The organism is Sphingopyxis sp. 2PD, assembly GCF_005503695.1.
Taxonomy (GTDB): domain Bacteria; phylum Pseudomonadota; class Alphaproteobacteria; order Sphingomonadales; family Sphingomonadaceae; genus Sphingopyxis.
This window is the reverse complement of record NZ_SCMU01000002.1, coordinates 277,660-374,203: the sequence shown is the minus strand read 5'-3', so window position 1 is coordinate 374,203 and position 96,544 is coordinate 277,660. Positions and strand designations below refer to the sequence as shown.

Here is a 96,544-nt window from a genome sequence, read left to right as displayed (position 1 = left end):
TTCCTGATCCTCCCCGTTCCGGGGAGGGGGACCAGCGAAGCTGGTGGAGGGGCACCATCGGTTTGCCTTGCCATCGAAGCGGCGCTCCGCTGCCACGTTCCCCGAAAGTTTGGCGCTTCCAGCCCGGCGCTGCGGTAACCGCCTGTGCCCCTCCACCACCCTTCGGGTGGTCCCCCTCCCCCGGCGGGGGAGGATCGGTTGCGTCCGCAAGCGATCAAACCTCGCCATTCACGCTTGCCGACCCCAAAAAGAAAAGGGCCGCGAATTGCTTCGCGGCCCCATCTGTTTTGCCGAACGGCGCTGATCAAAGATCAGAAGACGCGGGCATATTGTTCGTTGCCGACGAAGCCGAGCTTGCCAACGCCGCTGCGCTTGATCACCGCCATCACATTGTCGACGACGATATAGCGCGAGAAGGGGTCAGGCTGGACCTGCAGTTCGGGTTCGACCGGCAGCGCCTTGGTCTGTTCCAGATACTGCGCCAGCTGCGCCAGGTCGACCGGCGTCCCGTTCCAGGTGATCGTCCCGGCGGGGTCGATCATCACCTTGTTCTTTTCCGGATCGACGTTGCTTTCGGCATCGGTCGGCACCGGCAGATCGATCTTCACCGCGTGGGTCTGGACCGGGATGGTAATGATGAACATGATGAGAAGCACGAGCATGACGTCGATCAGCGGCGTCGTGTTCATGTCCATCATCGGTTCATTGTCGTCGCGCTCTCCAACTGCCATGGACATGCGATTATTCCTTCATTCCTAAACGTCGGGCGCCGTTACAGGCGGCCAACGGTACCCGAACCAGCAGCCGGTTCGGAAATGAACCCGATCTTCTGGAAGCCGGCATATTGCATCGTGTAGATCACCCCGCCGATGCACTGATACGGCGTGTTGACGTCGCCGCGGATGTGCACTTCGGGGAAGTTTTCTTCGGTGATGTTCTGCGGGCCGCCGATATCCTCGAGCAGCTGTTCGAGTTTCGCCTGGCCGCGTTCCAGCAATTGCTTCGAATCGACCGGAGCCTGGCCCCAATAGACTTCGCAAGCGGTGCTTTCCGGATTGGGCAGGCCGTCGCCGTCGGTGTCCGCCGAACGGATCGACAGCAGCACGTTTTCGGGTTTCGTCGTCGTCACTTCGAACGCCACGTCGGGTAGTTCGAGGTTCACCGTCTCCAGCACCACGGGAACCGTGATGAGGAAGATGATGAGCAACACCAGCATGATATCCACCAGCGGCGTCGTGTTGATTTCGGACATCGGGGCGTCTTCGCCGCCCTTGTCGCCTACACTCATCGACATAGGATCAGTATCCTGTCACAAAATTTCTGTCACGGACATCGGGTCGGTGCGCCACCGGCGTATCGCCCTGTCCAGCGGACCCCGCCTGCCACTATTGCGGCAGGCAGGGATCCCTTCGGCCCGATCAGGCCTTCTTCGGGGCCGCAGCCGGAGCAGCAGCCTTCGGTGCCGGACCGGTTACGACCGGCTTGACCTGGCCGTTCGACATGATCGAACCGAGCACGTCGTTCGAGAAGGTCGACAGACGGCGCGCGATCGCCTTGTTGCGGCTCTGCAGCCAGTTGAACGCGAGCACCGCGGGAACCGCCACGATCAGACCGATCGCGGTCATGATCAGCGCTTCACCGACCGGACCGGCCACGGTGTCGATCGACGCCTGACCCGACGCACCGATCTTCACCAGCGCGCGCAGAATGCCGATAACGGTACCGAACAGACCGACGAACGGTGCGGTCGAACCCACGGTCGCGAGGAAGGCGAGGCCGCTGTTCAGCTTCGAGTTGATGTGGTTCTGCGAACGCTCGAGCGTGCCGTGCATCCAGTCGTGTGCTTCGACGGGGTCGGTCAGCTTGTTATGCTCTTCGTTGGCGCGCAAGCCGTCTTCGACGACCTGACGATAGGCGCTGTTCTTTTCGAGCTTCGCCGCACCATCGGCCAGCGTCGGGGCGCGCCAGAAATTGGCATCGACCGCCTTGCCCTGGCTCATCACCTTATTCTGTTCGAACAGCTTGGTGAACAGGATGTAGAGCGTGCCGACGAACATGATCAGCAGCACCAGGAAGGTGACCTGCGACACGATGCCGCCCTCGCACAGCGCGGGGATCATACCATAGGGGCTGGCGCCCTCTTCCTTGACGCACATCGAAGCGGGCATCAGGCTGAGCCCTGCATCATGTGCCGGCGCCGCAGCAGCGGCATTTGCGATCAGATTAAACATGTTGGATATTCCCTCTCAAGAAATTCTGGTAAATTCGAAGTCAGACGACCGCGCGCTGGATCAGCGCGGGATCTGCCACCGGATACGATTGCTGTAAGTTCCGCCCGTGGGGTTGCCCGCCCGGTCCTTGCCCGGGTTGAAGCGGCCACGACGCTGGATGAGCTTGCACGTTTCCGCGTCAAGATCGGCATGGCCGCTCGACGACGTCACGTCGCACGACGTGATCTTGCCATCGACGCCATAGGTGACGCGGAACCCGGTCGTGCCTTCGCGTTCTTCACGCATGGCGCGCGCCGGATAGTCGTCGTTCGTCGCCCAGCGACCGGGGTTGCCGCGCGGCGTACCCGCCTGGCTGAGGTCGGGCGCGGGCGGCGGCGCGGGCGGCGCAGGCGGCGTATAGACCGGCGGCGGCGGCGTCGGCGGCGCCTTGGGCACCGACTGGACCGTGTTGGTCGTGACCGGCGGCGGGATCGGCGACGGAGGCGTCACGACCGGCGGCGGCGGCGGCAGCTGGTTATCCGGCGGCGGCGGCGGCGGCGGCTCTTCCGGCGGCGGCGGCTCTTCCACGTCCACCACGTCCAATTTTTCGGCGAGTTTCTTGACGATACTGATATTCAGGCCGTTGACCAGGCCATAGCCCAGAACCGCCGTAAGCAGACCAACCAAGACAATCGCCACTACCCTGTTTTTAGGGTCGACATTATCACCATAAGCCATTCAGGGACGACGCTCCTTGCTAGATCATCCTGACACCAATTCCCACCCGACGGGTCCCGTTGCCAAATGCTCGGATGATTCCGATGCGTTCCACAGACCCGGCGGAGCTACGTTCGGTTTATTATGTTCTGACCGGACGCTTCGTCGCCCGTCCTATCGCGGTGGCGCCGAGTTCGCAAACCCTTTATCAGCGGTTAATGTGGCTTGTCCCATGATGGGGACTGATACGGCGCCACCGGTGTCATATTTGACCGAAAGCAACGGAAAGTAATCGACCATGCGCGTGTACCGATCGGCTATGATCGCCGGACTTCTTGCCCTTACCCCCGGATTCGCTGGCGTTTCCGCGATGCAGCCGACGCCGCCGACCGCCGCGGCGAGCCCGTACAGCTATGCCGACATCGCCGATCTGGCGACCGCGGCGCCGATCGCGCTGCACGCGCGCATCCACAACGCGGTGGCGCTGAAAGCCGCGCAGGCGCCGGGCGTCGGCGCGGGGCAAAGCCGATTCTATGTCGAGGCCGACGTCGTCAGCCTGATTCGCGGCGCCGGTCCGCTGGCGTCGCGCATTTCCTATCTGGTCGACCTGCCGCTGGACGCCAAGGGCAAGCCGCAGAAGCTGAAAAAGAAGGCGCCGGTCCTGCTCTTTGCCCGCCCCGTCGCGGGCGCCGCGGCGGGCAGCAACAGCACCAGCAGCGTCCGGCTGGTCGCCCCCGATGCGCAATTGCCATGGGATGCGGCGACCGAGGCGCAATTGCGCGCGGTGCTGACCGAACTCGTCAAACCCGGCGCGCCGCCCGCGATCACCGGCATTGCCAATGGCTTTCACGTCCCCGGCACCTTGCCCGGCGAGGGCGAGACGCAATTGTTCCTGAATACCAGCACCGGCGAGCCGGTGTCGCTGACCATATTGACCGCCGCCGACGGGTCGCGGCGCTGGGCGGCGGCGTTCGGCGAGATCGTCGATGGATCGGCGGCGGTGCCTGCGCGCGGGACGCTGGCCTGGTACCGACTCGCCTGCGGCCTGCCGCGGCAATTGCCGCTGAACAAGCTGGCGGGCACCGCGCCCGAGGATCGCCGCAAGGCCGCGTCGGACTATGGCATCGTGCTCGGCGCGCTCGGCCAATGTACGCGGACGCGCAAAGCACCGGCAGGGTGATAAAGGCCAGCTTGGGCGCCGCCTAGCTGCGCCGGGGTTGTTTCGATGGCAAAAGCCGATAGGGCGCTCGCAACGGCGGGGCGCGGCTCCGCATTGAAATACGGAGTCCAGCATGTCGCCCCATCCCGCCCCGACCGCTCCCCGTCCGCCGCTGCGCGTCGCGCTCGCCGGAATCGGGGTGGTCGGCGGCGGGGTCGTGCGCCTGCTCGAAACGAACCGCGACCTGATCGCCCGCCGCGCCGGGCGCGCGATCGAGATCGTCGCGGTGTCGGCGCGCGACCGGCACAAGGACCGCGGCATCGACCTTTCGCGCTATCGCTGGGAAGATGATATGGAGGCGCTGGTCGCCGCCGACGATGTCGATGTCGTCGTCGAGATGATCGGCGGCGCCGACGGATCGGCGCTCACCCTCGCGCGCCACACGCTGGGCGCGGGCAAGGCGCTGGTCACCGCGAACAAGGCGATGATCGCGCATCACGGGCTGGGTCTCGCGCGAATCGCCGAGGAGCGCGACACGCCGCTGAAATATGAAGCCGCGGTGGCGGGCGGCATTCCGGTGATCAAGGCGATCCGCGAAGGCGCGTCGGCGAACGAAATCGCGCGCGTCTATGGCATCCTCAACGGCACCTGCAATTATATCCTGACGCAAATGGAGCGGAACGGGGCGAGCTTTGCCGATGCGCTCAGCGCCGCGCAGGCCGAAGGCTATGCCGAGGCCGACCCGACGTTTGACGTCGACGGCATCGACGCCGCACACAAGCTGTCGATCCTGGCGGCGCTGTGCTTCGGCACGCGGCTCGATATTGCCGCAGTGGCAGCCGACGGCATCCGCGGGCTGATCGCCGCCGATATTCGCGAGGCCGAAGCGCTCGGCCACCGCGTTCGCCTGATCGGCATGGCCGAACGCGGCGAAAGCGGACTGTACCAGCATGTCCAGCCATGCCTCGTCCCCGCCGATCACCCGCTGGCCTATGTCCCGGGCGCGCTGAACGCCGTCGTCGCCGAGGGCAATTTTGTCGGGCGGCTGTTCTTTGAGGGCGCGGGCGCCGGGGCGGGCCCGACCGCGTCGGCGATCGTCGCCGACATCATCGACATCGCGCGCGACGAATATGGCCCCGCCTTTGCGATGCCCGTCGATTCGCTCGACGCGGCACCGGTCGCCGATGCGGGCGCGCGGATCGGCAAACATTATGTCCGCCTGATCGTCGAGGATCGCATCGGCGTGCTCGCCGAGATCGCCACGGCCATGCGCGATGCCGGGGTCTCGATCGAAAGCTTTATCCAGCGCGGCACCGATGAAGAGGATGGCGTCGTCATCGTGCTGGTCACCCACGAAGGACCGGCAAGCGCGATCCACGCGGCGCTCGCGATCCTCGCGGGGTCGGACCATGTCGTCGGGACGCCGATGCTGATGCCGATCCTGGCGCTGTAACCCGGCTTGAAATCGCCGCGCGCGCTGTTACCCCGGTGGCGGGGAGCAGGGGGCAAATATGGACATCGAAATCCGGCGCGGGCTGGCCGAGGCGTGGGCGCTGGCGACCGCGCGCCGCAATATGCTGGCGGTCTATGTCGCGATCGGGGTGGTCGTCCCCTTCCTGCTGCTGTCGAGCGAACCGATCTTCAGCCTGCGCGCGGTGATGGCGATCCTGTCCGATCCCTGGACCTACCGCGTCGGCGGATCGATAACCGGCCCGCTCTATCTGCTCGGCATCGTCGCGGTGATCGTTGCAGGCGCGATGCTGGCGGCGTGGAACGGCCTTCAGGCAGAACTCCGCGAAGGCTATCTGTCCGAAGTGATGTACGGGATGGTCGCGGGCGTCGCCTATCTGCTCGCCAATCTGGTGCTCGCGATCCTGTTCGGGTTGGCCTCGGCGCTGCCGCTGTTCGCGCTGGGACCCGACGCGCTGTTCGGCACCGGCGGGGCGCTCGACATCGTCGTCGCGCTTTACCGCCTGCTCGTCGCGCTCGTCGGTAGCTGGATCGCGGCGCGCCTCTGCCTTGCCGGTGCGATCATGGGCGGGCGCGGCAAACTCGAGCCGCTCGCGGCCTTCGTCGAATCGTGGCGGCGCACCCGCACCGCACAGTGGCGGCTGTTCGGTTTCTACCTGCTCTACGGCCTGCCCTATGGCATCGCAGCGACCGGGCTGATCATCGTCCACGGCGCGGTGATCCTGAACAATACGCCGGGCAGCACGATTGAAAGACTGATGAGCTTTGGCTGGATCCTGCTGTTCGCGCTCTATTTCCTCGGCCAGATCCTGATCCCGGCGGGGCTTTACCGCGCCAGCGAGCCCGAGGTCGCGGCGAGCGAAATCTTCGCCTGACGTGCCCCATCACCGTATCCCTGCGCTTGTCGAAGCCTGTCCTGAGCGCCTGCAAGGCAGTCGAAGGGGGCGCCCATCCGAGAAGCGCCCTTCGACAAGCTCAGGGCTACGGTGATGGCAGCACAGGGCGGGGTTCAGCGTTCGCCTTCGGGCGGCGGCGGGGTGCCGGTCGCGGGATCGGTCGCACGCTTCGCCTGTTCGTAGAGCGCGTTATATTCGGGGCCGGGCTTCATTCGCCCGCCGATCGCCCCCCAATTATAGGGCAGCTTGTCGAGGCTCATCGCCTTGGCCTCGGCGCGCGGCAGCTTCGGCGGCGCTTCGCGGCCCTCGTTGCCGATCGCGCGCAATTCAGGGGTCAGCCGGTGGCGCTGGGTATCGGTGCCGCACACGTTGATCGACCCGTCGTCGGCGGGTTTGCAGCGGCGGATCGGATCGACCAGCTCTTTCGCATTGGCGGCGGCGGTTTCGGCATTGCGCGGCGGCGGCGGCGCGGGCGGCCCCTGCACCTGCGCCATGGCCGTCACGGGCATGACGCACAATAGCGCGACAGCGGCTCCGAATCGGGCGAAGCATCCTCGACAAGCGGAGCGACCGGCCATATGGCGCGCACCATGCCCAAGCCGGGCGACAAGGCAAGATCAAATGACGGAGATCAGCGGACATGACGAATAGCGGCAGCAACCTCGACCGGGTGCTCGTGCTCGAAATGGTGCGCGTCACCGAAGCCGCGGCGATCGCCGCCGCGAAGCTGATCGGACGCGGCGACGAGAAAGCCGCCGACGCTGCCGCGGTCGAAGCCATGCGCACCGCGTTCAACACGCTGTACATGGACGGCACGATCGTCATCGGCGAGGGCGAACGCGACGAAGCGCCGATGCTGTATATCGGCGAAAAGGTCGGCAATGCGCCGGGCAAGGGACCGAAGATCGACATCGCGGTCGACCCGCTGGAAGGCACGACGATCACCGCCAAGGCCGGGCCGAACGCGCTCGCCGTGCTGGCGATCGCCGAGGAAGGCTGCCTGCTCAACGCGCCCGACGTCTATATGGACAAGCTGGCGGTCGGCCCCGGCTATTCGCCGAACATCGTCAATTTCGACAATAGCGTGCGCGAAAATGTCGAAGCGGTCGCGCGCGAAAAGGGCTGCAAGCCTGAAGAGATCATCGTGTGCGTGCTCGACCGTCCGCGCCACGAAGCGACGATCGCCGAGCTGCGCAGCATCGGCTGCGGCGTCGCACTGATCCCCGACGGCGACGTCGCGGGGGTGATCGCGACGACCAATCCCGAAACCAATGTCGACATCTATATGGGCAGCGGCGGCGCGCCCGAAGGCGTGCTGGCATCGGCGGCGCTGCGCTGCGTCGGCGGCCAGTTCAAGGGCCGCCTGCTGTTCCGCAACGACGACGAGCGCAAGCGCGCGAAGAAATGGGGCATCGAGGATCTCGACCGCGTCTATGACCTTGAGGATCTGGCCAAGGGCGACGTCATTTTTGCCGCGACCGGCGTGACCGATGGATCGTTGCTGTCGGGCGTCAAGCGCCGCCGCGACGGCGTGATGACGACGGAAACGGTCGTGATGCGCGCATCGTCGGGTACGGTGCGCTGGGTGAAGGGCGAACATCGCGTCGGGTGATGGCTTCCGCGCTGCGGCCAACCTTCATTTCATCGTCATCCCGGGCTTGACCCGGGATCCATACGCCCTCGCAGTGGCGGGCGGTGCCTGACCTAATGGACCCCGGATCAAGTCCGGGGTGACGAATGTCAGAAAACGACCGATTGCGGACGTAGCCAATCCTCCCCCACCGGGGGAGGGGGACCACCCGAAGGGTGGTGGAGGGGCACCGGCGGTTTACGCGGCGCTGGGCGAGAAGAACCAAGCGTTCCGGGAACGTAGCAGGGGCGCACTACTTCGGCGGCAAGACAAACCGATGGTGCCCCTCCACCAGCTTCGCTGGTCCCCCTCCCCGTTCCGGGGAGGATCGGCTCCGTCCGCTCCCACCCCAAAGCCGCCATCGCGCGCCTCAAAAAATGCCCGCTGCCAGCCCCTCGGCCAGCGCGGCGCCCAGATCGCGTGCTTCGGCCAGACGGTCCGGCGCGATCGTTTTGGGCGCGAGGATTGCTTCGGGGGTTTGGGCTGCGGTGTTGACGATTACCCTCTCGGCGACGCGTTTCAGCCGCCAGCCGGTCGCGATGCGGTCGAGTTGGCGCTGGGCGTTTTCGCCGTCGGACCCGGCGCAGATGATCGTCGTATAGGGGCGGCCTTCGATCCGACCGAGGCAGGGGTAATAGCAGCGGTCGAACATCTCCTTCATCGCGCCCGATAGTGCGGCGAGGTTTTCGGGGCCGATGAAGAGATAGCCGCCCACGGCGATGAGACGATCGGGCGTGACGTCCTCGGCGCGGACGAGCTGCCCCGCGCCCCCGGCCCCTTCGGCGGCGGCGCGCGCCAGCGCTTCGCTGCCGCCGGTGCGGCTGTGCCAGACGATCAGGAGCGCGGGTGCGTCGGTCATGCAGCGATGCTTGCCAAGCGCTGACGTGCGGCGCAAGCTGGCGTCAAAATATGGGGGAGAAACGATATGCACCGATGGACCGCCCTGCTGCTCGCCAGCGCCCTGCCCTTTGCCGCGATCGCGCAGGACGCCGCAAGCGACGCGACGCGCGCGGCGCAAGCCGAGATTGCGGCGCGCCTGCCGCTGAGCGACCCGCGCGACGAGGCCAATGTGCTGCGCGGCAAGCTGGCCGAGATTCCGGGCGGGGTCATATTGGACAAGAATGGCAAGACTGTGTGGGACCGGCGGCCCTATGCCTTCCTCGACGCGAAAGAGGCACCCGACACGGTGAACCCGTCGCTGTGGCGGCAGGCGCGGCTGAACGCGGTGCACGGCTTGTTCGAAGTGGTGCCGGACAAGATCTGGCAGGTGCGCGGTTATGATATTTCGGTGATGACGATCATCCGCGGCAAGAGCGGGTGGATTATCGTCGACCCGCTGCTGACCGAGGAAGCCGCCGCGGTGAGCTGGAAATTGTTCGCCGATACGGTCGAGGCCAAATCGGGCCAGCGACCGATCAAGGCGGTGATTTTTTCGCACAGCCACAGCGACCATTTCGGCGGCGTCGGCGGCATCGTGACGCCCGAACAGGTCAAGCGCGACAAGATCCGCATCATCGCCCCGCACGGCTTTTCCGAAGAAGCGACCGCCGAAAATGTGCTGGCGGGAACCGCAATGGGGCGGCGCGCGCTGTATATGTTCGGCGCGATCCTGCCGCCGGGACCCGCGGGACAGGTCGATACCGGCCTGGGTCCGAAACTGTCGTCGGGAACGATCGGCTATATGGAGCCGACCGAGACGGTGGGCACGGCGGGCGGCACGCTCAATATCGACGGGCTGGCGTTCGATATCCTCGACGCCGGGGGGACCGAGGCGCCGTCGGAGTTCGTCTTTTACATCCCCGCCTACAAGGCGCTGCACACGACGGAGGTCGTCACCCGCACGCTGCACAATGTGCTGACCCTGCGCGGGGCGCAGGTGCGCGATGCGCTGCACTGGTCGAAGGTGATTGACGCAACCTTGCTGAAATGGGGCGGCAAGGCGGAGGTCGCGCTGGCGTCGCACCATTGGCCGACATGGGGGGCGGACGCGGTATCGGCGCTGCTGACCAGCCAGCGCGACATCTATCGTTATGTCCACGACCGCACCCTGTTCCTCGCCAACCGCGGCGCGACGCTGCACGAACTCGCCGATGCGACCCCCGAGGCGCCGGGGCAGGCGCGCGATTTCAGCGCGCGCGGCTATTATGGCACGGTCAATCACGACATGAAGGCGGTGTACCAGCGCTATTTCGGCTGGTGGGACGGCAATCCGGCGAATTTCAATCCGCTGCCTCCCGAAGCATCGGCGCCCAAATATGTCGCGCTGGCGGGCGGCGCCGACAAGCTGCTGGCCGCGGGCCGTGCGGCTATCGCGGCGGGCGAATATCGCTGGGCGGCGGAATTGCTGAACAAGCTGGTGTTTGCCGAGCCCGATAACCAGTCGGCGCGCGGCGCGCTGGCGTCGGCCTATGACCAGATGGGCTATCAGGCCGAATCAGGGGCGTGGCGGAACTATTATCTCGCCGCCGCGGCGACGCTGCGCGGTACAGCGATCGACAATGTCACCGGCAACGGGCAAAGCCGCAGCTTCGTCAGCGCGATCCCGACCGCGGTGTTTTTCGACGCGCTGGCGACGCGCTTCGATGCGGCCAGGGGCGCGGCGCTGAACGGCACGTTCCAGTTCGTGCTGCCCGACAGCAAGGAGACGGTGGCGATCGTCGTCGGCGGCGGGGTCGAGGTGCCGCGATACGGTGTCACCGATCCCGCGCCGACCGCGACGGTGACGCTCGACCGCAAGACGCTCGACGATGTGATGCTGGGGCAGGCGCAGTTTCCGGCGCTGATGCAATCGGGCGCGATTCGGATCGACGGCGACCGGATGGCTTTCCTGAGCTGGTTCGCGATGCATCCGCCCGCCGACCCACGCTTTAATGTTGTTGTGCCGTGAAGCGGGTCGGAAAAGTCCTGGTCGCACGCCTTTGAACTGTTCCCCCGCGAAGGCGGGGGCCCATCACCTGTAGGTTCGGTATGGCACGGGCCGGAGATGGACCCCCGCCTTCGCGGGGGAACACAAAGATTCACACGACCGACTTCATGCTCTAACACAGCCATATGACCGACACCCCCGCCGCCCACCCCACCGATCCGTTCGATCCCGAAGCGGTGAACGCCGCCGAGGGGCTCGATCCGGTCGATCCCGCCTATGCCAAGGTGCTGCGCGTCGCGACGGCGCTCAACCTGATCCCGCTTGCGATCGGCGCGAGCCTGTTCGACTGGCTGCTGATCCGCCATATCGAGGGACCCTATGGGCTGATCACCGCGCTGGCGTGGCTGGTCGCGATTACCGTCATCGCGACCTTTCCATCGCGGCGGGTGTCGCGCTGGGGCTACAGGATCGGCGATGGGCAGCTGCGCGTCGCGCGCGGCTGGCTGTTCCGCACCGACACGATCGTCCCGTTCGTGCGCGTCCAGCATATCGACGTCGGGCAGGGGCCCGTCGAGCGCGCCTTTGGCCTGTCGCACCTGATCGTCCACACATCGGGGACGCACAACAGCACGGTCACCCTGCCCGGCCTGCCCGCCGACCTGGCCGCGGCGATGCGCGAGACGATCCGCCGCCATATCCAGACCGATTTCGCATGACCGACGCCGCCGCGGTTCAGGCCGCCCCCCCTCCCGACGACGCAGCCGATTGGCAGCGACTGCACCCCGCGACGCTGGCGCTGGCGATCGTCAAGCTGGGGCCGCGCTCGTTCCAGTTCCTGCCCGCGGTCGCCGCGCTCGGCTTCACCGGCAATTGGGGCTATATCGTCCCGGCGATCCTCGCCTTTCTGCTCATCTCGCTGCTCGCCGCTTGGTTCCAGTGGCTGCGCTTCCGCTTTCGCGTCGGCGACGATGAGGTCGTGATCGAAAGCGGGGTTTTGTCGCGCCAGCACCGCACCATCCCGTTCGACCGCATCCAGGACGTCAGCATCGAGCAGGGGCTGGTGGCGCGCGCGCTGGGCATCGCAAGGGTCGGGTTCGAAACCGGCGCGGGCGGCAAGGAGAATGACGCGAGCCTCGACGCGGTCGGGCTCGACGCCGCGCAGGCGCTGCGCAGGACGATCCGCGCCCACCGTAGCGGCGAGGTGGCGGCGCCCGCGGCCGCGGATACGCCCGACGCCGCCGCGGCGAGCGACGACCGGCTGCTGTTCGCGATGTCGCCGCGCCAGCTGCTGGTCGCGGGGCTGTTCAACTTCTCGCTCGCCGCGCTGGCGGTGGTCGGCGCGGCGATGCAGTTTTTCGACGATCTGCTGCCCTTCGACTTCAACGTCTTCAACCCGCGCGACTGGATCGACCTGGCCGGGCAATATGGGCTCGACCAGTGGGTGATTGCGCACCGCTGGATCGCGGGGGTCGGCGCGGGCATCTCGCTGCTGTTCATTGGCTTTGCGAGCGGAATCGCGACGATGTTTTTCGCGAACTGGGGTTTCCGCCTGACCCGCGAGCCGCGGACGCTGCGCCGCACCCGCGGGCTGACGACGCGCACCGACGTCGCGGTGCCGGTGAAGCGCGTGCAGGCGGCGATCCTGATCACCGGCTGGTTTCGCCAGCGCTTCGGCTGGCACGAACTGCGGCTGCAAAGCCTGGCGAGCGACGGCGAGAAGGAACGCGACCATCAGGTCGTGCCGTTCGCGCGGCTCGATGCGATCGACCCGGTGCTCGCCGAAGTCGCGATCGCACGCCCGGGCGCGGATGCGGCGTGGCAGCAAAGCCACCATATCATCGCGCTCGGCGGGCTGGTCGGGGCGCTGGGGGCGACCACTGGCGGACTGGTCGTGGTGGCGTTCGGGCAGGCGCTCGGCTGGTTCGGGCCGGTCGTCGGCGGGCTGATCGCCGCCGCGTCGCTATTCGGCGTCCGCTTTCACCGCTGGACCGACCTCGGCGAGCAGGTCGCGATCCGCCGCGGTTTCTGGAAACCCAAGCTGACCCTGTTGCCGCATGCATCGGTGCAGAGCGTCGACCTGAAGAGCGATTTCATCCAGCGTCCGCTCGGCCTCGCGACCTTGGTGTTCGGGGTGCCCGGCGGCAGCGCGCTGGCCACGCACGAAATTCCGGCAATCCCACTGGCGACCGCGCGCGACCTGCGCGACCGCATTCTGACCGCGCGGGCGCGGGCATGAGCCAGACGGCGCTCGGCATCACGCGTTCGATCCTGGGCCAGCCGTGGCGTTGGCGGCGCGCCAGCGCCGACATGGGAACCGAAAATCTCGCCCCCGACGATCTGGTGACCCAGCTGCTGCTGGCACGCGGCGTCGCGCGCGACGATCTCGATCGCCAGCGCAGCCCGACCTTGCGCGGCTTCATGCCCGACCCGTCGCTGTTCCGCGACATGGACGCCGCCGCCGCGCGGCTCGCCGATGCAGTCGAAGCCGGCGAGGCGGTGACGATCTTTGGCGATTATGATGTCGACGGCGCGACCTCGGCGGCGCTGCTCGTGCGGCTGCTGCGCGGGCTCGGGCTGCCGGCGGGCGCTTATATCCCCGACCGGTTGATGGAGGGCTATGGCCCGTCGGGCGCGGCGCTGGTCAAGATCGGCGAAGCGGGGTCGAAGCTGGTCGTCACCGTCGATTGCGGCGCGCAGGCGTTCGACGCGATCAAGGAGGCCAATGCGGCGGGGGTCGAGGTGATCGTCGTCGACCATCACCAGTGCGCGACGACGCTGCCCGCGGCGCTGGCGCTGGTGAACCCCAACCGGCTCGACGAAGCGGCTGACGCGGCGATCCACGGCAATCTGGCCGCCGTCGGCGTCGCTTTCCTGCTCGGCGCCGCGCTGCTCCGCACGCTGCGCGCGCGCGGCTTCTTCGCTACCCGCGACGAACCGGCGCTGATCGACCTGCTCGACCTTGTCGCGCTCGGCACCGTCGCCGATGTCGCGCGGCTCACCGGCTTCAACCGCGCGCTGGTGACGCAGGGGCTGAAGGTGATGGCGCGGCGCGGCAACACCGGGCTGGCGGCGCTGATGGACGCCGCGCGGCTGACCAAGCCGCCCACCGCGAGCGACATGGGCTTTGCGCTGGGGCCGCGTATCAACGCGGGCGGGCGCGTCGGCAAGTCCGACCTTGGCGTGCGCCTGCTCACAACGTCGGACCCGCACGAAGCAGCCGAGATCGCGCAGGAGCTCAACCGGCTCAACGAGGAGCGCCGCGCGATCGAGGCGGGGGTGCTCGAAGAAGCGCTGACCGCCAGCGCCGCATGCGGCAACGCGCCGGTTGCGATCGTCGCCGGGCAGGGCTGGCACCCCGGGGTGATCGGCATCGTCGCCGGGCGGCTGAAGGAGCGGCTGCACCGCCCCGCGATCGTCATCGCACTCGACGAGGAGGGCATCGGCAAGGGATCGGGGCGCTCGATCGGCGGCGTCGATCTCGGCGCCGCGATTCTCGCCGCCAAGGAGACCGGGCTGCTCGTCGCGGGCGGCGGGCATGCGATGGCCGCCGGGCTGACGGTTGCCGCCGACAAGGTCGATGCGCTCGGTGCCTTCCTCAACGACCGCCTCGCCGCCGATGTCGAGCGCGCGAGCGGCGACAAGGCGCTGTTGATCGACGCGGTGCTCGCGCCGCGCGGCATCTCGCCGCTCTGGTGCGAGGCGATCGAGAGCGCCGGGCCTTATGGCGCCGGCTGGCCCGCGCCGCGCGTCGCGACCGGACCGGTGCGAATCGTCGAAGCGGGGATCGTCGGCACCGACCATGTCCGCCTGATCGTCGCGGGCGACGACGGCGCGCGGTTTAAGGCGGTCGCGTTCCGCAGCGCCGAAACCGAGCTTGGCCAGACCTTGCTCCACGCCCGCGGCGGCCGCAAACTATGGCTCGCGGGCCGCGCCAAACGCGACGATTGGGGCAGCCGCCCCGCCGCCGAGCTGCACCTGGAGGACGCCGCCTGGGCCGACTGACGCGGCAATGCACAAAAACCGCACCACCATGCTTGACCGCATGGAGATGCGCGTCTAATGCGCCGCTTCACCGAATGACGGCCCCTTCGTCTAGCGGTCTAGGACGTCGCCCTTTCACGGCGAAAACACGGGTTCGAGTCCCGTAGGGGTCACCAAATTGCCGGAAAGGCGCAGAAGTCTCGGTTTTCTGTTCGTTAGTGACTCGGTGGGTACACCAAATGAGTACACAAAGGACGAACAATCATGAATCCGAAGGGACTCTGGCGCGATCCTCGAAGCGGCATTTTTTACCTCCGCCGCCGCATTCCGCTGCCGTTGCAAAGCGCATTCGCTTGCGGCCAACTCTACAAGGTGAGCCTCGGCACCGCCGATCCCCGTGATGCAGAACGCAAGCTGGCGATAGCCAATGGTGAATTTGAGCAGAAGTGCGATCAGTTTCGCGCCACGCTCGCAAACGGTGTCGCAGGATCCTTCACCTCCGACGAGGCACGCGTCCTGGTCGACCGCCTCCTCACCGCCCGATCGGCTAACGGGTTTGCGAGCGGCGGTATGGATGTCGCTTTCTTTCTCAAGGATCTCGACGACGCCGTCGCGGATCAAGCGGGAGACCATCGATCCACCGCACAAGACATGAGCCCCGCCGAATGGATCGCCTATCGCAAAAAGTTGGCGGGAAGCGATCTCGACGATGAATTTTCTCCCGAAACACTCGCGCGAATCGAGGCTCACCATGCTTCGGTCCATCGAGACCCTGGCGAGCTGTGGTTCAGTTTTCAGAAACGGGTATACCCTTTAAGTTGAGCCCTACCGTTAGGAGCTTGCGCGATAACATAACCGCTCGATCACTGCTGCCGATTTGAAACTACCTTCGACTTAACTGGGGCCTTGACGAATCATCGGATGCTGAGCGAAAAACATCGCAGGCCGTCCCGCCCGACCTGCCATAGAGTTAAAGCGGACTGTTTCTGGGTACCGGATCGACCTTCACATTGAGGTCGATGCTTAAACTGTGGCCATCGACCAGTTGGAAGGATTGATCCATGGCGGCGATTCCGCTCACCGAAGAGGCAGTCTACAGCGTCAAGCAAACGCTCCGTCACCGTTTCCCAAAGGACAAGTCCTCGCATTTGTCCGAGGCGCTTGCGGCGGCCCTCAGTTTCAAGACGAGCATGTCGCTCGTAGAAACCATCCGGCAAACTGACCGGCAGGATCCCGATTATATTATGGCGGACGAGGGGCAGTAGGCCTTTCTGATATCGAAGTTTTCTAAGACACTTGTGTGAAATGTACCGCTGAACGAGGCGTGTCGATCGAGCTTGATAGGCAGGGCCGTTCCGTCGACGAACATCTGGGCTGATATCGGCGCTCGCCGGGGCAATGTCCCGCGACTGCGTCCGATCGTAAATCCGATCTCCGAAATGGTTATGGGAAAGGCACTCAGATTGACGACTTCGATCGCCATTCCGCTGAAGCCCGGCGCAATGCTCCACTTGGGCACAACACGGATCCGCACCCGCCTGTCGTTAATGCTGTTCCAGGTGTTCAAAATCCCGAGCGCAGCACCTAGAACGGCGATCGCCAACGTAATCGCTGCAGGCCAAGTCATTCTTAAATCCCTCACTTGTTTCCGCATCGACTCTTCAATGCCTGTCTATCCGGGCAATGTAGGGCGGCGCGAAAAAATGTGAATCGATCGGGCCCCGCGCGTCAAAGCGACATAGAGATGCTGCCGGGACATTGCCGACCCGGGCTGATCTGCGTCGAGTATGACGACATGTTGCGCCTCAAGACCCTTCAGAAGCAGAGTGGAACCGACCGCCTTGGACGGCACGATGCGTCCCGCCTGTCGATTCCGTTCTCGAAGAAGGGCGATTGCAGAGCGGAGATCGGTGCTTCCTCCTGAAGCAATCGTCAGTGCCTCAATCATTATGTTGAACGCGCTGTGCCTATAGATCCGGCGCTCGCGATCCGCAGCCATGCTCTTCAGAAATTCGATCGCCTGCGGATAGCCTCCTTGATTAAACAGCGCGATGGCGGCCAACTCCTGCGGAGTCGGCGGCGTCCGATTTCGATCAGCTTGTATCGACTGAATCCTTTGTTGCAGCCGATCACCATATACATTCGTCATGACCTGAATCAGGAACGCGATGCAGGCTTGCAACAGTGCGTTGCCGCCGAGGCCATCCATATTCTCGGCGGCGTTCACAATATCCCGAAAGTCCACGGGTTCGACGACGCTCACGCCGGCTGCGCGACTTGCATAATCGTGCCGCGATCCCGCTCGAATAGGATCGCCGACGATAAGGATGCTCTCGTTCGGGCTATTGCGCGAGATGTCGAACTGGACGCGGACCTGTTCGGTGATCGTCGCATTGGTGTCCGCTCCGATTGGGTGCCAGAATATCCGGTTCGGGCATGATCGAAGGTCGATCGACAAGCCTTTCGACAGCGCCTCTCGGGCACCGAGCAGCCATTGCCCCAGATCGTCCGCGCCAGCGTTCGACCAGCGCCAAGGGGTCGTCAGCCGGCCGATCTCGGGGAAGGCTGCAACGACCTCGGAATGCCAGTTAGCGAGAGGGTCAGCCATGCGAACAGGCGCGGCATTTCACGCACAAAAATGACCGTGGCATATACGGCAACGACCACAACCATCGATTCAACGCTAAACATTTCTTTTCTCCTCCGACCTTAAGATCACCCTCTCCTCTCCGCTCAACTCCTCTCCCCTTTGGCCTGCAGGCATCGCTGACCGACCCTTCCGAAGCGTCCGAAACGGTCAAGCGATATGCAGGGTTTTCGGCACCGAGCGATGTCGGCACTCGGTGCCGGCAGGTTCTCAGCGAGATTTTTGGGCCGTCGCCGCCATGACATATTCCGGCGGGACGATCCCGGTCCGATCCCACCAACGCTCGGCCAGGCGTTTGCGAGAGTTGTCCGTCCGCAGCCAGTTCTGGCGGACCTTGCCGTAATCACGGTGTTCGGGGTCATATCCTCGCAACGTAATGAGAAGGTGCACTGCTATCACCGCGTTGCCGAATGGGATGCGCGTAGGTGGCTCGCTCTTGCTCCACGACTGCACAGCGCTAACCTCGCTGCCTATGGGGCTGAGCGTTGATGAAACTCTCTGCTTCGCAGGGCTGCTTATCGAGAATGACAGCGTCATTGTTACGCAGACTACGCTCCCCGAAACAATTCGCACCAACGTTATCGGTCGCCGGCTCGGCGATGTGATCGGGCATTGGGCGCTCAGCTTTCGTGGCATAGCCGATCGCATCATCGAGAGCGTCGAAACCGACTTAGATGATGATTTGGTTTTTCACTTGGATGATGCTGAGTGATGCAAAGCACTAAACACCAGGGCTACCGGCCTGACAAATCGATTACTATCTTTCCAATATGCCCCCCCGACAACTGATACCGAAACGCGTCGCCTAGCCGGTCCAGCCCAAAACTGCTGTCGATCAGCGGCCGTATGCCATTTGCTTCGACAAAGGCGACAAGGATGCGCGGTTTGATTGAAGAAGCAGTCGCTGATGGTTCCATAGAACCTACGGATGTAAAGCTGTTGGCATTTACGCTTGCCGGCGCCCTCAACTGGCCAGCGCGCTGGCATCGTCCCGACGGCCCCCTTACCGCGGAGGCCATCTCGGCGACGATGGTTGATCTATTGACCGCCGGCATTGCGCCACGCCGTTAGGAAATGATGTGCGAGCATGCGCTGCAGTTTCGCGGATCATTAAATTCGCTGGGAGCGCAGGCTATCGCTGAACCTGCAAGTGGCGGACCGTCAGGTCCCATCCGCAAAATGGCGAAAGCTGACGTACCCCAACCTATGGACCGGAGACTGGGATTGACGGCGCTATTAAGTGTTACTGATCAGCTCTTAGGTTTTAGCAAAACTGCCGCGCGAAGGCCGCTGCGGCGCCGAACAGGCCCGGTTGCGGATGGGTGATCAGCTTCACGGGAAGCGCCGACATCAGATTTTCGAACCGGCCTTTGGCGACGAAGCGTTCGGGAAAGCCCGAGCGGACGAGGCTGTCGCGGATGCGTAGCCCTAGCCCGCCCGCGATGACCACCCCGCTCGCGCCTTGCGCCAGCGCCAGATCGCCCGCGACGCTGCCGAGCGACAGGCAGAAGCGGTCGGCCGCGGCGGCGGCGAGGCTGTCCTCACCACTCATTGCCATCGTCCAGATCGTCCGGTCGTCGAGCGACGCAACCGGGCGCCCTTCGAGTGCCGCCAGCGTTTCATAGATGTCGACGATGCCGGGACCGGAAACGATGCGTTCGATTGACACGCGGCGATGGCGCTCGCGCAGCCGCGCAAGTATTGCGTCCTCAATACTATCGAGCGGTGCAAAATCGATATGGCCACCTTCGGTCGCTTGCACCCGATAATCACTGCCGTCGCGCCAGATATGCGCCACTCCCAGCCCGGTACCGGGACCAATGATGCTGATCGTGCCCGTTGCCGGCAGCGGTTCGTCGGGACCGCTCAGCCGCTCGAAATAGCCCTCGTCGGCCTGCGCGACCGCATGGCCCACCGCCTCAAAATCATTGACCAGCACATGCCGGTCGACGTGCAGCTTTTCGCCGATCAACGCCGGGCGGATGAGCCAGGGGTTGTTGGTAAAGCGGATCACCTCGCCGCGCACCGGTCCCGCGACCGCGATCGCGACGCTGCGCGGCACGCCGCCATCGCGGCGCGCGAACGCTTCCCACGCCGACTGGAAGCTGGCGTGATGGGCGGTGTGCAGCGTCGTTGCCTCGCCCAGCGACACGACACGGCCGCCCGCGACTTCGGCGATCGCAAAGCGCGCATGGGTGCCGCCGATATCGACTGCGACTACGGTCTCGGTCATAGTGCTCCTCTTCGGTGTCGGGTCAGTCCCCGACGCCAAACTCAATTGCAAGACGCCGCGTTATACAGCCGGGCGCCGGGCATAATAGCCGAAGCATGCGATCACTGCATAGCAAAGGGCGGGCAGCAACAACGCCAGCGCCAGACTGCCGGTCAGGTCGGCGAGCGCGCCGGTCGCGAGCGGGACGACGGCGCCGCCGAAGATCGCGATGTTGATGATGCCCGACCCGTCCGCCGCGCGCGGTCCAAGCTTTTCGGACGCGAGGCTGAAGATCGTCGGGAACATGATCGCGTTGGTCAGGCCGATCGCGAGCAGCGAATAGGCCGCGACGGTCCCGCTGCTGCTGGCGGAGACGAGGATCAGCGTGATGGCGCCAACCGCCACCGCCGCGAGCAATTTGCCGGGGCTGACGCCGAGATACATGATCCACGAGCCGATGAAGCGCCCGAGCATCGCGCCGCCCCAATAGAGCGCGATCATCCAGCCGATAGCGGACTCGGGCTGGCCGAGCACGCGTTCGAGCGCGAGATAGTTGATAACCAGCGAGCCGATCGACACCTCGGCACCGACATAGAGGAAGATGCACAGCGCCCCGAAGCTGAAGCGTGGACGCTTGAGAAGATCGAGGCCCGCAAAGCCACTGCTGGCCTCATGCTTCTCGTCCTTGAGCCGCCCCCGGAACATCCACACCGCCACCGCAACGACCGCGAGCGCCGCCGCGATCCCGAGGTAGCCGTGAACAATCGCCTCGCTCTCGGCGACGCGATAGGCATCCAGCGCTGCCCCCGACAGATCCTCCGCCGACACATCCTTGAGCGAGCCGAGGATCAGTCCCGCCCCGACGAGCGGGAAGATGGTGGTGCCGAGCGAGTTGAACGCCTGCGCAAAGGTCAGGCGGCTATGCGCGGTCTGGGGCTTGCCCAGCAGCGAGATCAGCGGGTTGGCGACGACCTGCACGATCACCACCCCGCTGGCGAGGACGAACAGCGCAAAGAGAAACAGCCCATAGGTCGCGGTCTGCGATGCCGGGATGAAGAGCAGGCAGCCGACCATCATCGTCACCAGTCCCGCCACCGCGCCGCGCATATAGCCGATCCTTTTGACCAGCTTGGCGCCCGGGATGCCGATCAGCAGATAGGCGGTGAAGAAGCAGAACTGCACCAACATCGCCTGCGTATAGTTGAGCGTGAACAGCTCTTTGAGTTTGGGGATCAGCACATCGTTCAGCGACGTGATGCCACCGAAGATGAAAAACAGGCCCATCACGAACAGGCGCAGCTCGGGGGCATCGACATGGCCGCCCGGCTCGGTTCCTCGGCCCGCATCCATCGCGCTATCCTGCGGCACAATCGCCATATCTATATCTCCCCAAAACGGCCTGGGCATGCTGCCCGATAATCTCGGCAATTCGCGAGCGCCTGCCCGTCAGTCCGTGCGGCGCTCAGCCTCCCATATCTTCCCGAAGTTCGACGACGCCCGATCGAAGAGATTATGGCCATCGTGCATATAGACGACCGGATAGCGACGGACGCCCTTGTCGTAGCCGGGCGGCAGCCAGATCGTCAGGCGTTGCTCGGGCAATCCGGCAGCGAAGACATGATCATATTGGAGAAGACGGCCGCGATCGGCGGCTTCGGCAGGCAGGGCGAGCAGCGCCCACAGCGCCATCAGCGCCGCCACCAGGTGCCGCCGGATCGTCATCGTCCGGGATGCAGGCGCATGGCCGCTCCCCCGCCCGGAGCGAGCCACAGGCGGTACGTGTCGCCCTTTTTCACCCGGATATTGTCATAGGCGATGCGGTGCCGGGCGTCGGTGAGATAGGTTGCGCCTTCGCCATCCTTGTAGATGGTTGCCGTATAGGTCTTGCCGGGATCGAGGAAGTCGAACCGCAGCGACAGCGTCCGCTCGGTCGCATCGTTGACGCCGCCGACATACCAGTCGGCGCTTGCGCGGTCCTTGCGGGCAAAGATCGCATAGTCGCCGACTTCTCCGGCAATCAATTTGCTCTCGGACCAATCGGCAGGGACTTTGGAAATGAAGTCGAGTTCGCGCGGATGCGCCTCGAGGTTTTCGATGAAGTCCGCGGCCATCTGGATGGGAGAATATATCGCAAGGTAGAGCCCAAGCTGCTTCGCAAGCGTCGAGGCCAGCGGCGCCTTGTTTGCGCCCTCGAGGCTGAGCACGCCGGGGGTGAAATCCATCGGTCCGGATAGCATGCGCGTGTACACCAGCGTCGGCTCGTGATCGGGGCCGTTGGCGAAGGCGCCCCAGGCGTTATATTCCATGCCTCGCGCACCTTCGCGCGCGACCCAGTTCGGGTACGTGCGGCGAAGGCCGGTGTCCTTCACGGGTTCGTGAGGGTTGACCGCGATCTTGTACCGGGCCGCCGTCTCGACGACCTTGAGATGATGTTCGACCTGCCGCTGGCCGTCGTGCCACTCCATGCGGGTTTCGCCAGGCGCATCGCCGGGTGCGATGATCCCGCCCGCGTCGGCAACATAACCGGTCTTGACGGCTTTGACGCCAAGCCTTCCATACAGCCTCATCGCATCTTCGAGCTGCGCCTCATAAACGGCTATGTTTCCGCCCGTCTCGTGATGACCGATCAGCGTCACGCCCTTGCGCTTCGCATAATCGGTCACCGCCGCGAGGTCGAAATCCGCGGTCGGCTGGGTAAAGCTGAATTTGTCGCCATGGCCGAACCAGTTTCCGTCCCAGCCCTTGTTCCAGCCTTCCACCAGAACCCCGCCGAACCCGTGTTTCGCGGCAAAATCGATATAGTCCTTGGTTCTCTGGGTCGTCGCACCATGCTTCGGCCCCTCGGCCCAGCTCCAGTCCCCACGGATCATGCCCCACCAGATTCCGACATATTTCATCGGCTTCACCCAACTGACGTCCCCGAGCTTGTTCGGCTCGTTCAGGTTGAGTTCGAGGTCGTTTTCGACGAGACCCGCCGCCGAATCCGCGATCCTGATCGTCCGCCATGGCGTCGCGAAGGGCAGATCGCGCGTGACGCGCGGTCCGCGCGACGACGGCGACAGGGTGGCGCGAAACTTCTGCCCTTCAGCGCGCTTGAGCCACATGCCCGCATAGTCGACCAGCGCGGCCTCGTGAAAGGCGAGATGCGTCCCGTCGTCGAGGCGCATGGTCAACGGCGTGTGCGCCGTGGCGACGGCGTCGATCGGCGTTTTCTGGTAGACCTGCTCATAGCGGTTCCATTCGCCGCCGGTAATCCACCAGGCCGTCCCTTGGGGTACGATGTCGAACTCGGTGAATTCGTCGGCGATATGCGCTGTCTTGAAGCCGGGTTGTTCGGGCAACTCGTAGCGGAAGCCGATGCCGTCGTCGAAAAGCCGGAAGCGAAGGTTCATCGCGTGGCCGCCCCAGCTCTCTTCTTGCCGGAACCGGACCAGCAGTTCGTTGTGCACATCGCGGATGAAGCGGCGTTCGCCCCACGGTTGCTCCCAACGCGTATCGGAACGCTTGCGCTCGCTGTCGACGATCGAGAAGCCGCGTTGCAATCCGATGCCGTCCGTCAGGATGAACCCGAGTTTCGAGGGCGCGATGAGCAGCTTGCCCCGCCGCGACAGCGACCATGTCGGTCGCTGGTCGCCGTCGGTGGACACCGTCAGAACGATGCTGCCGTCGGGCGAGGTGGCGGTTTGCGTCGCCGGCGCCGGCTGGGCGAGGAGGGGAACCGGGGCGAACGAAACAAAGGCGGCCAGAGCCAGACGGCGCATCACATATCTCCTTGGACGTTCAGCCAGAGCGCGCCGCAGGGCGGCAGACAATCGATGGTGGCTCCGTTGAGCGCCACGACCGGCGTGCCGACACCCGCGTGCCCGGAAATGTCGATTGTTCCATTTCCAAGATTGAAGAGGCAGCGAAGGTGATCGTCCCTGGCAATTCGGTCAAAGGCGAGCAGATCGCCCTCGGTTATCCAGTTCCGGTTATCGCCCGCGCGGAGGGCCGGGTACCCGGCGCGCAGCGCCACAAGTCGACGCGTCAGATGCAGCAGCGAGGCCGGATCATCCTCTTGCCGGTCGACCGCGAGCGCCGCATGTGCCGCGCCCAGCGGCAACCAAGGCTCAGCGCTGGAAAAGCCCGCATGGGCCGTGCCGCCCTCCCACGGGAGCGGCGTGCGCGCGCCGTCGCGCGACAAGGTAAGCGGCCAATTCTTGAGAGCCTCGGGATCCTTGATCAGTTCGAAAGGTATGTCGACCTGGTCCAGTCCCAATTCCTCGCCGTTGTAAATGATGATGTTGCCGCGCAGCGCACAAAGCAGCGCCATCTTCATTCGTGCATAGGCCGCGCGGTCGGCGCCGGGCGGAGTCCAGCGGGAGAGAGCTCGCGGCGCATCGTGATTTTCGAAGGCCCAGCTTGGCCAGCCGGTCCCGGGCGCATCGGGCCATTGCTCCGCCGCCTCGCGAACGAGCTTCGGGGTCAGCTGGTCCGCATAGAGGAAATCGAAGCCATAGGCGCTGTTGAGCCGGTGCCCGCCGGCGGTAAACTGCCGCATCTCGCGCACCGCGTCGTCGCCGCCGACCTCCGCAACAGTGAACCTGTCGGCATAGCGATCGGTAAGCGCCCGAATCCGTTCGAGAAACAACGGGATGTCGGGGTGCGACTGGTTGTAGATTTTTTGCTGGAAATCGAAGGGCCGCGTCCGGACCTTGTTCGAGGGCGCCGCCGGCGGATTGTCGCGAAGTTCGGGATCGTGCATCGCGAAATTGATCGCGTCGATACGAAAGCCGTCGACCCCCCGGTCGAGCCAGAATTGCACGACGTCGAGCAGGGCCTGTTGCACGTCGGGGTTATGCCCGTTGAGCTGCGGCTGCGAGCCTAGGAAATTATGGAGATAATATTGGCCGCGGCGCGCGTCCCACGTCCAGGCGGGGCCCCCGAACACCGACTGCCAATTGGTCGGCGGCGTACCGTCGGGCCGCGCGTCCGCCCAAACATACCAGTCGGCCTTCGAATTCTCGCGGCTCGTGCGGCTTTCGGCGAACCAGGCATGGCGATCCGACGTGTGGGCAAAAACCAGGTCGGTGGTTACCTTCAGACCAAGCGCGTGCGCGCGGGCGATGAGTGCATCGAAATCGTCGAGAGTCCCGAAAATCGGATCGACGCCGCGATAGTCGGAAATATCATATCCGAAGTCGTCCATCGGCGAAGGGTAGAAGGGAGAAAGCCAGATCGCATCGACACCGAGGGACGCGATATAGTCGAGCCGGGCAGTAATGCCGGCAAGGTCCCCAACCCCGTCGCCGTTCGAATCGGCGAAGCTACGCGGATAGACCTGATATATGACGGCACCCTTCCACCAAGGCGGAGAGGCTTCGGTACAGCTATGCGGGTCTTTTGCGAGGGGCTGGTTTATCGTCACTGTTGTTTTCGCCTATTCGCCGGCCTGGCAGATCAAGGTGCCGAAGGCCGGGACGGTGATGGCAAGGGTGCCGGGCGCGGCGGAGGCTGCCGGACAATTGCCTGAAAGCGCCTCGAAGGCCCGGCTTTTCATATCGACCGCGATGTTAGCGGACAATTGCGTTGTAGACGTATTGAAGGCGAGCACGACCTCGCGGCCGGTGTCGGGATCGAAGCGCGACACGGCTAACAGACCGCCCTTGTCCGAGAAGGCCCGCACCGTCGTGGATCCGCGCATGAGCGCCGGTGTGTGCCGGCGAATAGCACTGAGCGTCGCGATATGGCGATACAGCGGATGGCTGGCGTCGAAGTTCGCGGTCGCGGTCGTGGCGTTGCTGCCGACGAGATCATTATCGTTGTAGACGGCGACTTTCGAGGCGAACATGTCTTCGCGCGCGAGCTGGTCGTTGCCGTCCGACAGGAAGCCCTGCTCGTCGCCATAGTAGATGGTGGGGATGCCACGCAGGGTGAGTAGCATGCTGTGCGCGAGCTTGACGCGGGCCAGAAGCTCTGCCTCGTCCGCTTCGGGGTTCGCCTGTTTCACGAAGGTCGCGACACGGCCCATGTCATGATTGCCGAGGAAGGTCGGCAATGTCAGCGCGGCGCGCGCGCCGCCCTTGTAGAGGATGTCGCCGTCGAACAGGCGGGCAAATTGGTCGGTCCCCTTCGTTCCGCTCGCCGCGTCGATCGCGGCCCGGGCGAAGGCGAAATCGAGCACCGCGGGAAGTCCGGCGGAATGCGTATAGGCCGCCAGCGCACCGGGATCGAGCGCGTCGATGTAAATTTCCCCGAAGATATGGAAATTGGGAATTCCGCGGGCCCGCGCACGCGCCTGCATCGCGGGGACGAAGGCTTGCCAGAATTCCGGGTTCACATGCTTGGCGGTATCGATGCGAAAGCCGTCGATGCCGAACTCGTCGATCCACCGTCCGTATATTTCGATAAAGCCCTTAATGACTTCGGGATTCTCGGTCGCCAGATCGTCGAGTCCTGCAAAATCACCGTAGAGGGCGGACTCGCCGACCCAGTCGCTGTTGCCACGATTATGATAATAGACCGGATCGTTGAGCCACGCGGGGGCCTTGCTGTGTTCCTCGCCCTTCGGGACGAACGGCTGATAGGCGAAAGAGGGGTCCACGAGCTTCGACCAGTTATCGGGGCTCGGATCGCGGTCACCTGCGAAACCGGGATTAATCGCCGGTCCGTCGACCCCTCCACGCCGCGCAAAGGGATAGTCGGCGAGGCTGCGGTAACGATAGCTCGACGCATCGCCATCGCGATACTGGATAACATCGGCCGTGTGGTTGGTGATAATGTCCATATAGACCTTCATCCCGCGCGCATGAGCGGCGTCGACGAAGGCTTTGAACTCGGCATTGGAGCCGAAATGCGGGTCTACGCTCGTGAAATCGGTGACCCAATAGCCATGATAACCAGCGCTTTCGTCGCCTTTCGGTCCCTGCACCGGCTTGTTGCGGAAAATCGGCGCGAACCAGATCGCGGTGGCGCCGAGACCCTCGATATAATCGAGCCGTCGCGTAAGCCCGGCAAGATCACCGCCATGATAAAATCCCTTCGCGGTCGGATCATAACCGGTCGCAAGACGATCGCCTTTCAGCCCGCCGCGATCGTTCGACCGGTCGCCATTTTCGAAACGGTCGGGCAGCACGAAATAGATGATGTCGTCGGAGACGGGACGCGAGCGCGCATCTTCCGCAGCCGCCGGTGCGGGAAGCGAAGCGACAAGCATCGCGAGCGGAACGAACCAACGGATCATGCAGCAACTCCTGCGGGACGCGCCGCGGCAAGGAAGGCGTCGTAATTTTCCATCTGCGCGACTTCGCGCTCGATCGTCAGCGAGATGCCGGCTATAAATTGCGCTAGCTCGGCCGGTTCGAGACTGTCGGCAAGCGGATGCCAGCGCAGGGGCTCGACCGCTTGTCCGACCAGCACCTGCAGCCATCCCGATTCGGTGAAAAGCTCTTCATGTTCGCGGAAGATCAGGCCTTGCGCGCGGAAGAGGTCGATTTTGGCTGCAAGGGTGTCGGGAACGTCCATTTCCGCCCGGTCCCGCCAATAGGGCGTGTCCCGCCGCTCGGTCGCCTTGAAATGAAGAATGATGAAATCGCGGATACGCTCCCATTCGAAGTCGCTCTGCCGATTGAATTCCGCGGCGACCGCAGGGTCGGCGGCGCCTGACGGGAGCATTTTGACGAGCCGCGAAATTCCAGCCTGAACAAGGTGGATGCTCGTCGATTCCAGCGGTTCCATGAAACCGCTCGCAAGGCCGAGCGCCACGACATTGCGGTTCCACATCCGCCGTCGCTTGCCGCTGACGAAACGCAGCTGGTTGGGCTCCGCCTGCGCCGCGCCGTCGAGATTGGAGAGCAGCGTATCCAGGGCAGCATCGTCGCCGATATGCGCCGAGCAATAGACATAGCCGTTGCCGATGCGGTGCTGGAGCGGAATGCGCCATTGCCAGCCGGCATCGCGTGCCGTGGCGCCGGTCCACGGAAGCTGCGGCACCGTACCGTGGGCGCAGGGCACCGCCACAGCGCGATCGTTAAGCAGCCAGCGCGACCAATCTTCGTACCCGCTCGCCAGCGCGCCCTCGATCAGCAATCCGCGAAAGCCAGAGCAGTCGATAAAGAAATCGCCGTCGAACCGCCGTCCGTCGTCCAGCGTCACGCCGGCGACGTCGCCGCGCTGCGGATCAAGGCGCACCTCGCCGATCCTGCCTTCGATGCGCTCGACGCCGCCCGCCTCGGCGCGGCGCCTGAGGAAGGCCGCGTACAGCGCTGCATCGAAGTGGTAGGCATAGGGCATTTCGAGGAGGTAGCGCGATGTGCGGGGCGCGCCCCGCTGCATCCGGCGCGCGCGCGCCGCCCGCTCGTTCAGCGAATAATGGTCCAGACTTTCGGCCAGTCCCGCGGCGCGCGCGCGCAGCCAATAATGGTGGAAATCGACCAGCCCCAGACCGCGGCCTATCGCCCCGAAAGCGTGCATGTAGCGATGGCCGACGCGCGTCCAGTCGCGAAACTCGATCCCGAGCTTGATCGTTCCCTGCGTCGCCGCCAGAAATTCATCTTCGTCGATGCCGAGCGCATCGTTGAAAAGCCGGATTTGGGGGATCGTCGCCTCGCCGACGCCGACCGTTCCGATTTCATCGGACTCGACCAGCCGCACCGACCAGTCGCGCGGCAGGAACCGCCGCAGGCAGGCGGCCGCCATCCAGCCTGCCGTCCCGCCCCCGATGATCATCAACCGCATGGCGATCCTTTGACCAGCGCCGCCCCGGCGGCGCAACAAAATGATGGGAGCGGCGCGACCCTGCCGCTCCCACCCAGGGAGGGTTCAGAATTTGAACGAGGCGCCCGCGAGGAACCGGCGGCCATATGTCTGATAGTCGATAACCGCCCGGCTATCGCGCGGATCATCGGTGACGAACGGCTCGTCGGTAAGATTCTGGCCCTGGACGAAGATCGAGAGGCCCTCGAGCGCACTGCCCGGCTGGAAGTCATAGCCGATCTGTGCGTCGATAATCGTCTCGGGCCGGGCGCGGCGCCGCACGCGAGCGCCACCGAAGCCCGACACCTCGCCGATGAAGCTCGAGCGGTAGCGGGCGCTGACGCGCGAGTTGAATCCCCATTTCTCGAAATAGGCCGTACCGTTCGCGACCCACTTCGAATAGCCCGGGATATCCTCCGCAGGCGCGCCGGGCGTGGGCGCGATCTTGGTCTTGGTGTAGGAGGCGCCGCCGGTCACACCGAACCCGTCGAGCGCCGATACGATCTCGCCGAACGGCAAGGTGCCGGCAAGTTCGACACCGTAAAGTTTGCCGCCCTTGCCGTTGATGGGCGCGTTGATCGTGCCCATGTAATTGACGATGATCGGCAGCCCGTTGCCGTCGTTCCCCGGCGCCTGGATCGGATAGCCGGTGAAGTCGAACGCGATGTCCTGATTGTAGATGTAGCTCTTGAGATCCTTGTAGAAGAGCTGGACGGCAAGATAGCCCTTCGACCCGAAATATTTCTCGAAGGTGAGGTCGGCCGCGTTGGCGCGCCACGGTCGCAGGTCGGGGTTGCCCGAACCGCCGCGAACGACGGCGCAGGTGCGCCCCGTTGGGCAGACCATGCCGCCCGGGTCGCCGATCGTCGTCCCGTAGCTGAGCGTCGCACGCAAGTCGTCCAGGCGCGGGCGAATAATCTCACGCGCGACGCTGGCGCGGATCACGAAGTCACTCGCGGTGCGAAGCGAGAGATTGAGGCTGGGCAGCACATCGACATAATCGGTGCTCTCGCGCCGCGGGATCCCGACGATATTGGGTGAACCGTTGGGATTGGTGCCGGCGAAAGATGCGGTGGCGCCGTTCGAATTCTGATCCGTAAAGATCGCCTGTACACCGACGTTGCCGGTAAGCACCGACGAACCCAGTTCTTGGTCTATGTTCGCCTGGAGATAGGTCGTCATCACCTTCTCGCTGACGTCATAGGCCTTCACCACCACGTCGCCATAAGGGTTCGGCACGAGCTGGTAGAGGCCGCCGGCGAGCAACTCGCGCGGATCGTAGCTGACGACGGGCCCGAGCCCGAGGTAGGCGAGATTCGTCGTCCCAAGACGATATTGCTCGGGAATCGTCACGCTCGTCAGACCGTCGGTATTCGCGACCAGACCCACGAACGCCTCGTCGGGAACAAGGCTTTTCGAGCGGTCTGTATAGTTCACGCCGAATTGCACCGAGCGGAGGAAGCCCTCAAGCTCGCGTTCGACTTCGACACGGTACTGCCAGAGCTCGTCCTTGATGATGCGGTTGTTGTAATAGCCGTCCTGGCCGCCGCGGATCCGCGCGCCATCGACGCCCGTCTGATCCCCGCCCCAACCCAGGGGGCTGGTCAGCTGGATCAGGTTATAGTCGCCATAGTTGAGGGTGGGGCTGAAGATGGTCCCGTTGCGGTCGCTGGTGAAACCGATCGTGTCGGTCGCGCCGACGTCGGCGCCGCGCCCGGTGCCGGCATTGCTTTCGAAGATCAGCTCGTTGCGGTCGGTTTTCGACATGCTGATGTCGGCCGTGACATTCCAGCCGTCGTCGCCTTCCCAGCGGTTGTTCCAACCGAAGCTGTAGAGCTTTGCATTGCGCTCGAACACGTCGTTGCGCACGACGCCCTCGACGTTCGAGAAGCGGCCGGCGCGCGCAAACACGAACTGACCGCTCGAATCGATATCGGTGATCGTCAGCTTGGTGGCGTTGGGGCTGGCGGGATCATTGTTGACGTCGAAGCCGAGCGGAAGCTCGATGCCGCGCTTGATCTGGTCATCCTTGAAGTCCGAGTAGAAGGCGTCGAACGTCGAGGTGAAATTGGGGGTGGGCCGCCATTGCACCGTTCCTTGGAGGCCAAGGCGCGTGAGCTGGGTCGAGGTCGCATAGCTTTTGGAGCCGCCGATCACCACCGGGCTCGCCGCGGTGCCTCCGCCGGCATAACCCCAGGCGTTGAATTCCTGAATCTGGTAGGGCTCGTCGACATAGGATGCCGAAAGCGCCACGCCGAGCGTGTCGTTGGCGAACTGGTCGACGAAGACGCCGTTCACACGGTAGCCGTATTTCTTCGAACCCGCGTTCAGCTTGCCGAGGTCGGCCCATGTGCCGCGAACCCCGACCGAGATCGCCCGCTTGCCATAGTCGAGCGGGCGAATGGTGCGCAGGTCGACGGTGCCCGAAAGCCCCTGTCCGACGATCGAGGCCATCGGCGTCTTGTAAACGAGGACCTGGTTCACGACCTCGGACGGATATTGGTCATACTCGACCGCCCGATTGTCGCCGGTCGAGGTTTGCTCGCGGCCGTTGAGCAAGGTCGTCGAGAAGTCCGGCGCAAAGCCGCGGATCGAAATCGAGTTCGAACGGCCCGAGACACGCTGCGAGGTCAGGCCGGGCAGGCGCGCGATCGATTCGGCGATCGACGCGTCGGGTAGCTTGCCGATATCCTCGGCCGAGATGGATTCGACCACCTGGTCGCGATTCTTCTTCGCGTTGACGGCGCTCTGGAGGCTGGCGCTGTAGCCGGTGACGACGATGTCGCTGTCGGACGCGGCCTCGTCGGCGGGCGCGGCGGCGCCGTCCTGCGCCATCGCGGTGCCCGAAAGCATGGCGGTCAAGGCAAAGCCGAGCGCTACGGTGCTGGCGCCGCGGCGGAGGCTGATAGAATTACGCATAAAGGCTCCCCTGCTGCGATGGGGGGTCGTTCGCGCAACGGCTCGGGAGCGGCAGATCGCGCCGCACGGCATCCTCGTCATCGCGTGGGTGTTCCCATCGTCGGTCCAGCAATTGAGACCAAATCGGCCGCGCGACCATAGGGTATACGTATACGCATATCGTCGCCCGTCAGCCGCTGTCGCGTAAATGTCACAGCGCGATGGGCTCGACCCATTGGCAGTACGGCCGGCGCTCGCTAGTCTCGACGCAAGGACGGGCCGGCCTGAAGCCGACCGAACCGGGAGAAGGATATGGGGCGACCGCCAACGGCCAAGCCTACGAGTTTCGATATCGCTTATCTGGCCGGCGTGTCGCAGCCGACCGTCTCGCGCGCGCTGCGCGGCAGCAAATCGGTGAGTGCCGCCACCCGCGCCAACATCGAGCGGATTGCGCGCGAGCTCAACTATACCGTCGACAAGAATGCATCGAGCCTCCGCTCGCAGCGCGCCCACACGCTCGCGCTCCTCTTCTTCGAGGATCCGACCCCAGACGAGTCGATGATCAACCCCTTCTTTCTTTCGATGCTCGGCTCGATAACCCGGCAGTGCGCCCTGCGCGGCTATGATCTTCTGATAAGCTTCCAGCAAATGAATAACGACTGGCACGTCGACTATCAGGACAGCCACCGGTCTGACGGCATCATCCTGCTCGGCTATGGCGACTATCAGCTTTATCGGGCCAAGCTCGAGCATCTGGTGGAGATGGACACGAAGTTTGTCCGCTGGGGATCGGTCGCCGACGACAATATCGGATTGACGGTCGGGTCGGACAATATCGGTGCCGGCGTTCAGGCAGGCGAGCATTTCATCGAGATAGGTCGCAAATCCATCGCCTTCTTGGGCGACGCATCCAACCACGCGCCAGAGTTTCAGGATCGCTATGCGGGCCTTTGCCGGGCGATGACGGCCGCGGGCCTGACGCCAGATCCGCGGCTGCAGCAGCCTGCCGTTTCTTCCGAGCAATCGGGCTATGAAGCCGCGCGCGCGCTCCTCGCCACGGGCATTCCGTTCGACGCCCTGTTTGCCGCCAGCGACCTGATCGCGATCGGGGCCATGCGCGCGCTCGTCGAAGCCGGCTTGGCACTGCCGCGCGACGTCGCGTTGATCGGGTTCGACGACATCCCCGCGGCCAGCCTGACGTCGCCGACGCTGACAACGGTGATGCAGGACTTGAAGGGTGCCGGGGAATTGCTCGTCGATGCGCTGCTCGGCCGCATCGACGGTCGGCCCGCAGGGCGATGCATCTTGCCGACGCGGCTGATCCGCAGGCAAAGCACATCGCCCTGATCGGCTAAGTATTCGTATACCTTGACCCGATCGCCCCGCCCGCCGCTTGCTCTTGCCGGGCGCTGCTGCAAGATCGCGCGGCTAAAGAGCCGCGCGCCATGCGGCCGATGGGGAGAGACGTGATGGAAAAGCCGCGGCAAAGTCGCGCCGGACTGTGGAACATCAGCTTCGGCTTTTTCGGCATCCAGATCGGCTTCGCGCTCCAGAACGCCAATATGAGCCGGATTTTCCAATCGCTTGGCGAAGACATCGAGAAACTGCCCGGCCTCTGGGTCGCCGCACCGCTGACGGGCCTGCTGATCCAGCCGGTGATCGGCCATATGAGCGACCGGACCTGGCTGGGGCGGCTCGGCCGCCGTCGGCCTTATTTTCTTGCCGGCGCCATTCTCGCCGCGATCGCGCTGTTCGTGATGCCGCAAAGCCCGGCGATCTGGTTCGCGGCGACGACGCTCTGGCTCCTCGACGCCTCGCTCAATATCTCGATGGAGCCCTTTCGCGCCTTTGTCGGCGACATGCTGCGGAAGGACCAGCATAGTGCGGGCTATGCGGTCCAGACGGCCTTTATTGGCGCGGGCGCGGTCGTCGGCTCGCTCTTTCCGTCGTTCATGGACCTGCTGGGGGTCGCCAATGTCGCGCCGCCCGGCGAGATTCCCGACACCGTCCGCTACGCTTTCTGGTTCGGCGGCCTTGCCCTCTTCCTCTCGGTCTTGTGGACGGTGGTGACGACCCGCGAATATGATCCGGTCGAGATGGCGGGATTCGGCCCCGCCGAAGCGGAGACCCAGCCCGCGGTTCGCGCGCTTGCGTCGCGAAGCTATGCCGGTTGCTCCGCCTGGATCGTAGCCGGTCTCGGCGTAATGGCCATCCGGCAGGAATATTCGCTGCTCCGCGAGGTTCTTCTCCTCGGCGCGCTGCTGATTGCCTACGGCCTTGCAAGCCTCATCGCCATCGCCCTCGCGCGCCGTGGCAACGAGACCAACATGCTGTCGAGCATCGTCGGCGATTTCTCCGGTATGCCGCCAATCATGAAGCGGCTCGCCCTCGTCCAGTTCTTCAGCTGGTCGGCGCTGTTCATCATGTGGATCAACACCACGCCCATCGTCGCCCAATATCATTTCGGGACGACCGATGCGGCGAGCGCCGCCTATCAGACCGCCGCCAACTGGGTCGGCACGCTCTTCGCTATCTATAACGGTGTGGCCGCCGTCGCCGCGCTCACTCTCCTGCCCTGGTTATCCAGGCGCATCGGGCAGGCCCGCACGCACATCGCCGGCCTTGTCTGCGGTGCGCTCGGCTATGGCAGCTTTTTCCTGCTGCGCGACCCCACGCATCTTGTTGCGAGCGAGGTCCTCATCGGCATCTTCTGGGCTTCGGTTCTCGCGATGCCTTACGCGATCCTCGCCTCCAGCCTGCCGCAGGGAAAGCTCGGCATCTACATGGGCCTCTTCAATATCTTCGTGGTCGTTCCGCAGCTGCTTGTCGCCACGATCATGGGGTCGATCATGGCCGCCTTCTTTCCCGGCGCCCCGATCTACACGATGGCGTTCGCGTCGGGCACCTTGCTGCTGGCGGCCGCCGCAATGACGCGGGTCACCCCGCTCACCGGAGGGGTCGCCCGATGATCTCCCGTTTGGGTCCGTGCCGCCCGCCTTGCCTCCCTCTCGGCCGTCACGGCTTGCGCCTGCGCCGTCCCATCCGCCGCCGAGCAGCCGGCTCCAACCTTTAACTGGAAGGCGCCGGACATCGCGCAGCTGAAGCATCCCGAGACGAGCCAAATGCAGTCTGGACAAATGCTGGGGGCGGCAATCATTCTGGCGGCGCCGATCATCGTCGCTGTGCTGCATCAACGTTCTCCAGGCGGCAGCGCAATTCGCCCGCTCGACCCGACGATGCTCGATGTCTATGCCCTTAGGTTCATCCGCGCGTGACGCCATAATAGTCCTTCACCGAATAAGGCGAGCCGAGGCTGCCCTTGCGGTTCTTCTCGCCGATCGGATGGATCGGCATCAGCCAGATGATATCGACGCCGAGCTTTTTAGGGCGGGGCAACTGCGTCTCGGCGGCTCGAAACGTTCTTTCGCGCGTGAACTGCCGCGTGTTGATCTGATAAAGAATGGCACCGCGGCTCCAGTCTACATGAGTCTTGGTACAACTTTAGACAGACCTCATCTTTCTGCGCCAAACACTATCGCGCACCAAAATTTCATTTGGGCAAACGTTATTGCGCCTGTGGCGCGGCTCCCTCGCTGCAACATTGCCCAAGGGAACAGGTCCTCAGCTCGAACTGGCCGATTACGGTCAGGCAACTTTTGGTTCGAAATCTGGAGAAGCAGACACTCGAACCAAAAGCGCTGCGAACAAGATTTTAAGGCGCAGGCACGCGGCTCGCGATAGCCGCTTCGATCAGGCCCTGCATCTCCTGTTCCAGTTCGGTGCCCTTACGATCTCCGCCGCTCGAAATCTCGGTCGCGATCAGGCCGTAATAGCCGGTTCCGCGATCGATCCAGCCCGTCCATCCATAAGCGCCCGGCGCCGAATTGATCATCGACGTCGCGCAGGCCGAGGGGGTGTCGCATTCGACGAAGGAGCCCAGCGCATATTCCCAGTTCGAGGCTCCCGAGGGTACGAAGACGCGCGGCAGGCCGGTCGTGCGCGGCTGAGTAAAGGCGGTCATGTCGGTCACAAAGGCGCCGCCGAGGAGCGCACGCAGCAGCTTGGCATAGTCGCGCGGGGTCGAATAGGCGCCCCCCGCCACCCACGGATTCGTCGGTGCGCTGCCCGCCGGATCATACCATGTCGTGCTCGTCATCCCGAGCGGCGTCGTGACATGCTGGGCGAAAAGTTCGTGGAAGGTGCGCTGGCGCGCCGGCGTCGTTCCGGGCTGGATGCTCACATCCTTCGCCTCGAGATAGGCGGCGGCGACCTGCATCCCGTGCGGGCCATAGCTATATTGCGCACCCGGCGCGTTGCCGGGACGCAGGATGTCGTATCGCAGGTCGTGGATATTTTTCGCGCAATTGTACAGGATCAGCGCCGGTGTCAGCTGGCACCCTCCGACCAGCGGGCTGCCGTTGAACCCCGACGTCATCGACAGCGCATGCTTCAGCTTGACGTCCTTCTTTGTCCCGGTCGTCGTCCAGAAGGCGAGCGGCGGCCGCATCGGGTCGTCCAGCGTGACAATCCCCGCCTGCGCCATCCGCATGGCGAGCGTTCCTGCGAACCATTTTGTGGCCGAGGCGAGTGGCGTCACCCGATCGATTCCGAAGCTGCCCTTCTCATATGCAAACAGATAGTCGGGGTCTGTGGCGTTACCGACGATGAAATAGCCGTTCGCGACTTCGGCGTCGGCATCGATGGCCGCCTGCAGCGCGGTCCAGTCGTAGGTATAGCCGCCCACTGTCGTGGTCAGGCTGGCAGGCGACAACGCCGTCGGGGCCGACGCCGCGGAGCTGGCCGGGACGACCGCTGCCGGGGGCAGTTGCACCATCGGACGCGCATCCCCCCTGCCGCGGTCCCCCACGCCGCTTTGCGCGAAGGCACCCGCGCCGACGACGACCGCACCGGCGGCGAGCCACGCCCATGTCTTTCGTTCAACCATATCGTCTCTCCCATCCTCTTCGTTGCACGTTTCGAAAGGAGGCGCCGCTGAACGCGGCGCGGCGGCCGCCGGATCAGAAGGAGATACGTCCTTCGACCCCGATCACTCGCGGCTGGCTGTAGCGGTTGATCGTCGGCGCCTGCGCGACATAGTAGACCTTGTCGAAGAGGTTGTTCGCGAAGGCGCTGATGCTCACCTTCCCGAACTCGACCCCGACGCGCAGGTTGACGAGCACATAGTCGTCGAGGTCGACCGAGGTCGCGGTCAGTTCCTGCTTCCCGCCCCATTGGCCGCTGACCAGGATGTTGCCGGTCAGCGAAACATTTTTCGCGACCGGGGCGCGCAGGTTGAGGTTCGCCGAAGCGAGCCAGTCGGGCACCTGCGCGAGGTCGAGCCCGTCGTAACGCCCGCTCTTCACCTTGCCGCCCTGCCGCGACCCGCTCAGCGCCAGACGCCCGCTGCCTTGGCCAAGGTCGAAGCCCTGGCTGTATTCGGCTTCGACGCCCCAGCTCTTCGCATCGCCCGCGTTGGTGAGATAGCTCACCGCCGCGACCGGGCAGGTGGGGTTGGTCAGCGCGCAGCCGTCGTCGACCTGCGCGATCAGATCGTCGAGCTGGGTATAATAGCCCGCGACCGCAAAATAGCCGCGCCGCATCGGGCTACCCTTGAAACCGACCTCGTAGCTGGTGCTGTTTTCGTTGCCGAACAACACCTGCACCGGGCTCGGCGCGCGCGGGTCGGACAAGCGCGTGTTGAAGCCGCCAGCGCGATAGCTGCTCCCGACCTTGGCATAAGCGAGGATGTCGGGTGCCAGCTTGTACGACAGCGTCGCATTGTAGGAGAGATTGTCGGCGGTGATGCTGTCGTCGATGATCCGCGAGGGCCCGCCGATCGGGAGCCCGGTGCCGAGATCATAGAGCCGCGCGCTGATGCTGCGGCTGTCGTGCGTATAGCGCAATTCGCCGGTGATATTGAGGCTGTCGGTCAGGTCGAAGCCGAGCGAACCATAGGCGGCATAGCTTTCGAAATGGAGCCGCGCGGGCGCGATATTGCCCGGCGACGGGTTGGCGAGCGTCGGCGTGCGCGTCGTCGTCACCGAAAAATCGCTGTCGAGGAGGAGCATTTCCGCCCCCACCAGCCAGGTCAGCCGGTCGTTCGATCCGCTGACATGGATATCCTGCGAGAAATTGTCGGTCGTATCGACCACATAGGACGCGCTGCCCGGGTCGAGCGGGGTCAGCGGCCCGACTTCGCCCGCGGCGCGCGCACGCGCCAGTTCGGCGGGGCTGACCGCATCATTGTCGAGATCATATTCGCTGTGTCGCTTGCGGAAGGAGGTCGTCGAGGTGAGGTCGGCTCCGCCAAGATCGACACGCACGATCGCCTGCAACGCGTCGACGTCCTGCGACGCCCGCGGCGCGGTGCTCCACGGATAACGGAAACGGTCCTGGATATAGCCGCCCGGAAAGCCCGGCGTGCCGGCCGGAATGAAGATCTGATAATGGATCGACGGCGTCGTCAGCCGCTGCGTCTCGGCCATGATCACCGCGTCGACCGGTCCGCGCTTCAGGCGGATCTGCCCGCGCAGGCCATGCCCCTTCTGCCGGTCGAAATAGACGTCGTTGTCGGGGTTGTAGAAAAAGCCCTTGTCCTGTTCGACCAGATCGCCGCTGATCCGCGCCGCGATCCCGTCGCCCAGCGGCACATTCACCGCGCCCTGCAATTGCAGGCTGTTGTTCTCGAACCCGTATCGCACGCTGGCCCAACCCGACAGGTCGAATTCGGGCTCGGCCGATATGATGTTGATCGCGCCGCCGACCGCGTTGCGGCCGTAGAGCGCACCCTGCGTCCCGCGCAGCACCTCGACGCGGCCGATGTCGAGCATATCGAGGCGCGTGAAGTTGCGCCCGCCGACCGGACCGCCCGCGATATAGGCGCCGTTGCGATAGAGGCCGACGCTCGGGTCACCGTTGGTCGCGCGCGCCGTCGACGACGCGCGGATCGAAATTTCGGACGTGATCGACGAGCTGAGATTGTTGAAGCGCACGCTCGGCTGGTCGGCGAGGAGTTCGCCGCTTCCCGTCGCCCCGCCGCGATCGTTGAGCGCCGTCGCGTCGATCACCGATGCCGCGGTCGGCACATCGGACAGGCGTTCCTCGCGGCGCCGCGCCGTGACGACGATCGCGCCGTCATCGCCCGCTTCCGCCGCCGTATCGGCCGGAAGAGCCTCGGGAGCCCGATCTTGGGCGGAAGCGGGCGCGGCCGCCGCCACCCAGAGCGCGGCCGTACCGAAAAGAAGCTGCGCCTTGCGTCCCATAAATCCCTCCCATGTCGTTATTGCAATTATTATCGATAATTTTGTGCATATGGCGACGCGAGTCAAGCCGGAAACATCGCCCTCGCGGCGACGCCGGTCAGCGGCGGACGGGAATGATGGCGGTGAGGAAGTCGCGAACCGCTTGCGCCGTAGCGGCAAGCGGCGCGGGCGCGACGACCGAAAGATTGTCGGTCGGCGCGTGATGATGGCGGTGCGCGCCGAAAATTCCGGCATGATGCGGATAGCCGGCCTTGACCACTTCGGAGAGTTCGCCCGCGACCCCTTCGGTCGAGGGATAAGCCATCTCCAGTCCCGGCAACCCCCTGAAATCCGACCGGGCGCGATCGACAAAGGCGGCCGAGGTCATCAGGAAGCGGAAGGGATCGGCGCTCGGCAACGGCAACAGGCGCCCGGGCATGTCCTGATAGTCGCGCGTCGCGACATTGGCGCCGAGATGCAGCCAGAGATCGGTGTCGGCAGGCGGCGGCCCGACCTTTTCGACGATATGGCTGGCACCCAGATTTTCATATTCATGCCCGCTGTTGCAGACGAAGAGCAGGCTATGATCGGGGAAGGCGCGCGGCATCCATTCGGCGAGCGCGAGCCAGATCGCGAAACCCGGCCCGCGTTCGCCCGCGCAATCGGTCCAGCCCGAGCGCGGGGTCGAGACCACGAGCCAGCGGCGCCCCTTGCGCACGCGCCGCGCCACGACATTCTCCGCGACGCGCGAACCGCCCTTCCCGCGCAGCACCAGCATCGCCGGCTGCCCCTGCCGCGCCGCTTCGATGACGGGCGCCGCAAGGCGCGGCGCCAGCAGCGCCAACGGATTGTCCGACAGCGGCGCATCGGCCGGCGCATTGAGGAGCAGCGCCTCGCCGGTGGGCCCTGTGGTCACAAGGATGACCGCGGCCGCGCCCCGCGCCAGCGCATCGGCCAGCGGATCGCGCACCGCCCGGTCGAGCAGGCTCGACCAGCGGCGATACGGCAGCCGCACCACCGCGATCGCGCCATCGAGCCGATCGCTGACCTCCGCAAGCCGCAGCGGCGCCCCGATCCCGCCAACGCCCGTCGGCACGGCGAGCGGCTGCGCCATCAGGGGGATTTTCCGATCGCCGAGCGCCAATTCGCATGTCGCCGCTTCGAACCAGGGCACGTCGAACGACTGGCGCTCGACCGCAAAGCCCGCCGCAGCAAGCCGCCGCGCAGCCCAGTCGGCGGCCCAGCGATCGCCCGCCCCGCCCGACTGCTTATTGCCCGCTTCGGCGTAGGCCTTCACATCGGCGAAAAGCCGTTCGGCCGCGAATATGGCATCATCGCCCCCAGCGGCGAAGGCGGGAGCAGCCTGAAAAGCGATCGGCGCCGCAAGCCCTGCCTTCAGCAGGCTCCGCCGGCCGGCATAACCCCGCGTCACGACGCGCGGGCGCGGCGACGGCCAGGCTTTGCCTTGGTCCGCCGTGCCTTATATTCCGCCAGCGCCTCGGCGAAATTCTGTTGCGATGTGGCAATCAGGTCGCGCGCGACGCGGTCGGCGTCGTCGGGTTCGCGCGCGACGATATGCCGGCAAAGCTGCTCATAGAGCATCGCCGACCGGCGGCCGACCTCGCCCTCGCCGTGCGTCGCGACAAACTCGTCGGTGTAGACATTGTGCTGCCAGCGCGCGAGCAGCGCCAGCCGGTCGAGCAACTCGAGCGCCATCGGCGCATTCGATCGCTTGGCGATGAATCGCCCGATCCGGTTCGAGACCCTGAGATGCTCGGCGGAATTGGTGGTTCGTTCGGTCACATCCTTATATTCGATCAGCCGGTGCATCAGCTCGCGCCCGTCGCGGTCGCTCATCGCCGTGCACGCGAGGCGGCAAACGACCCCGAAGAGCGCTTTCCACAGCTCGTAGATCTCATCCGCCCCATGGTCGTCGACGTCGATCGCATAAGCGCCGCGCCAGGGCACGACCTTGACCAGCCCGATGCTCGCGAGATGCCGAAAGGCTTCGCGAACGGGTGCGTGACTGACTCCAAAGCGCGCCGCAATCTCACGCTCGCGCAGCCACGATCCCGGCGGAATCCGCCATTCGACGATGTCGTCGGTCAGCAACCGTGCGATAACCCGGTCCTGTGTCGGCGCCTGCTCGTCGTCGGTCTTCGTCGCGGCCATTTCCACCCGTTCGGCTCCCTGTCTGCCGGTGCCATCCTAGATCGGGAAAACACGGGAGCAAACGATCATTGAAGTTCGGAATATTATCGATAATAATGATAAAAACAAGCATCGGAATCAGGAGCCGGATTTGAAACGCATTGCCCCCCTTCTCCTGCTCGCGGGCTGCGCAGCAGCCCCGGCGGTGCAGGCCGCCCCCGCTCCCGGCTGTGCCGCGGCGCTGGCCTATTCGTCGGCGCATCAAGGCGTCGCCGTGCTCGTCCTCAAGGACGGGAAGGTCCGCTGCTCCTCCGATGGCGTCTCGACACCGCAGGAACTCTGGTCGGGGACCAAGAGCCTGGTGGGCCTGATGGCGGCAGCGGCGGTCCAGGACAGGCTGCTCACGCTCGACGAACCTGCGTCGGCCACGCTCGCCGAATGGCACGAGGACCCAAAAAAGGCCGCGATCACGATCCGGCAATTGCTGGCGATGACCAGTGGACAGGCGTCGACCGTCGGTCGGCCACGGGGTTATCTCGACTCGGTGAACGCCCCGCTCGCCGCCGATCCCGGCACGAAATTCCAATATGGCCCCGCGCCGATGCAGATAATCGGCGAGATTATACGCCGCAAGCTGGCCGCCGCAAGCCTTGATGCCGATCCGCGCCGCTATCTCGAGCGCCGCATCCTGACCCCGCTCGGAGTGACGATCGGCGATTGGCGCAATGGACCGGATGGCGCGCCTCTGATGCCGCAGGGGCTGGTACTCGCCGCAGAGCAATGGGCAAAAGTCGGCGAATTCGTGCGCCGCGGCGGCACGCAGGACGGCAAGGCGCTTGTCGATCCCGCGGCCTTGGCCGAGTTGTTCAAAGGAAGCGATGCCAACCCCGCCTATGGCCTGACCTGGTGGCTTCCGCGAGCGAGTCCCTCCGACGATCCTGTGACGCGCTCGACCGACATCGTTGCGCATGCGCCAACGCTCCCGGCCGACCTGGTCGTCGCGGCAGGCGCAGGCGACCAGCGCCTCTACGTCATCCCGTCACGGCGCCTGACGATCGTGCGGCAGGCGAGACTGGATATCGCAGCGCTTGCCGCCGGGAAAAAGAGTGGCTGGTCCGATACACATTTCCTGTCTTTCTTCCTCTCTCCGACCGGCGAATAATGGCCGATTGCGGACCGGCAGCTTATGGCGAATGATACCGAGAAGCAGCCAGTCGAGTGAATTTGGGGTTGTACTGTCAAATTCAAGGAAGTGACTGGCTTGCGAAAGCCCACCCCTTGAGGTCGGGGCTTGCCGCGCGGTCGAGAAGCTCTTGGACGTCCCCAATCGTCCAGGCGCCAGCCTTGTCGACATCGGCGAGCGCATCCCAGCCGATCGGTACCGCGACCGGCGCGCCTTCGCGCGCGCGGGCGGCATAGGGCATGATCGCGGTGCTGCCGCGCTGGTTGCGCAGCCAGTCGATGAAGATCTTGCCCTTGCGTTTCGCCTTGCTCATCGTCGCGACATAGCGGTCGGGCTCGGCAAGGCTCAGCGCCTCGGCAAAGCGTTTGGCGAAATCCTTGTGCGCGTCCCAGCTGTGGCCAGGGTCGACGGGCACGACGACGTGCACACCCTTGCCGCCCGACAGCATCGCAAAGCTGACGAGGCCGATGTCGGCGAGCTGGCGGCGGATGTCGGTCGCGGCCTTTTTGACGTCGGCAAAGCCCAGCCCTTCGTCGGGGTCGAGGTCGAAGATAAGGCGGTCGGGCCGCTCGATCGCATCGACGTGGCTCGCCCAGCCGTGGAATTCGATCGTCCCCATCTGAACGCACGCGAGGATGCCGTCCGAATCCTCGACATAGAGATAGTCCTCATGGCCGCCGTCCTTCTCCTGGATCGGGACATGATGGACATGGTCGCCGAAGCTGCCCGAATCATGCTTTTGGAAAAAGCATTTCTTCGCGCGCCCCTGCGGACAGCGGACGAGGCTGATCGGGCGGCGCGCCATGTGCGGGAGCATCAGCGGGGCGATCGCGGCATAATAGTCGGCGAGGTCGCCCTTGGTCGCCCCGGCCTCGGGAAAGATGACGCGGTCGCGGCTGCTGATCGTGACGTCGCTGGCGGGTTGCGGCGCGGGCTGTTTCGTTTCGGGGGTCACATGCTTTGCCTCCTTGTCGCTGCGCAGGCCGAGGAAACTTGCGTGGCGGACCGATCCGCTCGCGGTAAATTCGGCGAAAGCGATCTCGGCGACGAGATCTGGCCGGAGCCAATGCGCCTTGCGCGCGGTGGTGGCGTCGACGTCGAGCGGGGCGGTCTTGCGTTCGAGCCGCGCGAATCGCTTTGCAAGGTCGGCCATGGTGGCGGCGTCGAAGCCGGTGCCGACATTGCCCTTGTAGACGAGGTCGCCCTTCTCGCGCTGCGCAAGGAGGAGCGAGGCGAAGGGGCGGCCCTTGGCCGATGAGGGGTTCCAGCCCACGATCACGAATTCCTGGCGACGGGTGCATTTGACCTTGACCCAGTTGCGGCTGCGGCGGCCGGTGTAGACGGCGTCGGCGCGTTTCGAGATGATGCCTTCCTGCCCCGCGCCGCACATCGCGGCGTAAAGCTTCTCGCCCGCGCCGATGACATGGTCGGCGACCGCGACCGGCGGCGCGGCATCGCGCAGCAGCGCTTCGAGCCGCTCCTTGCGTTCGAGATTGCCAAGCTTGGTAAGCGATTTGCCGTCGAGTTCGATGAGGTCGAAGGCGAAGAAATGGAGGTCGGTGCCCGCGTCCTGCGCGCCATGGCCGCGTTTGAGGACGGCTTGCAGCGACGAGAAGTCGGGATTGCCGTCCTTGTCATAGGCGACGATCTCGCCGTCGATCAGGCAGGGCGGCAGATCGAGCGCGGCGATGTGGCCGACCAGCGGGGCGAACTTGTCGGTCCAGTCGAGGCCGTTGCGGGTGTAGACGCGCACGTCCGATCCCGCGGCGGCGATCTGGGCGCGGTAGCCGTCGAACTTGATCTCGTGGAACCAGCCGTTGCCCGCGGGCACCGCATCGACGAGCGTCGCAAGCTGAAGCGCACGGAATTTGGGCAGCTTGCCCTTGGCTTGGGGCTTTGCAACCCGTTTGTTGTGCGTGGCGGCGGCTTGCATCTTCTTCGTAAAGGCGGCGCCGCTGGCGCCCTTCAGCGATTGTTCGCCGCCTTCGTCGCCCGCAATCTCGGCCATCGTCCGGTCGGTGAGGACGCTCGTCAGATGCCGGCCGACCAGATCGTCGGGGCCGCCGGCATAGGCATCGTCAATCTTGCGCAGCAGCCAGTTCTCGCGCTTCTCGCCCGCGCGCGGTTTCATGCGGACGAGCAGCCATTCGCCCTTCATCCTTGTCCCGTCGAGGGTGAAGTGGAGATGGCCCTTGTCGATGTCCTTCGCGCTCTTGCCCGCGACGGGCTCCCATGTGCCGCGGTCCCACAGCATCACGCTGCCGCCACCATATTCGCCCTTGGGGATCACGCCCTCGAAATCGGCGTAGCTCATCGGATGGTCTTCGGTGCGCACCGCAAGCCGCTTATCGGCCGGATCGGCGCTCGGCCCCCTGGTCACCGCCCAGCTTTTGAGCACGCCGTCGACCTCGAGCCGGAAGTCGTAATGGAGCCGCGTCGCGTCATGTTTCTGAACGATGAAGCGGTTGCCCGCACCTTTGGCGACCTTGCCCGCGGGCTCGGGGGTCAGCTTGAAGTCGCGCTTGGCATTATATTGGGCGAGGGGATCGGTGCGCGCCATGTCAGGCGCGCTTTCTCGCCGCCGGTTTCTTTGCGGGCGCCTTCTTTGCGGCTGCGGCGGGCGGCTTTTTCTTGCCGTCGACCGATGCTTTCAGCGCCGCCATCAGGTCGATGACGTTCGACCCGCGGTCGGCGGCGGCGGGCTCCTCGACATCCTCCAGCACGCGTTTGCCTTTGGCTTTCGCCTTTTTGGCGACGAGCCGCTCGATCGCGTCGACATAATGGTTGCGATAGTCGCTGGCGTCGAACGCGCCGCTCTTCTTTTCGATCAGCGTTTCGGCAAGGTCGAGCAGGTCGGCGTCGGGTTTGGCATTGCCGACGTCGCGGAAATAATTGGCCGCCTTGTTGACTTCGTCGGCATAGCGCAGCGCCTCCAGCACCAGGCCCTTGCCGCAGGGGCGCAGCGCGACCAGCTGTTCCTGCCCGCGCAGCGAAAGCTGGCCGAGGCCGACCTTTTTCGTGCGGCGGAGCGCTTCGCGCAGCACGATATAGGCTTCTTCGGCCAGTTCGTCGGCGGGGACGACATAATAGGGCTTAGCATAATAGAGGATGTCGATGTCGCCGGCATCGACGAACTGGACCAGCTCGAGCGTGCGCTTGCTCTCCAGCTTGACCGCCTCGATCTCCTCCTCGTCGAGCAGGACATAATTGCCCTTCGACAGCTCGAAGCCCTTGACGATGTCGTCATGATCGACCGCGCCGATGCCGGGCACGGTCTTTTCATATTTGACCGGCTTTCCACTCGGTTCGTGGATCTGGCGAAAACTGACCGCGGCGCCCGATTTGGTCGCCGAATAGATTTCGACCGGGATCGACACCAGCGCGAGGCGGATCTGGCCCTTCCAGTATGCGCGTGCAGGCATCGTTGATTTCCTTCCGCAAGGAAAATGCCTGAACCGATTTGACGTTCCATGCGAACGCGGATCAACCGACGCGGATTGGCCGATAGCCGCCTGTCGGCTTTGAGCTCAAAATATCAAATAGCGGCCATTCGGCAGCAGCGATCCATAGCAAAGCTGAAACCTGCTAGCAGATTTGTGCGCCGCAGCGTAAAGGCGCGGTCATGAGGATCGCGATCATCGACACCAGCACGACGCGCGCTGCCATCATTTCGGATGGCCTGCGCGAGGCCGGACTCGACGATCTGGTGGTGATCGACACGGCGGGTCCGTTGGCCTCGCAGATCGAAGTCGCCCAGCCCGAAGTCGTCCTCATCAACCTCGAAAATCCCAGCCGCGATCTGCTCGAGGATTTCTTCGCCATGTCGCGCGCGCTGGCGCGGCCGATCGCGATGTTCGTCGACCAGAGCGATGCCGAAGCGACCGGCGCGGCGATCGACGCCGGGGTGTCAGCCTATGTCGTCGACGGGCTGTCGAAACAGCGGATCAAGCCGGTGATCGACCTTGCGATCCGCCGTTTTCAGGCCTTTTCGCGGCTTCAACGCGAGCTCGACGAGGCAAAAAATGCCCTCGTCGAACGCGAGACGATTGATCGTGCCAAGGCGATCCTGATGAAACGGCGCGCGATCGACGAACCCGCTGCTTATGCACTGCTGCGCGGTCAGGCGATGCGCACCAACCGCCGCATTTCGGAAATAGCGGAAGCGATCGTGACCAGCGACGCGCTGCTGGGAGACATGGAATGAGCGCCGAGACGTTCCGCATCGGCTTTCTGCCGCTGGTCGATGCCGCGCTGCCGATCCTGGCGCACGAGCTGGGCTTTGCGGCGCGCGAAGGCGTGCAGATCGAGCTGGTCCGCGACATGACCTGGGCGACGGTGCGCGACCGGCTGCTCTATGGCCATACCGACGCCGCGCACATGATCGCGCCGCTGGCGATCGCGACGGCGCTCGGCCGCGACCGCCCGGCGGTGCCGATGGCGGTGCCGTTCGTGCTGGGGCTCAACGGTAATGCCGTGACCTTTTCGACCGAGCTCGCCAAGGATGTCGGACTGGGCGAAACGCTGGGAGATCCCGCAACAATTGGCGCGGCGCTGCAGCGCGTCGCCGCGGCGCGTAAAATTGCGGGCAAGCCGCTGCGCTTCGGCGTCGTGCATCGCTACTCCAGCCATAATTATATGCTGCGATACTGGCTCGCGGGAGTCGGTATCCGCCCCGATATTCATGTCGACATCGTTGTCACCAGCCCGCCCTTTGCCGCCGACGCGCTGGCCGCCGGCGAGGTCGACGGCATCTGCGTCGGCGAACCGTGGAACTCGATCGCGGTCGAGCGCGGCGTCGGCCATATCGCGCTCGCCACCGCGCAGATCTGGCGCCGCGGCGTCGAAAAGGTGCTCGCGCTGCGCGAAGCCGTCGTCGACGACCGCCGCGATGCAGTCGAGGCGCTGCTGCGCGCGCTCCGCGCCGCCGCCGCCCATTTCGTCGAGCCCGGCACCGCCGAGGACAGCGCCGCCATTTTGGCGCGCCCCGAATATCTGGACGCGCCCCGCGATGCGGTGCTGCGCGGGATCACCGATCATATCCGGCTGACCCCAGGCGGCGAACCGGTCCATTTTCCCGATTTCATGTTCCAGCACCGCGAAGCCGCCAACTTCCCCTGGCGCAGCCAGGCCGCGTGGCTCTATTCGCAGATGCTGCGCTGGGACGGCACCCCCTACTCGAGCGCCGACGCCGCCACCGCAGCCGCAGTGTTCCGCCCCGACATCTATCGCGCCGCGCTCGCCGGGTCGGGAGCACCGCTGCCGGGGGCGAGTTCGAAGCTGGAAGGCGGCATCGATACCCCACTCGGCGCCGGGTCGGTACAGGGGCGCCTGCTGCTCGGCAGCGACCGCTTTTTCGACGGTCGCGCCTTCGATCCCGACGATATTCTGGGCTATCTTGCTGATCTTCCCTGAGTTTCAAATTATGCTGCACCTGCGAAATAACCGCTTGCGCGCTGCCTACGAATCAGGCAGCTTAAGGGCACTCGGCAAGGCTGCCGGGGCAGGATAAAGCGGCTACGGCTCCAACGACGGGGCCGGTCCGCGCGGCAGGCGGGAAGCCTTTTCCCGTAATCCAACAGGCAATGAAGCCGTCAGGATGCGCCCGCGTGGCCGCTGTCCTGGCGGCTTTTTTATTGCCCGTCACACGAAGGGGACGGACGATAACGACGGCACATGCGGGGGCAGCCACAGCGCCCAAATCGAATTTCTGGTCCAGCGGGCACTGGCCGACGCTGGTCGCCGCCTTCCTGTACTTCGACCTCGCCTTCATGGTGTGGGTCATCCTCGGCCCACTCGCGCCCGCGATCTCCGCCGACCTGGGGCTCAGCCCGGCGCAAAAGGGGCTGATGGTCGCGGTGCCGACGCTCGCCGGGGCGCTGCTGCGCGTCGTCAACGGCCTGCTTGTCGATCGCATCGGTCCCAAGCGCGCCGGCGCGATCAGCCAGGTGATCGTGATCGCCGGGCTTTTCCTCGCATGGTTGATGGGGGTGACCAGCTTCACCGGCACGCTCGCGCTGGGCGTGGTGCTCGGCTTTGCCGGGGCCAGCTTTGCGATCGCGCTGCCGCTCGCCAGCCGCTGGTATCCGCCCGAGCATCAGGGCAAGGCGATGGGGCTTGCCGGCATGGGCAATTCGGGCACCGTGCTCGCAGCCCTGTTCGCCCCAGGCCTTGCGGTCATGTTCGGCTGGAACGCGGTACTCGGCCTCGCCTGCATCCCGCTCACCATCGTCTTCTTCGTCTATCTGCTCATGGCAAAAGACGCGCCGAACGCACCCGCGCCCAAGAAACTCGCGCATTATTTCGAGCCGCTCAAGACCGCCGACGCCTGGTGGCTGATGGCCTTTTATTCGGTGACTTTTGGCGGTTTTGTGGGGCTCGCAGCGTCACTGCCAATCTATTTCACCGACCAGTTCCACCTGACCCCGGTGCTGGCGGGCTATTGCACCGCGGCCTGCGTCTTTGCCGGGTCGCTGGTCCGCCCGATGGGCGGCGCGCTCGCCGACCGCATCGGCGGGGTCAAGGCGCTGATGATGGTCTATGTCGTCGCCGCGCTGGCGCTCGCTGGGGTGCCGCAGGCCGATACGCTGCCCGCCGCGCTCGGCCTGTTCGTCATCGCGATGCTCGCGCTCGGCACCGGCAACGGCGCGGTGTTCCAGCTTGTACCGCAGCGTTTTTCGGCCGAGATTGGCGTGATGACCGGGCTGGTCGGTATGGCGGGCGGCATCGGCGGCTTCTACCTCGCCTCATCGCTCGGCTTTGCCAAGCAGTGGAGCGGCAGCTTCGCACCGGGCTTCTACATCTTCGCGGGACTTGCCGTCGTCGCCCTGATCGGCCTGCTGTTCGTGAAAAGCCAGTGGCGCAGGGCCTGGGGCGCCGCCGAAGGCGTGCGGATCTAGCCATGGCCCGCACCCTCATTCTCTTGCTGGCGCTCGCGCCGGCCGGGCCGGCGCATGCCCAAGCCGTCCAGATCAAGCCGCTCGGCGAAGCCCGCCTCCGCCATGAAACGGTCGATCAGGACGGTCTGGCGGCCGATGCCGAAGCCCTGACCCTGCGCCTGCGCGCCGGGGTCGAGGCCAGGGCGGGGCGCTGGTCGGTGCTGGTAGAGGGGCAAGGCAATCTAGCGCTTGTCGATCAGTATTTCGATGGTCTCCACGGTGCCGCGACCCGGCCGATCATCGCCGATCCCGAAAACATCGCCCTCACCCGCGCCCAGCTGCGCTACGCCTCGCCCGCCTTCACGGTGACCGCGGGGCGGCAGCGGATCGGTTTCGACGACGAGCGTTTCGTCGGCGGCGTCGGTTTTCGTCAAAACGGCCAGAGCTATGACGCGGTGCGCGCCGAGGTGACGCCGCTCAAGGGTCTCAAAGTCGACCTAGCCTATGCGTGGAGCGTGCGGACGATCTGGGGCATCGACGGCGTCGGCGCGCGGCAGCAGGCGGTGTCGGGCGACAATGTCTTTGCCAATGTTGGCGCCCAGACCCCCGTCGGCAAGCTCAGCGGCTTCGCCTATCTGGTCGATCAGGACGAAGCGGCGATGCAGGGTTTCCGCATGTCGAGCCAGAGCTACGGGGTCCGGCTCGACGGCAACCAGCCGCTCGGTAAGGCGAAGATTGCGTATCAGCTGAGCTACGCGCACCAGTCCGACTGGCACCGCAATCCTAACGACTATCGCGCCGACTATTATTTCGCCGACGTTGCTCTCGATTTTGGCGGCCCGCGGCTGGGTGTCGGCTACGAAGTGCTGGGCGCCAGTTCAAGAGCGATTGGGGGCACTGCACTCACCAGCTTCCAAACCCCGCTTGCCACCGGGTTCAAATTCCAGGGCTGGGGCGACAAGTTTCTGGTCACCCCGCCCGACGGGGTGCGCGACTTGTATGCAAACGCCGGGTGGAGCTGGGACGCGGTCGGTCCGCTGAAAGCCGTCACCGTGCAGGCGGCCTATCACGACTATCGCAGCGACCGCGCGAGCCGTTCCTATGGCGACGAGATCGACCTGCTCGCGAGCGCCAGGCTCGGCAAGATCACCGGCTCGGTGCGCTACGCGCATTACCGCGCCGATAGCTTCGCCACCGACACCGACAAATTTTGGCTGCAACTGGACTGGATGCTGTGATGGAACACCGCCCCCTTAACCGCGGCGCCGACACGCGCGAGCATCTGATCGTGATCGGCAACGGCATGGCCGGCTGCCGCGCGGTCGAGGAGCTGCTCGCGCGCGACGCCGACCGCTATCGGGTAACAATTTTCGGCGCCGAACCGCGGGTCAACTACAACCGCATCATGCTCTCCCCCGTGCTCGCGGGCGAAAAGAGCTTCGACGACATCGTGATCAACGACGCCAACTGGTATGCCGCGAACGGCATCGCGCTGGTTGCGGGCGATCCGGTCGCGGCGATCGACCGCGCCGCAAAGACGGTGACGACGCGCGGCGGCACCACCGACGCCTATGATCGGCTGCTGATCGCCACCGGTTCCGACCCCTTCATCATCCCGGTGCCGGGCAAGGATCTGCCCGGCGTGATCGCGTTTCGCGACATGGACGATGTCGATACAATGCTCGCGGCGGCCGACGCCGGGGGCGACGCCGTAGTGATCGGGGGCGGGCTGCTCGGGCTGGAGGCCGCGCACGGACTTTCGCTCCGCGGCATGAAGGTCACCGTCATCCACCTGATGCCGACTTTGATGGAACGCCAGCTCGACGAGGCGGCAGGTTGGCTGCTCAAGCAGGCGCTGGAAGGCCGCGGCCAGACGATCCTGACCGGCGCCGACACCGCCGCAATCGTCGGTGACGGCAAGGTCGAGGGCGTGAAGCTCAAGGACGGAACGCTGATCCCCGCGAGCCTCGTCGTCATGGCGGTCGGCATCCGCCCCTCGGTCGCCCTTGCGCGCGATGCCGGGCTCGCGGTCGGGCGCGGCATCCAGGTCGACGACCATATGGTCACCAGCGACCCCGCCGTGCTCGCGGTCGGCGAATGCGTCGAGCATGATGGGCAGGTTTACGGCCTCGTCGCGCCGTTGTGGGACATGTGCCGCAGCCTCGCCGACGGGCTGGTCGAACAGCCCACGGGCTATCGCGGCTCGGTGACCTCGACCAAGCTCAAGGTCTCCGGCATCGACGTGTTTTCGGCAGGCGATTTTTCGGGCGGCGACGGCTGCGAGGACATCGTGCTGCGCGATGCTAGCCGCGGCATTTACAAGCGCGTCATCGTCAAGGATGACCGCATCGTCGGCGCGGTGCTTTACGGCGATACCGCCGACGGCAGCTGGTACTTCGACCTGCTGAAAAAGCAGGAGGATGTCTCCGACCTTCGTGACCTGCTGATCTTCGGCCAGGCCTTCGCCGCGGGAGGCGGCGCCGCGGACCCTAAGGCGGCCGTTGCGGCGCTCTCGGACGATGCCGAGATTTGCGGCTGCAACGGCGTCACCAAGGGCCAGGTCGTCTCGTGCATCGCCAAGGGCGCGCGCAGCCTCGACGCGGTGCGCAGCACCTGCAAGGCGTCAGCCAGCTGCGGGTCATGCACCGGCCTCGTCGAAACGCTGCTCGCGCTGACATTGGGCGACGAGGTACAGGCCGGGCCAAAGACGATGTGCAAATGCACCAGCTTCGGTCACGACGACGTGCGCCGCGAAATCGTCGCGCAGAGCATGCAGTCAATCCCCGAAGTTATGCAGCAGCTGCACTGGACGACCCCCGACGGCTGCTCGTCATGCCGCCCCGCGCTCAACTATTATCTGCTCTGCGCGCTCCCCGGCGATTATGTAGACGACCAGCAGAGCCGCTTCGTCAACGAGCGGCTGCACGCGAATATCCAGAAGGACGGCACTTACTCCGTCGTCCCGCGCATGTCGGGCGGGCTCACCAACCCCACCGAACTCCGCGCGATCGCCGATGTCGTCGAGAAATATGACGCGCCGATGGTCAAGGTCACCGGCGGCCAGCGGCTCGACATTTTCGGGATCAAGAAGGAGGATCTGCCCGCGGTGTGGGCCGATCTCAATGCCGCCGGGATGGTGTCGGGGCACGCTTATGGCAAGGCGCTGCGCACGGTGAAGACCTGCGTCGGATCTGAATGGTGCCGCTTCGGCACCCAGGATTCGACCGGGTTGGGCGTCAAGATCGAGCGGATGAGCTGGGGCAGCTGGATGCCGCACAAGTTCAAGATCGCGGTGTCGGGCTGTCCGCGCAACTGCGCCGAGGCGACGATCAAGGATTTCGGCATCGTCTGCGTCGATAGCGGTTACGAACTGCGCGTCGGCGGCAATGGCGGTATTCATGTCCGCGCCACCGACCTCCTCTGCAAGGTCGCGACCGAGCAGGAGGCGATGGATTACTGCGCCGCCTTCATCCAGCTCTACCGCGAAGAGGCCCGTTATCTGGAGCGCACCGCGCCGTGGATCGAGCGCGTCGGGGTCGAGCAGATCAAGGCGCGGATCGTCGACGACGCCGCGGGCCGGGAGGCGCTGCGCGCGCGCTTTCTCTACGCCCAAAGCTTTTCGCAGGACGACCCTTGGGCGCAGCGCGCCGAGGGGGCCGAAGCCGAACATCATGCGCCGATGGCACGCTTTACCCCGCAGGAAGAAATGGCATGACTACAGCAGAATGGCTCGACATTGGCTGGGTCGATGAAATCCCCGTGCGCGGCAGCCGCACCGTCCAGGTCGCAGGCGGCGACGACATCGCCGTGTTTCGCACCGCCGAGGGCAAAGTCTTCGCCCTCCTCGACCGCTGCCCGCACAAGCACGGGCGACTGTCGCAAGGGATCGTCCACGGCGGCGCGGTGGCCTGTCCGCTCCACAACTGGCGGATTTCGCTGTCCACCGGCGAGGCGCTGGGCGAGGACAAGGGCTGCACCCCCACGGTCCCGGTCAAGATCGACGGCGGCCGCGTGCTGATCTGCCGCGCGGGTACATTGAAGGCCGCGGCCTGATGAGCGAAGTGATCCGCACCACCTGCGCCTATTGCGGCGTCGGCTGCGGCATCCGCGCGAACGTGACCGGCGAACGGCAGGTCGAGATTGCGGGCGATCCCGATCATCCCGCGAACAATGGCAAACTCTGTTCCAAGGGCACGCATCTGGGCGAGACCGTTAGCCTCGAAGGCCGCTTGCTCAAGCCCATGATCGGCAACAAGCGGGCTAGCTGGGACAAGGCGCTCGACCTCGTTGCGAAGCGGTTCAAGGAGACGATCGCGCGCCACGGCCCGAACAGCGTCGCCTTCTATGTCTCGGGGCAGTTGCTGACCGAGGACTATTATGTCGCCAACAAGCTGATGAAGGGCTTCATCGGCACCGCCAATATCGACACCAATTCGCGCCTTTGCATGTCGAGCGCCGTCGCGGGGCATATGCGCGCGTTCGGCGAGGATATCGTACCGGCGACCTATGACGACCTCGACGCCGCCGACCTGATCGTGCTGGTCGGATCGAACACCGCCTGGTGCCACCCGATCGTCTATCAACGTATCCGCGCCCGCTGCGATGCGGGAGCCAAGCTTGTCGTCATCGACCCGCGCCGGACTGAAACCGCCGAGGAGGCCGACATGCATCTCGCGATCCGGCCCGGCAGTGACGTCGCGCTGATGAACGGGCTGCTGCAATATTGCCGCGAGGCGGGCGTGGTGGATGACACATACCTTGCCGCGCATGTCGCGGTTCCGCAAGATTTCTGGGACGAACTTGGAGGGGGGAACGACCTGTGGTCGGTGGCGCGGACGTGCGACGTGAGCGCTGCCGACCTCAGGCGTTTCTTTGAGCTGTTCGCCGCCCATCCGCGCACGGTCACGATGTTCAGCCAGGGGATCAACCAAGCGACGGCCGGGACCGATCAGGTCAACGCGATCCTCAACCTGCACCTCGCCACGGCACGGATCGGCAAACCCGGCGCCGCGCCCTTCTCGATCACCGGGCAACCCAATGCGATGGGCGGACGCGAGGTTGGCGGGCTCGCCTCGACGCTCGCGGCGCATATGGATTTTGCCCCCGAGAACCGCGCACGCGTCCAGCGTTTCTGGGCCGCGCCGACCATCGCCGAAAAGCCGGGACTCAAGGCAGTCGATATGTTCCGCGCGATCGGCGAAGGCCGCATCAAGGCCTTATGGGTGATGGCGACCAACCCCGCCGTCTCGATGCCTGACGCCAACCGGGTGCGCGCGGCGCTCGCCCACTGCCCGTTCGTAGTGGTCAGCGACGTGATCGAACATACCGACACCGGCGCCTTTGCGCATGTCCGTCTGCCCGCCGCCGCCTGGGGCGAAAAGGACGGCACCGTCACCAACAGCGACCGGATGGTCAGCCGCCAGCGCGCGCTGTTTCCGCTGCCCGGCGAGGCGATGCCCGACTGGTGGATCATCAAGGAAGTCGCGCAGCGGATGGGGTGGAAAACCGCCTTCGGCTATGACCGTCCCGCCGACATCTGGCGCGAGCATTGCCGCCTGTCGACCTATGACAATGGCGGCGCCCGCCTGTTCGCACTCCCCGGCGCGGCGCAGGGCGGCAATGCCGCATATGACGATATGGCGCCGTCCCGCTGGGGCGGCGCCCACCCCTTTGCCGACGGTCGCTTTTCGACCGAAGACGGCCGCGCGCGGCTCGTCGCGGTTGTTCAGAAGGACTTGCCCGAACCGCTCGCCAAATGGCCGTTGACGCTCAACACCGGACGTTACCGCGACCAGTGGCACACGATGACCCGCACCGGCCTCGCCCCCAAGCTGGCACGGCACCGCGAGGAGCCGCTGGTCGAGGTTCATCCCGTCGACGGCGCGGTGCTCAATCTCACCGAAGGCGGCCTCGCGCGCGTCGATACGCCGCAGGGCGACAGTATCTTCCGCGTCGCGTTCCATGCCGGCCAGCGGCGCGGTGAAATGTTCGTGCCGATCCACTGGACGGACCGGACGAGCAGCGGCGGCCGAACCGGACTCCTGTCCCGCCCCCTGGTCGATCCGGTGTCGGGCCAGCCGGGGTTCAAACGCACCCCGGCAGCGATCACGCCGGTCGCGGCAAAATGGCGCGGCTTCCTGCTCCTCGCGAACGCACCCGGTGATCGCCCCTCGTGTCTGTGGGCGACACGCATCTCGGTGCCGTCGGGCACGCTGTGGGAGCTCGCGGGCAACAGCGACCTGCGCGTTATTGAGGCGCTGCTGCCGAGGGGCGAACGTATCGAGGCGCAGGACGCGGCGCGCGGCACCTGCCGGATCGCGGTGATCGCGGACGGACGCCTCGCCGCCGCGTTGTTCGTCACCGAAAGCGGCGAGTTGCCGCCGCGCGACTGGCTGATCGCGCAGCTTTCCGCCCCGCAGGTCGCGCCAACCCTGCTCGCGGGTCGCGCGCCGGGGGTGCAAGCCGACCGCGGACCCGTCATCTGCGTCTGTTTTGATATCGGACTCAAAACCATTGCCGCCGCGATCCGCGACCAAAGGCTGGCCGATGTCGCCGCGATCGGCGCTGCGATCGGCGCCGGAACCAATTGCGGGTCGTGCCGCCCCGCGCTCGCCAAACTTATCGCCGAGGAGAAGATCGATGCCGCATGACGATTTTGCGCCGGGAAGCGTATGGCTGGTCGGCGCCGGTCCGGGCGATCCCGAACTGCTGACGATGAAAGCGGTGCGCCTGATCGAACGCGCCGACATCGTCTTTCACGATGCGCTTGTCGGCGAAGGCGTGCTGGCGCTGATCCCTCCGGGAACCGCGCGCATCAGCGTCGGCAAGCGCTCGGGTCGTCACTCGAAGGACCAGCGTACTATCGACGCCATGCTCGTCGACGCTGCGGCGACGGGGAAAAAAGTGGTGCGCCTGAAGGGCGGCGATCCGTCGATCTTCGCTCGCTCGGCCGAAGAGCTTGGCGCGCTTCGCGCCGCCGGGTTTCCCGTCCGCATCTGTCCCGGCATCACCACCGCCTGCGCCGCAGCAGCCTCCGCCGGCATTTCGCTCACGCTCCGCGGCGTTGCGCGCGAGGTCCGGTTCGTCACGGCCCACAGCAAACGCGGCGCGGCGCTCGGCATCGATTGGCACTCGCTCGCGCACGGTGGATCCACGCTCGTCTTCTACATGGGGCGTGATGCAGCCGAAGAGATTATGCGCGGCCTGATGCGCGCAGGCATGCCCGGCGCGATGCCCGTCCTGATCGCGTGCGACGTCAGCAGTCACCGGGAGCGGCGACTAGCCACGCGCCTTGACCTGCTCGAACTGGCGACTAAATCCTTCGCGGCCGATGCGCCGACGCTGATCCTGATCGGGGCGGCGGTTGCCCAGGCAGGCGTCGCATCGGTCAATCTCGAGGCGATCGCGGAGCCGGTAATTGGGTAAGCAGATCGACGTGAGCGCCGTTGCCGAATGCGCTGCGTCGATCGATTTTGATACGGCGCTGGCCATCCTCGCTCTTCATGCAAAGCCTCTAGACGCCGCGGTCGTTTCGCTCGCCGATGCGGGCCACTGCTATCTGGCCGCCCCTGTCTACGCCCGCCTAGATTCACCTCGCCGGGACTGCGCCGCGATGGATGGCTACGCGGTGCGCGATCACGACCTTAACGATAACGGTGTGACGCTTCGAGAGATCGGCACAAGCTATGCCGGCAGCGAAGACGCAGGTGAAATCGAGCCGGGCGAGGCGGTACGCGTTATGACCGGCGCTCCCCTGCCCCGGGGTGCCGATCGCGTCGTCATGATCGAATATTGCAGCGCGAGCGAGTCGGCCGTGACCATCGAACATGCCCCGCGCGGCAAGGCGCATATCCGGCGACGCGGGTCCGATTTTGCGTCTGGCCAGCTGCTCATTCCCGCGGGCACAAAGATCACGTCAGCAGCAGCCCTAACAGCAGCGGCAGCCGACCATCACGAACTGACCGTATCGCGGCGCCCGCGCGTCGCCCTTCTCGCGACGGGAGACGAGATCGCCGCGCCGGGCTCCGCTGGCGACGATAATTTCGCAGTCCCCGACAGCCTGAGCGCCGCGATCGACCTGCTCTGCCATTCCATAGGCGCGACGGTGGCGTCGAAGGCCCGGTTCGCGGATGATCCAGACGCGATCGCAAATGCGACGGAACTGGCGACTGCCGATATCGTCGTTGTTCTCGGCGGCGCCTCGCGCGGTGATAGGGACTTTGGCCGCGCTGCGTTCGAGCAGGCAGGTTTCGAAATTGCTTTCGCAGATGTCGCGATCAAGCCCGGCAAGCCGGTGTGGTACGGAAAGTACGGAGCGTCGCATATTCTGGGACTCCCCGGAAATCCCACTGCAGCGCTCACGGCGGCGCGTCTGTTCCTGGCGCCGCTGATCACTTGCCTTCTAGGCGGCAGGATAGAGGACGCCCTGCCCTGGCAGCTCATTCCCGCCGCGGCGGCCATCGCTGCCAATGGGCCGCGGGAAGCCTTTCTGTGCGCTACGACATCCTATGAAGGCGTGGTCGTCAGCAATCGACAAGAAGCATCGGGTCAAGCGCGGCTCGCGCGGACCAATGCTCTGGTGCGGCGCCCAGCCCACAGCTTCCCCATCCTTCCCGGCACTCTAGTTCCGACACTCGCCTTATGTTGTTAGGCCTGCTCGTCAAGCAGTTGGCAAAACCTTCGGCACCGCGTGCAGCGCCGCGCGGCCCCAACGCACGAACAAACGCGGATGCAGTCAATGTCGTGCTGCAGGCCACCGCACGGAAGATCTCCGAGCAAGGCAAGGACACATTGACCGATGCGGAAAAACGGATCTGGAATACCGCGGTCGTAATCTTCTTCATGACTGGAGATAGCAGAATTGGCGTGCCCGCCAATGCGCGCGTCACAAGTTGGGGCGCGTCTGCGGCGGGTTTCCGCGAAATGGGACACCCCAAGCTTGCCGAGTGCGTCAGGTCGATGGTGGTTGAACTCGCCTATCGCGCCGACCTTCACGGCCGGGACCAGACAGCCAACTCAGCTTCGCTACTCCGGATCGCAGAGCTCAAACGGAATTTTCAAACGATTGAAGCCGAGGTCGATTTGTCCGGAGAGCTTGGGGAACTGATCCATCGCTTGTATGAATCGGGGTGATCCTGCCGAGCAACGTCACCACCGACTTCTGGCCGAAGCGATCAGACAGGGGACGAGCGACGGCCGGGCCAAGAGGCCCGATCGTTTGTGGAGGTAGTCGGAGCTTGCCTGACCCCACTGGCTGGCCCTGAAACCAACTCCGGAAGAATGATGTTCGCGCTTCGACGATAGTCTTCATGGGAGTCGGCGGCTGGCGGGCACGACAAGCAAGTTCGTGGAAGCTACCATCGATGATGCATATGATGCGCTAGAACCGCACCTCGGAGTCACAAGCCTGCCGCGCGCAACCGCCACGTTGCGAGGTTTGTTCCTCTTCTACCTGTTTCTTGAACTGTTTGAGGACGTTAATGCAAATCCGGGAGATTGCAAATTCCCGGTGCGCACGGGACGGGGAAAGGGTCGCTGTCTTCGTCGTCCCGTGCGGCTTAAGAATGGTATCGCCCGAGTAGTTAAGATGTAGTGAGAATGGTCTCAGCGCTGCTGCGATTCCGAGCTGCCAGCAAAGCTGCAGCCTCGCCGAACGGGCACACACATCTTCTAGGCCTTCGGATGCAATTGCGGCCTGTCATCGCGCGCATGAACCGGCGCAATCCGGCTGAGCAACGTCACCACCGACTTCCGACTATGACAAAAAATAGCGCCCGCCGGATCGAGATCGGACGGGCGCCAGATGAAAAGTTCTGTCCTCATCGAGGAAGAGCTTTGCTGGGTCGCAAGACGCCTATAACGCGGGGCCAGCACCCCGGCTTGTACGGAAACGCCAAAAGAGCCGCAACATTTGCGGAGCATTAGCCGTTCAATTGAAGAGCGTTAGATGAGGTTATCTCCTCGTCGCGGTCCGCCCGCAACCACGACCAAAGCGCTCGCTGCAGCGTTTGTCGCCAGTCTAGTGGCAAGTCCGTTCGCCGCGCTTCTGGGATAAATCCTCGTTCTGGATGGTGACGCTTTCGCTCAAGATCTGACAAGCAGCGGCGTTTACACTGTTAGGCAGTGATGGGCTTGGTCGGATGATCCACGCTTGGCCGAGTTCCACCCGTCCGACGTCGATGCTTCCGTATGTCGAAAGCAGACATCGGTCCGCACAGCTGTGCGGCCCCTGTTCTCGCCATGAGTCCCCTCAGCCTTGCGGTCGGCAATATAGTTCCTTGGAGACGCGCCCCCAATCGCCCACCCATTTTTCAAACTGGCTTGCCGCATAACCGTCTCGGCAACTGAACGCTTCGCTAACCAGATTATAGACTTCCCATTCAAGGAATTGAAGGCCAGCGTCGCGCTAGGTGTCGTACCAAAAAAGCGGATGCCAGCTCCCGTCATGAGCGGATCGTCCCGAAAACCCAAAACATCGTCATAAAGACAGGAGAGACACCATGCCTCGCCACGGCGTATATCCGCGCGACATCGTTCCGCCTCGTTCCCAATATTCCGACGCCGGCCGCTTTGGCCGCATGTTTGGCGAATTGCCGCCCTTTGCCGCCGACACCCCCGATGTGCGTGCCGCGCTGCTCGACATCGGCAAGGTCGGCGGCATCATGGATGCGAAGGACAATCTGACCAAGACCCCCGCCGAGCTGATCACCAACCCGGCGCTGTCGGCAAAGAACAGCGACAGTCCGACACTGACCGCGGGCTTCACCTTTCTGGGCCAGTTTCTCGATCACGACATGACCTTCGACCCGACCTCCAGCCTCGAACGGCAGGTCGATCCCGAACAGATCGCCAATTTCCGCACGCCGAGTTTGGGCCTCGACAATGTCTATGGCGCCGGACCCGGCGGCAGCCCGCATCTGTACGACACGCAGGGCGGCAAGGGCGGCAAATTCCTGCTCGAGCCGACGGGGACCGCGAACAAGTTCGACGTGCCGCGCAATAGCCAGAATGTCGCGCTGATCGCCGATCCGCGCGACGACGAGAATCTGATCATCGGGCAGCTTCAGGTCGCGTTCCTGAAATTCCACAATCAGGTGGTCGAGCATGTGAAAACCAAGATCAAGCTGACCGGATCGGACGAGATTTTCGCCGAAGCGCAGCGGATCGTGCGCTGGCACTACCAGTGGATCATCGTCCATGAATTCCTGCGCAAAACATGCGGCGATGCGGTGGTCGACGATGTGCTGACCAACGGGCGCAAATATTACAACTGGCGCAACGAGCCGTTTATCCCGGTCGAATTTTCGGTCGCCGCCTATCGGTTCGGGCACAGCCAGGTGCGCCCGTCATACCGCGCGAACTTCACCGGCAACGGCGGCAGCCCGTTCTTTGCGATGATCTTTACCCCGACCCCGTCCGATCCGAACGATCCCGACGATCTGTCGGGCGGCTGCCGTGCGCCGCGGCGCTTCATCGACTGGCCGACCTTTTTCGACTTCAGCGACGGCAATGTCAGGCCGAACAAAAAGATCGACTCCACCCTGTCGACTTCGCTGTTCCGCCTGCCGGGATCCGTCGTGCCAAACCCCGATCCCAAGACGAACCCGGCCTCGCTCGCGCAGCGCAACTTACTGCGCCATCTGACCTTCTCGCTGCCGTCGGGCCAGCGGGTGGCGCGCGCGATGAAGCTGCCCGAGCTATCGAAGGGAGACCTGGCCGATCTCAAACCCCATGGTTTCGACGACCGGACGCCGCTGTGGTTCTATATATTGCGTGAAGCGCAGGTGGTGGAGAATGGTGAGCGGCTGGGACCGGTCGGGGCGCGGATCGTGACCGAGGTTTTCCTGGGGCTGCTGCAGGGCGACAAGGGCAGCTATCTGGCGCAAGATCCCGAATGGCAGCCATTCCTGCCGACGGTCGATGCCTCGAAAAAGGGCGATGATTTCAAGATGATCGACCTGCTGCGCTTCGCCGACGTTGCTTAATGAAATGTCGTAGCACGAACCGTCGGCATCGGCACCGATGCCGACGGTATCTGGCCGGTTGCGGTCGGGCAGCTTTCGGGCGGAAGAATCAAAAAGCGGACATACTCGGCAGACCTCGGCTTCGCGACAGGAATGGACTATTGCGGACATGAGGGTCTGTGGCTCGTCCCGGCGTCACGCACGACAGCACGCCGAAACATTCAGTGCTTCTAATCGCGGGCGTAGCCGAACAGTCCCAGTTGGAGACAGTAACGGCGCACCGTCAAGCCCACGGTCGCTATTATGCGTCCAATCGGCGCAATTGCACCTCGGCACCGATGCAACGCGTCGCGAGCGACCGTATTGAGGTAAGGAGAAAAATGGAGGCGTTGCCAACGATGCAGACGATATTGGTATGCGACGATGACGAGTTGTTGGTAGAACTCCTCACGCATCGGCTTGGAGCGCGCGGCTACCACGTCGTCGTAGCAGCAGACGGCGGCGCGGCCGTCAGGCAGGCATCGGAATGTGACCCGGATGCCATCGTACTCGACATGATGATGCCCGTACTCGACGGCCAACAGGTGTTGCGACGATTGAAGGCGGATCCAGCCACAGCCGCCATTCCGGTCATCATGCTCACCGCCCGGCGCCAGGAACAGGACATCGTCGGCACGCTCGAGCTAGGCGCCGACGATTATCTGGTAAAGCCGTTTATTCCGGAAGAGTTGATGAGCCGTTTGGCCCGCCTTGTGACGGCGCGTCGATGACCCGAATCTATTTTTTCGCCTTGGCGCTTTGCTGCACCACCGCAGCGCAAGCGCAGGATGCGCGGTCCACTGACTATGACATGGCTGTCGAAGCCAGGCTTGCCGGGGACGCGGCCCGCGCCGCTGCCCTGCTCGAACCGTTGATCGCAGCCAATCCCCGCAACAGCGACGCACAGGTCCAATTGGGCCTCGCGCGCATGGCCTTGGGTGAGTTGGATGCGGCGGAGGCGGCATTCCGCGCCGCGCTAACCGTCGCGCCCGGCTATACCGACGCCCATGTCGGCCTCGCCCGGGTTGCTCAGCGGCGGGGTGACCGCGCCGCGGCGCTTCGCGCTCTGGACGCGGCGGGTGTGCAAAGTGCGGAGATAGCGGAGCTTCGTAACCAACTGGCCGACGCCTCTTCCGGTCCGCGCTGGCAAATCGATGTGGACGCCGCGTACAGCTGGCTTGACGGTCCCCAACCCGACTGGCGCGAGCTTGCCTTTCAGCTTCGCCGATCCGAGGGCCGAGCCGCAATCGGCGCACGGATTGAATATGCCCGCCGCTTCGCCCGCGACGATGTCTATGGCGAAGCGCAGATCGACTATGGCCTGTCAGAGGCAGCCCGACTCTATGCGAGGCTGGGGGGCACGCCGAATGCCGATTTCCGTCCGGAATGGCAGCTCGGCCTTGGAGGATCGCTTCGCGTCAACGGCGGTCCCAACGCGACGATATTGACTCTGGATGGCCGGCAGGCCCGGTTCGCCGTAGGCGATGTCCAAAGTCTGACCCCCGGTATCGAACAATATCTCGGCGGGCGCTTCTGGCTTACGGGCCGATGGATCAACCTTTTCGACGAACGCGGGACGCATCGATCGGGGTTCGTCGTCCGCGGCGATGTTCAGGCCAGCGAACCGCTGCGCCTGTTCGCGGGCTACAGCGACGCTCCCGACACCGATGAGGGGGTGGTCGTCGATGTCCGGAGTCTGTTCGGCGGCGTCTCACTCGACCTCGGTCGTGATTACGCGCTCCGGTTCGCGGTCGCGCACGATGATCGCGAGACGGGAGCGGATCGTACGCAGTTGACGGTGGGTTTCGGGCTGCGCTTCTGACGATGCTGCGGCTGATCTGGGATCTTTCATTACTCCTCGCCGGTGCGGCGCTCGCGGTGATGTCGTTACTTGTCCTGCTCCGCGCTTTGTCCACTCGGCGGAGAGACCGGCTGCTTGCAGCGCGGCGGCGGCTTGCGCCGCTCCTGCTCGCTACAGCAGACCCACCGCGCGAAGGCATAGAAGGCATGGCAGATTCTGTCGTGACGCAACTGACCCTCGACCTCATCCAGCTCGTCCGCGGCGCCGAGCGGATACAATTTATCGGGAAGGCGGCCGAACTCGGGGTGCCCGATCGGCTGAGGCGTCAACTGCGGTCGTTCTCGCGGCGGCGGCGCATGATCGCGGTCCAGGGCCTCGCCCTGTTCGACGATGCCCTGTCCCGCGAAGCGTTGCTGGATACGCTCGGCGACCGCGACGACGAAATCCGGCTTGCGGCGGCCTTGGCTCTCGGACGCGGCGACAACCGCCCAGGGCTCGACGAGTTGGTCGCCCGCCTTGGGCTGCGGGACCATCGATCTTCGCTGCTGACGGTCACCCTGTTTCGTCATTATGCCAAAGAAGCGCCCGACGAAGTACAAGCCCTGGTGCTCGACACCGACCTGCCGCTATCCGTCCGTCTTGCCGCGATCGAGGCTCAGGCTGTGTCCGGCGATTATCGCCTCGTCCCCGCTATCGTTGAGCTCGGCCTTCGCGCGCCCGACGATAGCGAGGAATTGCCCCGATACCTTCATGCGCTGGGGCGTATCGGCCATCCCGCCGCGCGCGACGCGGTGCTGGCGGGTCTCGCCAGCAATTCGATGCCCGCGCGCGTCGCCGCTGCAGGCGCGGCAGGCCGGATTGCGCTTCTTGAAAGCGCCGATCAGTTGGCGGGCCTGCTCGACGCGCCGGAATGGTGGGTACGTTTCCGCTCGGCAGAAGCATTGCTCCAGCTGGGCGACACCGGCATCGTCCGCCTCCGGGAAGCAGCGGCATCCGGCGGCGAACTAGCCCGCGAGGCGGCGGCAGCGATGCTGGCGGAACGGGGTCTTGCGCCGTGATCAGCGCTCCGGACTGGTTGTTTCGCGCTGCCGAGATCGTGACACTGTTCGTGATTGCGTGCGGACTGATCCAGATCCTATTCTACATCGTCCAGTTGCTCTTCGCCGCCCTCGCACTCCATCGCCGACCGGCCCACGCCTCGACCAGCGCGCTATGGGACCGCTTTGGCGATATCGCGCCCTCGATCGCCATCGTCGCCCCTGCCTATAATGAGGAAGTCACTATCATCGAGAGCGTCGAGGCGCTGCTCGCGCTCCATTATCCCGATTTTGAAGTCATCGTCGTCAACGATGGATCGAAGGATGCGACGCTCCAGACCCTGATCGACCATTATTCGATGCGGCCCGTCGCGCGCTATCACGATCGCGCGCTTGCGCATCAGCCGATCCGCGGCCTCTACGCCGCGCCCGCTCGGCCGCGCCTGTTCCTCGTCGACAAGCAAAATGGCGGCAAGGCCGATGCGATGAATGCCGGCATCAACGTCGCCCGGACGCCGCTCGTATGCGTGATCGACGCTGATACGCTGCTCGAGCCTGACGCGCTGATGCGAGCCGTGCGCCCATTTATCGACGATCCGGCGCGCACGGTCGCCGTCGGGGGAACGATCCGCATCGCCAACGGCTGCCGCGTCGAAGGGGGACGCGTGGTCGAAGCGCGCCTGCCCCGCAACTTCTTCGCCCTGATGCAGGTTGTGGAATATCTGCGCGCCTTCTTGATGGCGCGGCTCGGACTGAGCGAGATGCAGACGCTTTTGATCATCTCCGGCGCATTCGGTCTCTTTCGCCGCAACAGCGTGATCGATGTCGGCGGCTTCAGCGCGGACACGGTGGGCGAGGATATGGAACTCGTGGTCAAGCTCCATCGCCGGATGCGCGACCTGAAGCGCCCGTACCGGATCGTCTATATTCCGGAGCCGGTCAGCTGGACCGAGGCGCCCGAGACGGCGGCCATACTCGGCAACCAGCGGGCGCGCTGGCAACGCGGGTCACTTGAAACCTTCCGGGCACACAAGGACATGTTCCTCAATCCCCGCTACGGCCGGATCGGCCTGGTCGGCTTCGGACAAGTGTGGATCGTCGACGTCATCGGACCGATCGTCGAGGTGGCGGGCTATCTGCTCGTGCCCCCGCTGTGGATGCTCGGGCTCATTTCGTTCGACTACGTGCGGTCACGACGATGATGCCCTCGTCTTCAGCGTCGTTCGCCGCAGGCGCGGCCGCATCCTGTGCATAGGTCGGCGCCACGATGAGCATGGTCGCCAGCACGGCGGTGGAAACGGCAAATTTCAGCTTGGTCATCAGACATCCCCAGATACGGCGGTCTTGGCCGCCCGTCGAAACCTATCTGACAGCTTTTTGACCTATATGAAAGGTTGACGATTGTGCCGATCCGCAGACGGGGTTTGCAGAGCGTGGTGCGAGCGAAGCGAAGCAATCCAGAGTGGCGTAAACCGCTCTGGATTGCTTCGCTTCACTCGCAATGACGATGTTTTTGGCGTCCGCTACCAGCAACTATATCCACCGTCGGCCAGCACCACGCTCCCGGTCATCAGACTCGCCATGTCCGACGCCAGGAACAGGATCACTGCCGCCACCTCCTCGGGCGCGCCCAGCCGCGCCATCGGCGTGCCGTCGATCCAGCGGCGATACATCTCGCCCTCTTGGTCGGCAAAAGCGTTGAGCGGCGTCGCGATATAGGTTGGCGCCACCGCATTCACCCGCACGCCGCGGCCAGCCCATTCGGCGGCCAGGCTTTTGGTCAGCTGATGCACCGCCGCCTTCGACGCGTTGTAATAGCTTTGCGGCTGCGGCCGGTTGACGATGAAGCCCGACATCGACCCGACATTGACGATGCTCCCCCGCCCTGCCGCCAGCATATGCCGCCCGAACGCTCGCGCGCACCAGAAGCTGCCGTTGAGGTTGACGTCGACCACATTCAGCCAATGTTCGTCCGCGACAAAGCAGCCTTTACAGATCACCTCATCAACGGCTATCGCGACAGTGTGCTCACGATCGTGAGTACACCCACTGAGTACACATGCGTCGTCTCACGTCGCAGAAAATGACGGAAAACCGTGGGCTTGTAGCCCATCCGACCCCTCCCGTAGGGGTCACCAGCCCGCCACCATGTCTTGTGGGCCGACAGCCACTGTGTCAGCGCAGCCAACCGGCCGCCGCCGCCAGCTCGCGGATTTCGGTGCAATGGCGCTGGCGCTGCTCGGGGCCCAGCGTCGGCAGGATGCGGGCATAGCCGCGCAGCTGAAGCGCGATCAGTTCGGGCGTAAGGTCGGGAAGTTTGGCCGCGAGAAATGCCCGGATCGCCGGTTCGTCGACGCGAAACCCGCACAGCTGCTGCGACGCGATGGCGACGGTTGTGCCGTTGAGGATCGCTTCCTCGCTGTAACGTGCCGGCCTTTCCGCCGCGACCGGCGGGGCCGACACGATGGCAAGGGCGGCCATCAAGCGAAAGAGAGCGCTAGCTGTCATCATCATGCCATCGTTCCCTGGGCGTGCGAGCGCCGCAAGACCGGCCATGCACCAGTGCATTTCCAGCCGTTCCGCACGGGCTCGACCCGATCGCGCGAATTTGCTCGACAATCGCGCGGCAATTAATCTTATCTTGAAACGCCGCGACTAATGGCAAACCGCTGATAAACCGAAAGATCGCCCATGACTGCGCGCCTGTTCCTGCTCATTCTCGCCAGCGTCAGCCTGTCGGCGCTCGCGCAGCTGGCGCTGAAAGTCGGGACCACGTCCGCCGCGAGCGGGCGATCGGCGGGAATCGGCGGCGAAATTGGCGGGCTGGTGCAATCGCCGATGATCCTGCTCGGCCTCTGTCTTTATGGTGTCGGCGCGCTGCTTTGGCTGTTCGTGCTGGGCCGCGCGCCGCTGTCGCTGGCCTATCCGTTCGTGGGGATCGGCTTCATATTGACGATGCTCGCCGGTGCCTGGTGGCTTGACGAAAGCCTGAGCGCGGCGCGCATCGCCGGAACCTTGATGATCGCCGCGGGCTGCGTGCTCGTCGCGCGGTCCGCGTAAATCCTTGCCGCGGCGTTCAGGCACCGCCCGATGATCGCGTCCGCGCCCGTCATGAGCCCTTCGTCATCGCAGCTTTCGCCGCGGACGAGCGCGATCCTGCTCATCACGATCATGCTGGTCGCGATCGGCCTGCGACTGGCCGCTGCCTGGGCCTTGCAACATCTGCTCGAAAGCGACGCGCTCGCCTATTTCACGATGGCCGAGGGTCTGGCGGAACGCGGCGAGCTGGCGGATCATTACGGGCAGCACGCCTTTTACAGCGCGGGTTACCCGCTGCTGCTCGCGCCCTTCTTAGCGATTTTGGGCAGTTCGGTGCCCGCGGCGCTCGCGGTCAACATGCTGCTCTGCGCGATCAGCGTCTGGCTGATCTACCGGCTTGGCTTTGCGCTGTCGGCGCAGCGCAGCGCGGGGCTGCTCGCCGCCGCCGCCTATGCGCTCTGGCTGCCCGGGCTGTGGAACGCGACGATGTTGGCGAAGGAGAATCTGACCACGCCCTTGCTGCTCGGCATCGCGCTGTGCGCGATCGCGATCGCGCGCGACCAGCGTCCGATGGCCGCGGCATCGGTCGCCGGGCTATTGTGGGGCGCCGCGCTGATCACGGGCGGATCGGCGCTGCTGCTCTGCCTTGGCGTTGGCGCCGCGCTGTTGCTGCTGTGGCGCGCGCGCGGCAGATTTGCGTCGGCCTTTGCCGCGGGGCTGTGCTTCGTCGCCGGGGCCGCGGTGCTGATGGCGCCGTGGCTTTATACGACGAACCAGATGGTCGGGCGCCCGGTGCTGACCACCAACGCCGCCTTCAACCTGTATCTGGGCAACAACCCCGCGGCGACGGGCCGCTTCGTCAGCATCGCCGACACGCCGCTGGGCAAGGACTGGAACGCGACGCGCGCTCAGCTGGGCGAGGTCGGCAACGCCGACCGCCTGCAAGCCGAAGCGCTCGACTGGATCGCCGCGAACCCCGGCGCGGCGGCGCGGCTCGCGGCGCTCAAACTCGTCTATTTCTGGCAGCCCAATCTCCCCGACGCGGGCGAGATGGCGGCGTCGAAAGCGGTCGCCGCGATCCGGCTGGTCGAGGTCGCGCAATATGGCCTGATCCTGCTGCTCGGGCTGTTCGCCTTCGCCTCGCGGCGGGTCGCGCCCGACGCCAAATGGATTTTTGTGGCGATGATCGCGGGCTTCTGGCTGATCCACGCCGCCGCCTATATCATCGTCCGATACCGGGATCCGGTGATTCCGCTGTTGATCGTCCTGGCGGCGGTGCCGGTCGCCGCCTGGATCGAGCGGTTTTTCGCGCGAAGGGGATCGCCCAGTGCCGCCTGAGCAGCCCCTCCGCTCTGACAAGCCGGTGCCGCTGTTCGTCGACGTCGACGGGACGCTGGTGCGCGCCGATCTCTCGCTCGAAAGCTTTGTGCGGATCGCTCGGTCGGGCATCGCGGCGCTGATCGCGGTGCTGGGCTGGCTGATCGCGGGGCGCGCGGTCGCCAAGACACTGGCGGCGCGGCGCGACCGCATAGATCCGGCGCGCTTGCCCTATCGGCCCGAAGTGCTCCGCCTGATCGACGAGGCAAAGGCCGTCGGGCGCCCGGTGATCCTGGCGAGCGCGAGCCACGGGCGCCACATCCGCGGCATCGCCGATCATCTGGGGCTTGCCGATCCGGTTATCGCGACGCGCGGCCGGTCCAATCTGAAAGGTCCGGCAAAACTGGCCGCGATCCGCGCCCGCATCGACGACGCGCCGTTCGACTATGTCGGCGACAGCCGCGCCGATACGTGCCTGTGGCGCGAGGCGCGGCAGGGCTGGTCGGTCGGCCATGTTCCGGCAGGGTCGACGGTCGCGCGGCTCGGCGACCCGCGCCCCGGCGCCGTACGCACCATCGTCAAGGCGATGCGGCCGCACCAATGGGCCAAGAACGCGCTGGTGGTCGTTCCCGCGATGACATCGGGCCAATTCACAAACCCCGCGGTGCTGCTGACCGCGGTGGCGGCGGCGCTGCTAATGTCGCTGATCGCCTCGTCGATCTATTTGCTCAACGACCTGCTCGACATCGACGCCGACCGCGCGCATCGCACCAAATGGAAGCGCCCGCTGGCGCATGGCGACCTGACCATTCCCGCCGCACTGGGGCTGTCGCTGCTGCTGGCGGCGATCGGGCTGGCCGGGGGTTGGTGGCTCGGCGGGCCCGAACTCATGCTCTGGTTCTTCGCCTATATGGCGATCACGACCGCTTACTCGTTCCGGTTGAAGGCGGTGATGGTCGGCGACGCGATCGTCCTCGCCTCGCTGTACACGATCCGCATCTGGATCGGCGCGATCGCGATCGGCGTCGCCTTGAGCTTCTGGTTGCTGCTCTTTTCGGTCTTTTTGTTCCTCAGCCTCGCCTATCTGAAGCGCTATGTCGAAATGCGCGACGCGATCGAGCCCGCGCGCCTGCTGAGCGGGCGCGGCTATGTCGGCGGCGATCTGGACGTCGTGATGATGTCGGGCATTTCGGCGGGGATGGTCGCGATCCTCGTGCTGGCGCTCTTTGCCCATGATCCGGCGACCGCGGCCAATTATGCGCAGCCGCAAATGCTGTGGCTGCTCTGCCTGCCGCTGCTGTACTGGCTGAACCGTATCTGGATCATGGCGCGGCGCGGCGAGGTCGAGGGCGATCCGGTCGCCTTTGCGATCAAGGACCGGCGCAGCCTGCTCGTCGGCGCGGTGACCGCCGGCATCTTCATGGTAGCGCTTTACGGACCTGCGGCGGTTCAACTGATCACCGGCTGATCGCACCGGTCGCGGCAAGCAGCGCGCGATCGCTCCGGAACGGCGCCGTCGCCGATCGATTCGCGCTGGTCGCGGCGACGCGGCGGGGGCAGCAGGATCGGGTGAGCAATGTTGCGGGCCATATCCACCTGATCCTGCCCGATCCCGCCGAGCGCGCGGCCTGTTTTCGCGCGCTGGCGGTGGGCGCCGGGCGGATTGTCCGCTGTTTTGCCAGCGCCGATGATTGGATCGACGGCGACGGCGACGACGGCAAGGGCGGCGGCGCGATCCTGCTCTTTCGCTGGCACCAGCCCGGGCGGGTCAGCGGCGCGGCGTTGCTCGAACGGATCGCTGGGCGCGGCGATCTGGCGGTCTTTGTTGCCGCCGAGCAGCTGAGCATCGCCGAATCGCGCGCGATCCTGCGCGGCGGCGCGCGCGACCTGCTCGCGGCGCCGCTCGACCCGCGCATCGTGCGCCGAGTCATCGACGCGGCGGCTGACGACTGGCAGGTGCGGCAAGCGGCGCTGCACCGGCGCCGCGAGGCAGAGGCGCGGCTGGCGGCGCTGACCCCGCGCGAGCGCAGCATATTGGACGCGATCGCCGCGGGGCTCGGCAACAAGGCGATCGCGCGGCAGCTCGATCTCAGCCCGCGCACGGTCGAGGTTCACCGCGCCAAGATCATGCGCCGCGCCGGGGCCGACAGCGTCGCCGAACTGCTGCGCTGGCAATTCATCGCCGAGCAGGCGGGCGGCGCCGCGGTCAATCCGGTCCATTTCGGTGCATGATCGCCGCGTGGCGCGGCCAACCTCGCCGCGCGCCGCCTATAAGGCAAATGAACGGCGCACCGCTCTTGAGTTGGTCCCCATGGGCGCTGCCGTTCACCCGCGCGCGGTCCACCCCACCTGATCGCGCGCGACCGACAGGGTCGGCAGGGAATGTTCCTTTCCCTGCCGGCCCTATTCGTTTCCCGTGCAACGTCAGCTGGTGACGAGCGCGCGTTGTTCGGGGCGGCCCATCGACAGCAGGATCGGGTCCGATGCCTGCCGCGCCATGAAATCACCCTTGCCCGCGATCCCCTGCCAGGTGATGCCGATCAGCGATTGCGCAATCGCGCCGCCCAGCGTGTCGCCGGGACCGGGCAGGATGATGACGTCGGGGGCAAATTCCTTGACCGCGACCTGCACCGACAGCGCGAAGTCGTAGGGCGCGAGGATCTGGTGGCCAAAGGTGTAATCCCACACCGCCGCCGGATCACTGGCAAAGCGGCGCCAGACATGGCCGCGACCATCGACCATCGGGATCGTCGGCGCGCCGAACAGCGCGGGCGGCAGTTCGGCCTTCGCCTTGTCCGCGCTGCCGAACATCAGCGGGGTGTGGAACGGGCCATGGCCCGCAAGGCGCAGCGGATCGCGCCCCGGCGTCGGCGGCGCTTCGGCGAGGAGCGCGGCGAGGCCCGCTTCGTCGCCCGCACAGACGAGCATCCCGGCAAGATCGATCGACAGCGCGAGGGCGTGGCCGGGCCGCGCGGCGATGGAATCGACCAGCGCGAACAGCGCATCGCGCAAGCCCGGAACCGGGCGCCAATCCTCGTCGACGACTTGCAGCAAAATCTGCCCGCCGGGGCCGTGGGTCTGGCTGTTGAGGCCCATCGCATTGCTGATCCGGAAGCCATCCGCGACCGACACTGCACCGCCGAGCGCCAATGCGCTGTACCAGCCCATCGAATTGCCTGCGACCGCGATGACGTCATATTTTTCGCGGTCGATGCTGAGATAATCGAGCGCGGTCGCGGTGTAGATCAAGGGTGCGGCAACGTCGCCGCGCATGTGGGTGGCGACGCTGAAGCGATCGGCGCCGTCGAGTTCGGTCACCGTCGGCTGGCCGCGCTCGCGGCGCTGGGCGTCGAAGTTGGCGATGAGGTCCGCGAAGCGCGCGCCGTGCAGCCGCGCGATGCTGCCGAGCTCGCCCTTGCCATAGGTGCCGCGGCCGGGGGCGACGACGAGCGCGGTTTTGCGGGTGCTCATGCGAGCAGCTCCTTCGCCGCCGCGACGATGCTGTCGCGGCTGGGCAGGGTCAGCGTTGCGGCCTTGCCGAGCGGAATGAAACTGTCGTCGGCGGCGATCCGCGCGAGCTTCTTGTCCGGCGTGCGCTCAACAAAGGTCGCCATCAGCGCCTCGCTCTGCGAGCCGGTGATGCGGCATTCGTCGACGATCAGGACGCGATTGGCATCGCCGACCGCGGCGACGAGCTTGTCTTCGTCGACCGGACCGAGCCAGCGCAGATCGATGACGCGCGCCTTGACGCCATCGGCGGCGAGCAGCTTTTCGGCTTGCCGCGAGAGATAATATCCGTTGCCATAGGTGACGATCGCGAGGTCGCTGCCGTCGCCATGGACGCCGACGTCGCCGAAAGCGATCGGCGCGGCGGCGCCGGGCGCCTCATAAACACTCGTCCACAGGCCATCGCCCTCCTCGTGGAGGTCGCGAGTCATGTAGAGCGCGATCGGTTCGACAAAGACGACGACGCGCTGTTCCTCGCGCGCGAGCCGCACGCATTCGCGCAGCATCGCGACCGCGTCGCGGCCGTTCGACGGGACCGCGAGGATCACGCCGGGAATGTCGCGGAAGATCGCGAGGCTGTTGTCATTGTGGAAATGGCCGCCGAAGCCCTTCTGGTAGCCGAGCCCCGCGATGCGGATGACCATCGGGTTGGTGTACTGGCCGTTCGAGAAGAAGCTCAAGGTCGCCGCCTCGCCGCGGATCTGGTCCTCGGCATTATGGACATAAGCGAGGAACTGGATCTCGGGCATCGGGACAAAGCCGTTGTGCGCCATGCCGATCGCGAGCCCGAGGATCGCCTGTTCGTCGAGCAAGGTGTTGATCACGCGCGCTGAGCCGAAGCGCTGGTGGAGCTTCGCGGTGACATTATAGACTCCGCCCTTTGGCCCGACATCCTCGCCCATCACGGCGATTTCCGGGTGGGCGAGCATCAGGTCGGCGAGCGCCCAGCTCAAGAGCCGCGCCATATGCTGCGGCTTGTCCATCGCGCCTGCATCGCTGCCGAACATCGCCTTACGATCCTCGTCCGAGGGCGTGTTCGCGCGGGCAAGCTCGCGCTTGGGCGGCACGATGCTCTGCATCACATGCGCGGGCGTGGTGATCTTGGGGCGCAGGATCGCCGCCTCGGCCTGCCGCGCCAGCGTCGCGCCGATGTCTTCATAGACGTCGGCGATCTCGGCGGGGGTCATCCACCCCTGCCCGGCCATCAATGCCGCGCCCGCGAGCAGCGGGTCGCGCGCCTCGTCGGCCTCGATCAGCGCCTTGGGCAGATAGGCGCCCTGCACGTCCGACCCGGCGTGGCCGTAGAGCCGCACCGTCGCCATGTGGAGGAACACCGGCTTGCGATACCGCCGCGCATAATCGGCGGCTTCGCACGCCCCGGCATAGGCCGAGGCGAGGTCGCTGCCGTCGCACTGGATATAGTGCAGCCCGGCGCGGTGACGGAACTGCGCCTCGATCCAGCCGGTCGGCGTGCGGGTCGAAATGCCGATGCCATTGTCTTCGCAGAGGAAGATCAGCGGCATTGGCGAGCCCTGAAACGCCGCCCAGCCCGCGGTGTTGAATGCCCCCTGCGCGGTCGAATGGTTCGCCGACGCGTCGCCAAAGCTGGTCAGCACCACCGCATCGTCGGGGAGCGCCAGCCCGTCCATGCCGAGCCGCCGCGCGATGCCGATCGAGAAGGCGGCGCCGACGGCCTTGGGCAGGTGCGAGGCGATCGTCGAGGTCTGCGGCGGGATATTGAGCGGTTTCGACCCGATCACCTTGTGCCGCCCGCCCGAAATCGGGTCTTCGCTCGACGCGGCAAAGCTCAGCAGCATGTCCCAGGTCGGGGTCCCGCCCGGCAGCTGGCGCGCGCGGTGGAGCTGAAAGGCGTTCGAGCGGTAATGGAGAAACGCCATGTCGGTGACGCGCAGCGCCGCCGCGACCGCGGCATTGCCCTCATGCCCCGACGATCCGATCGTGTAGAACCCCTCGCCGCGCGCCTGCAGGTGGCGCGACAGGCGGTCCATCTGGCGGCTGGTCAGCTGCGACAGGAAAATGTCGGTGGCGTCGGCCCGCGACAGTCCGATCGCGGCGGGATCGGGGGCATCGGCGCGGCCCGGCAAACGGCCGGTCGCCAGCGCGGCGAGGAATTTTTCATGTACTGCCTGCGCCGCGTCCACTTAAAATTCCTCCCGTTCGGCCTCGCCCATTCTGGCGGCTGGTTACGCCCGCAACCATCGGACCCTTGCGGCAGCGCGCTATAACGGGGCAGTCGCCTACGCAAGCATCTCTTGCCTTCGCGCGCCGCCTCGCGCTACGCCTTGGCGCGATGACAATGCACGGCGGAACAGTCTTTTGGGCATGATGTCGCTGTGGATCGCCCAGGCGTCAGCGGCCGCCGAAGCGCCGGGCGCCGGTGGCGGGTGGTTGATCGATCCCGAACTCGTCGATCCCGCCTATAGCCAGACGATCGCGGGCGGCGAGATCCAGACCGCGTTCCCGCCGCCGCCACCGCCACCGCCACCCACCCCCGAATGGCTGAAATCGCTGTTCGACATGATCGGCAGCTTTTTCCAGTGGAGCGCGCCCGCCGCCAAGCCGCTGCTGTGGGTCGGCGTCGCGCTGCTCGCGCTGTTCCTGCTCTATCATTTCGTCCCCGCCTTTGCGCGCTGGGTCGACAATCTGCCGTTCCGGCGCACGGGCGGCGACGATGACACGGCGGACGACATCGGGCTGGCCGAAGCGGGCGCCGCGCGCGCGCTGCTGAGCGAAGCCGATGCGCTGGCCGCCGAGGGGCGCTTTGCCGAGGCGGTGCACCTGCTGCTCTATCGCAGCGTCGAGGATATCGACGGCCGTCGTCCGGGGCTGGTCAAACCCGCGATGACCTCGCGCGATCTTGCCGAGGCGCGCGACCTGCCGGTGGTTGCGCAGGGCGCTTTCAGCCGCATCGCGCGCGCGGTCGAGATCAGCCTGTTCGGTGGACGATCGATCGACGCGGATGCGTGGCAACAGTGCCGTAGCGCCTATGCCGAACTGACGGTGCCGAAGAATTGGGCGCGGGCATGAGCGGCGGGGCGGCGAGCGACGGCGGGTTCAACCCGCGGCTGATCGCGGGGGTCGTGGTCATCGGCGTGATCGCGTTCATCGCGCTGTGGGCGCTGATCGCGCTCGGCCCGCAGCTCAGCAGCGGCAACGACGGCGGCGGCCATGCGCTGTCGAAAGCAGCGCCGGGCTATGCCGGGATCGTCGACCTGCTCGAACGCAGCGACGCGATGGTCGATCTGCGCCGCAGCGAAGAGGCGCCGCAATATGAGGATGAATGGCGCGAGCTGCTGGTGCTGACCCCCTCCCACCAGACCAAGCCCGACGATCTGGCGCGGGTGATCAAGGGGAACCGCGGCGGGCCGGTGCTCATCGTGCTGCCGAAATGGCAGACGGGGCGGCATCCGGACAAGGCGGGCTGGTCGGGCCAAGGCTTTCCCAGCGCCCCGTCGCCCAAATTGCTACCGCCGACGATCGGCGCGATCGACAAGATCGTCAGCGAGCCGCACGCGCGCGGCGCCACCGCGACCGGCTTCGTCGGCGGGCGCAACGTCGCGCTGCCGCTCAGCGGACTGCGAGCGCAGGTCATGACCTCCGGCGACTTCGCGACGATGATCGGCTTTCCGCACGGCGGCGCGCTGCTCGCCAAGCGCACCCACGACGAAATCTACATCCTGTCCGACCCCGATTTCGTCAACAACCTGGCCTTTGCGAACCGCGATCGCGCTCGCGCCGCGGCGATGCTGATCGACGCGGTGGCGGAGGATGCCGACGCCGACGGGATCGCGTTCGACCTGACGCTGAACGGGTTCGGCAGCCAGCGCTCGCTGCTGCGCTTTGCGTTCGTGCCGCCATTTATCGGCATCACCCTGTGCCTGATCGCGGCGGGGCTGCTCGCGCTGTGGCAGGCGTGGATGCGGTTCGGCCCGGCGCTGAAACCGGCGCGCGCCATCGCGGTGTCGAAGGCGGCATTGATCGCCAACAGCGCCGATTTGATCAAGCAGGCGCGGCGCGAGCTCGACGGCGCCGATGCCTATGTCCGCAGCCAGCGCAGCGCGATCGCGCGGCGACTGCACGCCCCCGCCGGGCTCGACGACGCTGCGACCGACCGCTGGATCGACAAGCATCTGCGCGGCGGCGGCGAGCTGTTTTCGGCGCTCGCCCGGCGATTGCCGCTCGCGCGCAACACTCATGAATTTCTGGCAGACGCGCAGGCGCTGCACGACATCAGGAAGGATCTACTGCGTGACAGCTAATCCCATCGAAAGCGTTCAGGCGCTCGGCGCCGCGATCCAAGGCGAAGTCGCCAAGGTCGTGTTCGGGCAGGGACCGCTGACCCGCATGGTCACCATCGCGCTGCTCGCGGGCGGGCATGTGCTGCTCGAAGGCCCGCCGGGGACCGCCAAGACGTTGCTCGCCCAAGCCTTTGCGCGCGCCACCGGGCTCGATTTCGGGCGCATCCAGTTCACCCCCGATTTGATGCCCGGTGACATTTTGGGCTCGAACCTGTTCAACTTCCAGACGTCGAGTTTCACGCTGACCAAGGGACCGATCTTTACCGAGCTGCTGCTCGCCGACGAAATCAACCGCACCCCGCCCAAGACGCAGGCCGCGCTGCTCGAAGCGATGCAGGAACGCCGCGTGACGATCAACGGCGAGCCGCATGTCATGAGCCCGCGCTTCACCGTGCTCGCGACGCAGAACCCGATCGAACAACAGGGCGTCTATCCGCTGCCCGAGGCCCAGCTCGACCGTTTCCTGTTCAAGCTGGTGGTCGATTATCCCGCCGCCGACGAGGAGCGCCGTATCGTCGCCGACCATGGCGGGCGTTTCAAAAGCCCCGCCGTCGCCGATTTCGGGGTGACCGAGGTCGCCAATGCCAAGACGATCGCGGCGGCGATCGACACCATCGCCACCGTCCGGCTGGCCGACGAAATCGTCGATTATATCGTCCGCCTGATCCGCGCGACGCGCGAGAGCGCCGACCTGGAATGCGGCGCCAGCCCGCGCGCCGCGACGCTGCTGGCGCGCGCGGCCTGCGCCGCAGCGGCGCTCGACGGACGCGATTATGTGATCCCCGACGATGTGCAGCAACTGGCATCGGGCGTGCTGCGCCACCGCGTCATCCTGTCGGCGGCGGCCGAGATCGAGGGGCGGAGCGTCGAACAGGTCGTCGCGGCGCTGCTCGAACGTGAGGAAGTGCCGCGGTGATGGGGATTTGCAAACAATCCTCCCTGTCGCGCAGCGATGGGGAGGGGGACCGTTCGCGAAGCGAATGGTGGAGGGGCGGCAACGGTAGTGTCACGGCCCCTCCGTCAGCCCTTCGGGCTGCCACCTCCCCATGGCTTCGCCACAGGGAGGATGGTCTCGCATGATCTACCCCACCCGTCGCGCAATCTACCTGCTGCTGCTCGGCGCGCCGATGGCGCTCGCGCTGGGGCTCGTGCGGCCAGAGCTGTGGCTGGTAGCGCCCGGGTGGATCGGGGTGGTTCTGGCATGCCTGATCCTCGACACGGTCGCGGGTGCCAGTCCGCGCCACCTCAGCCTCGATGCGCGTTTTCCGCATCAGGTCGGGGTCGGCGATCCGTTCAACCTGACGCTCGCCGCGCGCGGGCGCGCGGTGCCGCCGCGCGCCGAACTGGCGCTCGCGCTCGACGAGCGGTTTGTCGAGGGTGGACGGCTCGCGAGCGACATGCGCCGGACGAGCGACGGCGAAGCGCTGACCCGCACCCTGCCGCTCACCGCGTCGCGGCGCGGGCAGGCGGCGATCGAGGCGCTGTGGATCCGCTGGGCGGGGCCGCTGGGGCTGGTCTGGAAACAGCGCAAATTTGCGATCGACGGCATGATCGGCGTCGTCCCCAGCCTGCGCGCGGTGACCGATGAAGGCAGCCGCCTGTTCCAACGCAACAGCTGGTTCGGCCTTCGCCAGCAACGCCTGCGCGGCGAGGGAAGCGAATATGAAGCGCTCGCCGAATATCAGCCGGGGATGGATCGGCGCGCGATCGACTGGAACGCGTCGGCGCGCCACGTCAAATTGCTCGCCAAGGAATATCGCGTCGAGCGCGACAACCGCGTCGTGCTGGCGATCGACGGCGGGCGGACGATGGCCGAACCCGTCGGCGGCATGCCGCGCGTCGACCGCGCGGTGTCGGCGGCGCTGCTGCTGGCCTATGTCGGGCTCAAATTGAACGACCGGATCAGCCTGTTCTCCTTCGCGGCCAAGCCGCAGGCGCTGACCCCCGCCTATATGCACACGCAGGATTTCCCGGCGTTGCAGCGCGCCGCGAGCCTGATCGATTATGCCCATGTCGAGAGCAATTTTACCCTCGCGCTGACCACGCTCGGCGCGCAGCTCAACCGCCGCTCGCTGATTATCCTGTTCACCGAATTCACCGATGCGACGAGCGCCGACCTGATGATCCGGGCCGCCGGGCGGCTGGTCAAGAAGCACCGGCTGCTGTTCGTCGTCATCCGCGACGAGGAGGTCGAGGGCGAGGAACGCCGCCGCCCCGAAACCGGCGCCGATGTCACGCGGTCGAACGTCGCCGCAGCGATGCTGCGCGACCGCCTGCTGGTGATCGCGCGGCTGCAGCGGCTGGGCGCCGACGTGCTCGAAGTCCCCGCCGACGCGATGGGGGCGAGCGCGATCGAGGCCTATCTGGGCATCAAGCGGGCGGGCACGCTGTGATCCCCGCGGCGCCCCCCGCCCGCGCGCTCGACGCCCCCAGCTTTTCGGCCAGCCGCTTTCGCGCCGAGCGCGAGGCCGACTGGATCGCATTCGACCTGCTGCTCACCAAGCTGGAGAAAAAGGGTGCCAAGGCGCTGACCAGCGACGAGCTGTTGCAGCTGCCCCTGCTCTATCGCGCCACCCTGTCATCGCTGTCGATCGCGCGCGCGACGAGCCTCGACAAGGCGCTGCTCGACCATCTAGAGGCGCTGTCGATCCGCGGCTATTTCCTCGTCTATGGCGTGCGCGAGACGCGCTGGAGCCGCATCCGCCGTTTTTTCCTCTACGACTGGCCCGCGGCGGTGCGGTCGGTGTGGAAAGAGACGATCATCATTTCGCTGATCATCCTGCTCGGCGCGATCACCAGCTACTCGCTCGTCGCGAGCAACCCCGAATGGTATTATAATTTCGTCGGCGAAGACATGGCGGGCGGGCGCGACCCGCGCGCGACCAAGGAATTTCTGCAATCGACGCTGGGCCATGGCAAGGCGGCGGGCGAGGGCGAAAGCGGGCTTCACGTCTTTGCGACATATTTGTTCACCCACAACAGCCGCGTGTCGATCCTGTCCTTTGCGCTCGGCTTCGCCTTTGGCGTCCCGACGATGATGCTCGAATATTATCAGGGCATCGGTCTCGGCGCGATGATGGCGGTGTTTACCGGCAAGGGGCTGGGGTTCGATTTCGGCGGCTGGCTGTTCATCCACGGCACCACCGAATTGTTCGCCGCGGCGCTGTCGGGTGCCGCCGGGCTGCGCATCGGCGCCGCGGTGGTGTTTCCCGGCGCGCGCAGCCGGTTGCAGGCGGCCTCGCACGCCGGGCGGACCGCGGGCAAGGTGATGATCGGGGTCATATTGATGCTGTTCATGGCCGGGCTGCTCGAAGGGTTCGGGCGCCAGCTGATCACCGACACGATGCTGCGCTATGGTATCGGCACGCTGATGCTGTTGTTCTGGATCGGCTATTATTACCTCCCGCGCCGCGAGGATGTGACGTGAACGCCACCGCCGCACAGGCCAACGCCAAATCGCGCGCGGCGCGGGCAAAGAAAGTCCGCCAGTTCATCACCCCCGAGGGGGTCGACCTCGAGCTCAAGATCGCGAGTTCGGGGCTGCGGTTCGGCGCGTTGCTGGTCGACCTCATCCTGATCGTGCTGGCGCTGTTCCTCTTTTCGCTGGTCATGCTGTGGATCGGCTTTGCGTCGCAATCGGACATCACGATCGTCGTCTGGATGCTCGGCGCCTTTGTGCTGCGTACCTTCTGGTTCGTCGGCTTCGAGCTCGGATCGCGCGCCGCAACGCCGGGCAAACGGCTGATGGGCATTCGCGTCGTTGCGCGCGACGGCGGCCGCCTGACCGCCGATACGGTGGTCGCGCGCAACCTGATCCGCGAGCTTGAGCTGTTCCTGCCGCTGATGATGGTCGGCGTCGGCGCGGCGGAGGATGCGGTGTCGGGGTGGACGATGCTGGCGGGGGTGCTGTGGTCGCTGACGCTCAGCCTGTTCCTGCTATTCAACCGCGACCGGATGCGGATGGGCGACCTGATCGCCGGAACCTGGGTGGTGATGGCGCAGCGGGTGAAGCTCGACGCCGACATCGCCACCGATGCCGCGGGCGACGCGATGCTATTCAGCGAAGCCGAGCTTTCGGTCTATGGCATTTTCGAGTTGCAGGAGCTCGAACGCGTGCTGCGCAGCAAGGACGCGCGCGCGATGCGCGAGGTCGCCGACACGATCCGCGCCAAGATCGGCCGCGCGATCGCCGAAGAGGATGACGTCTTCCTGCTCAGCTATTACCGCCAACTGAAAGCCCGGCTCGAACGCAAATTGCTGTTCGGCAAACGGCGAGAGGATAAATATGCCAGCGACTGATCCGATGTCCGTGACCGCCGCGCTGCACCAGCGGCGCTCGGTGCGCAAATTCACCGACCAGCCCGTCGATCCCGCACTGCTCCGCGAGATTTTCGGCGCGGCGCAGCGCGCGCCGTCGGGCGGCAATCTCCAGCCGTGGCAGGCGACGGTACTGACCGGGGAACCGTGGGCGGCGGTCAAGGACGCGGTGGCCGCGCGACTGGCGATGGGACGCGAAGGCTACCAGCCCGAATATGACATTTATCCCAGAGGCCTGACCGATCCGTGGGAAGTGCGGCGCTTCGGCGTCGGCGAAGCGCTTTACGCGTCGCTCGGCATCCCGCGCGAGGACAAGGCGGGGCGCCTCGCTCAGTTCGTGGAGAATTACCGGGGTTTCGGCGCACCGGTGATGCTTTTCCTCCACTGTTCGCGCATCATGGGGCCGCCGCAATGGTCGGACATGGGGATGTGGCTGCAATCGGTGATGCTGCTGCTCGTGGAGCATGGCCTCGCCAGTTGCCCGCAGGAATGCTGGGCGATGTATGGCCAAACCGTGCGGCAGACGCTGGCGCTCGGCGACGACCAGATTTTGTTCACCGGCCTCGCGATCGGCTATGCCGACGAAAGCGCCGCGGTGAACCAGTGGCCGGTGCCGCGCGTGGGACTGGATGAAGTGATCGATTGGCAGGGATTTTGATATGAGGCGGCAGGTGATGTGGACACGATATGGGCTGGCGGTGCCGCTATTGCTGGCGGCTGCCGGTTGCGCCGCGGTGCCGACCCCCGCGCCGCCGCCGCCGCGACCCGCGCCGGTCGCCGCCGCACCGACCCCGGCGCCGCTGCCGACCCCGACGCGCGGCTGGGAAGAACGCGCCGTCGATGCGGGCAGCTGGCGTTATGACGCGGGCAGCCGCGCCGCCGCCTTCGTCCCGACCGGCAGCGCCAATCCGCTGCTCACCATGGCGTGCAGCGGCGATATGATCCGCCTGACGTCGGCGCTGGCCGGGGCAGTCAGCCTGCGCACCAGCGCCGGGACCGACCAGATCCGCTTTGACGGCGGCAGCGCTGCCCTGCCGAGCCGCGATCCCCGGCTCGACCGTATCGCGTTCAGCCGCGGCCGTTTTGCGCTCGAAGTGCCGGGGGGCGGCGCGATGACGTTGCCGGTGCAATCGGAAATCGGGCGGGTGATCGAGGACTGCCGGTAGCTGCCCGTCGCCCCCGCGAAGGCGGGGGCCGCTAACAGCCTAGTTCTGCTTCGCTGTGTAAAACGACAGCGGCCCCCGCCTTCGCGGGGGCGACGGCTTACATCATCCTCCCAGTTGTACCGTCCCGCCGCGGATCCAGCCCCAGCGGCACGGACCCTGATATTCGCGCGCGCTGGCGACCGATTTGCCGACCCCGCACATGTCGGGATCGGTGCCGGGCGCGGCGAAGACGATGCCGAACCACGCGTCATTCTCGGCAGCTTCGCAGAGCGACACATTCGCACCGCCGGCCAGCTTTGCCTTGACCGCGCGCGTTTCACCCGGTGCCCAGAACACATCGGTGCCACCCGGCTTGACCCGGCTGATGCTCGAGCAGGCGGGCAGGCTCGGTCCTTCGGTGCCGATCATCACCGCGCGCGTCGCGAGCGGCTCGCCCGATACAGCAGGAGCGTTTTCGGCGGGCGGCGCGGGCTGGCTGCACGCCGCCAGCGGCGCCGCGAGCGCGGCAGCGAACGCCAGCGAAAGGCGGGGCGAAAAGCGAGGCGAAGGAGTGGTTTTCATGGCGCGAATCTAGCCGTCGCAACGGGACCATGCAACGCTCGTCACAAACTGGCCAAGACCCGCATTTTCGCTTGGGTTTTGCGGCCTTCGACCCTATATAATCAATATGACGGACACGCCCGAATCCAGCGCGCCAAGCGCGCCTTCCAACCAGCCCAACACCAACGCCTATGGCGCCGATTCGATCAAGGTTCTCAAGGGCCTGGATGCGGTGCGCAAGCGGCCCGGCATGTATATCGGCGACACCGACGACGGGTCGGGGCTGCATCACATGGTGTTCGAAGTCAGCGACAATGCGATCGACGAAGCGCTCGCAGGCCATTGCGACCTGGTCCTGATCACCTTGAACAGCGACGGATCGGTCAGCGTCGAGGACAATGGTCGCGGTATCCCCACGGGCATCCACGCCGAGGAAGGCATTTCGGCGGCCGAGGTCATCATGACCCAGCTCCACGCCGGCGGGAAGTTCGAGAACACCAGCGATGACAATGCGTACAAGGTGTCGGGCGGCCTGCACGGGGTCGGGGTCAGCGTCGTCAACGCGCTTAGCGAGTGGCTGGAGCTGACGATCTGGCGCGACGGCGAAGAACATTGGATGCGCTTCGAACATGGCGATTCGGTCGCGCCGCTCAAGGTCACGGGTCCGGCTCCTGCGGGCAAGAAGGGCACGCGCGTGACCTTCATGGCGTCGACCGAGACGTTCAAAAACGTCCTCGAGTTCGATTTCGAAAAGCTCGAGCATCGTTACCGCGAGCTCGCCTTCCTCAATTCGGGCGTCCGCATCAAGCTTGTCGACGCCCGCCACGCCGAGCATGTCAGCCATGACCTGTTTTACGAAGGCGGCATCGCGGCGTTCGTCAAATATCTCGACCGCAACAAGAATGCGCTGCTGCCCGATCCGATCGCGATCAGCAGCGAGCGCGACGGCATCGGCATCGACGTCGCGCTCGAATGGAACGACAGCTATTATGAAAATGTGCTGTGTTTCACCAATAACATCCCGCAGCGCGACGGCGGCACCCATCTTGCCGCCTTCCGCGCTGCGCTGACCCGCACGATCAACGGCTATGGCGACAAGTCGGGCATCCTCAAGAAAGAGAAAGTCTCGCTGACCGGCGACGATATGCGCGAAGGGCTGACCGCGATCGTGTCGGTCAAGCTGCCCGACCCCAAATTCAGCTCGCAGACCAAGGACAAGCTGGTGTCGTCCGAAGTCCGGCAGCCTCTGGAAAGCCTGATGGCCGACCGGATGACCGAATGGCTCGAGGAAAATCCCGCCTATGCCAAGGCGGTGATCCAGAAGGTCGTCGACGCCGCCGCGGCGCGCGAGGCCGCAAAAAAGGCGCGCGAACTGACGCGGCGCAAGGGCGCGATGGACATCGCGAGCCTGCCCGGCAAGCTCGCCGACTGTCAGGAACGCGACCCCAGCAAGTGTGAACTTTTCCTGGTCGAGGGTGACTCGGCAGGCGGATCGGCGAAGCAGGGCCGCGACCGGCATGTGCAGGCGATCCTGCCGCTGAAGGGCAAGATCCTGAACGTCGAGCGCGCGCGGTTCGACCGGATCATCTCGTCGAAGGAAGTCGGTACGCTGATCCAGGCGCTCGGCACGGGCATCCGCGACGAGTTCAACCTTGAAAAATTGCGCTATCACAAGATTGTGATCATGACCGACGCCGACGTCGACGGCGCGCATATCCGCACGCTGTTGCTCACCTTCTTCTATCGGCAGATGCCCGAGATCATCGAGAACGGGCATCTCTACATCGCGCAGCCGCCGCTGTACAAAGTCGCCAAGGGCCGCAGCGAAGTCTATGTGAAGGACGACAGCGCGCTCGAAAACTATCTCGTCGATGGCGGCATCGACGCGCTGATGCTCGAAACCACGGGCGGCGCGCGGTCGGGGGCCGACCTGCGCGAGCTGATCGAACATGGCCGCCGCCTCCGCGCGCTGATGCGCTATGTGCCGCGCGGCCATAATTACGAGCTGGTCGAGGCGCTGGCGCTCAACGGCGCGCTCGATCCGGCGCTCGACAGCACCGGTCGCACTGCAGCCGCGCTGCGCGCCGCCGAATGGCTCAATGCCGCCGAACGCGCGCTGACCGGCGGCGCCGAAGCGAGCTGGACGGTGGTGGCGAACGACGGCGGCTACACGCTCGAAAAGCGCTGGCGCGGGGTCAGCGACCATCATGGGATCGACGCGGCGTTCCTCGCCAGCCAGGAGAGCCGCCGCCTGCACAAGCTCGCCGCGGAACAGGCCGAAACCTATGCGCACCCGAGCCGCCTGGTGAAAGGCAGCAGCGCCGCGGCCCTCGCCGCCGATGCCGCCGCGATCGCCGCGGCGGAGATTGCCGAAGGCGATGCCGAGGCAAGCGACGCCGATCTGCCCGCCGCGAGCACCGCCAAGGTCACGCCGATCACGCGTCCGTCGGAACTGCTCGAAGCGATCTTCGCGCACAGCCGCAAGGGGCTGTCGATCAGCCGCTACAAGGGGCTGGGCGAGATGAACGCCGAGCAGCTTTGGGAAACCACGCTCGACCCCGCCAATCGTTCGCTGCTGCGCGTCGAGGCCGAACAGGCCGACATCGCGCACGAAATCTTTGAGCGATTGATGGGCGACGAAGTCGAACCGCGGCGCGATTTCATCCAGACCAACGCGCTGTCGGTGGCGAATCTGGACGTCTGACGGCGAGGCAGCGCCAATTATGGCCGCCTACACGCTGATCCTGATCCTCGGCGATCAGCTGAGTTTTGACATCAGCAGCTTGCGCGGTACCGACCCCTCTACGTCGGTCATTCTGATGGGCGAAGTTGCGGCGGAGGCCGATTATGTCTGGCATCACCGCAAGAAGCTGGCGTTTGTGTTCAGCGCGATGCGGCATCATGCCGACGCGCTGCGCGCCGCGGGCTGGACGGTCGATTATATCAAGCTCGACGATCCGCCGAACAGCGGCAGCTTGCGGGGCGAGGTCTCGCGGGCGCTGATCCGCCACGGCGCCGAACGCATTGTCGTCACCGAAGCGGGCGAATGGCGGCTGCGCGAGGAGATGGCGGGCTGGGCGGCGGCGATCGCGGTGCCGGTGGAGGTTCGCCCCGACGACCGTTTTTTCGCCAGCGATGCCGATTTCACGGCGTGGGCCGAGGGGCGCAAGGCCCTGCGCATGGAGTATTTTTACCGTCAGATGCGGCGCGCGACCGGATTGCTGATGGAAGGGGACGATCCGGCGGGCGGGCGCTGGAATTTCGATGCAGAGAATCGCAAGCCCGCGGCGCGCGATCTGTTGATGCCGCGGCCGCGGCAGATTGCACCCGATTCGGTTACGGAAGATGTGCTGGCTATGGTCGCGGCGCGCTTTCCCGATCGTTTCGGCAGCTTGGACGATTTCTGGTTCGCGGTGACAGCGGAAGATGCCGAGGCACAGTTCGACGCCTTCGTCGCCGACGCGCTGCCGCGCTTCGGCGATTATCAGGACGCGATGCTGGCGGGCGAGCCCTGGCTCTATCACAGCGTCATCGCGCTCTACCTCAACATTGGCCTGCTTGACCCGCGCGCGGTGTGCTGGCGCGTCGATGCCGCATGGCGCGCGGGCGATGTGCCGATCAACGCCGCGGAGGGCTTTATTCGTCAGATCCTGGGGTGGCGCGAATATGTCCGCGGCATTTACTGGCGCGAGGGGCCGGATTATGCCCAGCGCAACGCACTGGATGCCCGCCATCCGCTGCCCGATTTCTATTGGAGCGCCGACACCGACATGGCGTGCGTGCGTGCCTGCGTCGAACAGACGCGCGACACTGCCTATGCCCATCATATCCAGCGGCTGATGGTGACGGGAAATTTCGCGCTGCTGGCGGGGATCGACCCGCACGCACTGCACCTCTGGTACCTTGCCGTCTATGCCGATGCCTATGAATGGGTCGAGCTGCCCAATACGGTCGGCATGAGCCAGTTCGCCGACGGCGGCCTGCTCGCGTCAAAGCCCTATGCGGCGAGCGGCGCCTATATCGACCGCATGTCGGATTATTGCCGCGGCTGCCGCTATGACGTGAAGGCGAAGGCGGGGAGCGGCGCCTGCCCGTTCAACCGCCTGTACTGGCCGTTCCTGATTCGCCACCGCGATCGGCTGGCGAACAACCCGCGCATGACACCGATGTATCGCACTCTGGCGCGCTGGGACGCGGCGCGGCAGGCGGCGTTGGTGGCCGACGGCGCGGCGTGTCTGGCCGAATTGGGCATCGAAAAAGGCTGATCCGCCCGCCGCACTTTCGGCTCGCCATGCCGCGCTGTGCTTGCGGGAGCAGGAGAGCGGGATCAAAGGCGAGCGCACCGAAAGAGGGGGAATGTCATGCGTGCCTTGACGATCGCCGCATTGCCGCTGTGCCTGATGATGCCCGCGGCGGCGCAGGAATCACCGGCCGAGCCCGGTATCACACTTGCCGCCGCGTCTGCCGACCTTGCCGTTGCCGCTGACGTCTCCGAACCCTTTGCCGAAACCGAAATTGGCGGCGGGATGGCGAGCTATTACGGCCGTGAACTCGCAGGCAACCGTACCGCGAGCGGCGAACGCTTTGACCCCGGCCAGCTGACCGCGGCGCATCGCACCCTGCCCTTTGGCAGCCGCGTGCGCGTCACCAACGTCGCGACGGGCGACAGCATCGTCGTGCGCATCAACGACCGCGGGCCATTTTCGCACGGCCGCGTGATCGACGTGAGCCATGCCGCGGCGCGCGAAATCGGCATGCACCGCAGCGGCACCGCGCGCGTCAAGCTAGCACTGCTCGACGATTGAGCTTGGCACCGGCCCACCCGCCCAATTCTGGCGGGCCGGTGTCGTTTCCCGATCGGCCAAAATCAGTCGAACACCGACCAGCCCGCCGCATAGGCGAAATGTTCGAGCGCCGCAGCGCCCGCCAGCGAGGTTCCCGCCTCGTTGAGCCCCGGCGACCACACCGCGATCGACCCCTGCCCCGGCGCGATGCAGAGGATGCCGCCGCCGACCCCGCTCTTGCCCGGCAGGCCGACGCGAAAGGCGAATTCGCCCGAATTGTCATAATGGCCGCAGAGCATCATGATCGCGTTGATGCGGCGCGCGCGGTGCGGCTCGATCAATTGCTCGCCGGTCAGCGGGTCGCGGCCTTCCATCGCGAGGAATAGTCCGGCGCGGGCGAGCTGGCGACAGCTCATCGCAATCGCGCATTGGCGGAAATAGACGCCGACGACGGTTTCCACCGGATGTTTAAGGTTCCCGAAGGCGTCCATGAAATGCGCCAAGCTGCGATTGCGCGCGCCGGTTTCGGATTCGGAAAAAGCGACGTCGAAATCGATTTCGACCCTGTCATCGCCCGCGCGGGCGCGCATGAATTCGACAATCTCTTCGGCCACCGCGTCGCCGTCCCGCCCGTCGATCAGCCGATCGGTCGTGGCGATCGCCCCCGCGTTGATCAGCGGGTTGCGCGGGATGCCGTGCTCGCTTTCGAGCTGGACGACCGAATTGAACGCGCTGCCCGACGGCTCGCGTCCGACGCTGTCCCATAGCGAGCTGCCGACGCGGCGCAGCGCGAGCGCCAGCGTGAAGACTTTCGACACCGACTGGATCGAGAAGACTTCATCGGCGTCTCCCGAGGTGAGGACGGTGCCGTCGGGGAGCGCGAGCGCAAAACCGAGCTTGTTCGGATCGACCCTTGCTAGCGCGGGAATATAGTCGGCGACCTTGCCCCGCCCGCAAAGGGGGAGCGCTTCCTGATAGGCTTCGCGCACGGATTGTTCGATCGATTGGGTCATGGCTCGCTCTATCATCTTTTTCGCAAATATTATTTTTAATTTTCAGAAATTATTCTAGATATGCAAAATCAAAATGCGAATCGAAGGAGAAACCGGTGACCGACACGCAACGACCAAAGGGGCTGGCGAGCACCGTCTGCTATCGCGATCCCAACGCCGCCTATCGCTGGCTCGAGGAGGCGTTCGGATTTGAACCGCTGTTCGCGCTGGTCGATGCCGACGGCAAGCTCGCCCACGGCGAAATGACCTTCGGCGCGTCGGTCGTGATGATTGGATCCGAATGGTCGGACGATCACAAGAGCCCGCAATCGATCGGCGGCAAGAACACCCAGTCGGTAAGCGTCCAGCTCGCCCTCGGCGAAGACATTGACGCGCATTGCGAGGCTGCGCGCGCGGCGGGCGCCGAAATCGTCGCGCCGCCCGCGACGCAATTTTACGGCGACCGCACCTATCGCGCCAAGGATCGCGAAGGACATATCTGGTCCTTCGGCGTCACCGTCGAGGCGAAAACGCCGAGCGAATGGGACGCGGCTGGCGGCTTCACCACCAAGACGCGGCTCGAAGATTGAGCGCGGCGCTCGACCGGACGCTCGGCGCGCTCGCCGACCCGGTGCGGCGGCGCGCGATCGAACTGCTCGGTCGGCGGCCGCGCAGCGCGGGCGACCTCGCGCGCGAGCTCGGTCTCGCGCCGCCCGCGATGAGCCGGCATCTGAAGGCGCTCAAGGAGGGCGGGCTGGTCGAGGACGGCCACCCCGCGTTCGACGCGCGCGTGCGCATCTATTCGCTGAAAGACGGCGCGACCGCCGAGCTCAAGCAATGGATTGCCGAGACCGAGGCGCTGTGGACGCACCAGCTCGCCGCGTTCAAGGTCCATGTCGAGGGCGGCGAATGAGCGCCGCGGTCATCGTCGCGCTGCGCGTCGCGGCGACGCCCCAGGCGGCGTTCACCGCCTTCACGCGCGACATCGGCATCTGGTGGCAAAGCCATCCGCTGTTCCAGCTCAGCCGGCGCGGCGACGGGACGCTGCGCTTCGATCCCGCGGGCCCCGACGGCCGCCTCGTCACGCGCTTCGACGATGGCGAAGAGTGGGAAATCGGTCCGGTGCGCCACTGGCTGCCCGGCGAGCGGCTGGCCTTCGGCTGGCGCCTGCCGAGCTTTCGCGGCGATCAGGCGACCGAGGTCGATGTCCACTTCGAAGCGGTCGGCGCCGAAACGCGCGTCACGGTCGAGCATCGCGGCTGGGACAGCATCCCGCAAAACCACGTCGCGCGTCACGGCTTCGAACTGATGCTGCTCCAGCGGCGGCTGGGCGAGCATTGGCGTGGGCTGTTGAAGGCAATGGCGGCTGGGCTATAGGAATGGCGGCTTTGGGGTGGTTTTAAGCCATCCCCTCCCTTTCAGGGAGGGGTTAGGGGTGGGCGCGAGCGAAGCGAGCCGAGGCAGAATGCCGCCTTCGGCGGCTACCCACCCCCAGCCCCTCCCTAAAAGGGAGGGGAGAAGACACGTCCGCAATCGGTCGTTTCCAGCCGTTCCTCGCCTCGGACATCACGAACCAACCTCACCCGAAACGCTTGCCCCCGCGTCCTGCGACCGCCACATCGTCCCCATGCGCCTCCCCGCCCCCTTCACTGACTGGTTCGCCGCGCGCGGATGGCGGCTGCGGCGGCATCAGGCGGATATGCTTGGCGCGGCGGCGCGCGGGGAGCATGCGCTGCTCGTCGCGGCGACGGGGGCAGGGAAGACTTTGTCGGGGTTTCTGCCGACGCTTGTCGATCTGGCTGAGCATTCGACCGACCGGCTGCACACGCTGTATGTCTCGCCGCTCAAGGCGCTGGCCGCCGACGTCGAACGCAATCTGCTCGGTCCGATCGCCGACATGGGCCTCGCCATCAGCGTCGAAAGCCGCAGCGGCGATACGTCGTCGGACAAGAAGGCGCGCCAGCGCAGCCGACCGCCGAATATCTTGCTCACCACCCCCGAATCGCTGTCGCTGCTGCTCTCCTATCCCGACAGCTTCACGATGTTTGCGGACCTCAAGACGGTGGTGATCGACGAGATCCATGCCTTCGCACCCGGCAAGCGCGGTGACTTGCTGAGCCTCGCGCTGGCACGATTGCAGCACATCGCCCCCGCCATGCGCCGCGTCGGGCTGTCGGCGACGATCGCCGATCCCGCGCAATATGCCGCATGGCTGGCGCCGGGCGCGGCGGGCGACAGCGTCACGATCGTCGCGGGCGAGGCGGGGGCCGATCCCGACATATCGATCCTGCTGCCCGACGGCGCGGTCCCATGGGCGGGGCATTCGGGGCGTTATGCGGTGCATCAGGTGATGGCCGAGGTCGCAAGGAACCGCACCACGATCATTTTCTGCAACACCCGCGGGCTGGCCGAGCTGATCTTTCAGGAGCTGTGGAAGGTCAACGACCTGTCGCTTCCGATCGCGATCCACCACGGCAGCCTCGACCGCGAGGCGCGCCAGCGCGCCGAGGCGGCGATGGCAGAGGGGCGGCTGCGCGCGCTCGTCGCGACCTCCAGCCTCGACCTCGGGCTCGACTGGGGCGACGTCGATTGCGTGATCCAGATGGGGGCGCCCAAGGGGTCGTCGCGGCTGCTCCAGCGCATCGGGCGCGCGAACCACCGCCTCGACGAGCCGAGCAAGGCGCTGATCGTTCCCGGAAACCGCTTCGAATATCTGGAAGCGCAGGCGGCATTGGATGCGGTGCAGGCGGGCGAGCGCGACGCCGACCGCTTTCGCCCCGGCGCGCTCGACGTGCTCGCGCAGCATGTGATGGCGCTCGCCTGCGCCGCGCCGTTTAGGGAGGATGCGCTGCTCGCCGAAATTCGTAGCGCCGCGCCCTATCAATGGGTCGACGCCACGCTTTTCACCCGGCTGCTGGGGTTCGTGCGCGATGGCGGCTATGCGCTCAAAAGCTACGACCGCTTCCGCCGCCTTGCCCCCGACGGGCAGGGCGGCTGGCGGATCGCGCATCCGCGGCTCGCGGCGCAGCACCGGCTCAACGCCGGGATCATCGTCGATGCCCCGACGCTGGACGTGCGGTTCAGGAACGGACGGCGCCTCGGCACGGTCGAGGAATATTTCGCGAGCACGCTGTCGCCGGGCGACACCTTCGCCTTTGCCGGCCTCAGCCTTGAGGTCGAGGGCATCCGCGACACCGACATTCTTGTCCGTGCGACGAGCAAACCGGCGCGCATCCCTTCCTATGTCGGCGCGCGCATGGCGCTGACGACACGGCTCGCCGACCGCGTGCGCGGGTTCCTCGCCGACCCGGCGTGCTGGCAGCGTTTCCCCGCCGATGTGCGCTTCTGGCTGGAGATGCAGGCGCTGCGATCGGTCCTTCCGCAACCCGGCGAGTTGCTCGTCGAGACCTTCCCGCACGAGGGCAATCATTATCTGGTCGCCTATCCCTTCGAAGGGTGGAACGCGCACCAGTCGCTGGGCATGCTGATCACCAAGCGGATGGAACGCGCCGGGCTGCAGCCGCTGGGCTTCGTCGCCTCCGATTATGCGCTGGCGATCTGGTCGCTGCGCCCGGTCGCCGATCCGGCCGCGCTGTTCGACCCCGCGATCCTCGAGGATGAATTTGCCCAGTGGGTCGAGGGATCGCACCTGCTCAAGCGGGCATTCCGCGAGGTCGCGGTGATCGGCGGGCTGATCGAGCGCCAGCATCCCGGCAAGCGCAAGACCGGCAAGCAGGTGACCTTTTCGACCGACCTGATTTTCGACGTGCTGCGCAAATATGAACCCGACCATCTGCTGCTCGAGGCCGCATGGGCCGACGCGCGCGAGCGGCTGACCGACGTCGCGCGGCTTGGCGACCTGCTCGACCGAGCGGCGGGAACGATGCTGCACCATAAGCTGGAGCGGATCAGTCCGCTGGCAATCCCGGTGCTGGTGCTGATCGGGCGTGAAAGCGTCGCGGGCGCCGATGTCGACGATGCGCTGCTCGGCGAGCTCGCCGACACGCTCGCGGATCAGGCGATGGGGTCGAATTGATCGCTCCTCCCTGTGGCGAAGCCATGGGGAGGTGGCAGCGGCGTGGCCGCTGACGGAGGGGCTTTGGCACTGCCCTCGTTGCCCCTCCACCACCGCCTGCGGCGGCGGTCCCCCTCCCCATCGCTGCGCTACAGGGAGGATAAGATGTCACCTCGGCGTTTCGCTTGCTGCCAGCCCGGATGAGGCGTAGATTGCGGCAAAACATATAGAGGATGCCCGCGATGACCCACCTATTCAGGCGGTCGATGTTCTGGACGGCAATACTCGCCGCGCCGGTGCTGATCGGCGCCAGCCAAACACCCCCCGCCGCGCCGCCCGCCATAGCGGCCCCGACCCCGCCGCCGACCGCCGCCGACGCGGTCGACGCGCTGATCGAACCGGCCACTACAAGCGAAATCGTCCCCTTCATCCAGCCGTTCGACCTTGACGCGACGCGGCGCATGTCGGTTCAGGTCATGGTCGGCGGCAAAGGCCCGTTCGCCTTTCTGGTCGATACCGGCGCCGAGCGCACGGTCATCGCGCGCGAACTCGCCGCGCGGCTCGGGCTTGCCGAGGGCGGCAAATTGCGGCTCGCGACGATCGGCGGGTCGGCGACCGTCCCCAGTTTCCGCATCGCGGCGCTGCAAATGTCGAACCTGCATCTGGCATCGGTCGAGGCGCCCGCCTTTCACGGCCGCCACATCGGCGCCGCGGGCCTGATCGGCGTCGACATGCTGGAGGAACGCCGGGTGCTGATCGATTTCCGCAAGGAATCGATGCAGATTCTGGAAACGCGCCGCCGCGCCCCGTCGCTGATCAAGGATGATGACGCGATCGTCGTCACCGCGCGCAATTCGGCGGGGCGCCTGATCCTGTCCGATGCGCGGCTGCACGGCAAACGCATCGACGTGATCGTCGACACAGGCGCGCAGACCAGCGTCGGCAACATGGCGCTGCAAAGGCTCGTCGCCGAACGGCGCGCCAACCGCCTGCCCTTTGACGCGACCGAGCTCACCGCGGTGACGGGTGAGGACGTCCCCGCGGTGCGCACCGCGATCAAGCGCATCGTCATCAACGGCATGGACGTTAACGACCTGCCCGTCAGCTTTGCCGACAGCCAGGCGTTCCGCGTCCTCGGCCTTCACGACCGGCCCGCGCTGCTGCTCGGCATGGACAGCCTGTCGCTGTTCGACCGGGTCGAGATCGATTTCCCGAACCGGCGTGTCGTGTTCGACCTGCCCGACGGGGCGACCCGGCAAACCGGGCAACGCTTTGCCGCGAATATGTCTGCGCGGGGTAGCTAGACCCGGATCGCTTTGCCATAGCGGCGCGATGTCCGCCGCCGCGCCCTTTTCCTTTGCCGGTCAGTCCTTTCAGATGCTGGCCGATCGCGCGCTGTTCTGGCCGCGCCACGGCGCGTTGATCGTCGCTGACCTGCACCTGGAAAAGGGCAGCTGGTATGCGGCGCTGGGCCAGCCGCTGCCCCCCTATGACAGCCACGATACGCTCGACCGGCTGGCGCGGCTCGCCGCCGCAACCGGCGCGCGCGCGATCTGGTGCCTCGGCGACAGTTTCCACGACCGCGATGCCGCCGCGCGCATCGTCCCGGCAATCGCCGCGCGCCTGCGTGAACAGGCGAGCGCGACGCAGCTCCTGTGGATCGCGGGCAACCATGACGGGCTGACCGGCGGCGCGTGGGGCGGCGAGATCGCCGACGAGCATGTCGCCGACGGCATCGTGTTTCGGCACCAGAGCGTGGCCCATGACAACCGCCCCGAAGTTTCGGGGCATTTCCACCCCAAGCTGCGGCTGACCGTCCGCGGCCGCCATGTGTCGCGCCCCTGCTTCGCGGGCGACGACCGGCGTCTGATTCTGCCCGCCTTCGGCACCCTGACCGGCGGACTCGCCGTCACCGACCCGGTGATCGCCGAAAATTTTGTCGGGCCCTATCGCGCGATGCTGGTCGCGGGGGACCGCCAACTTTGCTTCCCCTGCGCTGGTCGCACGCGCGATGACGCTACGGCAAGCCGCATCCGACGCGCAAACTAGCCGCTAAACATCGCCGAACGGGCGCTTTTTTGGCTGTGACCAAAAAGCATCACCCTGCCAAAAACGACGCAAATGCGGGCGTTTCGCTGGATCGAACACGCAATTGAGTTATGTTCCCGCGGCAACAAAAATAATGAAATTTTGAGAGGAGTGCCCGACATGAAATCATCTTCCCTTTGTGCTGCCCGATTTATGCGCACCACGGCGCTGGGTGTGTCGATCGCCATGGCCGTCGTGGCCGCGCCCGCCTTTGCGCAGGACGCCCCCGCCGCCGAAACCGTCGATGACAGCGACGACACGCCGATCATCGTGACCGCGCAGGGCCGCTCGCAGCTGCTGTCCGACGTGCCGGTCGCGATTTCGGCGGTGAACGCCGAAACGCTGCAGAACAGCGGCGCCAACGACATTCGCCAGCTGAACCAGGTCGCCCCGTCGCTGCTCGTCTCGTCGACCGGGTCGGAAGCCAATGGTTCGGCGCGTATTCGCGGCATCGGCACCGTCGGCGACAACCCCGGCCTCGAAAGCTCGGTCCCCGTGTTCATCGACGGCGTTTACCGCTCGCGTTCGGGGATCGGCCTCAACGAACTGGGCGAAATCGACCGCGTCGAAGTGCAGCGCGGGCCGCAGGGCACGCTGGGCGGCCGCAACTCGTCGGCAGGCCTGATCAGCATCTATTCGAAAAAGCCCGAGTTTGATTTCGGCGCCAACGGCGAAATCACCTATGGCAATTACGACTTTCTGCGCTTTACCGGCAGCGTCACCGGCCCGCTCAGCGAAACGATCGCGGCGCGCCTCGACGGCGTCTATGTCCAGCGCGACGGTTTCTATCGCGACACGACGAACAACACCGACGTCAACGACCGCGACCGTTATTTCCTGCGCGGCCAGATCCTGTTCGAACCGACCGACGCACTGTCGATCCGGCTGATCGCCGATTATACCTATCGCGACGAAAAATGCTGCGCCGCGACCTATGTCGACAACAGCGTCAATCCGTATATCGGCGACCTCAACAACCCGTCGACGCCGCTGGCACCGTTGCAGCCCAACGGCAACAACATCATCAATGTGCTGCGCGACCTGGGGCAGCCGCTGTCGGCGTTCAATCAGGGCTATGGCCGCGCGATCTCGGTCAGCCCGGGGCGCAGCTTCGAGGGCCAGACCAAGGATTACGGCTTCTCGGGCCAGATCGACTATGATTTCGGCGGCGCGACGCTGACGTCGATCACCGCGTACCGCGAATATCGTTCGGGCCAGGCGTCGGACACCGACTATGGCGCGGTCGACATCCTCTATCGCGCCCCGAGCGACGATGCCTATCGCCAGTTCCACACTTTCACTCAGGAGCTACGCCTGCAGGGTGAGGCGTTCGACGGAACGCTCGACTGGCTGGTCGGCGGCTTCTACGCCAACGAGAAGCTGACCGTTCGCGACAATCTGCGGTTCGGCAGCCAATATGGTCGCTTCGCCAACTGCCGGATCATCTCGGGCGGCGGTCTCGCAGGCCTTTATTCGCCGACCAGTCCTCTGTGCGTTGCGCCCGGCGTCGGGCCCGCGACGATTGCCGGGGCGAGCGGGCCGATTTCGGGCGCCGACATCGTCGCCGCCTTCACCGCGCTCGATGGGCTCAATGACCGCGGCTCGACCAACGACCGCTATTTCCAGAACGGTACCAACTGGGCGATCTTCACCCACAATATCGTGCACATCACCGATCAGATCGACCTGACGCTGGGGCTGCGCTACACGAACGACAAAAAGAAGTTCAATGCGACCTTCGGCAACGACAATACCGTCTGCACGACGGTTCAGGGGCTGGTGCTCGACGATGCGACCAATCCGGCGACCACCGCCACCGCGCGCGCGCTCGCGGGTGCGCTGATCGGTCTCAGCTGTCAGGGCAATTCCACCGCGGAACTCAACGGCGTGTCGATCAACGACAAGCGCAGCGAGGACGAATGGACCGGCACGGCAATCCTGTCGTACAAGCCGATCGACGACCTGTTGCTCTATGCCAGCTTTGCCCGCGGTTACAAGGCGGGCGGGTTCAACCTCGATCGTTCGGCACTGAAGTCGCCTATCGTGCCCTTTGGCGGACAGGCAGGCGCACAGGCGCTCGTCGGCAATCTCCAGTTCGATCCCGAACTGGTCGACAGCTATGAAATCGGTGCCAAATATTCGACGGGCCCGTTCAGCTTGAGCCTGTCGGCCTTCCGGTCGGATTTCAGCAATTTCCAGCTGAACACCTTCAACGGCACCGTGTTCCTGGTCCAGACGATCAACGGCTGTGACAATCTGGTCGGCGGCCCCGGCGCCGATACCGACCTCAGCAACGCCACCGGCACCTGTGCGACCGACGATGTCACCTACGGCGTCCGCACGCAGGGGTTCGAGCTGGAGGCGCAGCTGGTCCCGGCGCGCAACTTCCGCGTCGCGGCGGGCCTGACCTATGCTCGCACCAAATATCGCAGCGACCTGGTCGGCACCAAAAATGGCACGCCGCTCGATTCGGCGCTGCGCAAGCTGCCCGGCAACAATCTGTCGAACGCGCCCGAACTGGTCGCGACCGGCAGCGTGACCTGGACGCCCGAAATCGGGAGCAGCGGGCTGACCGGCCTGGTCTATATCGATGGCCGCATGACCAGCGATTATAACACCGGGTCCGACCTGTTCCCGCAAAAGGCGCAGGATGGCTATGCGCTGTTCAACGCGCGCCTTGGCCTGCGCGGCCCCGACGAGAAGTGGGGCGTCGAATTGTGGGCGCAGAATATCTTCAACAAAAACTACGCC

At 65.4% G+C, this 96,544-nt stretch carries 84 protein-coding genes and 1 tRNA gene (1 of these 85 cut by a window edge); 55 read left to right on the top strand and 30 right to left on the bottom strand.

Annotated elements, in window-relative coordinates:
• Positions 1-311: 311 nt before the first annotated feature.
• From FFS18_RS03565 to FFS18_RS03550, 4 genes are all read right to left on the bottom strand, one after another.
• The gene (locus FFS18_RS03565; protein ID WP_120217833.1) at positions 312-737 is read right to left on the bottom strand and encodes an ExbD/TolR family protein; all 426 of its coding nucleotides are present in this window, start codon (positions 735-737) and stop codon (positions 312-314) included.
• Positions 738-772: 35 nt separating this feature from the next.
• Positions 773-1,294: an ExbD/TolR family protein gene (locus FFS18_RS03560; protein ID WP_120217832.1), complete on the bottom strand. Its 522-nt coding sequence runs from the start codon at positions 1,292-1,294 to the stop codon at positions 773-775.
• Between the two features lie 124 nt (positions 1,295-1,418).
• Entirely contained in the window at positions 1,419-2,231 is an 813-nt protein-coding gene (locus FFS18_RS03555) for a MotA/TolQ/ExbB proton channel family protein (RefSeq protein ID WP_232014753.1), read from the bottom strand.
• Between the two features lie 60 nt (positions 2,232-2,291).
• A complete protein-coding gene (locus FFS18_RS03550) occupies positions 2,292-2,948 on the bottom strand; it encodes an energy transducer TonB (RefSeq protein WP_137869778.1) in 657 nt (218 codons plus the stop codon).
• A gap of 349 nt (positions 2,949-3,297) precedes the next feature.
• Here FFS18_RS03550 and FFS18_RS03545 point away from each other — a divergent pair, with 349 nt between their 5' ends.
• The 3 genes from FFS18_RS03545 (at position 3,298) to FFS18_RS03535 (ending at position 6,431) form a co-directional block, all read left to right on the top strand.
• Positions 3,298-4,107: a hypothetical protein gene (locus tag FFS18_RS03545; RefSeq protein ID WP_249340274.1), complete on the top strand. Its 810-nt coding sequence runs from the start codon at positions 3,298-3,300 to the stop codon at positions 4,105-4,107.
• 112 nt (positions 4,108-4,219) lie between these two features.
• Complete coding sequence (locus tag FFS18_RS03540; RefSeq protein WP_137869776.1) at positions 4,220-5,539, top strand: homoserine dehydrogenase; 1,320 nt, start codon at positions 4,220-4,222, stop codon at positions 5,537-5,539.
• Between the two features lie 58 nt (positions 5,540-5,597).
• Positions 5,598-6,431 (top strand): hypothetical protein, encoded by an 834-nt coding sequence (locus FFS18_RS03535; RefSeq protein WP_137869775.1) that lies wholly within the window; start codon positions 5,598-5,600, stop codon positions 6,429-6,431.
• Between the two features lie 134 nt (positions 6,432-6,565).
• Here the strand turns inward: FFS18_RS03535 and FFS18_RS03530 are convergent, their stop codons facing one another.
• Entirely contained in the window at positions 6,566-6,961 is a 396-nt protein-coding gene (locus tag FFS18_RS03530) for a hypothetical protein (RefSeq protein WP_249340273.1), read from the bottom strand.
• A 131-nt stretch (positions 6,962-7,092) separates the two neighbouring features.
• Between FFS18_RS03530 and glpX the strand changes: the two genes are divergently transcribed.
• Complete coding sequence (glpX, locus tag FFS18_RS03525) at positions 7,093-8,064, top strand: class II fructose-bisphosphatase (RefSeq protein ID WP_137869773.1); 972 nt, start codon at positions 7,093-7,095, stop codon at positions 8,062-8,064.
• 388 nt (positions 8,065-8,452) lie between these two features.
• Here the strand turns inward: glpX and FFS18_RS03520 are convergent, their stop codons facing one another.
• Positions 8,453-8,941 (bottom strand): flavodoxin family protein, encoded by a 489-nt coding sequence (locus tag FFS18_RS03520; protein ID WP_137869772.1) that lies wholly within the window; start codon positions 8,939-8,941, stop codon positions 8,453-8,455.
• Between the two features lie 66 nt (positions 8,942-9,007).
• Between FFS18_RS03520 and FFS18_RS03515 the strand changes: the two genes are divergently transcribed.
• From FFS18_RS03515 to FFS18_RS03485, 8 genes are all read left to right on the top strand, one after another.
• Positions 9,008-10,969 carry an alkyl/aryl-sulfatase gene (locus FFS18_RS03515; protein WP_137869771.1) on the top strand — a complete coding sequence of 654 codons (1,962 nt, stop codon included), beginning with the start codon at positions 9,008-9,010 and terminating at the stop codon, positions 10,967-10,969.
• A gap of 164 nt (positions 10,970-11,133) precedes the next feature.
• Positions 11,134-11,664, top strand: coding sequence for a PH domain-containing protein (locus tag FFS18_RS17670; RefSeq protein WP_249340272.1), 531 nt, complete (start codon positions 11,134-11,136; stop codon positions 11,662-11,664).
• Entirely contained in the window at positions 11,661-13,184 is a 1,524-nt protein-coding gene (locus tag FFS18_RS03510) for a PH domain-containing protein (protein WP_249340271.1), read from the top strand. Before FFS18_RS17670 ends, FFS18_RS03510 begins: the two co-directional genes overlap by 4 nt.
• Positions 13,181-14,950: a single-stranded-DNA-specific exonuclease RecJ gene (gene recJ / locus FFS18_RS03505; protein WP_137869770.1), complete on the top strand. Its 1,770-nt coding sequence runs from the start codon at positions 13,181-13,183 to the stop codon at positions 14,948-14,950. The genes FFS18_RS03510 and recJ overlap by 4 nt, the downstream gene beginning before the upstream one ends.
• A 79-nt stretch (positions 14,951-15,029) precedes the next feature.
• A tRNA-Glu gene (locus tag FFS18_RS03500) sits at positions 15,030-15,105 on the top strand.
• Between the two features lie 88 nt (positions 15,106-15,193).
• Positions 15,194-15,751, top strand: a complete 558-nt coding sequence (locus tag FFS18_RS03495; protein WP_212743016.1) for a DUF6538 domain-containing protein — start codon at positions 15,194-15,196, stop codon at positions 15,749-15,751.
• Between the two features lie 239 nt (positions 15,752-15,990).
• Positions 15,991-16,194, top strand: a complete 204-nt coding sequence (locus tag FFS18_RS03490; RefSeq protein WP_137869769.1) for a hypothetical protein — start codon at positions 15,991-15,993, stop codon at positions 16,192-16,194.
• A gap of 198 nt (positions 16,195-16,392) precedes the next feature.
• The gene (locus FFS18_RS03485) at positions 16,393-16,638 is read left to right on the top strand and encodes a hypothetical protein (RefSeq protein WP_137869768.1); all 246 of its coding nucleotides are present in this window, start codon (positions 16,393-16,395) and stop codon (positions 16,636-16,638) included.
• Here the strand turns inward: FFS18_RS03485 and FFS18_RS03480 are convergent.
• Positions 16,602-17,537 (bottom strand): ATP-binding domain-containing protein, encoded by a 936-nt coding sequence (locus FFS18_RS03480; protein ID WP_137869767.1) that lies wholly within the window; start codon positions 17,535-17,537, stop codon positions 16,602-16,604. The genes FFS18_RS03485 and FFS18_RS03480 overlap by 37 nt on opposite strands.
• Before the next feature lie 511 nt (positions 17,538-18,048).
• Here FFS18_RS03480 and FFS18_RS03470 point away from each other — a divergent pair.
• On the top strand, positions 18,049-18,288 hold the full coding sequence (locus FFS18_RS03470; protein ID WP_137869766.1) for a hypothetical protein: 240 nt from the start codon (positions 18,049-18,051) through the stop codon (positions 18,286-18,288).
• 22 nt (positions 18,289-18,310) lie between these two features.
• On the opposite strand, the gene FFS18_RS17380 is transcribed toward FFS18_RS03470, so the two are convergent.
• Positions 18,311-18,493 carry a zinc-binding dehydrogenase gene (locus FFS18_RS17380; RefSeq protein ID WP_171005214.1) on the bottom strand — a complete coding sequence of 61 codons (183 nt, stop codon included), beginning with the start codon at positions 18,491-18,493 and terminating at the stop codon, positions 18,311-18,313.
• Here FFS18_RS17380 and FFS18_RS17375 point away from each other — a divergent pair.
• Positions 18,453-18,647 (top strand): TetR-type transcription factor C-terminal domain-containing protein, encoded by a 195-nt coding sequence (locus FFS18_RS17375; protein ID WP_502704167.1) that lies wholly within the window; start codon positions 18,453-18,455, stop codon positions 18,645-18,647. The genes FFS18_RS17380 and FFS18_RS17375 overlap by 41 nt on opposite strands.
• Positions 18,648-18,840: 193 nt before the next feature.
• Here the strand turns inward: FFS18_RS17375 and FFS18_RS03460 are convergent, their stop codons facing one another.
• The 8 genes from FFS18_RS03460 to FFS18_RS03425 form a co-directional block, all read right to left on the bottom strand.
• The gene (locus tag FFS18_RS03460) at positions 18,841-19,809 is read right to left on the bottom strand and encodes a glucokinase (RefSeq protein ID WP_137869764.1); all 969 of its coding nucleotides are present in this window, start codon (positions 19,807-19,809) and stop codon (positions 18,841-18,843) included.
• Between the two features lie 60 nt (positions 19,810-19,869).
• Positions 19,870-21,165, bottom strand: coding sequence for a sugar MFS transporter (locus FFS18_RS03455; protein WP_137869763.1), 1,296 nt, complete (start codon positions 21,163-21,165; stop codon positions 19,870-19,872).
• A 69-nt stretch (positions 21,166-21,234) separates the two neighbouring features.
• A complete protein-coding gene (locus FFS18_RS03450; protein ID WP_212743015.1) occupies positions 21,235-21,510 on the bottom strand; it encodes a hypothetical protein in 276 nt (91 codons plus the stop codon).
• Positions 21,507-23,549, bottom strand: coding sequence for a glycoside hydrolase family 97 protein (locus tag FFS18_RS03445; protein ID WP_137869762.1), 2,043 nt, complete (start codon positions 23,547-23,549; stop codon positions 21,507-21,509). The genes FFS18_RS03450 and FFS18_RS03445 overlap by 4 nt, the downstream gene beginning before the upstream one ends.
• On the bottom strand, positions 23,549-25,195 hold the full coding sequence (locus tag FFS18_RS03440) for an alpha-glucosidase (RefSeq protein WP_137869761.1): 1,647 nt from the start codon (positions 25,193-25,195) through the stop codon (positions 23,549-23,551). The genes FFS18_RS03445 and FFS18_RS03440 overlap by 1 nt, the downstream gene beginning before the upstream one ends.
• 12 nt (positions 25,196-25,207) lie before the next feature.
• A complete protein-coding gene (locus FFS18_RS03435; protein WP_249340270.1) occupies positions 25,208-27,010 on the bottom strand; it encodes an alpha-amylase family glycosyl hydrolase in 1,803 nt (600 codons plus the stop codon).
• Complete coding sequence (locus tag FFS18_RS03430; RefSeq protein ID WP_137869760.1) at positions 27,007-28,503, bottom strand: tryptophan halogenase family protein; 1,497 nt, start codon at positions 28,501-28,503, stop codon at positions 27,007-27,009. Before FFS18_RS03430 ends, FFS18_RS03435 begins: the two co-directional genes overlap by 4 nt.
• An 84-nt stretch (positions 28,504-28,587) precedes the next feature.
• Positions 28,588-31,440: a TonB-dependent receptor gene (locus FFS18_RS03425; RefSeq protein ID WP_137869759.1), complete on the bottom strand. Its 2,853-nt coding sequence runs from the start codon at positions 31,438-31,440 to the stop codon at positions 28,588-28,590.
• Positions 31,441-31,731: 291 nt separating this feature from the next.
• Between FFS18_RS03425 and FFS18_RS03420 the strand changes: the two genes are divergently transcribed.
• The 3 genes from FFS18_RS03420 to FFS18_RS17370 all read left to right on the top strand — a co-directional run bounded on the left by FFS18_RS03420 (position 31,732) and on the right by FFS18_RS17370 (position 34,694).
• On the top strand, positions 31,732-32,766 hold the full coding sequence (locus FFS18_RS03420) for a LacI family DNA-binding transcriptional regulator (RefSeq protein ID WP_058457385.1): 1,035 nt from the start codon (positions 31,732-31,734) through the stop codon (positions 32,764-32,766).
• 122 nt (positions 32,767-32,888) lie between these two features.
• Entirely contained in the window at positions 32,889-34,388 is a 1,500-nt protein-coding gene (locus tag FFS18_RS03415; protein ID WP_137869758.1) for an MFS transporter, read from the top strand.
• Positions 34,389-34,556: 168 nt separating this feature from the next.
• Positions 34,557-34,694 (top strand): hypothetical protein, encoded by a 138-nt coding sequence (locus tag FFS18_RS17370; protein ID WP_171005212.1) that lies wholly within the window; start codon positions 34,557-34,559, stop codon positions 34,692-34,694.
• Here the strand turns inward: FFS18_RS17370 and FFS18_RS17805 are convergent.
• The 5 genes from FFS18_RS17805 to FFS18_RS03395 all read right to left on the bottom strand — a co-directional run bounded on the left by FFS18_RS17805 (position 34,681) and on the right by FFS18_RS03395 (position 40,832).
• On the bottom strand, positions 34,681-34,815 hold the full coding sequence (locus tag FFS18_RS17805) for a hypothetical protein (protein ID WP_269433233.1): 135 nt from the start codon (positions 34,813-34,815) through the stop codon (positions 34,681-34,683). The two genes, FFS18_RS17370 and FFS18_RS17805, sit on opposite strands and share 14 nt — an antisense overlap.
• A gap of 316 nt (positions 34,816-35,131) precedes the next feature.
• A complete protein-coding gene (locus FFS18_RS03405) occupies positions 35,132-36,364 on the bottom strand; it encodes a serine hydrolase domain-containing protein (protein ID WP_062769461.1) in 1,233 nt (410 codons plus the stop codon).
• A gap of 73 nt (positions 36,365-36,437) precedes the next feature.
• Positions 36,438-38,681: a TonB-dependent receptor gene (locus FFS18_RS03400; protein ID WP_171005211.1), complete on the bottom strand. Its 2,244-nt coding sequence runs from the start codon at positions 38,679-38,681 to the stop codon at positions 36,438-36,440.
• A 97-nt stretch (positions 38,682-38,778) separates the two neighbouring features.
• Positions 38,779-40,092, bottom strand: coding sequence for a zinc-binding metallopeptidase family protein (locus FFS18_RS17365; RefSeq protein WP_011542778.1), 1,314 nt, complete (start codon positions 40,090-40,092; stop codon positions 38,779-38,781).
• Positions 40,089-40,832, bottom strand: coding sequence for a GntR family transcriptional regulator (locus FFS18_RS03395; RefSeq protein WP_137869756.1), 744 nt, complete (start codon positions 40,830-40,832; stop codon positions 40,089-40,091). The genes FFS18_RS17365 and FFS18_RS03395 overlap by 4 nt, the downstream gene beginning before the upstream one ends.
• A gap of 130 nt (positions 40,833-40,962) precedes the next feature.
• Between FFS18_RS03395 and FFS18_RS03390 the strand changes: the two genes are divergently transcribed.
• A complete protein-coding gene (locus FFS18_RS03390) occupies positions 40,963-41,973 on the top strand; it encodes a serine hydrolase domain-containing protein (protein ID WP_171005210.1) in 1,011 nt (336 codons plus the stop codon).
• An 82-nt stretch (positions 41,974-42,055) separates the two neighbouring features.
• On the opposite strand, the gene ligD is transcribed toward FFS18_RS03390, so the two are convergent.
• Together ligD and ku are read right to left on the bottom strand one after the other, a co-directional pair.
• Positions 42,056-44,554: a DNA ligase D gene (ligD, locus tag FFS18_RS03385; protein WP_137869754.1), complete on the bottom strand. Its 2,499-nt coding sequence runs from the start codon at positions 44,552-44,554 to the stop codon at positions 42,056-42,058.
• Between the two features lies 1 nt (position 44,555).
• On the bottom strand, positions 44,556-45,416 hold the full coding sequence (gene ku / locus FFS18_RS03380; protein ID WP_137869753.1) for a non-homologous end joining protein Ku: 861 nt from the start codon (positions 45,414-45,416) through the stop codon (positions 44,556-44,558).
• A gap of 200 nt (positions 45,417-45,616) precedes the next feature.
• On the opposite strand from ku, the gene FFS18_RS03375 reads away from it, so the two are divergent.
• From FFS18_RS03375 to FFS18_RS03305, 15 genes are all read left to right on the top strand, one after another.
• Positions 45,617-46,198, top strand: a complete 582-nt coding sequence (locus FFS18_RS03375) for an ANTAR domain-containing response regulator (RefSeq protein WP_137869752.1) — start codon at positions 45,617-45,619, stop codon at positions 46,196-46,198.
• Positions 46,195-47,406, top strand: a complete 1,212-nt coding sequence (locus FFS18_RS03370) for a CmpA/NrtA family ABC transporter substrate-binding protein (protein ID WP_137869751.1) — start codon at positions 46,195-46,197, stop codon at positions 47,404-47,406. The genes FFS18_RS03375 and FFS18_RS03370 overlap by 4 nt, the downstream gene beginning before the upstream one ends.
• A gap of 248 nt (positions 47,407-47,654) precedes the next feature.
• Positions 47,655-48,890 (top strand): nitrate/nitrite transporter, encoded by a 1,236-nt coding sequence (locus tag FFS18_RS03365; protein ID WP_137869797.1) that lies wholly within the window; start codon positions 47,655-47,657, stop codon positions 48,888-48,890.
• A gap of 2 nt (positions 48,891-48,892) precedes the next feature.
• Positions 48,893-50,107: an alginate export family protein gene (locus tag FFS18_RS03360; protein ID WP_137869750.1), complete on the top strand. Its 1,215-nt coding sequence runs from the start codon at positions 48,893-48,895 to the stop codon at positions 50,105-50,107.
• Positions 50,107-52,584, top strand: a complete 2,478-nt coding sequence (gene nirB / locus FFS18_RS03355) for a nitrite reductase large subunit NirB (RefSeq protein ID WP_137869749.1) — start codon at positions 50,107-50,109, stop codon at positions 52,582-52,584. Before FFS18_RS03360 ends, nirB begins: the two co-directional genes overlap by 1 nt.
• A complete protein-coding gene (gene nirD, locus FFS18_RS03350) occupies positions 52,581-52,922 on the top strand; it encodes a nitrite reductase small subunit NirD (RefSeq protein WP_137869748.1) in 342 nt (113 codons plus the stop codon). The genes nirB and nirD overlap by 4 nt, the downstream gene beginning before the upstream one ends.
• Positions 52,922-55,519, top strand: coding sequence for a nitrate reductase (locus FFS18_RS03345; RefSeq protein WP_137869747.1), 2,598 nt, complete (start codon positions 52,922-52,924; stop codon positions 55,517-55,519). The genes nirD and FFS18_RS03345 overlap by 1 nt, the downstream gene beginning before the upstream one ends.
• On the top strand, positions 55,509-56,294 hold the full coding sequence (gene cobA, locus FFS18_RS03340) for a uroporphyrinogen-III C-methyltransferase (protein ID WP_137869746.1): 786 nt from the start codon (positions 55,509-55,511) through the stop codon (positions 56,292-56,294). Before FFS18_RS03345 ends, cobA begins: the two co-directional genes overlap by 11 nt.
• Positions 56,287-57,519, top strand: a complete 1,233-nt coding sequence (locus FFS18_RS03335; protein ID WP_137869745.1) for a molybdopterin molybdotransferase MoeA — start codon at positions 56,287-56,289, stop codon at positions 57,517-57,519. Before cobA ends, FFS18_RS03335 begins: the two co-directional genes overlap by 8 nt.
• Positions 57,510-58,001, top strand: coding sequence for a hypothetical protein (locus FFS18_RS03330; protein ID WP_137869744.1), 492 nt, complete (start codon positions 57,510-57,512; stop codon positions 57,999-58,001). Before FFS18_RS03335 ends, FFS18_RS03330 begins: the two co-directional genes overlap by 10 nt.
• Positions 58,002-59,368: 1,367 nt before the next feature.
• Complete coding sequence (locus FFS18_RS03325) at positions 59,369-60,853, top strand: peroxidase family protein (RefSeq protein ID WP_137869743.1); 1,485 nt, start codon at positions 59,369-59,371, stop codon at positions 60,851-60,853.
• Between the two features lie 317 nt (positions 60,854-61,170).
• Entirely contained in the window at positions 61,171-61,602 is a 432-nt protein-coding gene (locus tag FFS18_RS03320) for a response regulator transcription factor (RefSeq protein ID WP_249340269.1), read from the top strand.
• Between the two features lie 80 nt (positions 61,603-61,682).
• Positions 61,683-62,693: a YaiO family outer membrane beta-barrel protein gene (locus tag FFS18_RS03315; protein WP_171005209.1), complete on the top strand. Its 1,011-nt coding sequence runs from the start codon at positions 61,683-61,685 to the stop codon at positions 62,691-62,693.
• Between the two features lie 2 nt (positions 62,694-62,695).
• Positions 62,696-63,730 (top strand): HEAT repeat domain-containing protein, encoded by a 1,035-nt coding sequence (locus FFS18_RS17580; protein ID WP_137869740.1) that lies wholly within the window; start codon positions 62,696-62,698, stop codon positions 63,728-63,730.
• Positions 63,727-64,911, top strand: a complete 1,185-nt coding sequence (locus FFS18_RS03305; RefSeq protein ID WP_212743014.1) for a glycosyltransferase family 2 protein — start codon at positions 63,727-63,729, stop codon at positions 64,909-64,911. The genes FFS18_RS17580 and FFS18_RS03305 overlap by 4 nt, the downstream gene beginning before the upstream one ends.
• Here the strand turns inward: FFS18_RS03305 and FFS18_RS17360 are convergent.
• From FFS18_RS17360 to FFS18_RS03295, 3 genes are all read right to left on the bottom strand, one after another.
• Positions 64,877-65,029 (bottom strand): hypothetical protein, encoded by a 153-nt coding sequence (locus tag FFS18_RS17360; RefSeq protein WP_171005208.1) that lies wholly within the window; start codon positions 65,027-65,029, stop codon positions 64,877-64,879. The two genes, FFS18_RS03305 and FFS18_RS17360, sit on opposite strands and share 35 nt — an antisense overlap.
• A 203-nt stretch (positions 65,030-65,232) precedes the next feature.
• Positions 65,233-65,709 (bottom strand): SDR family oxidoreductase, encoded by a 477-nt coding sequence (locus tag FFS18_RS03300; RefSeq protein WP_249340268.1) that lies wholly within the window; start codon positions 65,707-65,709, stop codon positions 65,233-65,235.
• Between the two features lie 175 nt (positions 65,710-65,884).
• Positions 65,885-66,190 carry a hypothetical protein gene (locus FFS18_RS03295; protein ID WP_137869738.1) on the bottom strand — a complete coding sequence of 102 codons (306 nt, stop codon included), beginning with the start codon at positions 66,188-66,190 and terminating at the stop codon, positions 65,885-65,887.
• Between the two features lie 210 nt (positions 66,191-66,400).
• Between FFS18_RS03295 and FFS18_RS03290 the strand changes: the two genes are divergently transcribed.
• From FFS18_RS03290 to FFS18_RS03275, 4 genes are all read left to right on the top strand, one after another.
• Positions 66,401-66,769: a DMT family transporter gene (locus tag FFS18_RS03290; protein WP_120217798.1), complete on the top strand. Its 369-nt coding sequence runs from the start codon at positions 66,401-66,403 to the stop codon at positions 66,767-66,769.
• Between the two features lie 30 nt (positions 66,770-66,799).
• On the top strand, positions 66,800-68,086 hold the full coding sequence (locus FFS18_RS03285) for a glycosyltransferase family protein (protein WP_137869737.1): 1,287 nt from the start codon (positions 66,800-66,802) through the stop codon (positions 68,084-68,086).
• Entirely contained in the window at positions 68,076-69,533 is a 1,458-nt protein-coding gene (locus FFS18_RS03280) for a UbiA family prenyltransferase (protein ID WP_137869736.1), read from the top strand. The genes FFS18_RS03285 and FFS18_RS03280 overlap by 11 nt, the downstream gene beginning before the upstream one ends.
• A 101-nt stretch (positions 69,534-69,634) precedes the next feature.
• Positions 69,635-70,297 (top strand): response regulator transcription factor, encoded by a 663-nt coding sequence (locus tag FFS18_RS03275; protein WP_137869735.1) that lies wholly within the window; start codon positions 69,635-69,637, stop codon positions 70,295-70,297.
• A 192-nt stretch (positions 70,298-70,489) separates the two neighbouring features.
• Here FFS18_RS03275 and FFS18_RS03270 read toward each other — a convergent pair whose 3' ends face one another.
• Both FFS18_RS03270 and FFS18_RS03265 read right to left on the bottom strand, forming a co-directional pair.
• Positions 70,490-71,536, bottom strand: coding sequence for an ACP S-malonyltransferase (locus tag FFS18_RS03270; protein WP_137869734.1), 1,047 nt, complete (start codon positions 71,534-71,536; stop codon positions 70,490-70,492).
• The gene (locus FFS18_RS03265) at positions 71,533-73,734 is read right to left on the bottom strand and encodes a dehydrogenase E1 component subunit alpha/beta (protein WP_137869733.1); all 2,202 of its coding nucleotides are present in this window, start codon (positions 73,732-73,734) and stop codon (positions 71,533-71,535) included. Before FFS18_RS03265 ends, FFS18_RS03270 begins: the two co-directional genes overlap by 4 nt.
• A 181-nt stretch (positions 73,735-73,915) precedes the next feature.
• Between FFS18_RS03265 and FFS18_RS03260 the strand changes: the two genes are divergently transcribed.
• The 8 genes from FFS18_RS03260 to FFS18_RS03225 all read left to right on the top strand — a co-directional run bounded on the left by FFS18_RS03260 (position 73,916) and on the right by FFS18_RS03225 (position 81,374).
• Positions 73,916-74,620 carry a DUF4129 domain-containing protein gene (locus FFS18_RS03260; protein WP_137869732.1) on the top strand — a complete coding sequence of 235 codons (705 nt, stop codon included), beginning with the start codon at positions 73,916-73,918 and terminating at the stop codon, positions 74,618-74,620.
• Complete coding sequence (locus FFS18_RS03255; RefSeq protein ID WP_137869731.1) at positions 74,617-75,852, top strand: DUF4350 domain-containing protein; 1,236 nt, start codon at positions 74,617-74,619, stop codon at positions 75,850-75,852. Before FFS18_RS03260 ends, FFS18_RS03255 begins: the two co-directional genes overlap by 4 nt.
• Positions 75,842-76,807, top strand: a complete 966-nt coding sequence (locus FFS18_RS03250) for an AAA family ATPase (RefSeq protein ID WP_137869730.1) — start codon at positions 75,842-75,844, stop codon at positions 76,805-76,807. Before FFS18_RS03255 ends, FFS18_RS03250 begins: the two co-directional genes overlap by 11 nt.
• Positions 76,808-76,967: 160 nt before the next feature.
• Positions 76,968-78,284 (top strand): DUF58 domain-containing protein, encoded by a 1,317-nt coding sequence (locus FFS18_RS03245; protein WP_137869729.1) that lies wholly within the window; start codon positions 76,968-76,970, stop codon positions 78,282-78,284.
• The gene (locus FFS18_RS03240) at positions 78,281-79,318 is read left to right on the top strand and encodes a stage II sporulation protein M (protein WP_137869728.1); all 1,038 of its coding nucleotides are present in this window, start codon (positions 78,281-78,283) and stop codon (positions 79,316-79,318) included. The genes FFS18_RS03245 and FFS18_RS03240 overlap by 4 nt, the downstream gene beginning before the upstream one ends.
• The gene (locus FFS18_RS03235) at positions 79,315-80,190 is read left to right on the top strand and encodes an RDD family protein (RefSeq protein WP_137869727.1); all 876 of its coding nucleotides are present in this window, start codon (positions 79,315-79,317) and stop codon (positions 80,188-80,190) included. The genes FFS18_RS03240 and FFS18_RS03235 overlap by 4 nt, the downstream gene beginning before the upstream one ends.
• A 4-nt stretch (positions 80,191-80,194) precedes the next feature.
• Entirely contained in the window at positions 80,195-80,866 is a 672-nt protein-coding gene (locus FFS18_RS03230) for a nitroreductase (RefSeq protein ID WP_249340267.1), read from the top strand.
• Between the two features lie 16 nt (positions 80,867-80,882).
• A complete protein-coding gene (locus FFS18_RS03225; protein WP_137869725.1) occupies positions 80,883-81,374 on the top strand; it encodes a hypothetical protein in 492 nt (163 codons plus the stop codon).
• A gap of 102 nt (positions 81,375-81,476) precedes the next feature.
• On the opposite strand, the gene FFS18_RS03220 is transcribed toward FFS18_RS03225, so the two are convergent.
• Positions 81,477-81,935, bottom strand: a complete 459-nt coding sequence (locus FFS18_RS03220) for a hypothetical protein (RefSeq protein ID WP_137869724.1) — start codon at positions 81,933-81,935, stop codon at positions 81,477-81,479.
• A 106-nt stretch (positions 81,936-82,041) separates the two neighbouring features.
• Between FFS18_RS03220 and gyrB the strand changes: the two genes are divergently transcribed.
• The 3 genes from gyrB to FFS18_RS03205 all read left to right on the top strand — a co-directional run bounded on the left by gyrB (position 82,042) and on the right by FFS18_RS03205 (position 86,719).
• Positions 82,042-84,618 (top strand): DNA topoisomerase (ATP-hydrolyzing) subunit B, encoded by a 2,577-nt coding sequence (gene gyrB / locus FFS18_RS03215; protein ID WP_137869723.1) that lies wholly within the window; start codon positions 82,042-82,044, stop codon positions 84,616-84,618.
• Between the two features lie 19 nt (positions 84,619-84,637).
• A complete protein-coding gene (locus tag FFS18_RS03210) occupies positions 84,638-86,179 on the top strand; it encodes a cryptochrome/photolyase family protein (RefSeq protein WP_137869722.1) in 1,542 nt (513 codons plus the stop codon).
• Positions 86,180-86,275: 96 nt separating this feature from the next.
• On the top strand, positions 86,276-86,719 hold the full coding sequence (locus FFS18_RS03205; RefSeq protein ID WP_137869721.1) for a septal ring lytic transglycosylase RlpA family protein: 444 nt from the start codon (positions 86,276-86,278) through the stop codon (positions 86,717-86,719).
• A gap of 62 nt (positions 86,720-86,781) precedes the next feature.
• On the opposite strand, the gene FFS18_RS03200 is transcribed toward FFS18_RS03205, so the two are convergent.
• Positions 86,782-87,711, bottom strand: coding sequence for a glutaminase (locus FFS18_RS03200; protein WP_171005207.1), 930 nt, complete (start codon positions 87,709-87,711; stop codon positions 86,782-86,784).
• A gap of 95 nt (positions 87,712-87,806) precedes the next feature.
• Between FFS18_RS03200 and FFS18_RS03195 the strand changes: the two genes are divergently transcribed.
• The 7 genes from FFS18_RS03195 to FFS18_RS03165 all read left to right on the top strand — a co-directional run.
• A complete protein-coding gene (locus tag FFS18_RS03195; RefSeq protein ID WP_137869719.1) occupies positions 87,807-88,280 on the top strand; it encodes a VOC family protein in 474 nt (157 codons plus the stop codon).
• Positions 88,277-88,603 (top strand): ArsR/SmtB family transcription factor, encoded by a 327-nt coding sequence (locus tag FFS18_RS03190; protein ID WP_137869718.1) that lies wholly within the window; start codon positions 88,277-88,279, stop codon positions 88,601-88,603. Before FFS18_RS03195 ends, FFS18_RS03190 begins: the two co-directional genes overlap by 4 nt.
• Positions 88,600-89,067 (top strand): SRPBCC domain-containing protein, encoded by a 468-nt coding sequence (locus FFS18_RS03185; protein ID WP_137869717.1) that lies wholly within the window; start codon positions 88,600-88,602, stop codon positions 89,065-89,067. The genes FFS18_RS03190 and FFS18_RS03185 overlap by 4 nt, the downstream gene beginning before the upstream one ends.
• Before the next feature lie 250 nt (positions 89,068-89,317).
• Positions 89,318-91,726: a ligase-associated DNA damage response DEXH box helicase gene (locus FFS18_RS03180; RefSeq protein ID WP_137869716.1), complete on the top strand. Its 2,409-nt coding sequence runs from the start codon at positions 89,318-89,320 to the stop codon at positions 91,724-91,726.
• Positions 91,727-91,947: 221 nt separating this feature from the next.
• Positions 91,948-93,009 (top strand): retroviral-like aspartic protease family protein, encoded by a 1,062-nt coding sequence (locus FFS18_RS03175; protein WP_137869715.1) that lies wholly within the window; start codon positions 91,948-91,950, stop codon positions 93,007-93,009.
• Between the two features lie 28 nt (positions 93,010-93,037).
• Positions 93,038-93,754, top strand: a complete 717-nt coding sequence (pdeM, locus tag FFS18_RS03170) for a ligase-associated DNA damage response endonuclease PdeM (RefSeq protein ID WP_137869714.1) — start codon at positions 93,038-93,040, stop codon at positions 93,752-93,754.
• Between the two features lie 192 nt (positions 93,755-93,946).
• A protein-coding gene (locus tag FFS18_RS03165; RefSeq protein ID WP_137869796.1) for a TonB-dependent receptor domain-containing protein crosses the window boundary here: on the top strand, positions 93,947-96,544 show its 5' portion. Its footprint extends 144 nt past the window's final position; the window shows 2,598 of its 2,742 coding nt (coding positions 1-2,598); its start codon is at positions 93,947-93,949; its stop codon lies off the right edge, out of view.

Excerpts from the sequence above, each read along its gene's own strand:
- FFS18_RS03175 (WP_137869715.1), top strand. The coding sequence starts at position 91,948 with ATGACCCACCTATTCAGGCGGTCGATGTTCTGGACGGCAATACTCGCC.
- FFS18_RS17580 (WP_137869740.1), top strand. The coding sequence starts at position 62,696 with ATGCTGCGGCTGATCTGGGATCTTTCATTACTCCTCGCCGGTGCGGCG.
- FFS18_RS03270 (WP_137869734.1), bottom strand. The coding sequence starts at position 71,536 with ATGAGCACCCGCAAAACCGCGCTCGTCGTCGCCCCCGGCCGCGGCACC.
- FFS18_RS03560 (WP_120217832.1), bottom strand. The coding sequence starts at position 1,294 with ATGTCGATGAGTGTAGGCGACAAGGGCGGCGAAGACGCCCCGATGTCC.
- FFS18_RS03345 (WP_137869747.1), top strand. The coding sequence starts at position 52,922 with ATGAGCGAAGTGATCCGCACCACCTGCGCCTATTGCGGCGTCGGCTGC.
- ku (WP_137869753.1), bottom strand. The coding sequence starts at position 45,416 with ATGCCTGCACGCGCATACTGGAAGGGCCAGATCCGCCTCGCGCTGGTG.
- FFS18_RS03245 (WP_137869729.1), top strand. The coding sequence starts at position 76,968 with ATGATCTACCCCACCCGTCGCGCAATCTACCTGCTGCTGCTCGGCGCG.
- FFS18_RS03415 (WP_137869758.1), top strand. The coding sequence starts at position 32,889 with ATGGAAAAGCCGCGGCAAAGTCGCGCCGGACTGTGGAACATCAGCTTC.
- FFS18_RS17670 (WP_249340272.1), top strand. The coding sequence starts at position 11,134 with ATGACCGACACCCCCGCCGCCCACCCCACCGATCCGTTCGATCCCGAA.
- FFS18_RS03400 (WP_171005211.1), bottom strand. The coding sequence starts at position 38,681 with ATGGGACGCAAGGCGCAGCTTCTTTTCGGTACGGCCGCGCTCTGGGTG.
- FFS18_RS03230 (WP_249340267.1), top strand. The coding sequence starts at position 80,195 with ATGTCCGTGACCGCCGCGCTGCACCAGCGGCGCTCGGTGCGCAAATTC.
- FFS18_RS03315 (WP_171005209.1), top strand. The coding sequence starts at position 61,683 with ATGGCTGTCGAAGCCAGGCTTGCCGGGGACGCGGCCCGCGCCGCTGCC.
- FFS18_RS03550 (WP_137869778.1), bottom strand. The coding sequence starts at position 2,948 with ATGGCTTATGGTGATAATGTCGACCCTAAAAACAGGGTAGTGGCGATT.
- FFS18_RS03540 (WP_137869776.1), top strand. The coding sequence starts at position 4,220 with ATGTCGCCCCATCCCGCCCCGACCGCTCCCCGTCCGCCGCTGCGCGTC.
- FFS18_RS03480 (WP_137869767.1), bottom strand. The coding sequence starts at position 17,537 with ATGGCTGACCCTCTCGCTAACTGGCATTCCGAGGTCGTTGCAGCCTTC.
- FFS18_RS03325 (WP_137869743.1), top strand. The coding sequence starts at position 59,369 with ATGCCTCGCCACGGCGTATATCCGCGCGACATCGTTCCGCCTCGTTCC.
- FFS18_RS03460 (WP_137869764.1), bottom strand. The coding sequence starts at position 19,809 with ATGACCGAGACCGTAGTCGCAGTCGATATCGGCGGCACCCATGCGCGC.
- FFS18_RS17375 (WP_502704167.1), top strand. The coding sequence starts at position 18,453 with ATGCGCGGTTTGATTGAAGAAGCAGTCGCTGATGGTTCCATAGAACCT.
- FFS18_RS03445 (WP_137869762.1), bottom strand. The coding sequence starts at position 23,549 with ATGCGCCGTCTGGCTCTGGCCGCCTTTGTTTCGTTCGCCCCGGTTCCC.
- FFS18_RS03200 (WP_171005207.1), bottom strand. The coding sequence starts at position 87,711 with ATGACCCAATCGATCGAACAATCCGTGCGCGAAGCCTATCAGGAAGCG.
- FFS18_RS03530 (WP_249340273.1), bottom strand. The coding sequence starts at position 6,961 with ATGCCCGTGACGGCCATGGCGCAGGTGCAGGGGCCGCCCGCGCCGCCG.
- FFS18_RS03370 (WP_137869751.1), top strand. The coding sequence starts at position 46,195 with ATGAGCGCCGAGACGTTCCGCATCGGCTTTCTGCCGCTGGTCGATGCC.
- FFS18_RS03495 (WP_212743016.1), top strand. The coding sequence starts at position 15,194 with ATGAATCCGAAGGGACTCTGGCGCGATCCTCGAAGCGGCATTTTTTAC.
- FFS18_RS03180 (WP_137869716.1), top strand. The coding sequence starts at position 89,318 with ATGCGCCTCCCCGCCCCCTTCACTGACTGGTTCGCCGCGCGCGGATGG.
- FFS18_RS03205 (WP_137869721.1), top strand. The coding sequence starts at position 86,276 with ATGCGTGCCTTGACGATCGCCGCATTGCCGCTGTGCCTGATGATGCCC.
- nirD (WP_137869748.1), top strand. The coding sequence starts at position 52,581 with ATGACTACAGCAGAATGGCTCGACATTGGCTGGGTCGATGAAATCCCC.
- FFS18_RS03290 (WP_120217798.1), top strand. The coding sequence starts at position 66,401 with ATGACTGCGCGCCTGTTCCTGCTCATTCTCGCCAGCGTCAGCCTGTCG.
- FFS18_RS03210 (WP_137869722.1), top strand. The coding sequence starts at position 84,638 with ATGGCCGCCTACACGCTGATCCTGATCCTCGGCGATCAGCTGAGTTTT.
- FFS18_RS03295 (WP_137869738.1), bottom strand. The coding sequence starts at position 66,190 with ATGGCCGCCCTTGCCATCGTGTCGGCCCCGCCGGTCGCGGCGGAAAGG.
- FFS18_RS03455 (WP_137869763.1), bottom strand. The coding sequence starts at position 21,165 with ATGGCGATTGTGCCGCAGGATAGCGCGATGGATGCGGGCCGAGGAACC.
- FFS18_RS17360 (WP_171005208.1), bottom strand. The coding sequence starts at position 65,029 with ATGACCAAGCTGAAATTTGCCGTTTCCACCGCCGTGCTGGCGACCATG.
- FFS18_RS03185 (WP_137869717.1), top strand. The coding sequence starts at position 88,600 with ATGAGCGCCGCGGTCATCGTCGCGCTGCGCGTCGCGGCGACGCCCCAG.
- FFS18_RS03565 (WP_120217833.1), bottom strand. The coding sequence starts at position 737 with ATGTCCATGGCAGTTGGAGAGCGCGACGACAATGAACCGATGATGGAC.
- FFS18_RS03405 (WP_062769461.1), bottom strand. The coding sequence starts at position 36,364 with ATGGTTGAACGAAAGACATGGGCGTGGCTCGCCGCCGGTGCGGTCGTC.
- cobA (WP_137869746.1), top strand. The coding sequence starts at position 55,509 with ATGCCGCATGACGATTTTGCGCCGGGAAGCGTATGGCTGGTCGGCGCC.
- FFS18_RS03360 (WP_137869750.1), top strand. The coding sequence starts at position 48,893 with ATGGCCCGCACCCTCATTCTCTTGCTGGCGCTCGCGCCGGCCGGGCCG.
- FFS18_RS03510 (WP_249340271.1), top strand. The coding sequence starts at position 11,661 with ATGACCGACGCCGCCGCGGTTCAGGCCGCCCCCCCTCCCGACGACGCA.
- FFS18_RS03535 (WP_137869775.1), top strand. The coding sequence starts at position 5,598 with ATGGACATCGAAATCCGGCGCGGGCTGGCCGAGGCGTGGGCGCTGGCG.
- FFS18_RS17380 (WP_171005214.1), bottom strand. The coding sequence starts at position 18,493 with ATGGAACCATCAGCGACTGCTTCTTCAATCAAACCGCGCATCCTTGTC.
- glpX (WP_137869773.1), top strand. The coding sequence starts at position 7,093 with ATGACGAATAGCGGCAGCAACCTCGACCGGGTGCTCGTGCTCGAAATG.
- FFS18_RS03320 (WP_249340269.1), top strand. The coding sequence starts at position 61,171 with ATGCAACGCGTCGCGAGCGACCGTATTGAGGTAAGGAGAAAAATGGAG.
- FFS18_RS03515 (WP_137869771.1), top strand. The coding sequence starts at position 9,008 with ATGCACCGATGGACCGCCCTGCTGCTCGCCAGCGCCCTGCCCTTTGCC.
- FFS18_RS03555 (WP_232014753.1), bottom strand. The coding sequence starts at position 2,231 with ATGTTTAATCTGATCGCAAATGCCGCTGCTGCGGCGCCGGCACATGAT.
- FFS18_RS03285 (WP_137869737.1), top strand. The coding sequence starts at position 66,800 with ATGATCGCGTCCGCGCCCGTCATGAGCCCTTCGTCATCGCAGCTTTCG.
- ligD (WP_137869754.1), bottom strand. The coding sequence starts at position 44,554 with ATGGCGCGCACCGATCCCCTCGCCCAATATAATGCCAAGCGCGACTTC.
- pdeM (WP_137869714.1), top strand. The coding sequence starts at position 93,038 with ATGTCCGCCGCCGCGCCCTTTTCCTTTGCCGGTCAGTCCTTTCAGATG.
- FFS18_RS03470 (WP_137869766.1), top strand. The coding sequence starts at position 18,049 with ATGGGGCTGAGCGTTGATGAAACTCTCTGCTTCGCAGGGCTGCTTATC.
- FFS18_RS03220 (WP_137869724.1), bottom strand. The coding sequence starts at position 81,935 with ATGAAAACCACTCCTTCGCCTCGCTTTTCGCCCCGCCTTTCGCTGGCG.
- FFS18_RS03545 (WP_249340274.1), top strand. The coding sequence starts at position 3,298 with ATGCAGCCGACGCCGCCGACCGCCGCGGCGAGCCCGTACAGCTATGCC.
- recJ (WP_137869770.1), top strand. The coding sequence starts at position 13,181 with ATGAGCCAGACGGCGCTCGGCATCACGCGTTCGATCCTGGGCCAGCCG.
- FFS18_RS03490 (WP_137869769.1), top strand. The coding sequence starts at position 15,991 with ATGGCGGCGATTCCGCTCACCGAAGAGGCAGTCTACAGCGTCAAGCAA.
- FFS18_RS03435 (WP_249340270.1), bottom strand. The coding sequence starts at position 27,010 with ATGATCCGTTGGTTCGTTCCGCTCGCGATGCTTGTCGCTTCGCTTCCC.
- FFS18_RS03395 (WP_137869756.1), bottom strand. The coding sequence starts at position 40,832 with ATGGCCGCGACGAAGACCGACGACGAGCAGGCGCCGACACAGGACCGG.
- nirB (WP_137869749.1), top strand. The coding sequence starts at position 50,107 with ATGGAACACCGCCCCCTTAACCGCGGCGCCGACACGCGCGAGCATCTG.
- FFS18_RS03520 (WP_137869772.1), bottom strand. The coding sequence starts at position 8,941 with ATGACCGACGCACCCGCGCTCCTGATCGTCTGGCACAGCCGCACCGGC.
- FFS18_RS03450 (WP_212743015.1), bottom strand. The coding sequence starts at position 21,510 with ATGACGATCCGGCGGCACCTGGTGGCGGCGCTGATGGCGCTGTGGGCG.
- gyrB (WP_137869723.1), top strand. The coding sequence starts at position 82,042 with ATGACGGACACGCCCGAATCCAGCGCGCCAAGCGCGCCTTCCAACCAG.
- FFS18_RS03255 (WP_137869731.1), top strand. The coding sequence starts at position 74,617 with ATGAGCGGCGGGGCGGCGAGCGACGGCGGGTTCAACCCGCGGCTGATC.
- FFS18_RS03330 (WP_137869744.1), top strand. The coding sequence starts at position 57,510 with ATGTTGTTAGGCCTGCTCGTCAAGCAGTTGGCAAAACCTTCGGCACCG.
- FFS18_RS03425 (WP_137869759.1), bottom strand. The coding sequence starts at position 31,440 with ATGCGTAATTCTATCAGCCTCCGCCGCGGCGCCAGCACCGTAGCGCTC.
- FFS18_RS03260 (WP_137869732.1), top strand. The coding sequence starts at position 73,916 with ATGATGTCGCTGTGGATCGCCCAGGCGTCAGCGGCCGCCGAAGCGCCG.
- FFS18_RS17370 (WP_171005212.1), top strand. The coding sequence starts at position 34,557 with ATGCTGGGGGCGGCAATCATTCTGGCGGCGCCGATCATCGTCGCTGTG.
- FFS18_RS03430 (WP_137869760.1), bottom strand. The coding sequence starts at position 28,503 with ATGCGGTTGATGATCATCGGGGGCGGGACGGCAGGCTGGATGGCGGCC.
- FFS18_RS03375 (WP_137869752.1), top strand. The coding sequence starts at position 45,617 with ATGAGGATCGCGATCATCGACACCAGCACGACGCGCGCTGCCATCATT.
- FFS18_RS03420 (WP_058457385.1), top strand. The coding sequence starts at position 31,732 with ATGGGGCGACCGCCAACGGCCAAGCCTACGAGTTTCGATATCGCTTAT.
- FFS18_RS03225 (WP_137869725.1), top strand. The coding sequence starts at position 80,883 with ATGTGGACACGATATGGGCTGGCGGTGCCGCTATTGCTGGCGGCTGCC.